The sequence below is a fragment of the Streptoalloteichus tenebrarius genome (assembly GCF_024171885.1).
GTDB classification, from domain to species: domain Bacteria; phylum Actinomycetota; class Actinomycetes; order Mycobacteriales; family Pseudonocardiaceae; genus Streptoalloteichus; species Streptoalloteichus tenebrarius.
The window spans coordinates 1-115343 of sequence record NZ_JAMTCP010000002.1; the positions used below are offsets into that span (position 1 = coordinate 1).

103 protein-coding genes, 1 pseudogene, 1 CRISPR repeat array and 1 riboswitch (1 of these 106 running past the window's edge) are annotated in these 115343 nt (G+C 73.4%); of the genes and pseudogenes, 56 read left to right on the forward strand and 48 right to left on the reverse strand.

From position 1 onward, the window contains the following. From LX15_RS01765 to LX15_RS01775, 3 genes are all read left to right on the forward strand, one after another. On the forward strand, positions 1-366 hold a 366-nt coding region (locus tag LX15_RS01765; RefSeq protein WP_253667663.1), incomplete at its 5' end, for a hypothetical protein. 225 nt (positions 367-591) lie between these two features. Continuing rightward, positions 592-1374: a hypothetical protein gene (locus tag LX15_RS01770; protein ID WP_253668020.1), complete on the forward strand. Its 783-nt coding sequence runs from the start codon at positions 592-594 to the stop codon at positions 1372-1374. 184 nt (positions 1375-1558) lie between these two features. Next, entirely contained in the window at positions 1559-2269 is a 711-nt protein-coding gene (locus LX15_RS01775; protein WP_253667664.1) for a hypothetical protein, read from the forward strand. A 114-nt stretch (positions 2270-2383) separates the two neighbouring features. Here the strand turns inward: LX15_RS01775 and ald are convergent, their stop codons facing one another. From ald to LX15_RS32930, 3 genes are all read right to left on the reverse strand, one after another. After that, positions 2384-3502 (reverse strand): alanine dehydrogenase, encoded by a 1119-nt coding sequence (ald, locus tag LX15_RS01780; RefSeq protein WP_253667665.1) that lies wholly within the window; start codon positions 3500-3502, stop codon positions 2384-2386. A 158-nt stretch (positions 3503-3660) separates the two neighbouring features. Continuing rightward, positions 3661-5247 (reverse strand): PucR family transcriptional regulator, encoded by a 1587-nt coding sequence (locus LX15_RS01785; protein ID WP_253667666.1) that lies wholly within the window; start codon positions 5245-5247, stop codon positions 3661-3663. 80 nt (positions 5248-5327) lie between these two features. Beyond that, positions 5328-6560 (reverse strand): cytochrome P450, encoded by a 1233-nt coding sequence (locus LX15_RS32930; protein WP_253667667.1) that lies wholly within the window; start codon positions 6558-6560, stop codon positions 5328-5330. Between the two features lie 86 nt (positions 6561-6646). Between LX15_RS32930 and LX15_RS01795 the strand changes: the two genes are divergently transcribed. Further along, entirely contained in the window at positions 6647-7825 is a 1179-nt protein-coding gene (locus LX15_RS01795) for an 8-amino-7-oxononanoate synthase (protein ID WP_253667668.1), read from the forward strand. A gap of 65 nt (positions 7826-7890) precedes the next feature. Then, a CRISPR array of direct repeats spans positions 7891-8711; the repeat unit is 28 nt; unit sequence GTGATCCCCGCGCACGCGGGGGTGAGTC. A gap of 332 nt (positions 8712-9043) precedes the next feature. Here the strand turns inward: LX15_RS01795 and LX15_RS01800 are convergent. Further along, positions 9044-9556 (reverse strand): Lrp/AsnC family transcriptional regulator, encoded by a 513-nt coding sequence (locus tag LX15_RS01800; protein WP_253667669.1) that lies wholly within the window; start codon positions 9554-9556, stop codon positions 9044-9046. A 91-nt stretch (positions 9557-9647) separates the two neighbouring features. On the opposite strand from LX15_RS01800, the gene LX15_RS01805 reads away from it, so the two are divergent. Both LX15_RS01805 and LX15_RS01810 read left to right on the forward strand, forming a co-directional pair. Further along, positions 9648-10277 carry a LysE family translocator gene (locus LX15_RS01805; RefSeq protein ID WP_253667670.1) on the forward strand — a complete coding sequence of 210 codons (630 nt, stop codon included), beginning with the start codon at positions 9648-9650 and terminating at the stop codon, positions 10275-10277. A gap of 156 nt (positions 10278-10433) precedes the next feature. Further along, positions 10434-10718, forward strand: coding sequence for a DUF6343 family protein (locus tag LX15_RS01810; protein WP_253667671.1), 285 nt, complete (start codon positions 10434-10436; stop codon positions 10716-10718). A gap of 304 nt (positions 10719-11022) precedes the next feature. Here LX15_RS01810 and LX15_RS01815 read toward each other — a convergent pair whose 3' ends face one another. After that, positions 11023-13053, reverse strand: coding sequence for a neutral/alkaline ceramidase (locus LX15_RS01815; RefSeq protein WP_253667672.1), 2031 nt, complete (start codon positions 13051-13053; stop codon positions 11023-11025). Positions 13054-13258: 205 nt separating this feature from the next. Here LX15_RS01815 and LX15_RS01820 point away from each other — a divergent pair, with 205 nt between their 5' ends. Genes LX15_RS01820 through LX15_RS01830 form a run of 3 tightly spaced genes read left to right on the forward strand, consistent with a single transcriptional unit; the run spans position 13259 to position 16130 of the window. Next, positions 13259-13993 (forward strand): DsbA family protein, encoded by a 735-nt coding sequence (locus LX15_RS01820; RefSeq protein WP_253667673.1) that lies wholly within the window; start codon positions 13259-13261, stop codon positions 13991-13993. Beyond that, positions 13990-14886 (forward strand): cytochrome c biogenesis CcdA family protein, encoded by an 897-nt coding sequence (locus tag LX15_RS01825; protein ID WP_253667674.1) that lies wholly within the window; start codon positions 13990-13992, stop codon positions 14884-14886. Before LX15_RS01820 ends, LX15_RS01825 begins: the two co-directional genes overlap by 4 nt. Before the next feature lie 59 nt (positions 14887-14945). Next, on the forward strand, positions 14946-16130 hold the full coding sequence (locus LX15_RS01830) for an outer membrane protein assembly factor BamB family protein (protein ID WP_253667675.1): 1185 nt from the start codon (positions 14946-14948) through the stop codon (positions 16128-16130). Between the two features lie 92 nt (positions 16131-16222). On the opposite strand, the gene LX15_RS01835 is transcribed toward LX15_RS01830, so the two are convergent. Both LX15_RS01835 and LX15_RS01840 read right to left on the reverse strand, forming a co-directional pair. Continuing rightward, a complete protein-coding gene (locus LX15_RS01835; RefSeq protein WP_253667676.1) occupies positions 16223-17521 on the reverse strand; it encodes a hypothetical protein in 1299 nt (432 codons plus the stop codon). Positions 17522-17943: 422 nt separating this feature from the next. Then, positions 17944-18132 (reverse strand): hypothetical protein, encoded by a 189-nt coding sequence (locus LX15_RS01840; protein WP_253667677.1) that lies wholly within the window; start codon positions 18130-18132, stop codon positions 17944-17946. Here LX15_RS01840 and LX15_RS01845 point away from each other — a divergent pair. Both LX15_RS01845 and LX15_RS01850 read left to right on the forward strand, forming a co-directional pair. Next, positions 18125-18628, forward strand: coding sequence for a DUF3145 domain-containing protein (locus LX15_RS01845; protein WP_253667678.1), 504 nt, complete (start codon positions 18125-18127; stop codon positions 18626-18628). The two genes, LX15_RS01840 and LX15_RS01845, sit on opposite strands and share 8 nt — an antisense overlap. 136 nt (positions 18629-18764) lie before the next feature. Beyond that, the gene (locus tag LX15_RS01850; protein WP_253667679.1) at positions 18765-19340 is read left to right on the forward strand and encodes a hypothetical protein; all 576 of its coding nucleotides are present in this window, start codon (positions 18765-18767) and stop codon (positions 19338-19340) included. A gap of 194 nt (positions 19341-19534) precedes the next feature. Here LX15_RS01850 and LX15_RS01855 read toward each other — a convergent pair whose 3' ends face one another. The 5 genes from LX15_RS01855 to LX15_RS01875 form a co-directional block, all read right to left on the reverse strand. Beyond that, positions 19535-20977 (reverse strand): acyl-CoA carboxylase subunit beta, encoded by a 1443-nt coding sequence (locus LX15_RS01855; protein WP_253667680.1) that lies wholly within the window; start codon positions 20975-20977, stop codon positions 19535-19537. 84 nt (positions 20978-21061) lie between these two features. Then, the gene (gene fabF, locus LX15_RS01860) at positions 21062-22303 is read right to left on the reverse strand and encodes a beta-ketoacyl-ACP synthase II (protein ID WP_253667681.1); all 1242 of its coding nucleotides are present in this window, start codon (positions 22301-22303) and stop codon (positions 21062-21064) included. Beyond that, positions 22300-22539, reverse strand: a complete 240-nt coding sequence (locus LX15_RS01865) for an acyl carrier protein (RefSeq protein WP_253667682.1) — start codon at positions 22537-22539, stop codon at positions 22300-22302. The genes fabF and LX15_RS01865 overlap by 4 nt, the downstream gene beginning before the upstream one ends. Before the next feature lie 62 nt (positions 22540-22601). Next, positions 22602-23582 (reverse strand): beta-ketoacyl-ACP synthase III, encoded by a 981-nt coding sequence (locus LX15_RS01870; RefSeq protein ID WP_253667683.1) that lies wholly within the window; start codon positions 23580-23582, stop codon positions 22602-22604. Further along, positions 23579-24514: an ACP S-malonyltransferase gene (locus LX15_RS01875; protein ID WP_253667684.1), complete on the reverse strand. Its 936-nt coding sequence runs from the start codon at positions 24512-24514 to the stop codon at positions 23579-23581. Before LX15_RS01875 ends, LX15_RS01870 begins: the two co-directional genes overlap by 4 nt. 423 nt (positions 24515-24937) lie before the next feature. Here LX15_RS01875 and LX15_RS01880 point away from each other — a divergent pair, with 423 nt between their 5' ends. Continuing rightward, complete coding sequence (locus LX15_RS01880) at positions 24938-25156, forward strand: hypothetical protein (protein ID WP_253667685.1); 219 nt, start codon at positions 24938-24940, stop codon at positions 25154-25156. 75 nt (positions 25157-25231) lie between these two features. Here the strand turns inward: LX15_RS01880 and LX15_RS01885 are convergent, their stop codons facing one another. From LX15_RS01885 to LX15_RS01895, 3 genes are all read right to left on the reverse strand, one after another. Then, on the reverse strand, positions 25232-25423 hold the full coding sequence (locus LX15_RS01885; protein ID WP_253667686.1) for a hypothetical protein: 192 nt from the start codon (positions 25421-25423) through the stop codon (positions 25232-25234). Positions 25424-25576: 153 nt separating this feature from the next. Further along, positions 25577-26188 carry a hypothetical protein gene (locus LX15_RS01890; protein ID WP_253667687.1) on the reverse strand — a complete coding sequence of 204 codons (612 nt, stop codon included), beginning with the start codon at positions 26186-26188 and terminating at the stop codon, positions 25577-25579. Between the two features lie 215 nt (positions 26189-26403). After that, positions 26404-27615: a PucR family transcriptional regulator gene (locus tag LX15_RS01895; protein WP_253667688.1), complete on the reverse strand. Its 1212-nt coding sequence runs from the start codon at positions 27613-27615 to the stop codon at positions 26404-26406. Positions 27616-27879: 264 nt separating this feature from the next. Here LX15_RS01895 and LX15_RS01900 point away from each other — a divergent pair. From LX15_RS01900 to LX15_RS01915, 4 genes and pseudogenes are all read left to right on the forward strand, one after another. After that, a pseudogene (locus LX15_RS01900) lies at positions 27880-28203 on the forward strand (GNAT family N-acetyltransferase); the annotation flags it as partial. Positions 28204-28415: 212 nt separating this feature from the next. Further along, complete coding sequence (locus LX15_RS01905; protein ID WP_253667690.1) at positions 28416-30026, forward strand: alpha/beta fold hydrolase; 1611 nt, start codon at positions 28416-28418, stop codon at positions 30024-30026. A 467-nt stretch (positions 30027-30493) separates the two neighbouring features. Continuing rightward, the gene (locus tag LX15_RS01910; RefSeq protein WP_253667691.1) at positions 30494-32146 is read left to right on the forward strand and encodes an alpha/beta fold hydrolase; all 1653 of its coding nucleotides are present in this window, start codon (positions 30494-30496) and stop codon (positions 32144-32146) included. A gap of 284 nt (positions 32147-32430) precedes the next feature. Next, on the forward strand, positions 32431-33315 hold the full coding sequence (locus tag LX15_RS01915; protein ID WP_253667692.1) for a mechanosensitive ion channel family protein: 885 nt from the start codon (positions 32431-32433) through the stop codon (positions 33313-33315). 560 nt (positions 33316-33875) lie between these two features. Here LX15_RS01915 and LX15_RS01920 read toward each other — a convergent pair. Then, entirely contained in the window at positions 33876-34061 is a 186-nt protein-coding gene (locus LX15_RS01920; RefSeq protein ID WP_253667693.1) for a hypothetical protein, read from the reverse strand. A gap of 172 nt (positions 34062-34233) precedes the next feature. Then, positions 34234-34361: riboswitch (FMN riboswitch) on the forward strand. A 79-nt stretch (positions 34362-34440) separates the two neighbouring features. On the opposite strand from LX15_RS01920, the gene LX15_RS01925 reads away from it, so the two are divergent. From LX15_RS01925 to LX15_RS01935, 3 genes are all read left to right on the forward strand, one after another. After that, entirely contained in the window at positions 34441-35073 is a 633-nt protein-coding gene (locus tag LX15_RS01925; RefSeq protein ID WP_253667694.1) for a nicotinamide mononucleotide transporter family protein, read from the forward strand. A 184-nt stretch (positions 35074-35257) separates the two neighbouring features. After that, complete coding sequence (locus tag LX15_RS01930) at positions 35258-36568, forward strand: M14 family metallopeptidase (RefSeq protein ID WP_253667695.1); 1311 nt, start codon at positions 35258-35260, stop codon at positions 36566-36568. 88 nt (positions 36569-36656) lie between these two features. After that, on the forward strand, positions 36657-37421 hold the full coding sequence (locus LX15_RS01935; protein WP_253667696.1) for an SAM-dependent methyltransferase: 765 nt from the start codon (positions 36657-36659) through the stop codon (positions 37419-37421). A 62-nt stretch (positions 37422-37483) separates the two neighbouring features. On the opposite strand, the gene LX15_RS01940 is transcribed toward LX15_RS01935, so the two are convergent. Then, the gene (locus tag LX15_RS01940; protein WP_253667697.1) at positions 37484-39286 is read right to left on the reverse strand and encodes an AMP-dependent synthetase/ligase; all 1803 of its coding nucleotides are present in this window, start codon (positions 39284-39286) and stop codon (positions 37484-37486) included. A 104-nt stretch (positions 39287-39390) separates the two neighbouring features. Here LX15_RS01940 and LX15_RS01945 point away from each other — a divergent pair, with 104 nt between their 5' ends. The 6 genes from LX15_RS01945 to LX15_RS01970 all read left to right on the forward strand — a co-directional run bounded on the left by LX15_RS01945 (position 39391) and on the right by LX15_RS01970 (position 44203). Beyond that, the gene (locus LX15_RS01945; protein WP_253667698.1) at positions 39391-39825 is read left to right on the forward strand and encodes a polyketide cyclase / dehydrase and lipid transport; all 435 of its coding nucleotides are present in this window, start codon (positions 39391-39393) and stop codon (positions 39823-39825) included. 56 nt (positions 39826-39881) lie between these two features. After that, a complete protein-coding gene (locus LX15_RS01950) occupies positions 39882-40670 on the forward strand; it encodes a metallophosphoesterase family protein (protein WP_253667699.1) in 789 nt (262 codons plus the stop codon). Between the two features lie 98 nt (positions 40671-40768). Further along, positions 40769-41221, forward strand: coding sequence for an SRPBCC family protein (locus LX15_RS01955; RefSeq protein ID WP_253667700.1), 453 nt, complete (start codon positions 40769-40771; stop codon positions 41219-41221). A 96-nt stretch (positions 41222-41317) separates the two neighbouring features. Next, positions 41318-42544 carry an ArsA family ATPase gene (locus tag LX15_RS01960; RefSeq protein WP_253667701.1) on the forward strand — a complete coding sequence of 409 codons (1227 nt, stop codon included), beginning with the start codon at positions 41318-41320 and terminating at the stop codon, positions 42542-42544. A gap of 226 nt (positions 42545-42770) precedes the next feature. Further along, a complete protein-coding gene (locus LX15_RS01965; RefSeq protein WP_253667702.1) occupies positions 42771-43238 on the forward strand; it encodes a hypothetical protein in 468 nt (155 codons plus the stop codon). Between the two features lie 8 nt (positions 43239-43246). After that, positions 43247-44203 carry an ROK family glucokinase gene (locus LX15_RS01970; RefSeq protein WP_253667986.1) on the forward strand — a complete coding sequence of 319 codons (957 nt, stop codon included), beginning with the start codon at positions 43247-43249 and terminating at the stop codon, positions 44201-44203. A 78-nt stretch (positions 44204-44281) separates the two neighbouring features. On the opposite strand, the gene LX15_RS01975 is transcribed toward LX15_RS01970, so the two are convergent. After that, positions 44282-44773, reverse strand: a complete 492-nt coding sequence (locus tag LX15_RS01975; protein WP_253667703.1) for a hypothetical protein — start codon at positions 44771-44773, stop codon at positions 44282-44284. A 210-nt stretch (positions 44774-44983) separates the two neighbouring features. Here LX15_RS01975 and LX15_RS01980 point away from each other — a divergent pair, with 210 nt between their 5' ends. The 3 genes from LX15_RS01980 to LX15_RS01990 all read left to right on the forward strand — a co-directional run bounded on the left by LX15_RS01980 (position 44984) and on the right by LX15_RS01990 (position 47631). Next, positions 44984-45706 (forward strand): lysophospholipid acyltransferase family protein, encoded by a 723-nt coding sequence (locus LX15_RS01980; RefSeq protein ID WP_253667704.1) that lies wholly within the window; start codon positions 44984-44986, stop codon positions 45704-45706. 84 nt (positions 45707-45790) lie between these two features. Continuing rightward, the gene (locus LX15_RS01985; RefSeq protein ID WP_253667705.1) at positions 45791-46288 is read left to right on the forward strand and encodes a polyadenylate-specific 3'-exoribonuclease AS; all 498 of its coding nucleotides are present in this window, start codon (positions 45791-45793) and stop codon (positions 46286-46288) included. A 317-nt stretch (positions 46289-46605) separates the two neighbouring features. After that, positions 46606-47631: a 6-phosphofructokinase gene (locus LX15_RS01990; protein WP_253667706.1), complete on the forward strand. Its 1026-nt coding sequence runs from the start codon at positions 46606-46608 to the stop codon at positions 47629-47631. A gap of 204 nt (positions 47632-47835) precedes the next feature. On the opposite strand, the gene LX15_RS01995 is transcribed toward LX15_RS01990, so the two are convergent. Further along, positions 47836-49179 (reverse strand): FAD-dependent oxidoreductase, encoded by a 1344-nt coding sequence (locus LX15_RS01995; RefSeq protein ID WP_253667707.1) that lies wholly within the window; start codon positions 49177-49179, stop codon positions 47836-47838. A gap of 821 nt (positions 49180-50000) precedes the next feature. After that, the gene (locus LX15_RS02000) at positions 50001-51062 is read right to left on the reverse strand and encodes a DUF2891 domain-containing protein (protein ID WP_253667708.1); all 1062 of its coding nucleotides are present in this window, start codon (positions 51060-51062) and stop codon (positions 50001-50003) included. Positions 51063-51219: 157 nt separating this feature from the next. Here LX15_RS02000 and LX15_RS02005 point away from each other — a divergent pair, with 157 nt between their 5' ends. The 4 genes from LX15_RS02005 to LX15_RS02020 all read left to right on the forward strand — a co-directional run bounded on the left by LX15_RS02005 (position 51220) and on the right by LX15_RS02020 (position 58208). After that, complete coding sequence (locus tag LX15_RS02005; protein WP_253667709.1) at positions 51220-52596, forward strand: class II 3-deoxy-7-phosphoheptulonate synthase; 1377 nt, start codon at positions 51220-51222, stop codon at positions 52594-52596. A 911-nt stretch (positions 52597-53507) separates the two neighbouring features. Continuing rightward, positions 53508-54272: a hypothetical protein gene (locus tag LX15_RS02010; RefSeq protein WP_253667710.1), complete on the forward strand. Its 765-nt coding sequence runs from the start codon at positions 53508-53510 to the stop codon at positions 54270-54272. Between the two features lie 703 nt (positions 54273-54975). Next, entirely contained in the window at positions 54976-55653 is a 678-nt protein-coding gene (locus LX15_RS02015) for an ABC transporter ATP-binding protein (RefSeq protein ID WP_253667711.1), read from the forward strand. Then, positions 55650-58208, forward strand: a complete 2559-nt coding sequence (locus tag LX15_RS02020; RefSeq protein WP_253667712.1) for an ABC transporter permease family protein — start codon at positions 55650-55652, stop codon at positions 58206-58208. The genes LX15_RS02015 and LX15_RS02020 overlap by 4 nt, the downstream gene beginning before the upstream one ends. A 107-nt stretch (positions 58209-58315) precedes the next feature. Here LX15_RS02020 and LX15_RS02025 read toward each other — a convergent pair whose 3' ends face one another. Then, on the reverse strand, positions 58316-60514 hold the full coding sequence (locus LX15_RS02025; RefSeq protein ID WP_253667713.1) for a Stk1 family PASTA domain-containing Ser/Thr kinase: 2199 nt from the start codon (positions 60512-60514) through the stop codon (positions 58316-58318). Positions 60515-60838: 324 nt separating this feature from the next. Here LX15_RS02025 and LX15_RS02030 point away from each other — a divergent pair, with 324 nt between their 5' ends. Beyond that, positions 60839-61204: an Rv2175c family DNA-binding protein gene (locus LX15_RS02030; protein ID WP_253667714.1), complete on the forward strand. Its 366-nt coding sequence runs from the start codon at positions 60839-60841 to the stop codon at positions 61202-61204. On the opposite strand, the gene LX15_RS02035 is transcribed toward LX15_RS02030, so the two are convergent. The 8 genes from LX15_RS02035 to LX15_RS02065 form a co-directional block, all read right to left on the reverse strand. Beyond that, complete coding sequence (locus LX15_RS02035; protein ID WP_253667715.1) at positions 61201-62211, reverse strand: phytoene/squalene synthase family protein; 1011 nt, start codon at positions 62209-62211, stop codon at positions 61201-61203. The genes LX15_RS02030 and LX15_RS02035 overlap by 4 nt on opposite strands. Before the next feature lie 13 nt (positions 62212-62224). Further along, positions 62225-63961, reverse strand: a complete 1737-nt coding sequence (gene mptB / locus LX15_RS02040) for a polyprenol phosphomannose-dependent alpha 1,6 mannosyltransferase MptB (RefSeq protein WP_253667716.1) — start codon at positions 63959-63961, stop codon at positions 62225-62227. A 297-nt stretch (positions 63962-64258) separates the two neighbouring features. Further along, the gene (locus LX15_RS02045; RefSeq protein WP_372502124.1) at positions 64259-64699 is read right to left on the reverse strand and encodes a CBS domain-containing protein; all 441 of its coding nucleotides are present in this window, start codon (positions 64697-64699) and stop codon (positions 64259-64261) included. 379 nt (positions 64700-65078) lie between these two features. Further along, the gene (locus tag LX15_RS02050) at positions 65079-65933 is read right to left on the reverse strand and encodes a polysaccharide deacetylase family protein (protein ID WP_253667717.1); all 855 of its coding nucleotides are present in this window, start codon (positions 65931-65933) and stop codon (positions 65079-65081) included. Between the two features lie 203 nt (positions 65934-66136). After that, complete coding sequence (locus LX15_RS02055) at positions 66137-66280, reverse strand: hypothetical protein (protein WP_253667718.1); 144 nt, start codon at positions 66278-66280, stop codon at positions 66137-66139. 31 nt (positions 66281-66311) lie between these two features. Beyond that, a complete protein-coding gene (locus LX15_RS33420) occupies positions 66312-66395 on the reverse strand; it encodes a DUF397 domain-containing protein (protein ID WP_372502209.1) in 84 nt (27 codons plus the stop codon). 184 nt (positions 66396-66579) lie between these two features. Continuing rightward, on the reverse strand, positions 66580-66765 hold the full coding sequence (locus LX15_RS02060; protein ID WP_253667719.1) for a DUF397 domain-containing protein: 186 nt from the start codon (positions 66763-66765) through the stop codon (positions 66580-66582). A gap of 1 nt (position 66766) precedes the next feature. Beyond that, positions 66767-67615, reverse strand: coding sequence for a helix-turn-helix domain-containing protein (locus LX15_RS02065; protein ID WP_253667720.1), 849 nt, complete (start codon positions 67613-67615; stop codon positions 66767-66769). Positions 67616-67763: 148 nt separating this feature from the next. On the opposite strand from LX15_RS02065, the gene LX15_RS02070 reads away from it, so the two are divergent. Continuing rightward, entirely contained in the window at positions 67764-68108 is a 345-nt protein-coding gene (locus LX15_RS02070; RefSeq protein WP_253667721.1) for a hypothetical protein, read from the forward strand. A 127-nt stretch (positions 68109-68235) separates the two neighbouring features. Here LX15_RS02070 and LX15_RS02075 read toward each other — a convergent pair whose 3' ends face one another. The 3 genes from LX15_RS02075 to LX15_RS02085 form a co-directional block, all read right to left on the reverse strand. Further along, positions 68236-69426 carry a L,D-transpeptidase gene (locus LX15_RS02075; protein WP_253667722.1) on the reverse strand — a complete coding sequence of 397 codons (1191 nt, stop codon included), beginning with the start codon at positions 69424-69426 and terminating at the stop codon, positions 68236-68238. A gap of 189 nt (positions 69427-69615) precedes the next feature. After that, positions 69616-71085 carry a phytoene desaturase family protein gene (gene crtI, locus LX15_RS02080; RefSeq protein WP_253667988.1) on the reverse strand — a complete coding sequence of 490 codons (1470 nt, stop codon included), beginning with the start codon at positions 71083-71085 and terminating at the stop codon, positions 69616-69618. A 1196-nt stretch (positions 71086-72281) separates the two neighbouring features. Continuing rightward, positions 72282-73394 (reverse strand): polyprenyl synthetase family protein, encoded by a 1113-nt coding sequence (locus LX15_RS02085; RefSeq protein ID WP_253667723.1) that lies wholly within the window; start codon positions 73392-73394, stop codon positions 72282-72284. A gap of 116 nt (positions 73395-73510) precedes the next feature. Between LX15_RS02085 and metF the strand changes: the two genes are divergently transcribed. Next, positions 73511-74404 (forward strand): methylenetetrahydrofolate reductase [NAD(P)H], encoded by an 894-nt coding sequence (gene metF, locus LX15_RS02090; RefSeq protein ID WP_253667724.1) that lies wholly within the window; start codon positions 73511-73513, stop codon positions 74402-74404. 152 nt (positions 74405-74556) lie between these two features. Continuing rightward, on the forward strand, positions 74557-74808 hold the full coding sequence (locus tag LX15_RS02095) for a hypothetical protein (RefSeq protein ID WP_253667725.1): 252 nt from the start codon (positions 74557-74559) through the stop codon (positions 74806-74808). Between the two features lie 37 nt (positions 74809-74845). Here the strand turns inward: LX15_RS02095 and LX15_RS02100 are convergent, their stop codons facing one another. Further along, entirely contained in the window at positions 74846-75544 is a 699-nt protein-coding gene (locus tag LX15_RS02100) for a DUF3153 domain-containing protein (protein WP_253667726.1), read from the reverse strand. A gap of 180 nt (positions 75545-75724) precedes the next feature. On the opposite strand from LX15_RS02100, the gene LX15_RS02105 reads away from it, so the two are divergent. Next, positions 75725-77416 carry a DUF885 domain-containing protein gene (locus tag LX15_RS02105; protein WP_253667727.1) on the forward strand — a complete coding sequence of 564 codons (1692 nt, stop codon included), beginning with the start codon at positions 75725-75727 and terminating at the stop codon, positions 77414-77416. A 32-nt stretch (positions 77417-77448) separates the two neighbouring features. Here LX15_RS02105 and LX15_RS02110 read toward each other — a convergent pair whose 3' ends face one another. From LX15_RS02110 to LX15_RS02120, 3 genes are all read right to left on the reverse strand, one after another. Beyond that, complete coding sequence (locus tag LX15_RS02110) at positions 77449-78606, reverse strand: methyltransferase domain-containing protein (RefSeq protein WP_253667728.1); 1158 nt, start codon at positions 78604-78606, stop codon at positions 77449-77451. Positions 78607-78877: 271 nt separating this feature from the next. Next, positions 78878-79462: a GNAT family N-acetyltransferase gene (locus LX15_RS02115; protein WP_253667729.1), complete on the reverse strand. Its 585-nt coding sequence runs from the start codon at positions 79460-79462 to the stop codon at positions 78878-78880. Further along, entirely contained in the window at positions 79459-79971 is a 513-nt protein-coding gene (locus tag LX15_RS02120; RefSeq protein WP_253667730.1) for a YbaK/EbsC family protein, read from the reverse strand. Before LX15_RS02120 ends, LX15_RS02115 begins: the two co-directional genes overlap by 4 nt. Before the next feature lie 287 nt (positions 79972-80258). Here LX15_RS02120 and LX15_RS02125 point away from each other — a divergent pair, with 287 nt between their 5' ends. Genes LX15_RS02125 through LX15_RS02140 form a run of 4 tightly spaced genes read left to right on the forward strand, consistent with a single transcriptional unit; the run spans position 80259 to position 83311 of the window. Then, positions 80259-80738 (forward strand): SAV_6107 family HEPN domain-containing protein, encoded by a 480-nt coding sequence (locus LX15_RS02125; protein ID WP_253667731.1) that lies wholly within the window; start codon positions 80259-80261, stop codon positions 80736-80738. Then, the gene (locus LX15_RS02130; RefSeq protein WP_253667732.1) at positions 80735-81505 is read left to right on the forward strand and encodes a maleylpyruvate isomerase family mycothiol-dependent enzyme; all 771 of its coding nucleotides are present in this window, start codon (positions 80735-80737) and stop codon (positions 81503-81505) included. Before LX15_RS02125 ends, LX15_RS02130 begins: the two co-directional genes overlap by 4 nt. A gap of 49 nt (positions 81506-81554) precedes the next feature. Further along, the gene (locus LX15_RS02135; RefSeq protein WP_253667733.1) at positions 81555-82271 is read left to right on the forward strand and encodes a GntR family transcriptional regulator; all 717 of its coding nucleotides are present in this window, start codon (positions 81555-81557) and stop codon (positions 82269-82271) included. Then, positions 82271-83311: a 1-aminocyclopropane-1-carboxylate deaminase gene (locus LX15_RS02140; protein ID WP_253667734.1), complete on the forward strand. Its 1041-nt coding sequence runs from the start codon at positions 82271-82273 to the stop codon at positions 83309-83311. The genes LX15_RS02135 and LX15_RS02140 overlap by 1 nt, the downstream gene beginning before the upstream one ends. A 54-nt stretch (positions 83312-83365) precedes the next feature. Here LX15_RS02140 and LX15_RS02145 read toward each other — a convergent pair whose 3' ends face one another. Beyond that, positions 83366-84244 (reverse strand): lytic polysaccharide monooxygenase auxiliary activity family 9 protein, encoded by an 879-nt coding sequence (locus LX15_RS02145; RefSeq protein WP_308213391.1) that lies wholly within the window; start codon positions 84242-84244, stop codon positions 83366-83368. Positions 84245-84620: 376 nt separating this feature from the next. Continuing rightward, positions 84621-89270, reverse strand: coding sequence for an ATP-dependent helicase (locus tag LX15_RS02150; protein WP_253667735.1), 4650 nt, complete (start codon positions 89268-89270; stop codon positions 84621-84623). Between the two features lie 170 nt (positions 89271-89440). Between LX15_RS02150 and LX15_RS02155 the strand changes: the two genes are divergently transcribed. From LX15_RS02155 to LX15_RS02170, 4 genes are all read left to right on the forward strand, one after another. Beyond that, on the forward strand, positions 89441-91372 hold the full coding sequence (locus tag LX15_RS02155; RefSeq protein ID WP_253667736.1) for an Hsp70 family protein: 1932 nt from the start codon (positions 89441-89443) through the stop codon (positions 91370-91372). A 268-nt stretch (positions 91373-91640) separates the two neighbouring features. Further along, entirely contained in the window at positions 91641-92114 is a 474-nt protein-coding gene (locus tag LX15_RS02160; RefSeq protein WP_253667737.1) for a Uma2 family endonuclease, read from the forward strand. Between the two features lie 126 nt (positions 92115-92240). Further along, complete coding sequence (locus LX15_RS02165) at positions 92241-93542, forward strand: MFS transporter (RefSeq protein WP_253667738.1); 1302 nt, start codon at positions 92241-92243, stop codon at positions 93540-93542. 232 nt (positions 93543-93774) lie between these two features. After that, complete coding sequence (locus LX15_RS02170; protein ID WP_253667739.1) at positions 93775-94935, forward strand: IS701 family transposase; 1161 nt, start codon at positions 93775-93777, stop codon at positions 94933-94935. Positions 94936-94947: 12 nt separating this feature from the next. Here the strand turns inward: LX15_RS02170 and LX15_RS02175 are convergent, their stop codons facing one another. Continuing rightward, positions 94948-95142, reverse strand: coding sequence for a hypothetical protein (locus tag LX15_RS02175; protein WP_253667740.1), 195 nt, complete (start codon positions 95140-95142; stop codon positions 94948-94950). A 58-nt stretch (positions 95143-95200) separates the two neighbouring features. On the opposite strand from LX15_RS02175, the gene LX15_RS02180 reads away from it, so the two are divergent. Then, a complete protein-coding gene (locus LX15_RS02180) occupies positions 95201-95395 on the forward strand; it encodes a DUF3046 domain-containing protein (RefSeq protein ID WP_253667741.1) in 195 nt (64 codons plus the stop codon). Between the two features lie 146 nt (positions 95396-95541). On the opposite strand, the gene LX15_RS02185 is transcribed toward LX15_RS02180, so the two are convergent. Beyond that, entirely contained in the window at positions 95542-96228 is a 687-nt protein-coding gene (locus LX15_RS02185) for a DUF4383 domain-containing protein (RefSeq protein WP_253667742.1), read from the reverse strand. A gap of 440 nt (positions 96229-96668) precedes the next feature. Here LX15_RS02185 and recA point away from each other — a divergent pair, with 440 nt between their 5' ends. The 3 genes from recA (at position 96669) to LX15_RS02200 (ending at position 99047) form a co-directional block, all read left to right on the forward strand. After that, positions 96669-97706 carry a recombinase RecA gene (gene recA, locus LX15_RS02190; RefSeq protein ID WP_253667743.1) on the forward strand — a complete coding sequence of 346 codons (1038 nt, stop codon included), beginning with the start codon at positions 96669-96671 and terminating at the stop codon, positions 97704-97706. Between the two features lie 8 nt (positions 97707-97714). Further along, entirely contained in the window at positions 97715-98284 is a 570-nt protein-coding gene (locus tag LX15_RS02195; protein ID WP_253667744.1) for a regulatory protein RecX, read from the forward strand. Positions 98285-98369: 85 nt separating this feature from the next. Further along, positions 98370-99047 (forward strand): HAD family hydrolase, encoded by a 678-nt coding sequence (locus tag LX15_RS02200; RefSeq protein WP_253667745.1) that lies wholly within the window; start codon positions 98370-98372, stop codon positions 99045-99047. Between the two features lie 30 nt (positions 99048-99077). Here LX15_RS02200 and LX15_RS32935 read toward each other — a convergent pair whose 3' ends face one another. The 3 genes from LX15_RS32935 to edd form a co-directional block, all read right to left on the reverse strand. Continuing rightward, positions 99078-99947: a GNAT family N-acetyltransferase gene (locus LX15_RS32935; protein ID WP_253667746.1), complete on the reverse strand. Its 870-nt coding sequence runs from the start codon at positions 99945-99947 to the stop codon at positions 99078-99080. 142 nt (positions 99948-100089) lie between these two features. Further along, positions 100090-100713 carry a bifunctional 4-hydroxy-2-oxoglutarate aldolase/2-dehydro-3-deoxy-phosphogluconate aldolase gene (gene eda, locus LX15_RS02210; RefSeq protein WP_253667747.1) on the reverse strand — a complete coding sequence of 208 codons (624 nt, stop codon included), beginning with the start codon at positions 100711-100713 and terminating at the stop codon, positions 100090-100092. 332 nt (positions 100714-101045) lie between these two features. Then, the gene (gene edd / locus LX15_RS02215) at positions 101046-102968 is read right to left on the reverse strand and encodes a phosphogluconate dehydratase (protein ID WP_253667748.1); all 1923 of its coding nucleotides are present in this window, start codon (positions 102966-102968) and stop codon (positions 101046-101048) included. Positions 102969-103381: 413 nt separating this feature from the next. Here edd and LX15_RS02220 point away from each other — a divergent pair, with 413 nt between their 5' ends. From LX15_RS02220 to LX15_RS02240, 5 genes are all read left to right on the forward strand, one after another. After that, complete coding sequence (locus LX15_RS02220) at positions 103382-103672, forward strand: Rv0250c family protein (RefSeq protein ID WP_253667749.1); 291 nt, start codon at positions 103382-103384, stop codon at positions 103670-103672. A gap of 40 nt (positions 103673-103712) precedes the next feature. Continuing rightward, the gene (gene sdhC / locus LX15_RS02225; protein WP_253667750.1) at positions 103713-104513 is read left to right on the forward strand and encodes a succinate dehydrogenase subunit SdhC; all 801 of its coding nucleotides are present in this window, start codon (positions 103713-103715) and stop codon (positions 104511-104513) included. Between the two features lie 25 nt (positions 104514-104538). Then, a complete protein-coding gene (locus LX15_RS02230) occupies positions 104539-106473 on the forward strand; it encodes a fumarate reductase/succinate dehydrogenase flavoprotein subunit (protein ID WP_253667751.1) in 1935 nt (644 codons plus the stop codon). Positions 106474-106531: 58 nt separating this feature from the next. Next, a complete protein-coding gene (locus LX15_RS02235) occupies positions 106532-107296 on the forward strand; it encodes a succinate dehydrogenase/fumarate reductase iron-sulfur subunit (protein ID WP_253667752.1) in 765 nt (254 codons plus the stop codon). Between the two features lie 558 nt (positions 107297-107854). Further along, entirely contained in the window at positions 107855-108538 is a 684-nt protein-coding gene (locus LX15_RS02240; RefSeq protein ID WP_253667753.1) for a transporter substrate-binding domain-containing protein, read from the forward strand. A 64-nt stretch (positions 108539-108602) separates the two neighbouring features. Here LX15_RS02240 and LX15_RS02245 read toward each other — a convergent pair whose 3' ends face one another. The 4 genes from LX15_RS02245 to LX15_RS02260 all read right to left on the reverse strand — a co-directional run bounded on the left by LX15_RS02245 (position 108603) and on the right by LX15_RS02260 (position 111935). After that, positions 108603-109511, reverse strand: coding sequence for an amino acid ABC transporter permease (locus LX15_RS02245; RefSeq protein ID WP_253667754.1), 909 nt, complete (start codon positions 109509-109511; stop codon positions 108603-108605). After that, on the reverse strand, positions 109508-110188 hold the full coding sequence (locus tag LX15_RS02250; RefSeq protein WP_301303908.1) for an amino acid ABC transporter permease: 681 nt from the start codon (positions 110186-110188) through the stop codon (positions 109508-109510). Before LX15_RS02250 ends, LX15_RS02245 begins: the two co-directional genes overlap by 4 nt. Before the next feature lie 104 nt (positions 110189-110292). Next, entirely contained in the window at positions 110293-111135 is an 843-nt protein-coding gene (locus tag LX15_RS02255; RefSeq protein WP_253667756.1) for a glutamate ABC transporter substrate-binding protein, read from the reverse strand. Positions 111136-111206: 71 nt separating this feature from the next. Continuing rightward, complete coding sequence (locus LX15_RS02260; protein WP_253667989.1) at positions 111207-111935, reverse strand: amino acid ABC transporter ATP-binding protein; 729 nt, start codon at positions 111933-111935, stop codon at positions 111207-111209. A gap of 234 nt (positions 111936-112169) precedes the next feature. Here LX15_RS02260 and LX15_RS02265 point away from each other — a divergent pair, with 234 nt between their 5' ends. Then, positions 112170-112832: a response regulator transcription factor gene (locus LX15_RS02265; protein ID WP_253667757.1), complete on the forward strand. Its 663-nt coding sequence runs from the start codon at positions 112170-112172 to the stop codon at positions 112830-112832. Between the two features lie 15 nt (positions 112833-112847). Beyond that, positions 112848-114263: a sensor histidine kinase gene (locus LX15_RS02270; protein ID WP_253667758.1), complete on the forward strand. Its 1416-nt coding sequence runs from the start codon at positions 112848-112850 to the stop codon at positions 114261-114263. 342 nt (positions 114264-114605) lie between these two features. Here LX15_RS02270 and LX15_RS02275 read toward each other — a convergent pair whose 3' ends face one another. Beyond that, a protein-coding gene (locus tag LX15_RS02275; protein ID WP_253667759.1) for a HAMP domain-containing sensor histidine kinase crosses the window boundary here: on the reverse strand, positions 114606-115343 show its 3' portion. The gene runs 618 nt beyond the window's last position; 738 of the gene's 1356 nt are visible here — the last part of the coding sequence; the start codon falls outside the window, past its right edge; the stop codon is at positions 114606-114608.

Consider the following 115343-nt stretch of genomic DNA (forward strand, 5'->3'; position numbering starts at 1 on the left):
TACCTGCGGCAGACCGAGAAGATCGCGGCCGAGACGCAGGCCAAGGCCGTGGAGTCCAACGCCGTCCTGGGCGACGCCTACGCCCTGTCCGGCGGCAAGAGCATCGGCCGGCTGGTGGCCGAGATGCGGGCGGTGGACCCGAAGGCCGTCGCCGAGGCGCTCAAGCCCGACATCGCTGCGGTGATCCGCGAGGTGCTGGGCGACGACAACGCCAAGCAGGCCGACGCGATCGTGGACAAACTCGCCGAGCGCCTGGGCAGGAAACCGGCCGACGCGCCGGAGGCCGCCGAGGCCGGACAGACCCAGGGTGAACAGGCCCAGGGCGAGCAGGCCCAGGGCGAGCAGGCGGCACAGGCGGCCTCCTGACCGCCGTCGCCGGCCCGTCCCTCCTCGGCGAACACCCGACACACCGCGTTCGACACGCCGCCCGACCACGCCCCTCGGTGGTCGGGCGGCGTGCGCCATCCGAACTAACGAAGCGGCAACGAACAGATCACCGGCCGAATCCTTCGGCGACGTGACTCATTAGCGGGTTGGACGCTTCCCGAGATCCCCCCGGATCCCCCTCCCCCGACCCCAGGAGTTCGTCGCATGCGGCACCGCCCCGTGCTGTCCGCTCTCGGCCGCGCCCTGACCGCGGCCGGTCTCGTGCTCGTCGCGCTGGCGCCGCCCGGCGCTGCCGCGGCCGCGCCGGAGAACCCCCCCGCCTCCGGCGACCCCCGCGCCGTCGCCTCGCCCGGCAACGCCGTCAAGTGCTCCGACGTGAGCCTGGCCGGCGAACTGGTGGACCTCGCGCACACCGTGGACGAGTCCCGCGCCACCCTCGACGTCACCGGCCTGCCCGAGGGGCTCACGGTGACCGGCGTCGTCGTCAAGGGCGGGCCGGCCTACAACAGCTACCTGCCCTCGGCGCTGGGCCCCCTGCCGTGGCGCGGCCTGCACGCGCCGGTCAACCCCAGCGGCAAGCCGGCCCAGATCAGCCACTGGTTCGCCTGTGCCCAGCGGACCGCCCCCACCACCCCCCGCCCCACACCCCTCATGGTCGTCCCGACGCCGGCCGCTCCACCGCCCACTGGTGCGGTGCCCAACCCCGCGCCTCCGCGCACCATGGCCCCGCACCCGGGCGTCACGCCGACGGACGCCCTGCCGCCCGCGCCGGCCGGGAGCGCCATCGCGACGCCGTCGGCGCCGTCGACACCCTCCTCCTCGTCCACCGTGCAGGCCGCCCCCGCCCCGAGGGACGACGCCGGGAACCTGGCGTCGACCGGCTTCGACGGCGGGTGGCTGATCCCGGTGGGCGCGCTGCTGCTGCTCGGCGGCGGCGTGGCGCTGGCGGTGCCCCGGGTCCGCGCGGGACTGCGCCGCCGCCACTGATCCGGCGACAACCTGTCACCTACTCGGGTGCCCCGAGGGTGGTCCTCGGGGCACCCGTCGTGCGACGCGGCGCCCCGGGAACCGTCGACACTCTGTCATCGCCCTGCCGATCCGTACTGTGGTCGGCAGACTGCGAACGGCGACGGCCGGGGTGGCCGGCGGGACGCGGTCCGGGGGGTGGCGCGTGGGATGGTCCGGGCGACTGGGCTGGTCGGAGTGGGTCGAGCTGGCCCGCGCCGGCCGGGCCGCCCCGCGGTGGCAGCTCGTCGTGGCCGGCGTGGTCTCCGCCCTGTGGTCGTGCTGGATGATCGACCAGGTGGGGGCGGGTCGCAGCCCGCTCGGCGTGCTGCGGGCCGGCCTGGTCTGGGCTGACCTGCCCGCCGACTGGCTGGACCAGGCCAGGGCCTGGTTGGCGGCCCCGCACCGGCGTCCGGTGGTCGACGCGGCCGCGTGGGCCGTGGGCGGGTTGTGGGCGGCGACCCACCGCCGGCGCGTGCTCCCGGCCGTCGTGGGCTGGCTCGTGCTGCTGACGGTGGCCGACGCGCTCGGCTACGCCGTCGCCGCCCGGCACGCCGGGTTCGGGTTCGCCGTGGTCGTCGGCGTGTTGTTGCTGCTCTCCGTGCCCCTGCGTCGTCGGCCCATGGGACGTGGGGTCCGGCTCTACCCGAAGGACGTCTTCGTCGCGGCTGCCAGGGCGGCGGCGCTGACGATCCTCGTGCCGCTGTCGGCGCCCCTGCTCGTGGTGGCCGCGCTGTGTGACCCGTACCTGACCGTGCCGCCCCGGCGGCTTCCGGTGCGGCTGCCGTTGCCCCGACCACGCGCGGACGCTGACGCCGACGTTCCCGCCCGGCGGGACCCGGAGCGGCAGGCGGACCCCCGGAGCCAGCGGCCCTGAAACCCGAGATCCGACGTCAAGAGCGCCGACGCCGAGAGGGCCAACGCCGCGAGACCCGGACACCGCGAGGGGCCGACGCCCGAAGGCGTCGGCCCCTCGTCGCGGGTACGGACCTCAGCCGGCGAGGACGTCCTCGATCGTGGTCAGCGGCAGGTCGTGCGCCTCGGCCACCGCGGCGTTGGTGACCACGCCGTCGTGGGTGTTCAGGCCGAGAGCCAGCGCCTGGTCCTCGCGCAGCGCGGTCCGCCAGCCCTTGTTCGCCAGGGCGATGGCGTAGGGCAGGGTGACGTTGGTCAGCGCGAAGGTCGAGGTGCGCGGCACGGCGCCCGGCATGTTGGCGACGCAGTAGAACACGGTGTCGTGCACGGCGAAGGTCGGCTCGGCGTGCGTGGTGGGCCGCGAGTCCTCGAAGCAGCCGCCCTGATCGATGGCGATGTCGACGAGCACGCTGCCCGGCTTCATCCGCTTGACCAGGTCGTTGCTCACCAGCTTCGGGGCCTTGGCGCCCGGCACCAGCACGGCGCCGATCACCAGGTCGGCCTCCAGCACGGCCTGCTCGACCTCGAAGGCGTTGGACGCGACGGTGCGCAGCCGGCCGTGGTACTGGGCGTCGGCGGCCCGCAGCTTGTCCACGGACAGGTCCAGCACGGTCACGTCCGCGCCCATGCCCACGGCGATCGAGGCGGCGTTCATGCCGGACACGCCGGCGCCGAGGATGGTGACCTTGGCCGGGTGGACGCCGGGCACGCCGCCGAGCAGCACGCCCCGGCCGCCCCGGGACTTCATCAGGGTCTCGCCGCCGACCTGGGTCGCCAGCCGGCCGGCGACCTCGCTCATCGGGGCGAGCAGCGGCAGCGCCCGGTTGGGCAACTGCACGGTCTCGTAGGCGATGCCGGTGACCTTGCGCTCCAGCAGCGCGTCGGTGCACTCGCGCGACGCGGCGAGGTGGAGGTAGGTGAACAGGGTCTGGCCGGCGCGCATCCGGCCGTACTCCTCGGCGATCGGCTCCTTGACCTTGAGGATCAGGTCGGCGGTCGCCCACACCTCGTCGGCGGTCGGCAGGATCTTCGCGCCCGCCGCGGTGTACTCCGCGTCGGTGATGGACGAGCCCAGGCCGGCGCCCTGCTCGACGTACACCTCGTGGCCGTTGCGCACGAACTCCAGTACGCCGGCCGGGGTGATGGCCACCCGGTACTCGTGGTTCTTGACTTCGCGGGGGACGCCGACCTTCATCACGGACTCCTCGAACGAACAACGCTGTTGGTAGCCGATGGTCGGGCCTGCTCCGAACAGGTGTCATCGGTGCGCCCGCACCAAGCTGCCGGGAAGCATTCGTGCACGCTGCACAGGTTCGCCGGTCAGGGGCGCGCGGGCGGGGTGGCCGGACCCGGTCAACGCCCCGCGCCCAGCGCGACGAGCTGGAGCTGGAGCGCCAGCCGCACGTCGGGGTCGTCCAGCCGGGCCGGCGCGATCTCGGCGATGCGGCGCATCCGGTACCGCAGGGTGTTGCGGTGCACGTGCAGGCGGCGCGCCACCGCCGCCTGGTCGCCGGCGTGCGTCAGCCAGGCCGCCAGGGTCTCCACGTACCGGGTGCCGTGCGCGGCGTCGTGCTCGCGGAGCAACCGGACCGGGCCGGACTCCAGCAGCTCGGCCAACGCGTCCGAGCCGGCCACGCGCCGCACGACCAGCCGCGCCCACACCTCCTCGAACCGCGCCCACCGGCCCAGCCCCGGTGAGGAGTGCAGCAACGCGTGCACCTCGTCGGCCTGCGCCCTGGCCCTGGCCAGGTCGCCGACCTCGGTGGCCGGCGCGCTGATCCCGGCCAGCACCTGCACCCCCGGCGCCAGCTCGGCCAACGCCCGCGACAGCCACTCCCAGCGGGGGACGACGTCGGTGGGCTGGTCGCACTCGACCACCGCGTAGACGGCGCCGCCGACCTCCGCCAGCGGCGTCCGCGCCGGAAGGCCGCTGGCCGAGCGCAGGCGCTCCCACAGGGCCAGCCGCAACGCCTCGGCCCGCTCCGGAGCGGTCTCCCCGTCGGCGGCCCTGCGCAGGCCGAACGCCACCACGCGGTGGGGGACCGCGCGCAGCCCGAGCCGGGCGGCGGCCGAGGCCACGTCGCCCGAGCCGTGCAGCACGGTGGCGACCAGGTCCCGCATGAGGCGTCGTTCCACGTCGGTGCCGGCCCGCAGCCGCAGCAGGTGCAGGGCGACGACGGCGGCGGTGTCAGCGAACGCGGCGGCCCGTTCGGCGGACACCGGCCCCGGCACCACCGCCCAGATCGAGCCGAGCAGCTCCGACCCCACCTTCACCGGCATGATCAGCCGGGGGAGGGTGCCGTCCTCCAGGCTGGGCACGAACACCGGCTCGGCGCCCTTGCCGACCTCCCGCAGCACGCCCCGCCGGCGGAACTGCTGGAGGGTGGCGTCGGGGACGCGGCGGCCGATGATCGTGGCCACGCGCGCCGGGTCGGCCCTGTCCTGGCGCGAGGAGTAGGCCAGCACGCGCGAGCCGGCGTCCTCGATGGTCACCGGCGCGTCGATCACGGCGGCGATCGCGTCGGCCAGCGTGAACAGGTCGGTGAACTCGCCGCCGCCGGACAGGTCGGGCGCGGCCGTGGTCTCCAGGTCGAGCACCGACCGCAGCAGCCACAGCACCTGGGTCCACGCGGCGCGTCGGGTGACCGACAGCAGGCCGAGGCCGGCGTCGGCGGCGGCGCGGCGCACCGAGGGGTCGGCGGCCACGGGCTCCTTGAGCACGAGCGCCCCGGCGGTGGCGCACTGCCCGACCAGGCGTTCCGCCTGGTCCACGGCGGTGACCGCGACCCCGAGCACCAGGTCGCCAGGATGGGCGTCCGGGGCGGCGTCCGGCTCGGCGATCACCAGATCGCCGACAGGGGCGTCCAGGTCCGCCGGCTCGACCAGCACCGTGGCCAGCGGCGGCCCGACCGATTCCAGCACCCGCCGCAGCGCAACCACGGCATTCAGTGTGAAGCACGCCGCGGGTCCCGCGTGCCGCCTCGCGGCCGGCGGAGGCGTGCGCCGTCCGGCTCCGCGGGTCAGTCCCGGGTGACGAGCACGCGCAGCGGCGCGCGGAAGGACAACAGGTCGAGCATCGGCGGGTCGGCCTCGACCAGCCGCACGTCGGGCAGGCGCGCGGCGGCGGTGCGCAGCACGACCGCCGCCTCGGCCCTGGCCAGCTCGGCGCCCAGGCACAGGTGCCGGCCGAGCCCGAACGCGAGGTGGCGCCGGCCCTCCGCCCTGCCGGGGCAGAACCGCTCCGGCTCGGAGTACGCGGCGGGGTCGGTGTTGGCCCCGGCCAGCATCAGCAGCAGGTGCGCGCCGGCCGGCAGGTCCACGCCCCCCAGTCGGGTGGGCTGGGAGGTGACCCGCCGCCAGGTCGGCAGCGGCGGCTCGTGCCGCAGGATCTCCTCGACGCAGGCGGCGGTCAGCCCGGGGTCCTCCGGGAGCCTCCGCCACAGCTCGGGCCGGGCGACCAGCCGGCGCAGGGCGGTGGACAGCAACTGGGTCGTGGTCTCCTGCCCGGCGATCAGCAGGAAGTAGCAGACGCCGACGGCCTCGTCGACGTCGAGCGGCTCCCCGTCGGGCCGGCGGTGCGCCACCAGCGCGGAGAACAGGTCCTCTCCGTCCGGGCTGGCCGCGCGGACCTGGTCGGCGAGCCAGCGGTGGAACTCGCCGGCGGCGTGCGCGAGCTCCACCTGGCGCTCCGGCCCCGGGTTGCCCCAGAACAGCTCCAGCGAGGCCGTGCTCCACCCCTTGAGCGTGGGCACGTCGACGGGGGGCAGGCCGAGCATCGCCAGCAGCAGCCGGCACGGCAGGTCACGGGCCACGGCCGCGACCAGGTCGGCCCGGCCGGTGGCGGTCAGCTCGGCCTCGGCGACCGCGACGTGCTCGTCGGCGAGGCGCTCGATCAGCGGCGTGGCCTCGGCGACCCGGCGCGCGGTGAAGAACCGGGCGACGAGCCGCCGCAACCCCGGGTGGGTGGGGGTGCCGTTGTTGGCCAGTGTGGGCGGCAGGGCGAAACCGGCGCGGGCGAGCACCCGCAGCGCCCGGATCGGGATGGGGGTGACGGCGGTCAGCGCGTTGTCGGGGTGGAAGGTGTCCGCGTCGAGCAGCGCCGCGCGCACGTCCTCATGCCGGCTGACCAGCCACAACCCGGTCGCGGGGTCGTGGTGGACGGGCGCCTGCTCGCGCAGCGCGCGGAGCGTGGGGTACGGGTCGCGGACGTACTCGTCGCCGAAGAGGTCGACAGCCAGCTCCGTGGTCCGCACGGCAGGACCGTAACGCGGGCGTCGGCGGCGTCGACCGTGACACCCGCCACGCCGGTGTGACCGGCGCGGGATGCGAAACTGCCGGCGTGACCGCGACCAGGCCGCCCGTCGACCCCGCCAGCGTCTTCGACTGGGTGGACGTGCGGTCGGCGGCCAGGGCGCGCGCCGGGCTCACCCGGCGGCTGCGCCCCCGCCCGGCCACGACCGGCCTGCTCGACCTGGCCTCCAACGACTACCTCGGCCTCGCCCGGCACCCGCTGGTGTGCGCGGCGGCGGCCGACGCCGCCCAGCGGTGGGGTGCGGGGGCGACGGGATCACGGCTGGTCACGGGCACGACCGAGCTGCACGCGGACCTGGAGGCCGAGCTGGCCGCGTTCTGCGGGGTGGAGGCCGCGCTGGTGTTCTCCTCGGGCTGGGCCGCCAACCTCGGCGCGCTGGCCGCCCTCAGCGGACCCGGCACCCTCGTCGTCGCCGACGCGTTCAACCACGCCTCGTTGATCGACGGCTGCCGGCTCGCCCGTGGTGAGACCGAGGTGGTGCCGCACGTCGACCCGGCGGCGGTGCGGGCGGCGCTGGCCGGGCGGACCCGGCGGCGCGCCCTCGTGGTCACCGACGCCGTGTTCTCGGTCGACGGCGATCTCGCGCCGCTCCCGGAGATCGCCGCCGCCGCCAGGGAGCACGGAGCCGGGCTGGTGGTGGACGACGCGCACGGGCTGGGCGTCGTGGGCGAGGGTGGTCGCGGCTCGGTCGCCGACGCGGGCCTGGCCGGCGCGCCCGACGTGGTGGTGACGACGACCCTGTCGAAGTCCCTGGGCTCGCAGGGCGGCGCGGTGCTCGGCCCCCGTCGGGTCATCGACCACCTGGTGGACACGGCCCGCAGCTTCATCTTCGACACCGGCCTGGCCCCCGCTGCCGTCGCCGGCGCGCTGGCCGCGCTCCGACTGGTGCGGGAGCGCCCCGAGCTGCCGGACCGGGCCAGGACCGTGGCGCGCGAGTTGGCCGCCCGCCTGCGCTCGGCCGGGCTGGACGCCAGCGAGCCATCGGCCGCCGTGGTCTCGGTCCGGGCACCCTCGCCCCAGGCCGCCGTCGACTGGGCGGCCGCCTGCCGGGCCGAAGGCGTGGCCGTCGGCTGCTTCCGCCCGCCGTCGGTGCCCGACCGGTTCTCCCGCCTTCGGCTCACCGCCCGCGCCGACCTCACACCCGCCGAGATCGACCTCGCCGTCGACGTCCTTGCCCGTACCGCCCCGCCCACCGTCACCCGCTGACCATGTGCACCCGAACCGGAGGTCAAGAATCGATAACGGCCCCCTGTTAGCCCAGCTCGCGAAGGGTGATCCCCGCGCACGCGGGGGTGAGTCGACGTCCAGGAACGCCAAATCGGTTTCGCCGCCGTGATCCCCGCGCACGCGGGGGTGAGTCCTCCCCGCCGAACCCACCGCGGACAACGGACTGGTGATCCCCGCGCACGCGGGGGTGAGTCGACGTCCAGGAACGCCAAATCGGTTTCGCCGCCGTGATCCCCGCGCACGCGGGGGTGAGTCCTCCCCGCCGAACCCACCGCGGACAACGGACTGGTGATCCCCGCGCACGCGGGGGTGAGTCCGGCTGCTGCCACCACCGGCGCGGCTGCTGTGGGTGATCCCCGCGCATGCGGGGGTGAGTCGGACCGGCCGATCTCGAACACTCGCCTCAGCCCGTGATCCCCGCGCACGCGGGGGTGAGTCCAACAGGAGGACACGGTGGAGCACCGGGGTGACGTGATCCCCGCGCACGCGGGGGTGAGTCGCTACGAGACGAGCACAACCTCGGACTCGCCGAGTGATTCCCGCGCACGCGGGGGTGAGTCCGGCGTGATCACCGAGTCCGTGAGGGCGACGGCGTGATCCCCGCGCACGCGGGGGTGAGTCGCTGCACCAACGCCGTGACGAACTCGCCGGTCTGTGATTCCCGCGCACGCGGGGGTGAGTCGATCGCGTCGAGTACGGCCGCACGGAGGATGCCGTGATCCCCGCGCACGCGGGGGTGAGTCTAGGGAGCTGAAGCTCGTCCGCCTCCTCTTCAGGTGATCCCCGCGCACGCGGGGGTGAGTCGGTCGGTCATATGGAAACCGGCCGCAACCAGCAGTGATCCCCGCGCACGCGGGGGTGAGTCGAGGCCGTTTCTCTCCGCGACTCCGGGCACGGTGTGATCTCCGCACACGCGGTGAGCCGGTCACTCATAATCCGTCAGGTCGTGGGTTCGAGTGGTCTACGTGCACGCCGGGGTGGGTGAGTCCACCTGGCACAGGCGCTCGCCGCCGTCCTCGATGTGTTCCCCGCGCATGCGGGGCTGAGCCCGACCTGCCCAGGAGTGATCTCCGCGCACGCGGGGGTGAGTCCCTGAGCGCGGTATCCGCGGAACGCTCACGCCGTGACCCGCGTACGCGGGGGTGGGTCGACTGTGCGTCGGAAGGCTCGGGTTCGTGCTTGGGGGTCGCGGCGGGGTCAGCGGGTGGTCCGTCGGCGTCGGGGTGTGTTCTGGCGGGCGGAGGGGATGGTGAGGGCGCTGGTGCGGACGCGCTCCAGGACGATCGAGCTGGTCAGGTTCCGGACCTCGGGGCGGCTGGACACCTTGTCCACCAGGAAGCGCTGGAGGTGGCGGCTGTCCTCGACCGCGATGTGGATGAGGAAGTCGGCCTGCCCGCTGACGTGGAACAACGCCCTGGTCTCCGGCAGCGACAGCACGAAGGTGCGGAACGGGTCGACCACCTCGCGCGAGTGCGGGCGCACGTTCACCGCGACGATCGCCTCCAGCCCGAGCCCGACGACCCTCGGGTCGATCTCCGCGCGGTAGGCGGTGATCACGCCGTTCTCCCGCAGCCGGCGGACCCGGTCCAGGCAGGTCGACGGGGCGAGGCCGACCCGGGCGGCCAGCTCCTTGTTCGGGATGGACGCGTCGTTCTGCAACTCCTCCAGGATGCGCCAGTCGACCGAATCCAGTTCGACGAACTCGCTCATATCCGTGCACGATACGGCGGAAGCCGCGTTGTGCCGGTTCGGTGCCGCATCCTTGCCCGCGTCGTGGGACATGAGGTGGGAGGAACGCGACGTGGTGTGGGAGCACATCCACTGGGGCTCGTTCCTGGCGGCGATCGTGGTGATCCTGGTCGTCCCCGGCCCCGACTTCGTGCTGGTGACCAGCAACGCCGTGGTGGACCGACGGGCGGGGTGGTGGACGGCCGCCGGCTGCACCAGCGGCCTGCTCGTGCACGCCGTGGCCGCGACCGCCGGGTTGTCGGCGGTGCTCGTGGCGGTGCCGACGGCGTTCGTGGCGGTCAAGGTCCTGGGCGCGGCGTACCTGGTCTACCTGGGTGCGAGCGCGATCGTGAAGGCGGGCAGGGGTGCGTCCTCCGACGGCCCGGCCGCTCCGTCGGTGACTGTCCGGTCCCCGCGGGCCGCCTTCGTCAGGGGCGTGGCGAACAACGTCCTCAACCCCAAGGTCATGCTGCTGTTCCTCACGATCGTGCCGCAGGCCATGGACCCCGGGGCGGACCCGGTGCCGCAGGCGATGGTGCTGAGCGGGACGGTGATCGCGCTGTTCGGCCTGTTCTGGGTGTTGGTCGTGCCCTCGGTGCGGCTGCTCACCGGCTGGCTGTCCCGGCCGCGGCCCCGTCGGCTGTTCGAGCGGGGGTGCGGCGCCGCGTTGATCGCGATGGCCGCCACGCTCGCCACCGCCTGACAGCGGCCTCAGCCTGAGGGGCACCTCAGGCTGAGAGTCACCTCAGCCGGACAGCGACCGTCTCTCGACGGGTGGCCCGGCCGGCTCCCGCCGGTCACCGCGTGCCCGACCCGTCGGACACGTGCGCCGCGTGTTCCCGGCGGGTATCCCGTCGGTATGGCGAGGAGCAAGCGCAAGCTCACGCGGGAGGAGTACGAGCGGGGGCTGTACGACTACCACGACCCGACCGCGCGGTTCGGCGGTGCGCCGCCGGCGAGGAGCGCGCTCACGTTGCGGTTGTGGCTGGCGGGGTTCGGCGTCCTGTTCTGCGCCGGCGCCGCCGCGTTGGCGTTCGCCGCCGGCCTGGCCTGGTTGGGCTGGGTGTTGGTGGTGTTGGCGGTGGTCGGCCTCGTGGACTTCGGGTGGGTGGTCCACCGCAAGCGCCGGGGCGAGCCGGGATAGCCGGCGCCCCGGCGCCCGCCCGCCGTGCCGCGGGAGAGTGGGCGCGGCGGGCCGGTCGGGTGGTGGGGGAGGACCTGCCCTCACCCGATCCTCGCCCCGCCGTCCCGTGCCCTCGACCGGGTGTGAGGACGGTAAGTAACGAAATGGGTGCGGCAATACCTACCTGAGTCGGTTCACTGTCCTACTTTCGTCGGTAGACGGTCACTGCTCGTGTCCGGATCCTTGGTGATCAACGAGGGGCTTCGGCGAGAACCGGGGTCCCTCGCGCCACGTCCGGACCCGCGCGGCTCCGGCGAACCGCGCCTCAGGAGACGGTGAAGGTCCGGCTGACGCCCCGGAACGGCGTGATCCGCCCGAACAGGTCACGGGCGTCGCCGTGGTAGGTCACGCGGTACTCACCGGGACGGGTCCCTGGCGGAATGTCCCAGCTCACCTCGATCCGCGACGCGGCGAGCCCCCACCGCGACCACCGGAAGCGGGTCGACCAGTCGCCGTCGTCGGCCACCGTGCGCCACGTCCCGTCCTCGCGGCGCTGCACCTCCAGGTAGGTGCCGCCCCGGTGCAGGTCGTTGTTGGGGTGCGCGCCCACGAACACGACCAGCACGCGGTGCCCGGGGGCGTAGCGCGCGGCCGGTTCCCGGACCACGTCCCCGAACCGGCGGCCCGGCGGGGGAGCGTCGAGCACCACGCCCGGCCGCAGCCGGACCGGGTCGCGGAACCGCTCGGGCAGGCGCGGACCCGGCGCGCTGGGCCGGCCCGCCCGCAGGTCGGCGGCGAGCCGGGCGAACTCCTGCTGGTAGGCGGGGAGCTGCCAGCGGCCGTACATCGTGTGCCCGCCCTCGTAGTCCTGCTGGTCGTACTCCTCCGGCGTCGTCAGGTATCCCGCGTACGCGTTGGCGTAGCCGGCGACCAGGACGTCGCGCGGTGACACGCCCAGCTCCCGGGCCACCGTCCGCCGCAGCCGCAGCCCGGCCACCGCCGTGACCTCGTGCGGCACGCCGACCAGGTGCAGGGACCCGACGCGCACGAGATGCAGCGGCAGCACCCTCGGCGTCCAGCCGAGCACGCCGGGAGGGAGCAGGACGTCCTTGGGCGCGTGGCGGCGGCGCAGCGTCGGCGCGAGCCGGTAGAGCACCTCGCTCACCGCCCGCACGACCGGGTTGGCGTCCACGCCCTCGCGGAAGATCGGGAGCCCTCCTCCGCCGTCCTCGGTGCTGCCGGCGGCGAAGCTGGCGCCCAGCAGGGCGTCGCCGGTGCGCTCGGCCCTGCCGGAGCCGGTGAACTCGGCGCGCACCGGCAGCCGGCTCATGTCCACATTGGACCGCCGGGTGGCGACGCCCCCGGTCAGCGGCTCGCACGGGCCGTCCCACAGCCGCCGGGCCGCCGCGTACTGGCGCAGCCCGATGATCCGGGTGTTCTCGACCTCGTCCTCGGTCGGGCCGCTGCCCGGGCGCAGGTTGAGGTTGGGGGAGGCGTCGCCGGCGTTGGTCTGGGCGAAGGCCGCGACGAACCCGGGCCGCCCGTCGCGGTAGTCCACACCGGACACCTCGCGTTCCCAGTGGTACGCGGCGTACCCCTTGTTGTCGCCGCTGATCAGCGTGTTGTCCACGGTCATGCTGGTGTTGTGGGTGGCGAACCAGTTGATCACGCCGATCGGGCCGTCGTCCCGGTCGAAGCGCAGCAGCGTGGTGGTCGGGTCGACGCCGGAGGGGAAGACCGCCCGCTCCTCCGCCGGGTTGCGCTCGAAGGCGCGGCGCGACCGGTTGACGCTGGCGTCGTGCAGCTCGCCCCTGGCCAGGGACACGGTGCCGGGCGCGAGGTCCCGGTGGGCGCGTTCGACCGACTCCGCGATGCCGTCGACGATCGCGGCGAAGGTCCGGGGGAGGTGGCCGAGCGTGGTGATGTTGTAGAGGGTGTCGTGCGCGAACCCGCCCGGCCCGGCGTGCGTGTGCGTCGCGGTGATCAACACGTTGGCGTCGCCGTAGTGGTTCCCCAGGCTCAGGGCCAGTCGGCGCAGCACCGCCTGGCGGACCGCGGTGAAGACCATCGCCAGGTCGACCGTGACCAGCGCGACCCGGTGGCCGCTGTCCCTGTCGACCACGACGAAGGCGCGGGAGCGCTGGCGAAGGTGGATGCCGCTCGTGCGCTGGCGGGGGCTGGCGTAGCCCATCATGCCGGCCTCGGCTGGTTCTCCGGTGATGTCGGCGACGCCCCGCCCGACGAGGAACGGCGGGATCGCCGCGAGCAGGGCCGCGGGCTCGCCCGTCCTGGCCAGCAGCAGCGCGCCGACCAGTGTGAGCAGGGCCGGGAGCGCGCGACACGGGTGCTCGGGCATCACGGCCTCCTCCTCACCGGACCCCTTCGGCGACGGTAGCCCGGGGCGCCGGAAAACGTGAAGGCGATTCGGATAATCCGCCCCCGTTCGGGCTACTCCCGGGTAGGCGTGGCCGGGGTCACCGGACGCCCGATCACCCGACGCCCCCGTCGACGCCGTCGGTACGGTGGTCGGCGACCTGGCGAGATCACGACGATGGGACACGATGGCTGCACGGGGCGGGCGGAAGGAGACCCTGCGCTGGCTGGTGCCGGCCGTCGTGGTCGTGGTCGCGGTGACCCTGGCCTACCTGGGCGCGGACCGCGGCGACCGGGCCGACCAGCCCACCGCCGGCGGTGGCGCGGGCACCGGGACGGCGCGCGCGACGGCCACCGCCACCGAGGGGCCGGCCAGGGGCCTCGCCCGACGCAGGGCCGACGACCCGTACGCCCTCGGCCGCGTCGACGCCCCGGTCGTCCTCGTCGAGTACGCCGACTACCGCTGCCCCTTCTGCGCCAAGTTCAGCACCGACACCAAGCCGGAGCTGGTCCGCCGCTACGTCGACAGCGGCGTCCTGCGGATCGAGTGGCGGGACATGCCGATCTTCGGCGAGGAGTCGGAGGCCGCGGCCGTCGCCGCGAGGGCCGCCGGCCGACAGGGGAGGTTCTGGGACTTCCACAACCTGGCCTTCGCCGAGGCTCCCCGCTCGGGGCACGCCAGCTTCCCCAGGGAGCGCCTGCTCGACCTGGCCCGCCGCTCCGGCGTGCCCGACCTGGCCCGCTTCGAGGCCGACCTGGCCGACCCCGACCTGCTGGCCGGGGTGCGCGCCGACGCGTTCGAGGCCAGGGACATCGGCGCCAGCAGCACCCCGACCTTCGTGATCAACGGGTTCCCCCTGCTCGGCGCCCAGCCGCTGGACGAGTTCGTCGCGCTCATCGAACGGACCCGGGGCGGCCGGTGACCGGGATCGGTTACCTCGGCGCGTTCCTCGGGGGCGTGCTCGCCCTGGTCAGTCCGTGCTCGGCGCTGCTGCTGCCGGCCTTCTTCGCCTACGCCTTCGCCGACCCGGTCCGGCTGGCCGCCCGCACCGGCGTGTTCTACCTGGGCCTGGCGACCACCCTCGTGCCGCTCGGCGTGGCGGCCTCGGCCGTCGGCGGGCTGCTCGCCGACCACCGCGACACGGTCGTGCTCGTCGGCGGCCTCGTGCTCGTGCTGTTCGGCCTGCTGACGATCCTGGGCCGGGGTTTCGGCGTGGGCGCGGGGCTCGCGCAACGGGTGGCCGGCCGGACCCGACTGGCCTCCCTGGCCTCGGTGTTCGCGCTCGGCGCCGTCTACGGGCTGGCCGGGTTCTGCTCCGGCCCGCTGCTCGGCAGCGTGCTCACGCTCTCCGCGACCGGCGGCGACCCGGCCTACGGCGCGGCGCTGCTCGCCGTCTACGCCCTCGGCATGGTCGTGCCGCTGTTCCTGCTGGCCGCCCTGTGGGACCGCCTCGACCTGGGGCGCCGTCGGTGGCTGCGGGGCGTCGAGCTGCGCCTCGGCCGCCTCCGGGTGCACAGCACCTCGCTGGTCTCCGGCCTGCTGTTCGTCGGCATCGGCCTGCTGTTCCTGCTCACCGACGGCACCGGCGGCCTCGGCGGGCTGTTCGACGTCGACCAGCAGTACGCCGCGCAGGTCTGGGTCCGGCGCGTCGCCGACGCGGTGCCGCAGACCGCCGTCCTGCTCGGCGTCGCGGCGGTGGCCGCGGTGGTGCTGGCCCTGCGGCTGCGCCGTCGGCCCGGCGCCGCACGGACCGGCGACGACGGGTCGGGACCGGAGGGGGACCGGCCTGGTGAGGGGCCCGAGCCCCGAGGCTGACCCGCCCCCGTCGCTCCCCGTCCTGGACACCGTCGCCGCCCCGAACGCACTGGAGAACGATGTCGCCCCGGTTCCGCGCGGTCCTGGCCTGCGTCCTCGCCGCCGTCGTCGCGTCCGCCTGCGCCCACCCCGACCGGCGCGGCGGCACCCTGGTCGCCCCCGTCCCCACGAGCACCGCGCCCGCCGACTCCGCCCTGGTCCCGCCCCCGCTGCACGCCCAGCCGCTGTGGTCGGCGCCGTTCGCGGCCGCGCCGGTGGTCGCCGACGACCTGTTCGTCGGCCTGGTCGCCTCGCCAGGGGGCGGGCACGAGCTGGTGGCCGTGGACGGCGACGGCCGCACCCGGTGGTCCACACCGGTGGGTGGGGAGGGCAGCCGGTACACCGTGGCCAGGGCGGGCGAGCGCGTCCTCGTCGTCGTCCTCGACTCGTCGCCCGACCACACGACGGCCTCGGCGTACGAGGCCGGGAGCGGGCAACGGGTGTGGGGGCCGACGGACGTGCCGGGACCGTTGGCCGGCCCCGGCCTGGTGCTGGCCGGGCCGTCGGGGCGGGTCGCCCTCGACGCCGCCAGCGGCCGGGTCGCCGTGCACGAGAAACCGGGCACGCGGGTCCTCCAGGAGCACGACGGGACCGTGCTGGTGGAGCGGGACGGCGCCCTGCGCGCCGTCGACGCCGCCACCGGCGCCGAGCACTGGGGGCCGGCGACCCTGGTGGCGCCGGACCGGCTCGGCGGCACCGGCGGGAAGCCCCGCTACCGGGGCGAGCCGGGCGCCGCCGGCGTGCTCTTCGTCGAGTGGACGGTGGGCGCGCCGGCCACTCCCGCCGTCGTCGGCTACAGCGCGCACGACCTGGCCACGGGAGCACTGGTCGCCGACGTGCCCCAGGCGGGCGGGACCGCGAAGGCGTTGGTGGACGCGACCACCGGGGTGACGCTCGTCTTCGGGCCGACCGCCGACACCCTCCTCACCGCCGTGGACGGGGACAACAGACGGGTGCTGTGGCAGCGTCCCGCCGGTCAGGAGCCGATCGCCTTCGCCTTCGCCGCCAACGGCGTCGCCTACGGCACAGCCTCCGCCTCCGGCGCGCAGGGAACGCGCTCCGTGGCGGTGGACGAGCGCACGGGCGAGGTCCGGGGCGAGGGCCGGTGGCGGCTTCCGGTCGCGGCGTTGCGCTCCGGCGTCACGCTCGTCCCCGTGGCCGACCCGAGCGGCAGGGACCGCTTCGTCGCCTTCCGCCCGCGCTGAGCCGACTGGCCCACCGAGGCGACGCCTGACCCACGGAGACCTCGCCTGACCCACGAGACCTCGCCTGACCCACCCAGGCGTCGCCGACGGGCTCAGCCGGGCAGCGGGACCCGCAGAGCCCGTTCGGCCAGGGTGCGCAGCCGGGGGTCGTCCGGACGGGACGGCTCGCCCAGCCACACGACCTCGACCAACCGCACCCGCTCGCCGTCCCTGGCGGTGGCGAACGCCGCGCCCGAGAAGGACTTCGGGCCGCCGTCCCACCCCTTCCCCTCCCGCACCAGGTCGCTGACGCCGCCGTTGCCCGGCGCGCTGGCCACGCCCCGGAACTGCTCCGCCGTCGCGGCCTGCGGGAAGGTGAGCACCGCGACCGAGACCGCGGCCCGCCCCGAGGGGCCCACCGCCTCGAACAGGCCGCGCGTGAGCCGCGAGCACGGGTTCCGCGCCAGCCAGACCTGGACGTCGCCGAAGGCGCGCGCCGCGCAGTCGGCGTCGACGGCCGTCCCCCTCGGCTCGAACCGCACACCGTCCACAGTGGACGCCGTGGTCGTGTTCGGCCCGGCGCTGCCCTGGGTCGTCGGCGCCGTCGGCGTCGGGGCCGGCTCGTCGTCGCCGGCGGTCGCCACGGTCACCACCAGCGCCACGAGCAGCAGGCTGGCCATGGCGAGCGCCGCGACCGGCAGCCAACGGGGAGCGCGCCTTGGTCGGGCCGGCGCCGCCGTCGGCCCCGGCCGCTCGGTCACCCGGGGGATCAACACCGTGCTGGCCGCGGCCAGGTCGTGGCCAGCCGAGTCGGCGAACCCCTCCGCCGCGAGCGCGGCGGCGTCCAGCTCGTCGAAGGGCATGCCCAACGCGGTCAACAGCCGCAGGGCCTGGTCGGCGCCGCAGGGTCGGTCCGCGGTCGACAGCTCCCGCGCCGCCGTGAGCAGCGCCGTGGCCGTGGGGTGCAGTACCCGGACGCCCCGGTGCAGGTCCGCGCTGGGCTGGATGACCCGCTCGACGTAGGGGCCGACGGCGACGACGGTGCTCACCGGCAGCGGCTCGGCGCGGAGCCGCTGCAACCGCTGGGAGACGGCCGTGGCGGCGGCCAACGCCTCGCTCGCGGGGTTGGGCGGCCCGTCGGGTCGGACCAGCTCCCAGCCGTCCACCCGCCACGTCCCCTGGAGCGGGGCCTCCAGGCGCAGCGCGGGGTTGGGCAGGTCCACGCCGCACACGACGAGCACGCCCCGGGGCAGCACGAGCACGGCGTCGAGCGCCTGGGGACAGTCCGGCGGCGTGACGCCGAGGAGGGCGACGCCGCCGAGCACCCCGCTCCCCCTGCCGCAGGCCGCCAACGCCGCGCGGAGGTCCACGCCGACGTCGGACGCCTCCGTCCCCAGCCGGACCAGCCGCACTCCCGACCTCCCACGACACCGTTCGCCCTTGTCGGCGGGCAACGGTAGCGCGCGGCCCCCCGCGGTGCGCGGGGGTCCGCTCCTGTCACCCGATGTGGCCCACGTCACTGGTGGTCGCGTGGCTCGTTGGAGGAGGGGACAGGGCCGATCGGCGGCGGTCCGTTCGACCTCGGCTTCGGCCGTGGGGCGGCGCGCCGGACCGGCGGCGGCGTGGGGGAGGGGCCATGCGGGGTGGGCACGGGTCGGTCGGCCGACGGTGCGACCGCGCCGCGTCCGCCGTTCGTGACCCGCCGGTCCCGGCCGGCCCGATCCCCGGACGGGTGCCGCCGTCGGCGGTTCCCTCACCGGTCGAGGGAAGGACGCCGCGTGACGATCACGGCGCGCGACCACCCGGTGAGAGCAGCGGGGATCACCGCTCGTGATCACCTCGGCCGGTTGTCGCCGTGATCACGCCGGGTCACCGCCACGGTCGTGTGATGTTCGTTCTTGTGGCGCAACGCCGGGCGGCCGGGCAGAATTGCCCCGCGGGTGATCGCCGGGAACGGCAGACGCGGCGGCGAGGCGTAGGGGAAGACGTCCCTCGTCGAGTAGCGGAGGTCAGCAGTGAGCACCCGTGGCAGCACCAGTGGCGTGGTCTACGTCCACTCGTCGCCGTCTGCGGTCTGTCCGCACGTCGAGTGGGCGATCTCGGGGACCCTCGGGGCCCGCGCCGAGTTGCGCTGGACGGCGCAACCGGCGGCTCCGGGGCAGTTGCGCACGGAGTGCGCGTGGACCGGTGAGGCCGGCACCGCCGGCAAGCTGGTCGCCGCGCTGCGCGCGTGGCCCATGCTCCGGTTCGAGGTCACCGAGGACCCCAGTCCCGGGGTGGACGGCGAGCGGTTCTGTTACGTCCCTGGCATGGGACTGTGGCGGGCCCGCACCAGCGCCAACGGCGACATCGTGGTGACCGAGGACCAGTTGCGGGCCCTCGCCGCCAGCAGCCGGGGCGGTGAGACGTTCGCGCACCGGGTCGAGGAACTGCTCGGCGCGGCGTGGGACGACGCGTTGGAACCGTTCCGCAGGGCAGGGGACGGCGTCCCGGTGACCTGGCTGCACCGCGTCGGCTGACGCCCGAGCCGCCGGCACGTCGAGGTCGCGGGCGCGTCAGCGTCGCCAGGGTCGCCGGCGCGCCGGGGCACCCGGGCCGGTGTCGGCCGGCGGGTTGCCGTCCTGACCGGTCGGTCGGTTGTGGCACGCTCCTTTCGTGCGGGCGACCCGACTCCCCCGACCGAACGCGCGATGGCTGGTGCCCGTGCTGGCCGTCGCCGCGGTGCTCGCGGTCAACGCCGGTCTGCTCGCGCGCAACGCGTACCAGGACGCCAGGGACCCCCAGCGGGTGGCGGCCAGCGACGCGGCGCGCGCGGCCCAGTCCGGGGACGCGCTGGTCCAGCTCAGCCCCGACGCGTTCCAGCACCCGGACGGCCAGGCCGTGCGTGAGCTGCTCGACCGCTACTTCCGGGCGATCAACGACCGGAACTACGGGGCCTGGCGGGACACCGTCGTGGACCGGCGGGCGCTGGCCGAGCCGGAGCACCAGTGGCGGGCCGCCTACCGCAGCACCAGGGACGGCGCGGTCGTGGTGCGGCGGATCGAGACGGCCCAGGGGGAGGGGCTGCGGGTGCTGCTGACCTTCACCAGCAACCAGGACCCCGCCGACGCGCCGGTCGGCACCCCGGTGTCCTGCCTGCGGTGGCGGGTGGTCTATGCCGTGGTCGTCGACGACGGCCGGTTCCGGGTGGGGATGCCGCTGAACGGCAGCACCCAGCGCGACCCCTGCTGATCGCCCGTCGGCCGACGCGCGCCGGCGTTCCGACCGTCCACACAGGAGAGACAGGGCGCACGGCACCCGTCGACAGGGCTCAGGGGACGCTGGCGGGAACACCATGAGCTGGAGACGCGGGGGTCCGGCGCGCGAGATGCGCACCGGACCCCCGCGAGCCGTCGGGCCGAACCGGTCGGCGGCCGGTTCGGCGGTCAGAGCGGGATGTTGCCGTGGGCGCCGCGACCGGCCGGCGCCGCCGCCAAGGCCTCGGCCAGGCGGTAGCGGGTGTGGGCGGGGTCGATGACCTCGTCCACCACGCCGATGGCCATGGCCCGGCCCACCCCGCCGGCGATCCGCTCATGCTCCTCGGCGAGCCGCTCGCGCAGCGCCTCGCGCTCCTCCTCGGGCGCGGCGGCCAGCTCCCTGCGGTGCAGGATGCCCACCGCGGCCTTCGCGCCCATGACCGCGATCTCTGCCTCCGGCCAGGCGAAGACGGCGGTCGCGCCGAGGCAGCGGGCGTTCATCGCGACGTAGGCCCCGCCGTAGGCCTTGCGGGTCACCAGCGTCACCCTCGGCACGGTCGCCTCGGCGAACGCGTGCAGCAGCTTCGCGCCGCGCCGCACCACGCCGTCCCACTCCTGGTCCACGCCGGGCAGGTAGCCGGGGACGTCCGCGAGCACCAGCATCGGCACGCCGAAGGCGTCGCACATCCGCACGAACCGGGACGCCTTCTCGGCGCTGGCCGAGTCCAGGCAGCCGCCCATCCGCAGCGGGTTGTTGGCGATCACGCCGACGGTCCGGCCGGCCAGTTGGCCGAGGCCCACCACGATGTTGGGCGCCCACCTCGGCTGGAGCTCCTCGAAGCTGGAGCCGGCCCCGTCGCGGTCCAGGACGCGGCGCACCAGCGGGCGCACGTCGTAGGCGCGGCGCGGGGACTCCGGCAGCATCGCCCTGAGGTCCTCGACGTCGTCGCGCACCGCGTGCAGGTCGAACACGCCAGGCCGGGCGAACAGGGTGGTCAGCCGGCGGGCGCGGGCGCAGGCGTCGGGTTCGTCGTCGGCCACGACGTGCGCGACGCCGGAGCGCCTGCCGTGCGCCTCGGGGCCGCCAAGGCCCTCCATGTCGATCCGCTCACCGGTGACCGACCGCACCACGTCAGGGCCGGTGACGAACACCCGACCCGCAGGGGCCATGATCACCAGATCGGTCAGGGCGGGGCCGTAGGCCGCGCCGCCGGCGGCGGGGCCGAGCACGACCGAGATCTGCGGCACCCGGCCGGAGGCCCTGGTCATCGCCGCGAACACCTGGCCGACCGCGTCGAGCGCCTCGACGCCCTCGGCCAGCCGGGCGCCGCCGGAGTGCCACAGGCCGACCACCGGCACCCGTTCCCGCACCGCGGTGTCGATGGCCTCCACGATGTGCCGGCACCCCTCGACGCCCATCGCGCCGCCCATGATCGTGGCGTCGGTGCAGAAGGCGAGCACCTTCGCCCCGTTGATCCGACCCCGCGCGGCGAGCGCCCCGCTGGAGTCCCTGGGGTGCAGCGGCACCACCGAGTCCGCGTCCAGCAGGCGGGCCAGCCGCGCCTCGGGATCGCGGGGATCGGTCTCGCGGTCGGCGTTCTGGAGGCCGGCAGGGGCGGCGAGCGCGGTCATCGTGGCTCCTCGCGACGACGGGGCGACGCGGCGGCCCGCTGGCGAGGGAGGGGACGTGCCCGGTGGGTCACCGGGCACGTCCCGTCATGCCGGGGTGAAGGCGAGTGCGACGTTGTGCCCGCCGAAGCCGAACGAGTCGTTGACCGCGGCGGTCAGCTCGACGCGACGCGCCTCGCCGGCCACCACGTCCAGTTGGACCGCCGGATCGAGGTTGTCCAGGTTCAGCGTGGGCGGAACGACGCCGTCGCGCACCGCGAGCAGCGTGGCGATGGCCTCCACCGCGCCGGCCGCGCCGAGCAGGTGGCCCAGGGCCGACTTGGGCGCGGTCACGACCGGGTGATCGCCGACGGCCGAGCGGATCGCCGCGGCCTCGGCGACGTCGCCGACCGGGGTGGAGGTGGCGTGGGCGTTGACGTGGCCCACGTCCTGCGGGGTCAGGCCGGCGGTGCGCAGGGCGGCGGTGATCGCGCGTGCCGCGCCCTTGCCCTCCGGCTCCGGTCCGGTGATGTGGTAGGCGTCGGCACTGGTGCCGACCCCGGCCAGCCGGCCGTGGATCCGCGCGCCCCGCGCCTTCGCGAACTCGGCCCGCTCCAGCACCATGATGCCGGCGCCCTCGCCGAGCACGAACCCGTCGCGCGCGGCGTCGAACGGCCGCGACGCCTTCTCGGGCTCGTCGTTGCGGGTGCTCATGGTGCGGGCCTGCGCGAAGCCGGCCAGCGGCAACGCGGTGATGCAGGCCTCGGCGCCGCCGGCCACGACGACGTCGACCTCGCCCGCGCGCAGCATCCGCCACGCCCAGGCCAGCGCCTCGGCGCCGGAGGCGCACGCCGAGACCGGCGCGTGCACGCCGCCCCGCGAGCCCAGGTCCAGGCCCACCCACGCGGCGGGGCCGTTGGGCATGAGCATGGGCACGGTCAGCGGCGAGACCTTGCGCAGCCCGACCGTCTCCAGCAGGTCGTCCTGCTGGAGCATGGTCATCGCGCCGCCGATGCCGGTGCCGACCACCACGGCCAGCCGCTCCGGCTCGACTTGGGGCTCGTCGCCGGCCAGGCCGGCGTCGGCCCACGCCTGCCGGGCGGCGACCATGGCGACCTGCTCGCAGCGGTCCATGCGCCGGGCCTCGACCCGGGCGAGCACCTCGGTGGGCTCGACCGCGAGCTGCGCGGCGATGCGCACCGGCAGCTCGAACTTGTCCAGCCAGTCCGCGTCGAGCAGCCCGACGCCGCTGCGACCGTCGAGCAGGGCCTGCCAGGTGGAGGTGACGTCGCCACCGAGCGGCGTGGTGGCGCCCAACCCGGTGACGACGACGTCGTTCTCAGTGCTCACTTGTTGGTGGCGATGTAGGTCACCGCATCGCCCACGGTCTTGAGGTTGGCGAGCTGGTCGTCCGGGATCTTGACGCCGAACTTGTCCTCGGCCTGCACGGCGATCTCCACCATGGACAGCGAGTCGACGTCCAGGTCGTCCACGAAGGACTTCTCCTCCGTGACCTCCTCGGGGTCGACGCCGGCGACCTCCTCGACGATCGCCTTGAGCTCCTTGAGGATGTCCTCGTTCGACACAACGGTTCCTTTCTCGTTCGCTCCGACCGGACCGGCCCCCTGCCCGCCCGGCGAGACCCGCCTCAGGGACAGACCACGACCTGGGCCGAGTACGACAACCCGGCGCCGAAGCCGACCAGCAGCATCACGTCGCCGCTGGAGACCCGCCCCTCTGACGTCATGTGGTCCAGCGCCATCGGGATGGAGCCGGAGGAGGTGTTGCCCGAGTGGACGATGTCGTTGGCGACGACGAGGTCCTCGCGGGCGCCCTTGGCGCGCAGCCGCTTGGCGATGGCCTCCACGATGCGCAGGTTCGCCTGGTGCGGCACGAGCACGTCGATGTCCGACAGCGCCAGGCCGGCCAGTTCCACGGCCCGCTCGGCGATCGGCGCGATCTGGGTGGTCGCCCACCGGAAGACCGTGCGGCCCTCCTGGTAGACGTAGCGGCCGTCCCTCAGGTAGATCAGGTCCACCAGGTCGCCGGCGCTGCCCCAGGCCACCGGGCCGATCCCCGGCTCGTCGGACGGGCCGACCACGGCCGCGCCGGCGCCGTCGGCGAAGATGATGCAGTTCGCGCGGTCGTCCCAGTCGATCCAGTCGGTGAACCGCTCCGCGCCGATCACCAGCACCCGGCCGGCCGTGCCGCCCCTGACCAGCTCCGAGGCCACGGTCAGCGCGTAGGAGAAGCCGGCGCAGGCGGCGTTGAGGTCGAAGGCGGCCGCGGCCTTCACCCCGATCCGGTCCGCGGTCTGGGCGGCGGCGTTGGGGATCTGACCCGGCATCGTGCAGGTGGCGACGATGACGGTGTCGACGTCGGTCGGGGTGAGCCCGGCGTTGGCCAGCGCCTTGGAGCCGGCCTCCACGGCCATGTCCACCAGGGTCTGGTCCGGGTCGGCCAGGCGGCGCTCGACGATGCCGACCCGCTGCCGGATCCACTCGTCGGAGGTGTCGACGCGCTGGGCGAGGTCGTCGTTGGTGACGACCCGGTTGCCCTGGGCGCTGCCGAAGCCGAGCAGTCGGGTGCCGGCGGGGCCGGTGTTCTGGCGCAGGCGGGGGCGGCTCACGCGGCGGCCCCCTCGGCGGCCAGCAGCTCGACGACCCGGTCCAGGTCGGCGGGGCTGTTCACGGTGACCGTGGTCGTGCCCCTGATCGCCCGCTTGACCAGCCCGGTCAGCGCCTTGGCCGGGGTCAGCTCCACGGTCGCGGTGACGCCGCGCTCGGCGAGCGCGGCCATGCACAGGTCCCAGCGCACCGGGCGGGTCACCTGGTCCACCAGGCGGCGCAGCACCTCCACGCCCTCGGTGACCACACCGCCGTCGGCGTTGGACAGCAGGGGGCGGGTGGCGTCGGCGACGCGGACCGAGGCGGCGCGCTCGCGCATCGCGGTCTCGGCGGGGGCCATGTAGTGGGTGTGGAACGCGCCGGCCACCTTGAGGGCGACGACCTTGGTGCCCTCCGGCGGGGTGGCGGCGAGCGCCTCCAGGGCCGCGGTGGGGCCGGCCGCCACGATCTGGCCGGCGCCGTTGCGGTTGGCGGGGACCAGGCCGAGTTCGGCGAGCCGGGCGACGACCGCGTCCTCGTCGCCGCGCAGCACCATCACGGCGGCCATGCCGGTGGGCTCCAGCGCGCAGGCGGCGGCCATCTCGCGGCCGCGCACCGCGGCGAGCGCCACGGCGTCGTCGGTGGTCAGCACGCCGGCCATGGCGGCGGCGGCCAGCTCGCCGACGGAGTGCCCCGCGACCGGCAGGTCGACGGGCAGCGGCGCGCGGCGGGACAGCTCCTCGAACGCCAGCAGCGCCGAGGCGACCACCAGGGGCTGGGTGACCGCGGTGTCCTTGATCTCCTCGGCGTCGGCTGTGGTGCCCAGGCGGACCAGGTCCAGCCCGGTCGCCTCGGACCAGGCGGCGAGCCGCTCGGCGGCGCCGTCCAGCTCCAGCCACGGGGAGAGCATGCCGGGGGTCTGGGAACCCTGCCCCGGCGCGAGTAGCGCGATCACGCGTTCACTGAACACGGTCACCGACCAGGGCCGGGATGCCGACACGGACGAAGTCCGGCGGGCGACGTTGTGGAGTGTCTACAAGAGGGCCGCGGAATCGGGCGACAGCGCAGGGAAATCCGGGTCGCCCGCGGACCTGCGAAGATCGTGTGGTTCCGGTCACACGATCGCGGGTGTTGGGCGACGATCACCCGGTCGTGATGTGGTCGGTGCCACAAGGTCTCGCTAGTCTGGGCAGTGCTCCGGCCGCTCGGGTCGGGGAAGTGAGCCCGGGAAGGGGCCGTCGGACGGCGGCCGCCCGGGCTTCGCGTTTCTCGGGGTTCCCCGGGGCGGGCGCGAAGCCGGGCGTCTCGGATCTCCACCCCTCAACGTTCACCCGATCTCAGCGTTCACCCGATCCACCTCGCGCTGAACAGCCCCAGCATGGCCTTCTCCGACTCGCGTCGGTCGGGCATCTCTGTGGAGGGCGCGGACCCGGCGGTGTTGGCGCACGACGGGTTCGGTGTGCGCGACGTGGTCACCGCGATCATCGACGCGGCCCGGGCCGACGGTGAGAAGTGGCGGTCGTTCGAGGACCTCTGCGACGAGGCCGCCGCGATCGTGGACAGCCAGGACACGCTCGCGGTGCTGCCCTCGGCCTGAGCCCGTGGCGTCCGGGTGGGTCCGCGGTCGACCGTGGACCCACCCGTCGTCGTGTCCGGCCCTGTTCGGCGCGCGCTACCGGAGGGCCAGGTCGAACACGTTCCTCAGGATTCGCCGGGCGGGGGCGTCGTAGGGCAGGGCGCCGTTGAAGGACATGGAGCTGGCGCTGAAGACCCAGCCCCCGTTCTTCTTGGGGAAGAACAGCATGTCCGCGCCGCCAGCGGGGTTCTCGCCCCGCGCGATGACCTCGACCCCCGGCGCGTCCACCCGTCAAGTCCGAAGTGGACGGTCAACTTCCGTCGTCGTGCGCCGGCGGCCCCGGCGGCCCCGGCGGCCTCAGTCCTCCGCTCCGGAGCCGAGCTGTGTCAGCGCTGGGTGAGCGCCGGGTGAGCGCCGGGTGAGCGCCGGGTCAGCGCTGTGTCAGTGCGTCCGGCGACCGTGGTGGCGCGTCGCCCACGAGCGCAGGTCGCCCCACCACGGGCGGCCCCGGGAGTCGTGGCCGGCGCCGCCGACGTCGAGCACCTGCTCGATGATCGGCGAGACGCGGCGGCGCCAGCCCCCGCCCGCGCCGTGGCACCAGGCCACCGCGTCACTGATCCACAGCGACGGCTCCTCGTGCGGGCGCAGGTGCTCGTAGACCAGGCGGCCGTCGCCGCCGGCCCCGCGCAGCAGCGGGCCGATCGTCCTGCGGTCCCTGCGGTCCTCCTCGCGGCCCCGCGCCTCCAGCACCAGCCGCCGGGCGTCCAGCGCGATCAGGTCGCTCACCAGGTGCGCCAGGCAGGACCGGCGCACCCCCTCGGTGCCGCCGCGCCCGGTGTAGACCCGGGTGCGCACCCCCGACTGGGCCAGTCGGGCGGCGATCATCCGCTTCACCGCGTCGCTCTCGTGCTTGAAGTGCAGCCGCCGCTCGCCGCCGACCCGCAGGCTGCGCAGCAGCGTCCGGGTGCGCTCCAGCTCCGTGGGCTTCAGCAGGGTCACCACGAGCAGGTAGGCGCCCCGGTGCGACTCGTCGACGAACGCGTGCACGCTCACCCCGCGATCGTGACCACGTGTCCGGCCGCCCACGCGCCCCGTCGGGGATTCCCACCCCTGCGGGCGATCTCGGCCCCACTCCCGAGGGACCGGCCGGCCGGCTCGTCGCGCGGCCGTCACCAGCCGTCCCGCTCCCTGTCCCCTCGCCGGCGAGCGCGTTCCGCTCCTCCGGCGCGGTCAGCCCCCGGCCATGACGTCGGGTAGCGGGCGGTGGATCACCAGAGGCCGCGGGAGCGGGCGAGGCGGCCGACCGCGAGGGCGACCCGCAGGACCAGGGCGTCCCGGGGGTCCGACGCGTTGCGGCCGGTCAGCTCGGTGACCCTGCGCAGCCGGTAGCGCACGGTGTTGGGGTGGACGAAGAGCTGCCGGGCGCAGCTCTCCAGCACCCCGCCCACCTCCAGGTAGGCGTCCACGGTCTCCAGCAGCGAGCCGCCCGCGTCCACCAGCGGGCGCACGACCCCGTCCACGAGCTGGCGCTCGGCCTCGGGGTCGCCGGCCAGCGCCCGCTCCGGCAGCAGGTCGGTGGAGCGGACCGGGCGGGGGGCCGCCGGCCAGGCGACCACCGCCCGCAGTCCGGACAGCGCGTCCTGCGCGCTGCGGTGCGCCTCGGCCAGGCTCGACATCGTCGGCCCCGCCACCACGGGCCCCGAGCCGAAGGCGGTGGCCATCCTGGTCAGCACCTCGTGCCCGGCCGGCCCGTCCACCGGGCCGGCGAGCACGACGACCAGCCGGGAGCCCTGGACGCCGATCAGCACCGGCCGGCCCGCCCTGGCCGCGCGGCTGCGCACCTCGTAGACGACCTCGGGCGGGTCCTCGGAGGTCGGGTTGCCGACCAGCACGGTCGCCTCGGCCGCCGGGTCCCAGCCGAGCGCGGCGGCGCGGGAGAGCAGGGACTCCTCGGCGTCGCCCCTGACGATGCCGTCGACGACCAGGGCCTCCAGCCGGGCGTCCCACGCGCCGCGCGCCTCGGCGGCGGCGGCGTAGGAGGTCGCGGCGGCGAAGGCGATCTCCCTGCCGTAGCGCAGCACCGCCTCGGTGAGCACCGCGCGTTCGGCGTCGTCGGCGGCCAGCGTCGGCAGTTGCTGCTCGAACACCTCGATCGCGATCCGGACCAGCTCGACGGTCTGCCGCAGGCTCACCCACCGGGCGAGGTCCCTGGGCGCGCCGCGGAACGCCTCGGCGGTGAGCCGGATCGCCTGCTGCGGGTCGCGCAGCCAGGCCACGAAGCCGGCGACGCCGTTCTGCGTCACCAGCAGGACGCCGGAGCGCTGGTCGGCCGACAGCCGGCGGAACCACGGGAGCTGCCGCTCCATCGCCGTGATGCTGGCGGCCGCCATCCCGCCCGAGGCCCGCTCCAGCTTGCGGAGGGTGTCGGACGACAGGTCGGGGTGGTCACTGCTCCGTTCGTGGGCAGCCGCGCTGCTCATAACGGCCAGCATCGCACGTCGCGGCGACAGCTCCGCGCAGGTCCCCGCTGGTCGTCCGCATCGTCCGGAAAGTCCGTCGCGGGCCGTCTCCGGCCTCGTCGACGCTGTGCGGCGTGGTGCGACCGGCCGGCGAGCGGAATCGTGTCGCGGGACTTGCGGGGTCGACGGCGTCGACGGCCTGGACGCGCTGACCCGCTGGTCGGCGACCGGCTCGTCGGCAGGGTGAGCTGATGCTGGGAATGCCGTGCAACCGATTGGTGTCGACTCGGCGTCGTGGTCTTCGACGACACGTGTTGGGGACGCGGTTACGCCACCGACGCGCTCCGCCTGTGGACGAACTATTTGTTCGCCACCAGGGACGCGCTCCGACTGGACCACGCCACGTACTCCGGCAATCCGGCGATGGTGGCGGTGGGCCGCCGACCGGGATTCGTGGAGGAGGGGCGCTTCCGGCGCGCCCGCGGGTGGAGCGGCGCGGTGCACGACTCGGTCGTGCTGGGAGTGCCGCGCGAGGAATGGCTCGCCCAGTGCGGAAGGCCCACCAAACACGCCTCGTGCGGAGACGGCGACGTCCACCTCACCCCGTGACCCGGCTGTCCCAATCCGTTCGTCGCGGAATCTGTCACGGTGGCCCATTTCCGTGGCGGAGGGTGTCGGCAGAATTGCTGAATTTGCCGAGTGACCTCACCCTGAATTAACACATAGATTGCGTCCGCACGGACCCGTGCATTCCCTGCCAGAGAGGGAGGTCCGTTTTGCGGACTGGCTTCGGATCAACCGGGTTCAGACGCGGCGCCGCCGTGGTCGCGGGACTCGTGGCGTTGGTGGGCACGCAGGTCACGCTCGGCACCGCGGCGGCGGCGGAGCCGTCGGCGGTTCCGGCCGGACTGGAGGAGTTCTACGGCCAGCAGGTGTCGTGGGCGGCGTGTGAGCGGCCCTACCAGACGCTGGAGTGCGCGACCCTCTCGGTCCCCCTGGACTACCGGGCGCCGGACGGGGAGCGCATCGCCGTCACGATCAGCAGGAAGAAGGCCGCCGACCAGGCCAACCGGCGCGGCGTGCTGCTGCTCAACCCCGGAGGGCCCGGCGGCTCCGGCCTCCAGTGGCCGGACATCCTGGCCAACAGCCCCGTGGGCAAGGTCTACGACCTGATCGGCTTCGACCCGCGCGGGGTGGGCAGGTCGACCGCGCTGCTGTGCGAGGTGGCCCCGGCGCTGGCCAAGGTGAACACCCGTCCGACCGACGCCGAGCTGCCCGCGTGGGCGGCGGACGCGCAGGCCAGCGAGGCCGGCTGCGAGCGCTCGGCCGGCGGGCTGCGGCCGCACGTCAACACCCCGAACACCGCGCGCGACATGGACGTCATCCGCGGCGTCCTCGGCGAGAAGAAGATCAACTACCTCGGGTACTCGTACGGCACCTACCTCGGCGCGGTGTACGGCAGCCTGTTCCCGAAGAACCTCAACCGCAGCGTGCTGGACTCGGCGGTCCACCCGGAGTGGATCTGGCGGGAGCAGTTCAAGCAGCAGGCCGTCGCCACGCGGCAGAACGTCGACCTGTGGGCCGAGTGGGTCGGCCAGCGCAACGCCACCTTCCGGCTCGGCAAGACCCAGGCCGAGGTGCTGGCCACCGTCGAGGACCTGGCGGCCAAGCTGGCCAAGAAGCCGGTGAGCGGCTTCGACCGCAACTCGCTGGACCTGGTCGTCGGCACCGGCGCCCGGTACCGCCAGCTCTGGGACGACCTCGGCTACATCCTGCTGGATATCAAGAACACCACCACGACGGCGCCGACCGACGCGCTCACCGCGGCCGGGTTGATCCGCGACCTCGGGATCGCCGAGACGCGCAGCGGCGTGTTCGACACCGTGACCTGCGAGGCCGACTGGCCGCGTGACCTCACCGGCTACTACAGCGACATGAAGCTGTTCCGCGAGAAGTACCCGTATGGCTTCGGCGTGATGCGCGCCGCCCCGTGGACGTGCAGCTTCCGGTCGTTCACCCCGCCGGAGCGCCCGGTGGACCTCAAGCGCGACGGCTACCAGACCGGCCTGGTGATCCAGGCCGACGGCGACACGCAGACCCAGTACGACGGCGGCCCGGCGATGGCGCAGCGGCTGCGCAACCACCTGATCTCGGTGGCCGACGAGGGCACGCACGGCTTCTACGGCTTCGGCAACGCGTGCGTGAACCGGCACGTCGAGCGGTACCTGATCGACGGCGTGCTGCCGCCGACCCGCGTCACCTGCGCCGGCGAGGCGCGGCCGAACGTCCCCAGGGGCACCGAGTCGGTCGAGGCCGCCGCGAACGGCGCGATGACGCAGGGCCTGGCCGTCGGCGACGGGCGCGGCTCGTTGACCGACTCCGTCCGCGGGTACATCGCCGCGAACCGGCTGATGGAGAAGGTCTCCGGGTGATCCGCGCCGGCCGCCGAGCGGCCGGCGCACCCCTTCCCGACACTGTCCCTTCCTGACACTGTCCCTTCCTGACACTGTCCCTTCCCGGCGCCGTCGCGCCCCCTCCACGGGGCGCGGCGGCGCCCGTGCGCGCGCCGCGTTCCGGCCGTGGTCACCGATTCCGCCACTCGACCGCATGATCCCGGACCTGTTTGCCCGTCCCGATCGGGTCCCGCCCTCCGAACCGGTCGCGGCCAGTGGTCGTCAACCATGCCATCGCGGGACTGACCAGGGCCGTCACCTCGGCATACGTTCGCAGGGCACCCTCCCCGTGGACGGCAAGGAGGTCCGCTGTGCGCTTCCATCCCTCGTCCCGGAGCCGGCCGAGTTGGAGGCGTCGGCACGGGCCGCGGCGCCGCGTCACTCTCGGCGTCGCGGGCCTGGCCGTGCTCGCGGCCGTGTTCTCGGTCGTTCCCGGGACCGTCCCGGTGTCCGGACCGTCCGGGCTCCTCACGGTGTCCGACGTCGACACCGACCCCGCGACCCCGGCGACGGCCCCACCGCTCGCCGACGGCGCCCTCCCGTCCGACCTCGACGGCGTTCCGCGCGACACGCCCCCCGAGGCCGGCCACGACCCGCTGGCCGAGTTCCACCGCCAGCAGCCGACGTGGGCGCCGTGCTCGTTCAACGAGGCGCTGGAGTGCGCGTCGATCATGGTGCCGATGGACTACCGGCACCCCGAGGCCGAGCGGATCACGTTGGCGATCAGCCGGCGGAAGGCCGCCGACCCGGCCCGGCGGCGGGGCATCCTGCTGCTCAACCCGGGGGGACCCGGCGGCAGCGGGTTGCAGATGCCCAAGCTGCTGCTCGACCAGCCCACCGCGCAGGTCTACGACCTCGTCGGGTTCGACCCGCGCGGCGTCGGCCGGTCCACCGCGCTGGCCTGCGAGCAGACGCCCCTGCTGTACAAGCCGGAGTCCCGGCCCACCGACGACGTCTTCCCGTGGTGGGTGGCCTCGGCCAGGGAGTCCGAGGAGGCGTGCGCGCGGGCCGGCGGGGCGCTGCGGCCGTTCGTGAACACCCCGAACACCGCGCGGGACATGGACGTCATCCGCGCCGTGCTCGGCGAGGAGAAGATCAACTACGTCGGCTACTCGTACGGCACCTACCTCGGCGCGGTGTACGGGAGCCTGTTCCCGGAGCGGCTGGACCGCAGCGTGCTCGACTCCTCGGTGCACCCGGACTGGATCTGGCGGGAGCAGTTCAAGCGCCAGGGCACCGCCTACCGGGACAACGTCGACGTGTGGGCCGAGTGGGCGGCCAAGCGCAACGCCACCCTCGGGCTCGGCGACTCGCGGGAGGCGGTGCTCGACACGGTCGAGCAGCTCGCCAGGAAGCTGTCCGTCCAACCGGTCAACGGCTACGACCGGTCGTCGCTGGACGGCGCGGTCGGGGTCGGGGCCCGCTACCGCCCCCTGTGGGCGGACCTGGCCAAGGTGCTCAGGACGCTGCGGGACGGGGGTTCGGCGGAGGCCACGCGGGACGCGGTGCGCGCCGGCCAGCTCATGACCGACGTGGCGTTGGCCGAGCTGCGTGCCGGCGTGTTCGACACCGTGACCTGCGAGGCGGACTGGCCGCAGGACACCACGGCCTACCTGGAGGACATGCGGATCTTCCGGGAGCGGTACCCCTACGGCTACGGCGTGATGCGCGCGGTGCCGTGGCCGTGCACCTTCCGCAGCTTCCTTCCGCCGGAGCGCCCCGTGCCGCTGCGCCGCGCGGGTTACCCGGTCGGCCTGGTCGTGCAGGCGGCGGGCGACACGCAGACCCAGTACGCCGGCGGCCCCGCGATGGCCGCGCGACTGGCCCACCACCTGATCACCGTGCTCGACGAGGGCGAGCACGGCATGTACGGGTTCGGCAACACCTGCGTGGACCAGCGGGTCAACGCCTACCTCGTCGACGGCATGCTGCCGCCGACCCGGTCGGAGTGCCCCGGCCGGTCGCGGCCGGACGTGCCGGAGGACCCGGTGGGGCAGCCGCCGAACAAGCCCACCACCGAGGTCGTCCCGGAGACGTCGGTCGCGCAGTCGGTCGAGCACTACCTCCAGGACGGCCGCATCCTCGAACGCGCCTTCTGACCCGCGACGGGGCCACAGTGTCCATATCGGACATGGCGCCCCCAACGTCCACTATGTCCACTTTGGACATACCGGGCGGATGACGCTCCCCGGCCCGGCCCCTCCCGGGGGTCGGGCCGGGGAGCGTCGCGCGGCGGCGGTCGATTTCACTCCACTGTGGACACTCTGGGTGCCTGACGTCGTATTTCGCCCGTTCGTGCCACCAGGTTCGAATTGCCGGGTCGTCGGCACTGAGAAACGATCAAACGTGAGGACGGACACATCTGCCTGGTGAGGAGCGCACCGTGGGCGAGGAACTGCGCCGGGGCTTCGGCGACGCGTGGTCCGCGGTGATCACGTTCGTCCCCAAGCTGATCGGCTTCCTTCTGGTCCTGCTCATCGGCTGGCTGATCGCCAAGGGCCTGTCCAAGGCGGTCCACCTGCTGCTGACCAGGACCGGCTTCCCCCGCCTGGTGGAGCGGTCCGGCGTGGGCACCCTGCTCGCCCGGTCGCGGCTCGACGTCACGACGCTGATCGTCCAGCTCGTCTACTACTTCGTCCTGCTGATCGCGTTGCAGGTCGCCTTCGGCGCGTTCGGCCCCAACCCGGTGAGCGACCTGCTCACCGCGATCGTCGGCTACCTGCCCCGGATCGTCGTCGCGATCATCCTGGTGCTCGTCGCCGCCGCGGTGGCCCGGGTCGTGAAGGACCTCGTGACGCAGGCGATGGGCGGCCGGCCGCTCGGCCGGTGGGTCGGCACGGTGGCCTTCGTCTTCCTGGTGGCGCTGGGCGTCATCGCCGCGCTCAACCAGCTCGGGATCGCGACCTCGGTGACGCTGCCGGTGCTGATCACCGTGCTCGCCACGGTCGGCGGCATCCTCGTCGTCGGCGTGGGCGGCGGTCTGGTCCAGCCGATGCAGCAGCGCTGGGGGCGCTGGCTGGACACCATCCAGGAGCAGGCCCGCGAGGCCCGGCAGCAGGCGGGAAGCGGAGCGCACCGCGCCGCGGGCGGGCCGCCGCCACCGCCGCAGGCCCCGCACGGGCACCCGGCCCAGCCGCGCCCGCACACCCCGCCACCCGGGCCGCCGCAGCCGCCGCCACCACAGCCTCCGCCGCCCACGGCGCCGCCGGGTCCGCCCCCACCGGGCGTCGGTCCGACCGGCGGACCTCCACCCCACGGCTACTACTGAGCCCCTCCGACCACGCTCACCCCGGGCCCGGCGGTCCTCCAACCGCCGGGCCCGCTCCTGTCCGGCGTCCCATGCCCGTCGCCCGGGCGCTGCGGCAACCGGGCCGACTCGACCGCCCAGGGGCGAGGCGCCGCGGCCACCATCCGCCGCGAGAGCTGTTCGGCTCCGTCGCGCAGGAAGGCTCTCGGGTGACCTTCCGCTGGGACGATGTCGGCGATCGGGTCGGCGGCCGCACCTGACGGCACGGGTGGCTCTCCGTCGGGACAATGTCGCCGATTCGGTAGGCGGCCACGGCCGCCGCACGGGTGGCCTTCCGTGCGGGGGCGATGGGGCAGACGGGTCGGGGGCGGATCGAGGTCGGCCCCGGTCAGGAGATGCCGGTCATCTCCACGCTCGGACTCGTTCACCCACCTCGGCGTCATCACCGATCTTTCGCCCGTTCGGGGCCGGTGAGCGGCCGGTTTCCGTCAGACCCGACTGGGACCGTGGAAATCGGGGGGACCCCCACCTGATGCATCACCCGCGATGATCTTGGGGGCTGGTCGGAGCGGGACCGCCCGTCACCAGGCGCAGGCGGTGTCCGGCTCACAACACGGCGCGAGGTAGCGGCAGGTCGGGCAGATCCACTTCGAGCCGTTGCCGTAGGGGACGAGGTCGTCGGCCTCGCACTGGGGGCAGGGCAGCGTGGCGCGGCGCGCCGCGGGCTGGCGGGTCGGTCGCGGCTCGGTGGTGGTCGGCTCGGGCACGGCTCGACCGTAGCTCGCGGGTCGCCGAAGCGCGGACCGACACCGGGTCAGCCTCCCTGGCGCGGCGACTCTGTCGCACATCTTTGCTGGTCACCTGTGGTGGACCTCACCGGGGTGAATCCTGGGTGCGGAATGCGGCGGGGGCGGAGGATGTTGAGCGAACAAGGTGATCGTGCGCTCCGGGGCTCGGTGGAAGTCCGAACCGGCGGTGACAGCCCGCGACCCGCCAACAACCAGTTGGCGGTTGACCCGGTGGAACTCCGGGGCCGACGGTGAAAGTCCGGATGGAAGGTGGCGCACGCGTGCCGGCGGTCGGTGCTGCGCGCCGTCCGCCCGCCGCGTCCTACCCCCGCCCCGGCCGTCGGGAAGGGAGGACGCGGTGGAGGTTCTGCTGCACCACGGTCTGGTGGTGTTCGGGCAGCGGATCGCGTGGGCGGAGCTGATCGGTCAGTTGTGCGCCCTCGCGGTGGTCTTCCTGGCCGACCGCCGCACGTTGTGGACCTGGCCGGTGCAGGTCGGGGCGACCGTGCTGCTGTTCGCGGTGTACTCCTCCGCGCACCTGGGCGGCCTCGCGACCAGGCAGGTCGTCATCTTCGCGATCTCGGTCTACGGCTGGTGGGCGTGGACACGCCGGCGCGACCCGGTCTACGGCGTCGTCGTGCGCCGGGCCAGCGGCGCGGAGCGGGTCGCGATGGGGGCGGCGATGCTGCTGGGCACCGTCGGCGTCGCGTGGCTGCTGACCGCGCTGGACGCCTCGTGGGCCCCGTGGCCGGACGCCTGGATCTTCGTCGGCACCCTCGTGGCGTTCGCGGCGCAGGGGATGGGCCTGGTCGAGTTCTGGCTGGTCTGGCTCGCGGTCGACGCGGTGGGCGTGCCGCTCCAGATCGCCTCCGGCCTGTGGTTCAGCGCGGCGATCTACGTCGTCTTCGCCGCCCTGGTGATCATGGGCTGGCGCCACTGGACCCGCACGGCGGCGGACGCGCGCGCGGCGGCCGTCGCCGTGACCGGCTGATCCCGCCGAGCCGCGCCCCGGCCCTGACGGCCCGTCACCGGTGTGACGGGCCGTCGCGCACAGGGGCCGAGCGTGCGGTGAGTGAGGACTGGGCCGGTCGGCGGTTGACCCTGCAACGACCCGCTGGTGGGTTGGGGCCGGTAATCACTCCATCGAGTGAGGTGGTCACCGGAAGGAGTAGCCAGTGGCACCGTCACGTCGTCTCGCCGCCCTCGCCCTCCTCGCCTCGGTCGGGTCCGGTCTCCTCGGCGCGGCCACGCCGGCCGCCGCCGACCCCGCCGAGGCGGCCCCGACGATCCGCACCGGCTTCGAGTCCAGCAACGGCGCCCGCTGGACCAGCGCCGCCGAGGAGGACGAGTTCCTCCGCCGCGTCGACGCCGCGAGCGACCGGGTCGTGGTCGAGCGGATCGGCACCACGGTCCAGGGCCGCCCGTTACGCCTGGTCCGCGTGGGTGACCCGAAGCCGCGCCCCGCCGGCGTGGGGACGACCGCGCTGTTCGTCTGCTCCCAACACGGCGACGAGCCAGCCGGCCGCGAGGGCTGCCTGAGCACCATCCGCGACCTCGCCCTCAGCCGAGACCCGAAGACCGTCCGTCCGCTGCGCCACACGACCGTGCTGTTCGTGCCGACGGCCAACCCGGACGGTCGCGAGGCCAACACCCGGGGCAACGCCAACGGCGTCGACATCAACCGGGACCACCTGGCCCTGACCTCGCCCGAGACCCGGGCCGTCGCCGCGGTGATCCGCGACCACCGGCCCGACGTGATCCACGACCTGCACGAGTACGGCGCCACCCCGCGCTACTACGACAAGGACGTGCTCGCGCTCTGGCCGAGGAACCTCAACGTGGCCGACGGGGTGCATGACGAGTCGGAGCGGCTGACGCGGGAGTTCGCCCGGCCGGAGGTGGAGCGCGCCGGCTACAGCACCGGCGTCTACGGCATCTGGACCGACCCCGTCACGGGCGAGCCGGTCAGGCAGGTCGCCGGCGACGGCCAGGAGCGCATCCTGCGCAACACCGCCGGCCTCAAGCACGCCGTCGGCATGCTGCTGGAGACCAAGGTGAACGCCAGGGACGCCGCCGAGCAGGCCGACCCCGCGCTCAACGCCCGACGCCGGGTCGACTCCCAGCTCGCCGCCGTGCGCGGGACGCTGCGGATGGCCGAGGAGCGGCGGGCCGCGATCGCGCTGGCGACGGGGCTGAGCCGGGCGACGGCGGTGGCGAACCGGGGACCGGTCTTCTTCGGCGGGGCGGACAACGAGCCGCCGGCGCCGACCGACGTCGAGTCGACCCCGCCGTGCGGCTACCGGCTCACCCGCGAGCAGGTGGCCCAGGTCGGGGACGAGCTGGACCTGCACGGCGTGCTGACCGTCCCGGCGGCGGGTGGCGGGCGGTTCGTGCCGATGCACCAGCCGGCGCGTCGCCTGGTGCCGTTGCTGCTCGACGCGAGGGCGGAGTTCCACCTGACGTCGGCGGAGGTCGTCCGCTGCTGACCTCGCGGGCGGACCCGGGCAGCGCTGCCCGGGTCCGCCAGGGGAAATCCGCTCGCGGGATACCGGAACGCCTGCCATCGTGCGCGCCGTGATCGAACAGCACATCGCGGACCGCGTGAGAGTGGACGCCTTCCCGCGCTCGGCGAAGTACGACCCCCAGTGGCAGCTCGACAACATGATGGGCCCCAACGCGCTGTGGCTGGCGGAGTCCCTGAGCGGGCTCCTCCGGTGGGAGCCCGGCATGAGGGTGCTCGACCTCGGGTGCGGTCGCGCGATGACCTCGGTCTTCCTGGCCAGGGAGTTCGGCCTCCGCGTGTGGGCGGCGGACCTGTGGGTGCCGCCGACGGAGAACTGGGAGCGGGTGCGCGAGGCGGGGCTGGCCGACAGCGTCTACCCGGTCCACGTCGAGGCCCACGACATGCCGTTCCCGCACGGGTTCTTCGACGCGATCGTGAGCCTGGACTCCTACCACTACTTCGGGACCGACGACCTCTACCTGGAGTACCTGCTGCGCTTCCTCCGCCCCGGCGGCCAGCTCGGCATCGTCGTGCCCGGCCTGACCGAGGAGCTGTCCGAGGTTCCCGAGTGGCTCGAACCGCACTTCGAGCCCGAGTTCTGGTCGTTCCACAGCCCCGAGTGGTGGCGACGGCACTGGTCCCGCTGGGGGACGGTCGACGTGCACGTGGCGGACATGCTCCCCGACGGCTGGCGGCACTGGCTGCACTGGGCCGAGGTGTGCGTGGAGGCCCAGGCGGGACCCCGCCCCGACCTCACCGAGCGCGAGGTGCCGTTGCTGCGGGCCGACGCTGGGCGCACCCTCGGCTTCGCCCGCGTGGTGGCGACGAAGCGCTGACGGAGCGCTGGCCGGGCCGGGGCCGTGCGCGACGCGGGAGCGAGCGCACGGCCCCGCCGGCGTCACTTCGCGTAGATCGCGGCGATGTCCTCGGCGTAGGTCGAGGCCACCACGTTGCGCCGCAGCTTCAGGCTTGGGGTCAGCTCGCCGCCGGTCTCGGTGAAGTCGACCGGCAGGATGCGGAACTTCTTGATCGACTCGGCGTGGGAGACCGCCTTGTTGGCCTCGTCCACCGCGGCCTGGATCTCCGCCCGCAGGTCGGGGTCGTCGACCAGGTCGGCCACCTCGGCCTCGGCCGGCTTGCCGTGCCGCTCCTTCCACGCGGGGAAGAACTCCGGGTCGATGGTGATCAGCGCGCCGATGAACGGCTGCTTGTCGCCGACGACCATGCACTGGCTGATCAGCGGGTGGACCCGGAGCCGGTCCTCCAGCACCGCCGGGGCCACGTTCTTGCCGCCGGCGGTGACGATGATCTCCTTCTTGCGCCCGGTGATGCGCAGGAAGCCCTCGTCGTCCAGCTCGCCGAGGTCGCCGGTGTGGAACCAGCCGTCCTCCAGCGCGTCCCTGGTGGCCTGCTCGTTGTTGCGGTACGAGCGGAAGACCACCTCGCCCTTGACCAGCACCTCGCCGTCCTCGGCGATGCGCACGGCGGTGCCGGCGATGGGCCGGCCCACGGTGCCGATCCGCAGCGCCTGCGGCGTGTTCACGCAGGCCGCGGCGCTGGTCTCGGTGAGGCCGTAGCCCTCGAAGACGGTCAGGCCCGCGCCGCGGAAGAAGTGCGCGAGCCGGTCGCCCAGCGGAGCCCCGCCGGAGACCGCCGCCACGCACCGCCCACCCAGCGCCGCGCGCAGCTTGCCGTAGACGAGCTTGTCGAACAGCAGGTGCTTCAGCTTCAGGCCCAGCCCGACGGAGCCGCGGTCGCGCGCCTCGCTGTAGGCGACGGCCGTCTCCTCGGCGATGTCGAAGATTCGGCCCTTGCCGGTGGAGTGCGCCTTCTGCTTGGCCGCGTTGTAGACCTTCTCGAACACGCGCGGCACGGCGACGACGAAGTTGGGCCGGAACGTGCCGAGGTCGGTGGCCAGGTTCTTGATGTCCGGGGTGTGGCCGACCGTGGCCCTGGCGTAGACGCAACAGATGGTGATCGCCCTGGCCAGCACGTGGGCCAGCGGCAGGAACATGAGCAGGGAGCTGCCCGGCGCCATGAGCTGCGGGAACGCCGCGACGTCCGAGCGGACCTCGCCGAGCAGGTTGCGGTGGCTCAGCTCGCAGCCCTTGGGGCGGCCGGTGGTGCCGGAGGTGTAGATGATCGTCGCGAGGTCGTCGGCCCTGACCGTGCGGCGGCGGGTGTGCACCTCGGAGTCGGACAGGTCGGCGCCCAGCGCGGTCAGCTCCTCGACGGCGGTCGGGCCGTCCCCGCCCTCGATCTGCCAGAGGTGCCGCACCTCGGGCAGCCGGTCCCGCACACCGTCGACGGTGGCCCGGTGCGCCGGCGTCTCCACGATGACGGCGGTGGCGCCGGAGTCGGACAGGATCCACTCCACCTGCTCGGGGGAGGAGGTCTCGTAGACGGGGACGGTGGCGCAGCCGGCGGCCCAGACGGCGAAGTCGATCAGCGTCCACTCGTAGCGGGTGCGGGCCATGAGCGCGACCCGCTCCCCGGGCTTCACCCCCGCCGCGACCAGGCCCTTCGCCACGGCGAGCACCTGGTCGGCGAACTCGCGGGCGGTGACGTCCACCCACGTGCCGTCGATCCGTCGTCGGAAGCTCACGGCGGTGCCGAAACGCTCCGCGTTCGCCCACACCATGTCGGTGAGGTTCTCCTCATCGGCCACCGGCGTGGTGGCCGGGACGCTGAACTCACGCACGTCAACCTCCGAGCGGTGGGTTACTGGCGGGAAACTTAGCGTGCGGGGACCCGCAGACGATAGGGCTCCGAGGGATCGAAAGCGAGGCGTGGCACCCTTCGCGCGTGCCTTCCGTCGACCTCGTGGACGAGACGTTCGTCGCCGCGCCCCCCGCCGCGGTGGCCGCCGTGTTCGCCGACCCGGTGGCCTGCCGGCGGTTCTGGCCCGACCTGGTCCTGGACGTCTACGCCGACCGGGGCGCGGAGGGCGTGCGCTGGGCCGTGCGGGGCGCGCTGGTCGGGACCATGGAGGTCTGGCTGGAGCCGGTGCTGGACGGCACGGTGCTGCACTACTTCCTGCGGGCCGACGGCGTGGGGCCGGACGGCCGCCCGGCGCCGCTGCCGCTGAGGGCGGCGGCCAGGGAGGCGCGGCGGCGCCGGCTGGCGGCCAAGGCGGTGGCCTTCGAGGTGAAGGCCGCGCTGGAGGCGGGCAGGGAGGTCGGCTGCCCGCCCGAGTGGCCCGAGGCGGCGGCGGGGGAGCGCGGGGCCACGGGCGGCTGAGCCGTCGGACCCCTCGGCGCGTCGGCCCGGCCGCGCGCCGGTCCTAGGGTGGGGTCGTGCGGATCCATGTGGTGTCGGACGTGCACGGCAACGCCGAGGCGCTGGCCAGGGCCGGCGACGGCGCTGACGCCCTGCTGGTCCTCGGCGACCTGCTGGAGTTCGTCGACTACGAGGACCACTCGAAGGGCATCCTCGGCGCGGTGTTCGGTCCGGACCGGGTGGCCCGGTTCGCCCACCTGCGCAACCACGGCGCGCCGGGGGAGGCCGGCCGCTACGCGCGGTCGCTGTGGGAGGAGCTGGACGACCCGGGGGCCGTGGTCGAGGCGGCGGTCAGGGAGCAGTACGCGGCGATGTTCGGCGCGTTGACCGCGCCCACCTACGCCACCCCGGGCAACGTGGACGCGCCCGCGCTGTGGCCGGAGTTCACCGACCACATCCACGTGCTGGACGGCGAGGTCACCGAGATCGGCGGCCTGCGGGTGGGCTTCGTCGGCGGCGCGCTGCTGCCGCCCGGCGGCCAGTTGTGGCGACGGAACTCGCCGTGGACGCCGCACCTGAGGACGGTGGAGGACTTCGCGGCGGCCGTGGACCGCCTCCACGGCGTCGACGTGCTGTGCAGCCACATCCCGCCGGCGGTGGCCGAGTTGACCTACGACGTGCTGGCCCGCAAGGACGAGCTGGGCTCGACGCACCTGCTGGAGCTGATCCACCGCGAGCGGCCCCGGTGGTCGCTGTTCGGCCACGTGCACCAGCCGCTGGCCCGGCGGGTGCGGGTCGGGCACACCGAGTGCGTCAACGTCGGCCACTTCCGCCGGACCGGGGTGCCGTTCGTCCTGCACTGGTGAGCGGCCGGCGGAGGGGTCCCGCGCGCCGCCGAGGGGCTGCCGTGACGTGCCTCGCCGCGCCGGGGTTGGGGCGGTGGTCGTCGCGGTAACCTGCGGTCATGGCCGACCAGTCCACCCAGTCCATCGTCATCGACGCCGTGCCGGAGAAGATCATGGCGGTGATCGCGGACTTCGCGGCGTACCCGGAGTGGGCCAACGGGGTGAAGCGGACCGAGGTGCTGGCGATGGGCCCGGACGGCAGGGCGGCCCAGGTCCGGTTCGAGCTGGACGCGGGCGTGGTCAAGGACGAGTACGTGCTGGCCTACGAGTGGGCGCCGGACGGGCTGTCGGTGAGCTGGCACCTGGTGAAGGGCCAGATGCAGAAGGCGCAGCGGGGCAGTTACGTGCTGGAGCCGAGCCAGACCGGGTCCGGCGTGGCGACGAAGGTGACGTACTCGCTCACCGTCGACCTGGCCATCCCGATGATCGGCCTGTTCAAGCGCAAGGCCGAGAAGATGATCATGGACACCGCGCTGAAGGAGCTGCGGCGGCACGTCGAGCGGGCCGCCTGACCCTTGCCGTCGGACTCACCGGCCGCGTCGGGCCGGACCGCGCCCCCGGCCCACCCGAATGGCACGGACGGGTGGCCGTGGCGGAAGATGCGACGCGTGCGCGTCCTGCTGTTCACCGGCAAGGGCGGCGTGGGCAAGACGACCCTCGCCGCCGCCACCGCCGCACACCTGGCCCGCTCCGGGCGCAAGGTCCTGGTGGTCTCCACCGACCCCGCGCACTCGCTGGCCGACGTCCTCGACGCGCCCGTCGGGCCTGAACCGTCCGAAGTGGATGGTGAGTCCGGCGTGAGCGCGTCCCATGTGGACAGTCGGGGCCTGGTCGACGACGCCTGGGGGGACCTGCGCCGGCACCTGAGGACGGTCCTCGCCGGGGCCGGCGTCGACGAGCTGGACGCCGAGGAGCTGACCGTGCTGCCCGGGGTCGAGGAGCTGCTCGCCCTCGCCGAGGTGGAACGGCTGGCCAGGGGCGGCCCGTGGGACACCGTGGTCGTGGACTGCGCCCCGACGGCCGAGACCCTGCGGCTGCTCGCCCTGCCCGAGGCGTTCGCCACCTACCTGGAGCGGTTGTTCCCCACACACCGCAGGGTCGTGCGGGGCCTGCTCGCCGGGCTCGCCGGCGGCGTCGCCGAGCAGTGGGACGCGGTCGCCGACGCGCTGGGCCGGCTCGCGCGGCGGCTGGCCGAGCTGCGGGACCTGCTCACCGACCAGGACACCACGAGCGTGCGCCTGGTGCTCACGCCCGAGCGGGTCGTCGCGGCCGAGACCCGCCGCACCCTGACCGCGCTCGCGCTCCAGGGCGTCCGGGTCGACGGCCTGGTCGTCAACCGGGTGCTGCCCGACCTCGGCGGCGAGGACTCCCCGGCGGCGCGGTGGCTGCGGACCCGACGGGCGGAGCAGGAGGGCGTGCTCGCCGAGCTGCGCGGCGCGGTGGAGCTGGCGGGCCTGGGCGACGCGCCCGTGCGGGTGGTGGAGCACCGGGCCGCCGAACCCGTCGGCCTGCCGGCGTTGGCGGAGCTGGCCGACCAGCTCTACGGCGGGGACGACCCGCTGGCCGGGCCGGGCGGCCGCCCCCTGGTGTCGGTCTCCGGCGGCGGCCGGGACCTGGACTCGGAGTTCCACCTGCGGCTGGCGGTGCCGCTGGCCGCCGACACCGCGGTCGACCTGGCCAGGGTGGGCGACGACCTCGCGGTCACCGTGGACGGCCGGCGTCGGCTGGTCGCCCTGCCCTCGGTCCTGCGTCGCTGCGTGGTCAGCGACGCGGTCGCCGACGACCACGGACTGCTGGTGTCCTTCCGGCCCGATCCCCGGCTGTGGATGCGGTGACGATCCTCCCCACGCCGGGAACGGGGAACTCAGGACCCACCGACGTGGAGGGAGGTCGTGGGTCGGGGCACGGGTCGCGCGGCTCGTCGGCGCCGTCGCCGGAGGCGGTCGACGGCCTGGTCGAGCCCGTGGTCGACCGGGCGGCCGCACCGGTGACCGACGTGACGTGCGCTCCCCGACCACGCCGGACGTTCCCGCCGCCGACAACCCGCCGATTGGAGTCTCGATGAACGCGAACAGGCCCCCTGGCGGGGAGCACGACGACGCGCGCGGTCGCCTGGCCGAGGAGCTGCACGCCCTGGTCGACGCGGTCGCGGACCGGGCCCAGCCCTGGTTGGAGCGGCTGCGCGCGGGCGGCGGAGCGGCGCACGACACCGGCTCCTGCGGGTGGTGCCCCGTGTGCCAGGGGCTCGCGGTGCTGCGGGGCGAGCGGCCCGAGGTGGCCAGCCGGATCACCGAGCAGGTGGCCGGGCTGCTGGCGACCCTGCGGTCCGTGGTCGAGCAGGCGCCGACCGGTGGCCGCCGGCAGGAGCCGGAGGAGCGGACGGCTCCCGAGCCCGCCACGCCCTCCGCCTCCACCTCCACCGCTACCTCCGCCTCCGCCGACGGCGATCAGTCCGATGTGGAGCCCCGGGTGCGGCGGATCACCGTGCGGCGCGCCGCCCCGACCAGGGACGGGGGTCCCGAGTGCTGACTGTCGGCATCGACGTGGGCGGCACCAGCGTGCGCGCGGGCGTCGTCGACGCGCGTGGCGCCGTCCTCGACACGACCAGGGCGCCCACCCCGACCGGCGCCCAGGCGCTGGAGGACGCCATCGTGCACGCGGTCGAGGAACTGGCCGGACGGCACGACGTCGCCGCCGTCGGGCTGGCCGTCGCCGGGTTCGTCACCGCCGACCGGCGCAGCGTCCGGTTCGCGCCGCACCTGGCGTGGCGGGGAGTGCCCGTGGCCGACCGCGTGTCCGCCCGGCTCGGGTTGCCCGTCGTGCTGGAACACGACGCCAACGCCGCCGCGCTCGCCGAGTACCGCTTCGGCGCGGCGCGCGGCGCGCACGTCGCCGTGCTGGTGGCGCTGGGAACGGGGATCGGCGGCGCGTTGCTGGTCGACGGCCGGGTCTTCCGCGGCGCGCACGGCGTGGCCCCCGAACTCGGCCACCTCCGGCTGGTGCCGGACGGGCGCCCGTGCCCGTGCGGCAAGCGGGGTTGCTGGGAGCGGTATTGCAGCGGCACCGCGTTGGCCGCGACCGCCGTCGAGCTGCTCGCCGAGTACCCGGCCGCGTCCACCGTGTTGGGCAGGGAGGCGGCGGGCGACCCCCGCGCGGTGACCGGGCGGCGCGTGGCCGGCGCGGCCCGCGACGGCGACCCGCTGGCGCAACGCGCGATGACCGACCTCGCCCGCTGGCTGGGGGAGGGGTTGGCCCTGGTCGCCGACGTCTACGACCCGGAGGTCGTGGTGATCGGCGGCGGTGTGTCGGAGTCCGCGCCCCTGTTCCTCGACGACGCGCGCCAGCACTACGCGTCGGTGGTCACCGGCGCGGGGCACCGGCCGCTGGCGCGCATCCGCACCGCGCAGCTCGGCGACGACGCCGGCATCGTCGGGGCCGCCGCGCTCGCCAGGGACGTCGCCATGGACGTCGTCCGCAACGGACGTCCGCGCTGATCCCCGCGCACGCCCGTCGTCACCGATCTTCGTCTCCCGCCGCCTCCGCGAGCGACGAGGGCCGGGCCGCGCGGCGGGTCAGACCTGGGCTCCGTCGTCCCACCCGGAGTCCGGGGGCGGCCCCTGCCGCATCCGCAGGACCAGCCAGCCGATGCCCGCGGTGAGCGAGACCAGGGCCAGGGGCGTCGTGAGCTGGTGGCTCCACCCCACCAGGGAAGGAACCACGAGGAGCAGCACACCCACGACGAGCAGGGTCAACGCTCCGACCGTCGGCGCGCGCAGCGGCGGCAGCGGGGGCGGCTCCGGCGGCACGTAGTGCTCGTCGGCGTGGTCCTCGTGGTCCGCGCGGTTCTCGGCCGCCGGCTCGACAGGAGCCGGCTCGGCCCCGGCCAACGCCCGGTCACCGGCCCCCGCCGCGACGGGGGCGGTGGTGGGCGGCGTGAGGCGCTCGTCGAGCTCGGCGGGGTCCGGCCAGCGCAGCCCGCCCTCCCGTTCGAGGTCCGCGACGATCTCGGCGAACGCCGCGTCGACGTTCTCCGGGCCGTCCTGGCTGGGGGGTCGTCCGTTCATGCCCCCGGCCTCCCTTGCCTCGCGCCCACCGCTGTCCCGCCATGATGGCAGGGGGCGCGCCCCGGCGGCACCGAGCGGCCGGCGGACACCGGCCGCCGGGGAGGTCGCGGGGGGCGACCGGGGCGGGCGCGGCGGCCCCGCCGTTGTGCCGGCTCACCAGCGCTCCGTAGGCTGGTGAGCGGGTGTGTGCTGGAGGGAGGCGCTCGGCGAGTGCTGTACTGGCTGATGAAGTACGTCCTGCTCGGCCCGCTGATGCGGGCGGCGTGCCGGCCGCGGATCGAGGGGCTGGAGCACATCCCGAGCACCGGCGGCGCGATCCTGGCCAGCAACCACGTCGCGGTCGCCGACTCGTTCTTCCTCCCGCTGATGGTGCCGAGGCGGGTGACCTTCCTCGCCAAGCGCGAGTACTTCACCGGGCGCGGCCTCAAGGGCCGTTTCAAGAAGTACTTCTTCTCCGGCGTCGGCCAGGTGCCGATCGACCGGTCGAGCGCGGCGGCGGCGCAGGCCGCCCTGGACACCGGCGTGCGCCTGCTGCGCGAGGGTCGGCTGCTGGGCATCTACCCGGAGGGCACCCGCTCCCCGGACGGCCGGCTGTACAAGGGCAAGACCGGGGTCGCCAGGATGGCCCTGGAGGCCGGCGTCCCCGTCATCCCGGTGGCGATGTTCGGCACCGAGGAGGTCAACCCGATCGGCTCGAAGATGTGGCGGCCGCGCCGCGTGCGGATCGTGGTCGGCGAGCCGCTGGACTTCTCCCGGTACGAGGGCCTGGCCGGCGACCGGTTCGTCGAGCGCTCGATCACCGACGAGATCATGTACGCGTTGATGGAGCTGACCGGGCGCGAGTACGTCGACGTCTACGCCGCCAAGGTCAAGGACGAGCTGGCCGCCTCCGGCGGGAACGTGCCCGGCTGGCGCGACCGCTCCGCGGCCTGACGGCGCCCGCCGGTGTTACCCCCGTCCGGACGCGCTCGGGTGGGTGTTGGCAAGCCGCCGATCGGGGCCTTTTAGGCTTGGTCGGTGCGGTTCTTCTACGACTGCGAGTTCATCGAGGATGGTAGGACCATCGACCTGGTGTCGATCGGGGTCGTGGACGAGGAGGGCCGCGAGTTCTACGCCGTGTCCACCGAGTTCGACCCGGAGCGCGCGGGGCCGTGGGTGCGGCAGCACGTCCTGCCCAAGCTGCCGCCGCCGTCCGAGCCGGTCTGGCGCGGCAGGGCCAGGATCCGCGACGAGCTGTACGAGTTCCTGACCGCCCACGGCGGCGACGTGGAGCTGTGGGCCTGGTTCGCCGCCTACGACCACGTGGCGCTGGCCCAGTTGTGGGGCGCGATGCCGGCCCTGCCCCAGCCGATCCCGCGCTTCACCCGCGACCTGCGGCAGCGGTGGGAGGACGTGGGCAAGCCCAAGCTGCCGCCCGCGCCGGCCGACGCGCACGACGCCCTCGCCGACGCCCGGCACAACCTCGTGCGCTGGCGCGTGATCGAGGAGCACCGGCGCCGCCTCGGGCTGCGCTGAGCCGTCGGGCCGCCCCCGTTCGTCCCTCCGGGCGCGTCCGGTTCCCCCGGGAACCGGACGCGCCCTTCGTGTGCTCGGACCAATCCCCGGCGGGGTGGTGAACAGTCCGCCACCCCCCGTTGCTGCACCGATCCAGAGCGTGGCAGGCTCGACACTGGCGCGTGCGACGCCGGTCACAGTGGCCGGCTCGGCGACGGGTGGCGCTGTCCGCGGGCGGCGGGTCTTCCCTCCTCCCCGGGGAGAGCGGCACCGCCGCGCGCCAGGGACGGCGAGCGGGCACGGGTGTCCCGCGCGGAACAACGGAGGCGAGCGAGCAGATGCGCATCGGCGTGCTCACGGGCGGCGGTGACTGCCCTGGGCTGAACGCGGTGATCCGGGCGGTGGTCCGCAAGGGCATCGAGGTGTACGGCCACGAGGTCGTCGGGTTCCTCAACGGCTGGCGTGGCCCGGTCGAGGGCCAGGTCCGCCCGCTGGGCCTCGACGACGTGGAGGACATCCTCACCAGGGGCGGGACGATCCTCCGCTCCTCGCGCACCAACCCCTACAAGATCGAGGGCGGTGTGGAGCGCATCAGGGAGAACCTGGCCAGGTACGGGGTGGACGCGCTCGTCGCCATCGGCGGCGAGGACACCCTCGGCGTGGCCAAGCGGCTGGTCGACGAGGGCATCGGCGTCGTCGGCGTGCCGAAGACGATCGACAACGACCTGTCGGCGACCGACTACACGTTCGGCTTCGACACCGCGGTGCACATCGCCACCGAGGCGATCGACCGGCTGCGCACCACGGCCGAGTCGCACCACCGCGCGCTGGTGGTCGAGGTCATGGGCCGGCACGCGGGCTGGATCGCGCTGCACTCCGGCCTGGCCGGCGGCGCGAACGTGATCCTGGTGCCCGAGCGGCCGTTCTCGGTGGAGAAGGTCTGCGAGTGGGTGCGGCGGCGGTTCGAGCGCGAGTACGCGCCGATCATCGTCGTGGCCGAGGGCGCCGTCCCCGAGGGCGGGGCCGAGGTGTTGCAGACCGGGGAGCGGGACGCGTTCGGGCACGTCCGGCTGGGCGGGGTCGGCACGTGGCTGGCCGACGAGCTGGCGGCGCGCACCGGCCAGGAGTCCCGGGCCGTGGTGCTCGGCCACACGCAGCGGGGCGGCACCCCGACCGCCTACGACCGGGTCTTGGCGACCCGGTTCGGGCTGCACGCGGTGGACGCGGTGCACGAGGGCGACTTCGGCGTGATGGTCGCGCTGCGCGGCACCGACATCGTGCGGGTCAAGCTGGCCGAGGCCACGGCGGAGCTGAAGACGGTGCCCCTGGAGCGCTACGCCGAGGCCGAGGTGTTCTTCGGCTGACCCGCCGGACCCGGACCGGGCGGGAGCCCGGCCCGGGGTCGGACGAGGAGCGGATGAGGACCGGATGAGGACCGGATGAGGGAGGTACCCATGCGGCGCGACAGCAGGGGGCGCCGCATGGGTACCGGGTCCGGCGTCAGGGACCGGGTCGGAGGCTGGACCACCTGGTGATCACCAGGTGATCACTGGGTGGTCAGCGGATGGTCAGCGGGTGGCGATGTCCAGCATCTCCTCGCGCGGGACGACCTTGATCCGCTCCCGGCCCCTGGCCTCGCCGAGCGCGCGCTCGTGCTGGTCGAGCCGGTTCCAGCCCTCCAGCGTGGTGAACCTGATCCCACGCTGGCGCAGCAGGTCGAGCACGGCGTCCGGGTCGGGCTCGGCCGGCGAGGGCAGCAGCGGCTGGTCGGCGAGCAGGCTGCCGATGGTCTCCAGCGCGTCGCCCTTGGTGTGGCCGATCAGGCCGACGGGGCCGCGCTTGATCCACCCGGTCACGTAGACCCCGGGGATGTGCTGGCCGTCGAGGTCGAGCACCCGGCCCGCCTGGTGCGGCACGGTGCCGGAGTCGTGGTCGAACGGCAGGTCGGCGAGGTGGGTGCTGAGGTAGCCCACCGCCCGGTAGACCGCCTGCACGTCCCAGTCGTGGAACTCGCCGGTCCCGCGCGCGCCGCCCTGGCCGTCGAGTTCCATCCGCTCGGTGCGCAGGCCGGTCACCTCGGTCTCGCCGAGGATCTCCGCCGGGCGGTGCAGGAAGTGCAGGTGCAGGCGGCGCGGCCGGTTCCCCGGGTCGCGCAGCGCCCAGTCCTGGAGGGTCTTGACGACCATCTTGACCTGGTTGCTGCCGTTGATCGCGCGCAGGCTGCCCTCGTCGAACTCGATGTCCTCGGGGTAGACGATCACCTCGACGTTGGGCGAGTGGTCGAGCTCGCGCAGCTCCAGCGGCGTGAACTTGGCCTGGGCCGGGCCGCGCCGGCCGAAGACGTGCACGTCGGTGACCTGGCTGGCGGCCAGCCCCCGGTAGACGTTGTCCGGGATCTCCGTGCTGAGCATCTCGTCGGCGGTCTTGGCCAGCACGCGGGCGACGTCCAGGGCGACGTTGCCGGCGCCGATCACGGCGACGCCGCGCGCGGTCAGCGGCCAGTCGCGGGGCGCGTCGGGGTGCCCGTCGTACCAGGACACGAAGTCGGCGGCCCCGAAGCTGCCGGGCAGGTCGACGCCGGGGACCGCGAGGTCGCGGTCCCGGTCGGCGCCGGTGGCGAAGATGACCGCGTCGTAGTGCTGCCGCAGGTCCTCCAGCTTCACGTCGACGCCGTAGTCGACGTTGCCGAGGAAGCGGATCTCCGGCCGTTCGAGCACCCGCTGGAGGGCGTTGACGATCTGCTTGATCCTGGGGTGGTCGGGGGCGACCCCGTACCGGATCAGGCCGTAGGGCGCGGGCAGCCGCTCCAGCAGGTCGATGCTCACCGGCGTGTCCGACTTGGTCAGGATGTCGGCCGCGTAGATGCCCGCGGGACCCGCGCCGACGACCGCCACCCGCAGCGGGCGACTCATAGGGGTTTCCTCCGTGTGTGGGTGCGTGCGCGTGCCCACGCTGGCCGGTCCTCGGGACGCGCCGGGCACGGGACTCCTCGTGCAGGTTAGCCTTACCTAAGCGATCATGGGCCGTCCGGTGGCTGTGGGCCTGCTCATACCGGCGCGGCGCCCACGGCTCCCTTCGATGGCCTCCTCCTGCCCTCGCGGCGAAAAACCGTTGGCGCGCAAGGAAGGTCGGCTGACACGATCGTCGGCGTGAACAGCGGGGCGGTGCGGGAGGCGGGCCGGGGACACCGGCGGTCCTCCGCGCGACACGCCAGAACGCCCCTGGCCGACCGCGACCGGCTCCCCGGGCACATCCCGCCCGGCAGATGAGCCGGACCGGTCGGGCCGGGGACGGCCGGATCGGGACGGCGCGCCGACGAGGGCGGAATCTCGGGCAGCGGGACGCGGGTTCGACTCCCGCCGGACCCGGCCGTTGGCGGTGACGGCGCCGGGGTCCGTAGCTCAGTGGAGAGCGGCTGTGCCCTCGTCGATCTCGATCATCCTCGGTCCGGTGGACGACCGGCCCGGCCCCTGGCGCGCGCTGCGCCGGGGCCGGCCGGCTCGTCGCGGGGCGGTCGACCCGACCGGCCCCGCACGGCGTTGACGACAGGAACGGTGTTCACGACAGACCTGGGCCCCGCGACCGGTGTGGTCGGCGCGGGGCCTCGCCAGGCGGGCCGGCCGGGCCGGGGAAGGCGCGGCCGGTCCGCGACCACAGCCGGGGTCACTCCGTGACCAGCCGGGGCACCCCTCGGGACCGGTCGGGACGACCCCCGCGGCCGGCGCTCGACGTCTCAGCCCGTCAGCGCGCCGAGGTCCAGGTAGACCGCGAACGTGCCCAGCCAGTGCTCGGCGGCGTAGCCGTGCCCGAACAGGAACGTCCTGCCGACCTCGGCGTGCTCCCGGGCCGCCGCCGCGGCCAGGGACCGGAACCGGTGGTCGGCGGGCAGGGCCTCCGCGACCGCCCGCCAGCACCAGGCCCGGGACAGCGCCAGCCCCGCGAGGTGGGAGCCGTACGGGTCGGCGGGGTCATCGACGGGCACCGGCGCGCGCAGCCCCGCCCAGCGCGGCCCGGCGAGGTCGGGCAGGAACCGGTCCAGCCACGTGACGAACGCGGCGCGGTCGAGCACGCGCCGCATGAGGTCCGCCTCGACCAGCGCGGGGGAGAGGAAGTCGGCGGCGTCCGGCTCGTAGGCCCCGTAGTCGGTGTCCGAGCCGTACCAGCGGAGCGCCGTCCGCTCACAGCACGTAGCCAGCTCGTCGTCGCTGGTCGACCGGGCGGCGTCGAGGATCAGGGACAGGGCGAACGCGGTGTTGCCGTGGGCGCCGGCCCGCAGGGGGAAGCGGGTGGTCGGGAGCCAGTCGAGCAGGCGCCCGCGCAGTACCTCGGCCAACGGCCGCAACGCGTCGGCCCACCGGCCGGCCGCCTTCCGCCCGATGTCGTCGGCCCCGGCGTCCCCCGTGTCCGTCTCCGCCCAGGTGCGCAGCTCCGCCACCAGCAACAACAGCCACGCCCAGCCGTAGGGGCGCTCCCAGTGCCGGCCCTCCTCGCCGCGGAAGAAGTCGGCCTCGACGGCGCACGCCTCCGGCGTGAGCAGCTCGTCGAGGGCGTCGCGCGCCCGGTCCGCCCCCGGCAGGTCGGGACGCAGCCGGAGCAGGCGCACGAGCAGCCACGTCTGGTGCACGCACGAGTGCCAGTCGTAGGAACCGGCGAAGACCGGGTGCAGCGCGCGCTGGGGCACCAGCTCGGAGGGGGAGTGGACCAGGTGCGTCCAGTGCACGGGGTAGTCGCGGCGGACGTTGGCGACGGCCTGGGCCAGCAGGCCGGTTGTCTCGGTGTCGTCGAGGCGGCTCATGGCGGGCATCCTCTCCCGGGTCCGCCGGCGGGACAGCGCCCGTTCGGCGGTCGGAGCCGCCCTCGTCGGGGCGTCGGGACCACTGAATCTTGTCCCACCTGGCGGGAGGGACCGCCCGGGGGACAGGAGACGCCGGGCACGCCCTACCCTGGTACCCGTGAACTGGACCGTGGACGTGCCCGTGGACACGCTCCCGGCGTTGCCGCCGCTCCCGCGGGAGCTGCGGGCCCGCCTCGACGACGCGCTCGCCCGACCTGCCGCCCAGCAGCCGGACTGGCCCGACCCCGAGCAGGCCCGCAAGGTGCGGGCGGTGCTGGAGAGCGTCCCGCCGATCACCGTGCCCGCCGAGGTCGACCTGCTGCGCGAGCGCCTCGCCGCCGTCGCCAAGGGCGAGGCGTTCCTGCTCCAGGGCGGCGACTGCGCGGAGACGTTCGCCGACAACACCGAGCCGCACATCAGGGCGAACATCCGGACGCTGCTCCAGATGGCCGTCGTGCTGACCTACGGCGCGAGCATGCCCGTGGTGAAGCTGGGCCGCATCGCCGGCCAGTACGCCAAGCCGCGCTCGTCCAACACCGACGCGCTCGGCCTGCCGTCCTACCGCGGCGACATGATCAACTCGCTGGTGGCCACGCCCGAGGCCCGCGTGCACGACCCGTCCAGGATGATCCGCGCCTACGCCAACGCGGGCGCGGCCATGAACCTGCTCAGGGCGCTGACCCACGCCGGCATGGCCGACCTGCACCGGGTGCACGACTGGAACAAGGACTTCGTGCGTACCTCGCCGGCCGGCGAGCGGTACGAGGCGCTGGCCAGCGAGATCGACCGCGGCCTCCGGTTCATGGGCGCGTGCGGCGTGCAGGACTCCAGCCTGCACAGCACCGAGTTCTACGCCAGCCACGAGGCGCTCGTGCTCGACTACGAGCGGGCGATGCTGCGGCTGGACGACGGGCAGCTCTACGACCTGTCCGCGCACTTCCTGTGGATCGGGGAGCGGACGCGGCAGCTCGACGGCGCGCACGTCGCCTTCGCCGAGCTGCTGGCCAACCCGATCGGCCTCAAGATCGGGCCGAGCACCACGCCGGAGATGGCGGTCGAGTACGTCGAGCGCCTCGACCCGCGCAACACGCCCGGCCGGCTGACGCTGATCAGCCGGATGGGCAACCAGAAGGTGCGCGACGTGCTGCCGCCGATCATCGAGAAGGTGACCGCCTCCGGCCACCGGGTGATCTGGCAGTGCGACCCGATGCACGGCAACACGCACGAGGCCAGCACCGGCTACAAGACCCGGCACTTCGACCGGATCGTGGACGAGGTGCAGGGCTTCTTCGAGGTGCACCGGTCGCTGGGCACGCACCCCGGCGGCATCCACATCGAGCTGACCGGCGAGGACGTCACGGAGTGCCTGGGCGGGGCCCAGGAGATCTCCGACGCCGATCTGTCCGGCCGGTACGAGACCGCCTGCGACCCCCGGCTGAACACCCAGCAGTCGCTGGAGCTGGCGTTCCTGGTCGCGGAGATGCTCCGCTCCTGACGCCCGCTTCCTGAGCACCGACGGGGCGGGGTCGGCTTCGGCCGACCCCGCCCCGTCGCGTTCCACCTCGTCGTCCGCGCTCGCGGCCGTCGCACCAGGTCCGCGCGCGGCGGCGGACCACCCGCCCACGACCGGCAGCCGCACCGAGAGGCGCAAGCGAGTTCGACGGTGTGCTGGGCTCTTCCTCGGCGCGAGGACCGCTCGGCGTCCATGCCCCGATTGGTTGCTCCGGGTGGAGCATCAAGTCGGCGCCTCTCCTCTCTTCGTTTCTGTCCTCCTTGTTTCTCCGTGGACTCGGCCTGATCGCTGGGTTAGGGTCCCGGTCGGGGACGCCGGGGGCCGGGGAAGGTATGCCCTGAGTGTGGTCGGGGTTCCTTGCGAGGGGATTTCTGTGCGCAGGGGTTTTTCGGCGGTCGCTCTTCTTCTGGCGATCTCGGTGAACGGTGCCCTCGTCGTGCCGTCCGGCGTCGCGTCCGCCGCGGAATTCGACGGCGTGACGGCCGGTTCTGGTGCGCCGCGTCGTGACCGGTGATGAGGAGTGGGACCGGGCGAAGAGGCTCTTCCCGGTGGGGTCGGCAGTGGAAGTCGAGATCGAGCGTCACGTTCCTTTTGGCATGTTCGCGACGCCTCCCGGCCTGCCCGGGGTGGCAGCCCTGATTGATCTGGTCAGCTATCGGCCAGGTGGGGAGAGCGTCTGCCGATCGGAGTGGCCGCCGGTGAGGTCGCGAGTGAAGGTGGTAAGGCGGCGAGCGTGGGAGGCGACGTGAGACGTTGTGTTCCCGGTGGGGTGATGTCGGAGATGGCGGCTTGTCCCGTTCACTCCGGCGGCGGTGCCGGCGCCTGTCGTCCTGATGAAGGCGGGCAGTCGAAGTCGGTGGACAGGTCCCCGCGATGCTGAGGATTCTTGGTAAATGATGATGGAGAACTTCGCCCCGGAGGCACCCCACCTCTCGATCGCCGTATACCCCTCCTCGGAGGAGGATCAGGCGTTGCGGGGTGTGTACGAGGTGCTCCACAAGGCGAACCGGATGACGGATACGTGTCTCGTCCTTGCTCCGGAGGGAGCACGGTTCGAGGCGATATCTGATCTGGCGGACTCGATCCGCGTGGTCGACCTCGACGAGGATCCGGCCGCCTCTGGAATCTTCGAACTCGATGGTCCCCGGGTGGTCCGTGTGCGACTCCTGGATGAGGAGCACGGTGTGGTCGTCCTCGGTTACGAGCGCGCGGGGCGAGATGAGAGCCATCCTGTCTCGCTGGTGTTGTCCGCTGACGCGCTCGGGGTTCCGTCATATTTGTGGACGGACGAGGAGGGCCGCCGGGCTCGTTCGCTTGGGAGATGGGCGCGAAGAACGTTGCGGCTCGTCTGTGACAGTTTGGACCCGCTCTACGGCCACCTCGCCGTTGAGGAGACGTTGCCGCCTCCGTCTGAATTTCGGAAGGGGGTTGAGCATGTTCGGGGGGAGTTCTACGTCTCCCAGAGGCTCGTGGGAGGGAGGAGCGAGTTCGTCGACTCCCTGGTGAAGGACTACGGCGCCAGCCTGGTGTCGACCTGGGGCAGGGGATACTTCATCTGCGGTTGGCCTCCCTTTGGCGGTCCCGGTCTTACCGACGACGAGACGCGCATGCTTGAGCTGAGGATGACGGAATTCCTAGCCGAACGGACTGGAAGTTGACGTCGGTGGGTGACCATGTCCATTGGACTGGAGATGAGGCCAGTTGAGGGACGCGCCGTGGGGCTGAAGGTCGTGGGCGTGGGACCATCCCGCCGCTCGGACGACGAGAGCGACGAACATCTCGCGTTTTCGGTGGCGTGGGAACCGGAGCGGCTCCTTCGCGATCCTTGGTAATACCTGGTCAACGAGCGGAATGCCGACGACGGGTACCTGGAGCTGAAGGTGGACTCGATCCGGGGAAGTGCTTGGCGTGGTCGGTGGCGGGAACTGCTGCTGCCCTGGGTGGTGGGTTACTGGAGGGCGTCGCCGTGGGGAGACGCACTGGATTGGCACGACCGACAACAACTCGCGTCCATGGCGAGGTGTCCGCCAACCAGCGAACGAGTCGTCAGCGAACCCTGGTCGCTGAAGAAATGGCCAAGTTTCGCTCGCCTCCGGGGGCTGTTGGTGTTGGGTAAGACCACGGCGTCAGGGGCCTGAACATCGTCAGGACAAGACAGATATTCCCCCGTCCGACGTCTTGATCAACTAGTGGTGCTCCCCTAGGCTGCCCGCCGGACGACGTCTCGTTTTCGGGTGGGCCGCCGTCGGTGAGTGAAGCATGACGGCCGTCCCTCGATCGTCCCCGCATGTTCTGTTCCACTTCCCTGTGAGAGAGTCGATGATTTCTGGTTCCGGGTCCCCGCTGCTCAAGCTCGACTCCGTGGGAAAGACCTACGCCTCGGGCTCGGTCGAGGTGCACGCCGTCCACCAGGTCTCGTTGTCCGTCATGCCCGGCGAACTCGTGGCGCTCATGGGCCCGAGCGGGTGCGGCAAATCCACGCTGTTGAGCGTCTCCGGTGGTCTGCTCCGGCCGGACTCGGGCACCGTGACGGTGGGAGGAGTCTCCCTCTACGACCTCGCGGGAGCCCGGTTCCACGAACATCGGCGACGATCGCTGGGGTTCGTTTTCCAGGATTTCAACCTCATGCGCACGCTCACCGCGGTCGAGAACGTGATGCTGGTGGACGAGCTGGATGGAATGCCCCGGAAGCGGGCCAGGCAACGGGCTCTGGCGGCCCTGCGATCCGTTGGCCTGGACGATGTGGCCGAGCGGTATCCCGGTGAGCTGTCTGGAGGACAGCAACAGCGCGTGGCGATCGCTCGTGCGCTGACGGGTTCTCCTCGGCTCGTGCTGGCCGATGAACCCACGGGAGCCCTGGACTCTGCCAACACCCGGAGCGTGTTGGGGCTTCTGGGTGAGATCGTGGCGGCAGGTGGGGCATGCCTGGTGGCCACCCACGACCCTGAGGTCGCCGCGGCCGCGCACAGAGTCGTCCAGATGTTGGATGGCGTGCTGACCGAGGGACGAGCGGCTGCTGTCGGTGAGGCGCGACGGTGATCAAGCTGCGGAACACGGCGCTCGCCGCGCGGTTGGCGTGGCGGAGCTTGGCGGCCAACCGGACGCGCTCGCTGTTGCTCGTCCTGTTGATCGCGCTTCCTCTGACCCTGTCCAGCGCGGTGAGCGTTCTGGTCTCCACATCGAGCATCGCTCCCGAGGAGCGACGGCAGCTCGCCATGGGCATGGCCGCGACACGTGTCGCGATTCCCGGTGTGTCCGAGACCGCCACGAAGGAGTCGGCCGCACGGGGTGGCGAACTCATCCGGCAGCACGGTGGCCCGAATGCCCAGCCACATCCGGAACTGCGGGCCACGCTGGACGTGGCGAGCGGCGACCGGCTCATCACGGCCACCACGTACGGCCTGGAGGAGCCCGCCTCGTCACTGCACGACGGACGCTTTCCCTTGGTGGAGGGGAGTCTCCCGACCCAGTCCGGTCAGATCGCGTTGTCGGTGGCCGCGGTGGAGCGGTTGCGGGCGGAGGTGGGCCGGCCGGTCCGTCTGGGCTCCTCGGGGGAGGTCACGGTGGTGGGAACCATCGTGGACCCGACCAATACGCAACGGCTTTGGGCCGTGTCACCGTTGGACGACGTTGTTCGCGCCGCCACCGCGTCGACGACCGCGCAGCCCTGGATGTCCTGGTTGTTGCCTCCAGGGGTGGGAGCCGAGGGTCGTTGGCCGGTGGACCAGGGGTGGCGGATCACGTCCCGGCAGGCCGCTGGCGAGTCCGACGACATCGTGCAGACCGAGATCAACGGCATGTTGTTCGGTCTGCTCGCCCTCGCCCTGGGATTCGTGGCCCTGCTGGCCGGGGCGGGGTTCGCGGTGATCGCTGCTGACGCCCGCCGTGACCTGGGGCTGCTCGGTGCGGTCGGTGCGGAGCCCCACCAGGGAAGGCGGGTGTTGACCTGGCACGGAGTGCTCGTCGGCCTGGCCGCCGCCGTCGTCGGGACCATCCTCGGCCTCGGCACGGCCGCGGTGCTCACGTCACCGGTGTCCGGCTGGTTCTACCAGTTGTGGGGACCGGCCCGGCCAAGCGTCGTCCTGCTGTCGTCGATCGCTGGCATGGGGGTGCTGTCGGCTGTTCTTTCGGCCCGGGTCGCCGGACGGAGGACCGCTGGCCTGTCGGTGTTGGCGGCTCTGCGTCCACGTCCACCGGCCGCGGACCCGCGGGCTGGCTATCGGGCGCTGCGTTGGGCACTGGGATGCGCCATCGCGTTGGCCATGAGCATCGTCCTGCTGTTCCTCGCCCGAACCGAGGTGCTCGTCGTGGTGGCGGGCCTGACCGCCGTCGCCGCGATGGCCGCCGGTTGCATGTCCGTCACACCCTGGCTGGCGCGAAGGGCGAGCAGGGCTGGGTTGGCGGTTCGACTGGCGGTGCGGTCGGCCATCCTCACTCCGGGCCGAAGCGCCGCGCTCACCGCCACCCTGGGCAGTGTGGTGCTGGTGGCCGGGATCGTGTTGACGGGACTGGGCGGACTGACGGCGAAGATGGCCGAGGACGCCCGTCCGGTGCTGCCCAGGGGTGGGGCGATGCTCAACGCCTACTCAGCCCTTCCCGAGAAACTGGTGGACGAGGTGTCCGCCACCCTCGGCTCGCGGCCCGGGTTCCAGATCACGTACGCGTCCCTCCCCCAGGCCGGCCCGATCGACCTGGACTCACAGAGTTTCCGATGTCTCCGTCAGCACGGGCCACGACCCGGGCGGGGCGACAGGTGCGTGCAGGGGAGCGACTTCCCCGCCATGCCGCACAAGGCCGGCATCGTGTCGGGTGAGGGGATGAGGACCATCCTGGGGCGTTCGCTGTCCGAGTCGGAACAGCGCGCCTGGGACGGCGGCGCCGCCATCGTCCTGAGCGAGGACCTCCTGGTCGACGGAATGGTGCGGGAGTTCGCGCGCGGGGTGACGACCTCCCGGACGTTCCCGGGGATCGTGACCCCGGGTATCGGCTTCTTCACCGGCTCCGAGATGCCCAACGCCTACTTCTCCCCGGACGGGGCCAAGGCCGCCGGACTCGCTCCCAGTGACCAGGTCATGTGGTACTTCCCTCCGCAGGAGCGTGACGGCGACCCGCTGGTTCCCTCGGAGGAGGCTCAGGACAGGGCAACAGCCCTGGTGAAGTCGTCCGTCGCCGACGGTGGCTACGTCTACGTTGACCGGGGGCCGCCAGCGGTCAAGGCCATCGGAACCATCTACCTGGTGGCGGCGCTCGTCGTGCTCGGGCTCATTCTGCTGATCGCGGTCATCGCCACCGCGCTGGGGAACGGGGAGCTCCGCCCGGAGTGGGCGACGCTCGCCGGCCTGGGCGCCGCCCCGCGTTTCCGGCGGAACCTCTCCGCGAGCCTGGCAGCCGTCACGTCCACCATGGGCTCGGCGGTGGGGCTGGTTGCGGTGGGGCTCATCGCTCCCGCCCAGGTCCAGGCGATGGGGATATCCCTCGTCCTTGAGCCATGGTTGGTGTTGTCGGCTGGTTGTCTCGTCGCGATCGGCGTGTCCACCGCCGTTGGATGGCTGCTCGCACCAACTGCTACCACGCCGCCTGGCAGGGCCGGCTGAGCGATGAGATCGGATCCGGCCCGCCGTCGCGGACATCGTGATGGCAGGGTGCTCGGCGCGCTGTGAACGCCACAGGACACGGACGGAGTGCGGCCGTGGTCCCCGGATCAGGGGAAGGTCTCGACCTCCACCTCGGTCCCCGCCTTGACCTTGGTGCCCGGGGCGACGGACTGGCCGAGGACGAGGCTGTGCTTGTCGGGGCGCAGCCCCTTCGCCCGAAGCTTCAGCTTCAGGTCGTCCGCCGCCTTCTTCGCGTCCTGGAGCGACGAGCCGGCGAACCGGGGAACCGTGACGGCGTTGGACACGACGACACCCACCCGCTTGCTCTGCCCGGAGGACAGTGTCTCGCCCGGCCCCGGCTTGGTGGTGACGACCTTGCCGGCGTCGTGCTGCTCGGAGAACTCGGCGCCCGCGTCGTAGGGCTCGAAGCCCTCCTTGCGCAGCGCCGCGAACGCCTCGTCCTTGCTCATGCCGCGCACGTCCGGCACGGGCAGGGGCTTGGCACCCTTGCTGAGGATGATCGTCACCTCGGTGCCGACCGGGGCCGGGGTCCCAGCCTCGGGGTCGAGCCGCACCACGCGGCCCTCGGGCACCGACTCGTGGTATTCGTCGCGGTTCTTGTCGGTGCGCGGAGTCAGCTTCGCGTCCCGGATGGCGGCCTCGGCGTCCTGGAGCGCCGTGCCGGCGGCCACCGAGGGCACCTTCGGCCGGCCCTTGGACACGACGACCGTCACCTCGGTGCCCCGGAGCACCTCGACGCCGGTGTTCGGGTCGGTGCGCACGACCTTGCCCTGCTCGACGGCGTCGTCGTGCTCCTCCTGGAACCGGGGGACCAGGTCGGCGTTGCGGAGCACGTTCTCGGCGGTCGCGCGCTCGAAGTTGGCGACCTTGGGCACGGTGGCCCAGCGTCCGCTGCCCAGCCACCAGGCGACGCCGCCGATGACCGAGGCCACCACGAGCACGACGGCGATCCACAGGACGAACACGCGACGGCTCGGCCTGAGCCGCGCGGCGGCGCTGGCCCCGGCCCGTCTGGCGCCGCCGGACCGGCCGGACTTCGTCGCCTCGCCCGCCCCGGGTTGGCCGGCCGTCCCGCCCGGCGGAGTCGGGGTCCCGCCCGGCGGAGTGGCCGAGGGAGCGAGGTCGGCGCGGGACATCGCCCGGGTGCCCTGCGGGCCGAGGGGTTGGGGTCCGCTGGGGTGGTGGCCGTGTTGGGGGCCGACCGGGAGCGACGGGGGCGCGGGGTAGGCCATCGTCGCCATCGCGGTGGGCGCCAGGCGTTGCGTGGGGCCGGAGTCGGCGGGGTCGGCGGAGTCGTCCCTGACCGCCGGGATGCGCTGGGTGGGCGGGTCGTCGTCGGCCGGCGCGCCGGGAGCGCTGGGATGACCGCCGGGCGACGCGGCCGCGACGGCCGCGACGGGCGCCGGCGTCGGCACCGGAACGCGGTCGACGCCGACGGTCGCCCGCACCCGCTGGAGCGCGAGCAGGAACGCCGCCGCGTCCTGCGGTCGCGCCGCCGGGTCACGCCGGGTCGCCTGCACGACCAGCTCGTCCAGCGCGGGCGGGATGCCCGGCGTGGACGCGCTCGGCGGCGGCACGTCGTCGTTGACGTGCCGGTAGGCCACCGACAGGGCGGTGTCCCCGGTGTAGGGCGGGACGCCGGTGAGCATCTCGTACAGCACGAGGCCGGCGGAGTAGACGTCGCTGCGGGCGTCGGCCGCGCCCGTGGCGACCTGCTCGGGGGCCAGGTAGGCGACGGTCCCGAGGATCACGCTCGCGCTGGTCGTCCCGGCCTCGGCCACGGCCCGCACCAGCCCGAAGTCGGCGACCTTGACCACGCCGCCGCGCCCGATCAGCACGTTCTCCGGCTTGACGTCCCGGTGGACCAGGCCGGCGCTGTGCGCGGCGGCCAACGCGGACAGCACCGGGTCCAGCACGCTCAACGCGACGGGGACCGGCAACGCGCCGCGCTCCCGCAGCAGGTCGCGCAGGGTCCCGCCCTCGACCAGCTCCATGACGAGGAACACGCGGTCCCCGTCGGGCCGTCGGTCCACGCCCTGGTCGTGCACGGCCACGATGCCGGGGTGGTGCAGCCGGGCGGCGGCGCGGGCCTCGCGTTCGAAGCGCTCGGTGAACTTGCGGTCGCCGGAGAACCGGTCGTCCATCACCTTGATGGCGACCGGGCGGTCGAGGCGGGTGTCCAGGCCGCGGTAGACGACGGACATGCCACCCCGGGCGAGCAGCCCGTCAACGCGGTAGCGGTGCTCCAGCACCGTCCCGATCAACTCAACCCCCCGGCGGTCCACAGGGCACGATGGTACGGACGGGCGGGACCAGGGCCGTGTCCGGTCGTCGGCCCCGTGACCGATCTTGTGGATCTTGGATGGCGGCCGGGGCCGCCCGGTTCCCGCCGCGGCGCGACCGGCTCGGCCTGCCGCGCCCCCGCCGGCCGCCGGCCCGGAGAGCACCGCGCTGACCAGCGGGAACAGTTCACGCGCCCGCCGTGGACGACAGCCTGTCACACCCCGGGAACGGGGTGCGGCGGGGAGCGCGCCGCAGTGGTCCTCCGCACGTGCACGTCAACCAGTCGGTGCACGGCGTTCGGGGCCTGGTTATGGCATCGTGACGCTGTGAGTGCGATCCCTGTCGCCCCGGATGTCCTTGGCCCCGAGGTGGCGGTGCTCCCGCTGCCCGACGTCGCCGAGCGGCTCGGTCTCTCGATCACCCGGGTGCACCAGTTGGTCCGTGACGGTCATCTCCTGGCGTTCCGCCGCGACGACGTGTTGGTGGTCCCCGAGGACTTCCTCGGCCCCGAGGGCGTGGTGAAGGGCCTCGCCGGAACGATCACGTTGTTGCGCGACGCCGGCTACCGCGAGGACGAGATCCTGCGGTGGCTGTTCGGCGACGACCCGACGCTGCCGGGCACGCCGATCGCCGCGTTGCGCTCGGACCGGGGGCGCGAGGTCAAGCGGCGCGCCCAGGCGATGGGCTTCTAGGCAGGTTTCCCGCAGGACGTCAGGTCAGGTTCCGCGTCGTGCGCCCGGTCCGCCGGGCGCACGACGCGGGTGAGCAGGACCTGGCCGAACGCCGGCAGCGCGACCCGCAGGCGCCGCGACGTCGGCACCACCATCCGCCGCCCCAGCACCGCGTAGTCGGCGGCGACGATCTCGTCGAGGATGCCCCGGTAGAGGGTGAGGGCGGTGCGTACGCACGGCCGGGCCGCCGGGGCCAGCATCGCCACCCCCGCCTCGGCCCCCCGGTAGACGGAACGGGTGTAGGCCACGAGGTAGGCCAGCGCCCGGCGGACCCGGGGGTCGGTCCGGCCGCCCGCCCGGCACCAGGTCAGCAGCTCGCGGTCCACCCCGAAGGCGGCCAGCTCCTCGGTGGGCAGGTACAGCCGCCCCCGGTCGAGGTCCTCGCCGACGTCCCTGAGGAAGTTGGTGAGCTGGAACGCGGTGCCCACGGCGGCCGCGTAGGGCTCGGCCTCCGCTCGGGGGACCACCGTGCCGAACACCGGCAGGAGCTGGAGGCCGATCACGTCCGCCGAGCCGCGCACGTACCCCGCCAGCTCGTCCCACGTGCGGTACTCCGTCGTGGTGAGGTCCATCCGCATCGAGCGGAGGAAGTCGTCGAACAACGCGGGGTCGATCCCGTGCCGGCGCACGGTGTCGGCGAGCGCGACCAGCACCGGGGCCCGCCGCCCACGACCCGGCCGGCCGCCGGCCAGCGTCACGGCCAGGTCGGCCGCGAGGTGGTCCAGCGCGGCGGCCCGCTCCGCGACGCCGCGCCCGTCGGCCAGGTCGTCGACGATCTCGTCCGCCCAGCGCGCGAACCCGTACAGCGCGTGCACGGAGGGGCGGCGCGCCGGTGGCAGCAGCCGCGTGGCCAGGAAGAACGTGCGGCCGTGGTGGGCGTTGAGCCGCCGGCACCGCGCGTAGGCGGCGCGCAGCCGCGGCTCGGTGATGCCGGCCGCGTCGAGTTCCGCCGCGCTCATCCGGGACATTCCCGCACAGTGTCTACGCCCGCGCCCTGCCCGACCGGCTGGACAGTCCCAACGGGTCGTGCCGCACCAGCGAGACGCTGGCCAGCGCGGAGACGAGCAGCGCTCCGCCCAGGAAGCCCCACGACTCCAGGGCGCTGTTGCCCGACGGGTAGGTCACCAGCAGCAGCCACACCGACCCGCCGACCACCGGCACCATCGCCGACAGCCGCCAGGTGAGGCCGGCGGCCAGCGCCAACGCCCAGGTGAAGTACCAGGGCAGCGTGGCGTGGGCGAGCACGGCGACGGCCACCAGCACGATCGAGGCCCTGCGGACCGCCTCGCGGGGGTCGCCGTCGCGGGCGGCCCACCACTGCCGGATGCCGATGTAGGCGAGCAGCAGCGTGCCCAGGGCCCGGCCGGTGTAGATGAACGGGTCGTAGCCGACGTCGACGAACAACCCGACGAAGGAGTGGGCCAGCATGCCGAGGCCGGTCGGCAGTGACAGCCAGTTCACGATGGCGGCGGAGGTCTTGAGCCCGCTGATCCAGCCGAGGTCCACCCCGGCGAGCACGGTGCACGTGGTGAACAGCCCGACGAACACCGCGAGCCCGGTCCCCGCGGCGCGCGCGAACCGGGACCAGGGCGAGCCGGTCAGCCGGGAGGCCCACACCCACACCAGGAACGGCAGGACGACCACCGCGGTCGCCTTGACCGCCGCGGCGAGGGTGATCAGGGCGATGCCGGCCACGTGCCGCCGGTCGAGCACGAACACCGTGCCGAGCGCGAGCAGGCCGATCATGAGCTGGTCGTTGTGTGCCCCCGCCACCAGGTGGACCAGGGCCAGCGGGTTGGCCACCGCCAGCCACAGGGCCACCGAGGTGCGCCCGCCCAGGTGGCGGACCAGGCCGGGCAGCGCCCAGCACAGCATCGCCAGGCCGGTCAGCATGAGCAGCCGCATGACGAGCACGCCGGCGATCACGCTGTTCCCGGTGACGGCCACGACGCCCTTGGCGGCGAGCACGAACAGCGGCCCGTAGGGCGCGATCGTGTTCTGCCACAGCCAGCTCACGTTGTCCGTCAGCGGGCCGGGCAGGACCGACGGCCCGACCTCGTACGGGTCGAAGCCGTGCAACGCGAGGTTGCCCTGCGCGAGGTAGCTGTAGACGTCGCGGCTGAACAGGGGTGGCGCGATGACCAACGGCGCCACCCACGCCGCGACCGTGGTGAGCACGCCGTGCGCGTTGGTCCGCTCGGCGCGGACCTCGCGGCCCAGCCGGACCCAGGCCCAGACGAGGAACGCCACGCCGACGTAGACCACGCCGGTCGCCAGGTCGCGCCCGTGCCCGTACCGCACCCACGACAGCGCGCTGTCGACGATCAGGGGGTCGCGGACGAGGGTGCCGCCCGCGCCGATCCCGCCCAACGCGAGCAGGGCCGTGCCGAGCAGGCCGAGCAGCAGGGTGCGGATCTGCATGACCGGCCGTCGCCAGGCGAGTGGGGGCCGGGTCTCGGGCTCCGGCGTCCGCGCGATCCTTGGAACGGTCGGGGCGTCGGCCGGAGGCGGCCCCGCCGTCGTCGCCCTGGGGTCCGCGACCCTCGGCTCGCCGGTCCTGGGCTCGGTGGTCCAGGGCTCCGCCCTGGCGCCGCCCGTCGGGGCCGGCCGCAGGGACGGCTCGGCGCACGGGTTCTTGCGGGCAGGCGCGTTCGCCACCGGAGTCCGGCTGGCGCCGGAGTCGGTGCCTGGGCGGGGCAGTGACGGGATCGCGGGCATCGCGTCGACCATGGTCCCACAACGCCCGCGCGCGTTGACGGGCAACGCCGCCGTGTCCCGCGGGTGTGACCAGGACCCTTGTCCCGCCCCGCGAATGACGCACGTCACACGCGCGGTTGACCTGGTCGGACGGTGGGGTGGTCGATGTGGTGCTCGATGTGGTGGTCGATCTCGCGCTGCCCTGGGCGACAGCCGGGTGGGCGTTGGACGGTGCTCTCCTGCCGGGGCACGTCAGGAGAGCACCATCCACCGTGCATCCGGCGCTGGGCTGCCGGCGCGGCGGTGGTTCGGGCGGGGTCAGTGCGGGGTGAAGACCTTCGACACGAACTCGGCGAGCTGGTCGTCGGTGATGTTGCGGGCCAGGTCGGCCTCGCTGATCATGCCGATCAGCCGGTGGCCCCCCTCCACGTCGATCACGGGCAGCCGCTTGATCTGCTCACGTTCCATCATGTCGAGGACCTCGCGCAGGTCCGCGTCGGCGCTGACCCAGTGCAGCCTGCCGGCGTAGTCGCCGGCCTTGGTGGTCCGCAGGTCGTGTCCCTCGGCGCAGCACCGCACGACGATGTCGCGGTCGGTGATCACGCCCTTGAGCCGCTGGTCCTCGCCGCAGATCGGCAGCGCGCCGACGTCGAGGTCGCGCATCATCCGCGCGGCGTCGTACAGGGACTGGTTCTCGCCGATGCAGTGGGCCTCGCCGTGCATGATGTCGCGGGCCTTGAGGTTCTGGCGACTGGTCACGGGTACCTCCTTGTTCCGGCGCCGGCCCGCGCCGGGCGCGGCGCCTGCGACTCGCGCCGGCCGACCCGGTCGGTCGGCCGTGCGGGAAGCCGGTCGAGGCGGTTCCCACGGCGTTCGTCCCGCCAGGGGGAAGCCGGGAACCGAACAGCCGGCCCCAGCATGCGCCGCCGCTCCGGGTGCCGGCCACACGGAGTCACCCACAGCGGTGGGCGCACGGTTCTGAGGTACCCACGACGAGCCATTCGTACCCGGCGGACGCCACGGAACGTGGTACCCGGGTCGCACCGGGGCGGTGCGCCGTGGACTGGCCGACCTCGCCTGGCCGTTGCTCGGCCGCGGTCGGACCTCCGTTGGGCGCGGTCGCCGCCGGCGCGTCGGCCTAGCCCTTGACGACGTCCGAGAGGCGGACGAAGCGGAAGCCGGCGTTGGTCAGCTTCGGGAGGGCGGCGGTGAGGCCCGGGAGCACGCCGCCACCCGGGTTGACCATCCGCGCCATGACGATCGAGCCGGCCTTGACGGCCCTGAGGTTCCGCTCCACCTGCGCGGACGACGCGACGCCCCGCTCGTCGGCGTTGACCTCGAAGCTGACCGCCTTCTCCCCGAGGTCGCCGAGCAGGCGCACGGCCACGTCGTCGTAGTACCCGCCCATCGACCGGAAGAAGCGCGGGGCCTTCCCGGTCAGCGTGGTGAGCTTCTCGTGGGTGCCGGCGACCTCGTCGATCACCTCGGCCACACTCAGCGTGCCCTGGACGCCCAACGCGGACTGCCCGTTGATCGACAGCGGCCGGTGGGTCCTGCCGTGGTTGGCCAGCTCGAACAGCGGGTCCTTGGCGAGGGCCTCGGCCACGGCCTGGTTGGCGTCGATCCACCGCGCGTTGAGGAACAGCGTCGCCGGGATCTGCCGCTGTCTCAGGAAGTCCAGCAGCTTCTGGTCCACCCCGCTGTCGTTCTCGCCGCCGCACGCGTTGAAGGTGAGCGCGACGACCTTCTCGTCCGTCGGCAGGCGGGTGAGCACGCCGGCGATGTCGGTGCCCCACGCCCTCGGCCGGTCGACCGCGTACCGCGCGATCAGGTCGTCACGCAGCGGGCGGTACCCGTGCCCTGGGGACCCGGCGTTGGCGGCGCTCGTCGCGCTCACCGGAGCGGTGGTCGGACTGCCACAGGCGGCGAGCGCTGTCCCCGCGAGCAGGGTCAGCAGCCCTCGTCGGCTCAGCGTCCGCACGGGTCCTGGCACGCGATCAGCTCCTCGGTCAGGGCCGGATTTGGTGCCCCAACACGGTACGGAGGCACCCCGCCGCCGGATGTTACGACTTCGTAAATGCGTACACCAGCAACTTGTGGTGTCCACGCCACCTTTCGTTCACGACACACGCTCTGACCTGCGGGTTCGGCGACGGAAAATCCTCGTCAGCGTGTCACGTCCATTGTGTCGGTAGATCACGGGACGGCCAACGAGGCCGCCGGCCAGACCACGGTGATCGTCCGTTCGGCGCGCAGCCGCATCGTCTCCACGCGATGCGGCGGGGCCGCCCGCGTGCCGGGAGACCGGACGCCGAGGACCGCCCGCCATGGAGTGACCACAGTGGACGGAGGTGGCGGTGCGGGGCGGCGGTCAGCTCAGGCACGTGACGAAGGCCCACCAGATCGCCGGGGAGAAGGTCGGCACCGGTCCGTCGGGGTCCTTCGAGTCCCGCATCGGGACGTGTTGTCAGCCGGGCAAGGGGCCGGGGCCATCGTTGGTCGGCCAAGGGCGGTCTTCATCAGCTTCTTCTGGGGGAACGTGAGTGTCCGTGCTCAACGGCATCGCCTCCGACTGGCCGGACCAGGGACTGCGCCAGTGGCGGACCACAGTGGACGGAGGTGGATGCCCGGGGCGATGATCAGCTCAGGTGGGCGACGAAAGCTCGCCAGGTCGCCGGGGAGAAGGTCAGCACCGGCCCGTCCGGGTTCTTCGAGTCCCGCACTGCGATGTCTCCACGCACCGGCGCGACCTCGACGCAGTCGTCCTTCAGCGCGCTGTGCCTGCTCTTCCGCCAGTGCGGGAAACTCTTGTGGGAGAGGAGCATCTCATCCTCCTGTCCTCTCGGCTTGTTCAGCCATCTCGGCAACCCGGCGGACAGATTCGTCGTGGCTCAGTGAGAGGCGCAAGATCGTGTGGAGAAGCTTGCGATACTCACGTACCTCCCGGCGATCTTCAATGTAGACGGCAGTGGTCGGGGCCTCAAGGACAACGATCGACGGGGCGTCGGCGAAGTCCATGATCACAAATGGGCTGCTGGTGGGAAGATGTCCTGCGGTCAGGAGGGCTACCCGCAGCGTTACTGATGGCCGTTGGGCCATTAATACGATGTATTGAAGCTGTTCTGCGGCTACAGATGGCGTCTCCATCACGCGCAGCAGTGCTGCCTCGTCAACCAGGGCGGTGAATCGCGGTGGTTTTGCCTTGCTCAGGACACTCTTCCTCGCGAGTCGGTGGGCCACGCGATGCTCCGTTTCTTCATCGGAGAGATCGCCGTATGAGAAGACCAGCCGCATGTAGTCAGGTGTCTGGAGGAGACCTGGGACGAGTTGTGGTTGAAAGTTCGCAATGGCAGTGGCCTTGGACTCGAACTGAGAATATGCCGATATTCCGTTCGAATGGGGGGATGAGCGTTGCCACCACCCGGTCTCACCCGTACCTCGACACAGTTCCAGCAGGTCACTGCGCGTGGGCCCGTTGACCCGGTACAGCGCGAGGAGCGCCGCCGCGTCCTCCACCTTGATGCTGCGCTTGCCGTTCTCCAGCCGGCTGAGTTTGCTGGGCGACATGTCGAGATAGCGCGCGACCTCGGCTCCGGTGTAGCCGGCTGCCTCGCGCAGGCGGCGCAGTTCCGCGCCCACCTGTCGGGCGCGTACGGTGGGGTTGTCGTCTGCCATGGATTGTTCCCTTCCCGTGCTCGGCGAGGAAGGTAGAGGGTGGCACCGCGCGTTCCGCTAGGGGTTTCACCCAAAAGTGTGTTGCTTGACCCGGTGTCATTCCCGGGAAATTCTTGCGCCTTCGTGAAGCGAACTCTGGAGGGGCGGGATGGGGTCAGCGGCGGTACGGGCGGCCTTCGACGAGTTGGAGGACCGACTCCACGAGTACCTGGACAACGTGGAGCTGATCGTGCGGAAGGGATCGGACGAGTCCCGGTTGAGCCTGGTGGCGGTCGAGGTGCCGACGCTGCTCGCCCTGGCGCGGGCGCTGATCAGGGAGCACCGGCCGGACTCGGCGGGGCACTGCGCGAGCTGCGGGCACCGGTGGCGACGCTGGTGGCTGATCCGCGAACCGTGGCCGTGCGCGGTGGTGCGGACGGCGCACCAGTACATGACCAATCCGGACCGGGTGCTGGCCGTGTGCGGCATGCCCGACCCGACCGACGACGACTGAGCCACGGACCACGTGCATGGCGTTCGGATCGGAGTCCACTTCGGACACCGTGACGACGGGCGGAGACGACGAAGCGCCAGCGGGTCCGGGACCCACTGGCGCTTCGCGCGCTCCCGTCAGCCGCGGCTCACACGGCGGACTTGGCCACCCACATCTCCCACGGCACCGCCCAGATGTCGTTGCCCGTCGGGGGGATGTCGATCGCCGAACCGGTGATCTCCACCGGGTCGCCGACCAGCGCGTTGTCGAAGTACTCCTTGGCGCGCGCGGTCGTCAGGTTGACGCAGCCGTGCGAGACGTTCTGCTTCCCCTGAGCCCAGGCGGACTGGTCGTAGGCGTGCACGTACTCCCCGTTGTAGGAGAGCTGCACGCCCCAGTTGACCACGACGTCGTAGTTGTACTTGTCGTTCTTCATCCGCACCGTGTTCTGGCGGGACATGACCCAGTACGTGCCGTTCCTGGTGACCCGGCCCGGGTCGAAGTCCGCGCCGTAGCTCGCCGGGTAGTCGGCGATCTGCTGACCGTCCCGGATCACCACCATGCGGTGCGTCGAGGTGTTGCCGCGCACGATCTGGGACCGCCCGATGGTGAACGTGGAGACCACGTCCTGCGCGCCGTACGCGCCCTCCCCGTGCGGGACCCCGTAGAGCTTGATCTTCGCGGTGACCTGGGTGCCCGGCTTCCAGTACTCCTTCGGCCGCCACACCGCGGTCTTGTTGTCCATCCAGCCCCACGCGCCCTCGGCCGGGACCGAGGACTCCACGGTCATCGCCTTCTGCACCGACGCCTTGTCCGGCACCGGCGCGGAGAAGATCACCATGATCGGCATCGCGATGCCGTAGGTCTGGTGGTCACCGACGTTGACGCTCGCGCTGATCGTGCGGGCCGGCCTGACCGTGGTGAACGAGCCCGTGATCGGCACCTGGTTGCCGTCGGCGCCGACCGCGCTGCCCGACCACGTGTAGGTCTTGCCGTACCCCAGCTCCTCGCCGACGGTCCAGCTCTTCCTGTCGGGCGAGAGCGTGCCCCTGACCTGCCTGCCCTCCGGATTGGTCAGGGCGACGTCGTTGATCGTGCCGTCCGCGACGTCCACCTTGACCGGAGCCACCGGCGAGACGTCCGCCGCGCCGTCGGCCGGCGTCACGCCGACCTTGGCGGGCTTCGCCGGAACACTCGCCGGCGAGGCGTTGCCCTGGGCCTCGGCCCTGGGCGTGCTGCCGCCGCTGCACGAGGTCAGCGTCGCGGTCACGGCGAACGCGGCCAGTGCGGCCACGCCGACCGTCACCCAACGCCGGACCCGGCGCCGTTCCCCCAGCATGGGTTCCCCTTACTGTCGTTGCCCTCCGCCCACCTTGACGTTCTGGCTCGCCCTGACGTTGGGCAGTTGCCAACGTGACCTCGGTCACGTCCGGGGCAGCGTTCCACCCCCTCACCGGGGTGATGCTGAAGGCCGGTGAGGACTTAGAGATAGCAGGTTCCCCCGACGAATGATCACCCGGCCGTGCTCTCACCGCCCGGTGAGGCGCGCGGCGGCCAACCGGCCGGAGATCAGCGTGGTCGGGATGCCGACGCCGGGTGTGGTGCCGCTGCCGGCGAGCACGACGTTCTCCGCGCCCCGCACCAGGTTCCTCGGGCGGAACGGGCCCGTCTGGGCGAACGTGTGCGCGGCGCTGAACGGGGTGCCGGCGGCGTGGCCCTGCGCCGCCCAATCCAGTGGAGTGGACACGTGCAGCAGCTCGCCGTCGGCGGCGGGCAGACCGCGCCGGCCCAGCACGTCCCGGATCTCCTCGACGTAGGCGGGCGTGAGCCGCGACCAGTCCAGCGGGCCGGCCTGGAGGTTCGGACAGGGCGCCAGGACGAAGTGCAGGTGCCGGCCCTCGGGGGCGAGACCGGGATCGGTGCTGGTCGGCGTGGAGACCAGCAGTGAGGGGTCGGTCATGGGTCGGCCCTGCCGGATGATCTCGTGGAACGTGCGGTCCCACGAAGCGCCAAACGAGATCGTGTGGTGGGCCGGGTCCTCCGACCCCCGGTCGCCCGCCAGGTGCAGCACCACCGCCGACGGCGACCAGCGCAGCCCCACGGGGCGGCGCGGCGCGCGGCCGAGCAGGCGGTAGGAGACGGGCAGGTCCGTCGTGAGGACCACGGCGTCGCAGGGGATGCGCTCGCCGTGGGCGGTGCGCACGGCGGTGACGCGGGAGCCGTCGCGTTCGAGGCTCGTGACGGTGGTGTCGTACCGGAACGTCGCGCCGGCCTCGGTCGCGGCGTCGGCGAGCGCCTGGGGGAGCTGGCGCATCCCGCCGCGGACCGCGAAGACCCCGCGGATCGTGTCCATGTACGCGATGACGGCGTAGGCCGCCAACGCCTTCCGCGGTGAGAGCCCGGCGTAGAGCGCCTGGAACGAGAACACCCGGCGCACGCGCTCGTCGTGGACGAAGCGACCGATCGCCCGGTCCAGGCGGCCGAACGCGCCGAGCGCGACCACCTTCGCCAGCGACGGGTGCACGAGGTCCAGGGCCGAGTCGAAGTTCGCGGCGATGAACCGGTCGAACTCCGCCCGGTACAGCTCGGTCAGCCACCGGCGGAGCCGGCGGTAGCCCAGCGCCTCCGCCGGGCCGGCGACCCGCCGCACCTCGGCCTCCATCGCCTCCGCGTCGGTGTGCACGTCGAGCGTGCTGCCGTCGGCGAACCGGGCCCGGTACGCCGGGTGCAGGGGAGTCAGCTCCAGCCGCTCCTCCAGCGACGAGCCGACGGCCGCCAGGGCTTCGTCGACCAGCTCCGGCATGGTCATGACGGTCGGGCCGGTGTCGATGCGGAAGCCGTCGACGTCCAGCCGGCCGGTCCGGCCGCCCGGGTGGGGCTCGCGCTCCAGCACGGTGACCTCGCGGCCCGCGCCGAGCAGGTGGAGGGCCGTTGACAACCCAGAGAGGCCCGCGCCGACCACGACGACGTGATCGGTGCGGCCGGGCACGGTGCGCACAGTTCGACTCACGAGCTTGTCCTACCGGGACGAGAAGGGACGAGAGACGCCGGGGGAGGGCGCTGGTGCCGGGACTCGGCGGTGAGGGGCCGGTGGACGGCAGCCGGTGGGGCGGAGGGTGCTGGCGAGGCGAGGGGATCGGCGGTGGACGGCAGCCGGTGGGGCGGAGGGTGCTGGCGAGGCGAGGGGATCGGCGGTGGGATGGCAGGCGGCTTGGCCTTCGCGACCGGTGCGACTCTCGCGGGGGCTGATCGACCGGGCTGACCGGACCGGGAAGATCGTCTTCCCTTCCCCTGCGCAGCCCCCACCCTCCCGGGGGGCGACCCCGCTCCAGTCTATCGGCCCCCCACTCCGGCCAACCCCCCAGAACAGAATCTGTGGATAACATCCGGCCAGACGACCCGATCAGGGGCAGAGACGTCACCCGACGATCGCGTCATCACGGGCCCCCACCGGAGCCTGTGGACAACTTGTGGCGCGAGAACCGACATCCGTGCTTTCCTGGAAGGTTCGGCGTCGGCGCGTCGACCTCGCCCAGCCCGTCGAGCCCGGACCATCCTGGCGGGCTGGGGACGGTCGGCCGGTCGCCGTGTCGGTGGCCAACAGTCGTGACGTCGCGGGCACCGGCGAGTCCCACTCGCCCAGCGGAGCCATCAGCACCAGGGCGCACTCGGCGAGGGACGCCGCGCGGACCGGGAGCATGAGGGGGCGTCCGCATCACCGCCTCGCGTTCTCCCCGCGTTCTCGTCAGACCCACCGGATCTCCCCAACCTCGCCGGCCCGCGTGGTCGCTCCCACTTCCCTGGGCTCGGCAAGGCACCGTGATGTCAGTAGCCCGGTAGATCATCTTTGCGTCAGCAGGCCCAGCGGATCACCGCGATCTCGCCGGCCCGCGTGGTCGCTCCCACTTCCCTGGGCTCGGCAAGGCACCGTGATGTCAGTAGCCCGGCAGATCGCCTTTGCGTCACCAGGCTCAGCGGATCACTGCAACCTCGCCAAGCTCACTAGGTCGGCCCAACCTCGCCAGCCCGCCTGGTCGCTGATCTTCCCGTCCAGCAAGGCACCGTGACGTCAGCGGCCCAGCAGATCATGTCTGCGGTCTCGCCAAGCACAGTAGGTCACCAGTACGTCACCGCACTCACCCGGTCACGGAAACCCATCGGGTCACAAGGCCCATGAGTTGCAAGGCCCTTGGGTCACCAGGCGCGCCGGGTCGCCGCGACCGCCAGCTCCGCCAGCCTGGTCGCCGCCGGCTCCGCGACCGGCGCGGCGGCCAACGCCGCCAACGCGGCCTCCCGCAGCTCGTCGATCCGCCGCTCGACTGCGGCCACCGCCCCGAGGTCGACCAGCAGCTCCCGCACGACCTCCACCCGCTCCTCGGTCAGCTCCGGATCGCCCACGGCCGCCCGCAGCACCCCGGCCGCGTCGTGCCGCCCTGACGTCTCCGCGTGCTCCAGACCCAGCGCCACCAGCAGCGTGCGCTTGCCCTCCCGCAGGTCGTCGCCCGCCGGCTTGCCCGTGACCTCCGGGTCGCCGAACACGCCCAGCAGGTCGTCCCTGAGCTGGAACGCGATGCCGATGTCCGCCCCGAACCGACGGAACGCCTCGACCAGTCCCTCGTCGGCGCCCGCGATCGCCGCGCCGAGGTGCAGCGGGCGCTCCACCGTGTAGGCCGCCGTCTTCATCCTGGGCACGCGCAGCGCCGCCTCGACCGACTCGTCGCCCCGCGCCTGCGTGAGCACGTCGAGGTACTGGCCGGCCAGGACCTCGGTGCGCATCAGGCGCCACGGCTCGGCGGCCCTGCGCAACGCCTCCGGCGGCAGCCCTGCCCCGAACAGCATGTCGTCGGCCCAGGCCAGCGCCAGGTCGCCCAGCAGCACGGCGGCGGCCAGGCCGAACCGCTCCGGCTCGCCCCGCAACGCCTCCGCGCGGTGGCGCTCGCCGAAGGCGACGTGGATGGTGGGCGCGCCGCGCCGCATCGCCGAGTCGTCCATCAGGTCGTCGTGCACCAGCGCGCACGCCTGGATCAGCTCCAGGGCGCTCAGGGCGCGCAGCACCGAGGGCGTCTCCGGGCCGTCCGGGTCGCCGCCGGCGCCCCGCCACCCCCACCACGCGAACGTGGGGCGGATGCGCTTGCCGCCCCCGAGCACGAAGCCCGACAGCGCGTCCACGGCGTCGGCGAACGACGTGTCGATCAGCTCCGCCTCCGCGCGGCGCCGCTGGAGAAAGGAGGTCAGCTCCCGTTCGACGTGGCCGGGAAGGTCGAGGTCGAGGCCGGTGCGGGAGCCGTGGTCTGGCGTTGGGGGCACCTCCCCATCCTCCAAGGGAGCCGACGCCGCCGTGCCCCGGGGTCATTTGACGATGTCTGTTCCCATTCCGTGGGAGTCCACTCTCGACACTCGGTCCCGGAAGTACCCTCCGGAACATGGTGGCGGTGGTCGATCGCGTGCGGTGTGGACGGCCCGTTTTCTCCGTGGAGTTCCTGGAACCGCGGGACTCCGAGGGCGAGCGGCAGCTCTGGCACGCGGTCCGCGCGTTGGAGCCGCTCGACCCCGCCTTCGTGTCGGTCACCTACGGCGCCGGCGGCACCCGGCGGGACCGCACCATCCGGGTGACGGGCCGGATCGCGCAGGAGACCACGCTCGTGCCGGTCGCCCACCTGACGGCGGTCAACCACTCCGTGGCCGAGCTGCGCAACGTCATCGGGTGGTACGCGGCGGTCGGGGTGCACAACGTGCTCGCGCTGCGGGGCGACCCGCCCGGCGACGTGCACGGGGAGTGGGTGCCCCATCCACAGGGCGTCACCTACGCGGAGGAACTCGTTCGCCTGGTCCGGGAACTCGGTGACTTCTGCGTCGGGGTCGCGGCCTTCCCCTACGGCCATCCCCGGTCGGCGGACCTGGAGACCGACACCGCCCATCTCGTGCGCAAGATCCGCGCCGGCGCGCACTACGCGATCTCGCAGCTCTTCTTCGAGGTCGACGACTTCCTGCGGCTGCGCGACCGGGTGGCCGCGCAGGGCGTCGACCTCGACGAGGTGCCGCTGCTGCCCGGGATGATGCCGATCAGCACGCTGCGCGGTGTGCAGAAGATGGCGCACCTGGCCGGCGCGCCCGTGCCCTCGACCATCGTCTCCCGGATCGAGCGGTTCGCCGACGACCCCAAGGCGTTGCGGGCCGAGGGTGTCGACATCGCGACCGAGATGGGGCAGCGCCTGCTCGCCGAGGGCGTGAACGCGCTGCACTTCTACACCCTCAACCGCTCGCTGGCCACGAGCAGGGTCGTCGCCCGCCTCGGCCTCGTCCCCGCCCGCGCCTGACCCTCCTTCCCTCTAGGCAGTCCTGCTCTCGCCGCCCGGTGCGCGAGACGTTGAGGCATGTGCATCATCAGCGGGTCCAGCGGCTGTAGGCAGGAAGGCGGTAGAAACCCACGAGGGAAAGGCGCGGTTATCGCCGTTGCTGGATCAGTGGCGTGAATCGGTGGTGGAGTCCTGCCAGCCGGAAGTGGCTGGAGATCGACGTTGATCTGGACGAGGCGTCGAGTGGGCCGGGGCTCTGGTTCATCGAGTTCCGGGTTGGGGCGGTGGAGTGGGAGGCGATCGCGCCTCCGGGGCTCGATCACCTCGCGTTCGCGGACGAGGCCGGGTACTTCGGGGTGGTGGTTGAGCTGGATGAGGTGCTGGTGTTCCTTCGCCGGCTCGTCCTCTCGACCCGGCGGGAGTAGCCGAGGCGGGTTCGTCGACGAAAGGCGGCGACGTGGGTCAGCCGGCGGCTTCGCGGCGGAGGTGGCGGCGGTGGACCAGGAAGGCCAGGCCGATGACGAAGAGCGCCACGACCACGCACGTCACGGCGACCAGCAACGCCCAGCCGTGCCAGGAGCCCGAGGCCGCGCCGACGTAGCGCGCGGTGGCCGCCAGCTCGTTGACCTGCCCCGCCTTCGGGAGCCAGCTCACCGTGCCGGACACCTCGTCGCCGTTGGTGGTCAGCACCTGGCCGGGGAAGGTGATCCTGACCTGCACGTCCGTCCGGTCCGGCGGCACCTGCGTCAGGTCCACCGTCCCGTTGAGCGTGACCGTCTCCCCGGTGCGCCGCAGGGAGAACTGGTAGCGGGAGTTGGTGGCGGCGGTGAGGCTCGTGAGCACCCGCAGCTCCTCGAACCCCAGCTCCGTGAAGAAGAGCTGCGTCCCCGTGTAGCCGTCGCTGGTGTAGGGCTGCGTCCGCACCCGACCGACGAGCGAGTCGGGAACCGGGAGCTGGGGCCCGGCGTCCCCCTCGCGCGTGGGCAGCGCGGCCACGACCAGCTCGCCCGAGACCCGGTCCTCCTCGGTCACGGCCATCGCGGCCTTCACCCGGACGCAGCCGCCGAGCAGGACCGCCATGACGAGCACGAGCAGCGGCAGCGCCGTGACGGCTGGCCGAGCACGGCGCCGGACGAGCGGCTGCTCCACCCCGGGGCGCACCGGGCCATCGTGCCAGTCGGGTGATGGTCGGCGCGCCCCGAGCCGGGCCCGATCACGCGGACGCCGCGCGGATGGGGGGAACCTGGCGTGCTGCTTCACCTTTCCGGGCGATTGAGCCGGTGCCGCCGACCGGCCAAACGGGGTGCGGAGCACCCGGGGTGAACGGGTAGCGTCCGGTGCATGGCATCCACCCCTACCGGTGTGCACGAGATCAGTGACCGGTACGTCGAGGACTACGCGGCCCTCGACCCGATCACTGCCACCTACCTGGGCGTTCCAGGTCATGACGAGAAGCTGACCGACTTCTCGCCCGAGGGCCACCAGGCCCGCGCCGAGCTGTCCCGCCGCGCGGTCGCCGCCGTCGAGGCGGCCCGGCCCGCCGACGCCGACGAGGAGACCGCCAGGGCGGTCTTCCTGGAGCGGGTCGGCCTGAACGTGGAGATCCACGACGCCGGGCTCGACGAGTCCTCCCTCAACGTGATCGCCAGCCCTGTCCAGGACCTGCGTCAGGTGTTCGACCTGATGCCGACCGACAGCGCGGACGACTGGTCGGTGATCGCCCGCCGGCTGACCGCGATGCCCGAGGCCATCGCCCAGTTGCGGGCCTCGCTGGCCCACGCGGCCGACCAGGGAAGGGTCGCGGCGATCCGCCAGGTCACCAGGGTCGCCGAGCAGTGCGAGACCTGGGCCGGCCTGCGGGGTGGGCGGTCGTTCTTCGCCAACCTGATCTCCGCCGCCGAGGGCGGGGACGGGATCGGCCCCGCCCTGCGCACGGACCTGGAGACCGGGGCCAAGGCCGCCGCCGAGGCCTACGCCGACCTGGCGCGGTTCCTGCGGGAGGACCTCGCCCCCAAGGCGCCGGCCAAGGACGCCGTGGGCGCCGACGTCTACCGCCTGTGGTCGCGGTACTTCACCGGCGCGAAGCTCGACCTGGCCGAGGCCTACGAGTGGGGCTGGGAGGAGTTCTCCCGCGTCGAGACCGAGATGAAGCAGGTCGCGCAGCGGATCAAGCCGGGGGCCACCCTGGCCGAGGCCGCCGCCGCGCTCGACGCCGACCCGCGCTACAAGGTCCACGGCCAGGACGCCTTCGCCGCCTGGATGCAGCAGTTGTCCGACAAGGCGCTGGTCGACCTGCGCGGCGTGCACTTCGAGATCCCCGACGCGCTGATGAAGCTGGAGTGCCGGATCGCGCCCCCCGGCGGCGGTGTCGGCGCCTACTACACCGGCCCGACCGACGACTTCTCCCGCCCCGGCCGCATGTGGTGGTCCGTCCCCGCGGACAAGGAGGAGTTCACCACCTGGCGTGAGGTCTCGACCGTCTACCACGAGGGCGCGCCCGGCCACCACCTCCAGGTCGCGACCGCCGTCTACCAGCAGGCGCGGCTCAACCGCTTCCAGCGCCTGATGTGCTGGGTCTCCGGCTACGGCGAGGGCTGGGCGCTCTACGCCGAGCGGCTCATGCGCGAGCTGGGCTACCTCGACGACGACGGCAACCTGCTGGGCATGCTCGACGCCCACCTGTTCCGCGCCGCCCGCGTGGTGGTGGACATCGGCATGCACCTGGAGCTGGAGATCCCGGCGGGCACCGGGTTCCACGAGGGCGAGCGGTGGACGCCGGAGCTGGGCCTGGAGTTCATGCTCACCCGGACCATCACCGACCCCGCCCACGTGCGTGACGAGATCGACCGCTACCTGGGCTGGCCGGGCCAGGCCCCGTCGTACAAGCTCGGCGAGCGCCTGTGGCTGGCCGCGCGTGAGGAGGCCCGTCAGCGGCACGGCGACGCGTTCGACCTCAAGCGGTTCCACATGCAGGCGCTGGAGATGGGCGCCATGGGCCTGGACACGCTGCGGGAGCAGCTCGCCAAGCTCTGAGCGGGCCGCGACGTCCCCGGGGACCCCGTCGGTCATGAGCCGGCGGGGTCCCCGAGGACCGCTGTCTGCCGGTCGGGGGTCACGACGAAGGACCACCGGTCGACGCCGGGCCGGCCCTCGGCCTTCCACCGCTGGTAGGCGGCCTCGACCTCGTCCCACAGGTCGCGCGGTCCGCCCTGCCAGACCGCCTGCGGGCCGGGCGTGGCCCCGTAGCGCACGTGCGCCCACGACGACGTGACCGGGTCCAGCAGCCACAGGGCGTGTTCCCGTCCGCCGTCGCGGGGCGGCTCGTGCCACCAGTGGCAGTCGGGGACCTGCGCGCCGATCGCCCACCGGGCGTCGAACGTCCTGGCCACCCGCCACAGCTTCAGCCCGGTCCTGGCCAGTCGCGCGTCCGGGTCCCCGTGCGGCAGGGACGCCGTGTCGACGCGGCGCGTCCTGTGCTGCCGCAGGGGCATCGCGGGCACGCGGCCCAGCGGTCGTCCGGTCGCCGTGCCGTCCTCGTGCACCGTGAACGCGGTGAGCACGGCTCCCCCGGAGTAGTCCGTCCTCAGTGGAGCGACGATGCGGCCGCCGGGACGGGTCTGGGCGACCCACGCGTAGGGCAGCCGTCCCACGGTGACCGCCGCCGTGGACAGCACCCGGTCGTAGGGCGCGCGCGTGGGGTGGCCGGCCGCGCCGTCGGCCCGCGCGACCGTCACCAGGTACCCGTGCGCGGCGAGGGCCGCGCGGGCGGTGGCCGCGAGGTAGGTGTCGATCTCGACGCTGGTGACCCGGGACGGTCCGAGCCGGTGCGCCAGCAGCGCGGTCGTGTAGCCGGTGCCGGTGCCGACCTCCAGCACGCGGTTGCCGTCCTCCACCGCCAACGCCGTCAACAGGGTGAGCACGAGGCTGGGCGGGGAGACCGAGCCGGTGCAGTGCCGGCCGTTCGTGTCGGGCCACCGGGTCGCGCCGTCGTCGAACTGGGTCAGGACCGGCACGTCGGAGCCGGCCACCTCGGCCCAGCGGTCGGGGTCGGTGTCCCGGGAGACGGGTTTGGGCGGGCCCTGGCCCTCGCCCACCCAGACGTGGGCCGGCACGAACCCGGCCCTGGGGACGGCCAGGAACGCCTCCCGCCACGCCGCGCCGTCCGGTCCGGCCAGCGCGGCGCCCGCCAGCCCCGCCGGCAGGCCCTCACTCGCCGGCGCCATCACGGGTCGACGCGCGGGGACGTGCGCAGGGAGGTCGGGAAAGGGAACCGCTCGCCGTTCGTCCGCGTGCCCACCGCAAGCCTCTCCGTACGTGACCTGGACCAGGAGCGAGGGTGAGTGTGCCCCGTCCGTCCCGTCACGCCCCTGAGGCGCGGCGCTGGTCCACCCCGATGGTGTGGGTCCTGGTCGGCCACCGGGGCGTCGGCGTTCACCTGATGGCCGCACGCTGGCCGGAATGGCCGCACACCGGCCGGGCCGGGGGAGAGGGCGGTCAGTCGCGGTCCGGGGGCTCCAGCGGGAGTTCGCGCCCCAGCACGGCGAACGGGCGGGGATCGCCGGCGAACAGGTAGTCCCGCAGCAGGTCGCCGAACCCGACCCTCCGGTACAGGCGCCACGCCTTGGTCGGCCCCTCGGGGGTGGAGAGCAGGACCCGACGCGCCGACACGCCGTCGAGGAGACGGCGGAGCACGCTCTCGCCGATGCCGTGACCCTGCATGTCCGGCCGCACGTGCAGCTCGGTCAGCTCGAAGTAGTCGGTCATCCACTCGTTGGCCGCGTGTCTCCCGCGCACGGCCACGAGTCCCCGGCGCACCTGCTCGTGCCACCACTGACCCGGGGCGCCGAGATAGCCGTAGCCGATGCCGAGCAACGACCCGTCGCCGCCCAGCGCCACCGTGCAGCGCCACCCCGGTCTCACCATGTGTGACAGCCACATCGGCGCGCGCTGCTGCACCGTGCTCATCGGGTAGCGCATCGCGGTGACGTAGACCGTCAACGCCTCGCCGAGCCGCGCGCGGAGCTGGTCGGTCGACCACTCGACGAGGTGGGCGGAGACGGGGGAGCGCGCGGCGGTCACCGGGCCGCGCTCCCGACCTCGTCGCGGGCGACCCGCGCCACCGGGGCGCCGGTCAGGGCCGCGAGCCGCGCGCACGTGGTGGGGAAGACGGCCCTGGGGTGGCCGGCGGCGGCCCAGACCACGGGGTGGACGGCCAGCGCCTCGTCGATCACCGTCCTCAACGGCGCGGGGTGGCCGACCGGCGCGACTCCCCCGATCGTCTGGCCGGTGGCCGCGCGGACGAACTCGGGGTCGGCGCGGCGCACGCGGGCGACGCCGACCAGCTCGGCGAGCAACCGGGTGTCGGCGCGGTGCGCGCCGGAGGTCAGGACGAGCAGCGGCTCGCCGTCGGCGTCGAACACCAGCGAGTTGGCGATGGCTCCGACCGGGACGCCCAGCGCCGCCGCGGCCTGCGCCGCCGTCCGCGCGTCCTGGTCGAGGACCCGCACGCCGAGGGCGGCCTCGGCCGCCCCCGCCTCGCGCAGCGCCGTCGTGACCTTCTGGATCCCAGGGTGCGCCAGTGAGCTCACCCACCCATGAGACCACGGAGACGGGCCGTCGCGTCGAGCCACCCTGCGCCGTGCCGGGGGTCGTCGGCGCTTGAGGTTTGTCGGTGGGCGGCGCTAACCTGGCCTTGTTCGAACGTTCGTTCGAATCGACCTCGGGTCGATCTCGGACCGGACGTCGGACGGGGCCCGGACCGGGTCCCGCGCAGTCGCCCGGCGGCGGGGTGGGGGAAGCACCCCGTCGCTGGGCGCGCCGCCGGCTTCCCCACGGCGGAACACGTCCGCGCAGGCGACGTCGTGAGGAGGCCGTGATGGCTGTTCCGCTGGACTTTTCGATCCCCGCCCCGCGTCGGGGCGACCGGGTCGACGTGCGTCCCCGCCCCCTGACCCGGGACGAGCTGGCCGTGCGCCCGCTGCCCCCGCCCGCCGCGCTGTCCCTGCTGGCCCAGGCCCACCGCGGCCTGGCCGAGGCCGAACTCGCGACGCGCGACGCGGACCGCTACACGGCGGCGCACCTCGCCGCGCTGCGGGCCGCCGCCGCGGTGCTCGCCGTCAGGGCCCGCCCGCTGGCGGAGCAGGGTCGCCCGACGAGCGCGTGGAAGCTGCTCGCGTCGGTGGCTCCCGAGCTGCGGGAGTGGGCCGCGTTCTTCGCGGCCGGCGCGCGCACGCGGTCCCTGGTGCAGGCCGGGATCACCCGTCTGGTGTCCACCAGGGACGCGGACGACATGGTGCGGCAGGTCGGCCAGTTCGTGGAGCTGGCCGAACGCGCGGTGCACGGGGTGCGGCCGTGACCGCGTTGATCGACTACGACCGGCTGCTCGACGTGCTGGAGGTCGAGGGCCGGTTGCTGGCGGCGGTGGCGCGCGGCGCGGACCGCGCGCTGCCCGTCCCCGGATGCCCCGGGTTGAACCTGGGCGAGACGGTGCGGCACGTGGCCGAGATCTACCGCTCGGTCGTGGTGTGGCTGCGCGGCGGCGGCGCGGTGCGGGCACGGGGCTCGTCCGCGCACGCGCCCGGCGACGCGGGGGAGAGCCCGGAGGACGCGCTCCTCGCCGCGTTGGCCGACCTGCTGGCCGAGTCGCGGCGGCACCTGCCGACCGACCCGTGCCGCACGTGGTGGCCGGCGGACCCGACCCGCGGTTTCTGGTGGCGGCGGCTGGCGCACGAGACCGTGGTGCACCGGGTCGACGTCCAGGGCGCCAAGGGCGTCGAGCTGGACCCGATCCCGGTCGACGTCGCGCTGGACGGCGTGGACGAGGCGTTGCTGTTGTGGTTCGGGCACCGGCTCGACGCGCTGGGCGTCGCCGGCACCCGGGACGCGTGCGTGGGTGTGGTCCTCGGAGACCGGGGTTGGGTGGCGCGGGCGAGCCCGTCGGGCGCCGAGGCCCGTCGCGTGTCGCCGGAGGAGGCCGTGACCGCCGACGCCGTGGTCACGGGCGATTCGTCGGCCGTCTACCTGTGGCTGTGGGGGCGGCTGCCGGACCGGGCCGTGACGACCAGGGGAGACCAGGACGCGGTGGCGCAGTTGTGGGCGCTGCTGCGGTTGGGGATGCGGTGATCCGCTGACCCCTTGACGCGCGGTGGGCGTGGCTGCGAGCGTGGCTGGTATGCGATATATCAGCCGGGTGGACCGGGTGCTCCTCCGGGACCGCGCGCTGGCGGAGATCCGCGAGGCGATCGTCGACGGCACGCTGCCGCCGGGCGAGCCGATCAAGGACGTCGAGCTGGCCGAGCGGCTCGGCCTGTCCCGCACGCCCGTCCGCGAGGCCATCGCCCGGCTGACCGACGAGGGCCTCGTCGAGAGCAAGCCGCACAGCTACACGCGGGTGACGCCGCTCGACGTCGACGCCGCGCGCGACGCGCAGGTCGTCGTGCGGGCCATGCACGGTCTCGCCGCGCGCCTGGCCGTGCCGCGCGCGACCGAGGCCGACGTCGAGGCGATGCGCGCGGCCAACGCCGAGTTCGCGGCGGCGTTGGCCGCCGGCGACGTGGCGGCGGCGCACCGGGCGGACGAGGCCTTCCACCGGGTGGCCGTCACCGTCAGCGGGAACGCGGCGGTGGCGGCCACGATCGAGCGCTACACCCCCGCCCTGCGCCGGCTGGTGCTGCTGCGGTTCTCCTCGGTGCTGGGGCGCGAGTCGGTGCGCATGCACGAGGAGATCGTCGCCGCCTTCGTGGCCCGGGACGCCGAGCGCGCCGGCCACCTCGTCGAGCGGAACTGGGAGACGCTCGGCGCGCTGTTGGCCGACTCCGCCCACGACCAGGCCCACGACTCCGCCCACGACCAGGCCCACGACTCCGCCCACGACCAGCGGGAGAGCTGATGCCCTTCGTCGACCGCCCCCGGTACCCCCTGCTCCTCGGACCCTCTCCGGTGCACCCGCTTGAGCGGCTGACGGCCCACCTCGGCGGCGCCCGGATCTGGGCGAAACGCGAGGACTGCAACTCCGGGCTCGCCTACGGCGGCAACAAGACCCGCAAGCTGGAGTACCTGGTCGCGGACGCCCTCGTGCAGGGCTGCGACACGTTGGTCTCCATCGGCGGCGTGCAGTCCAACCACACCCGGCAGGTGGCCGCGGCGGCGGCCAGGGCCGGGCTGGGGTGCGTCCTGGTCCAGGAGAGCTGGGTGGACTGGCACGAGGAGGGCTACGACCGCGTCGGCAACATCCTGTTGAGCAGGGTGATGGGCGCGGACGTGCGGCTGGTCCCCGCCGGGTTCGGCATCGGGATCAAGCCGAGCTGGGAGGAGACCCTGCGGGAGGTGGCGGAGGCGGGAGGCCGCCCGTACGCGATCCCGGCCGGCGCCTCCGACCACCCGCTGGGCGGGCTCGGCTTCGCGGCGTGGGCGGCCGAGCTGGTGCGGCAGGAGCGGGAGCTGGGCGTCCGGTTCGACACCATCGTCGTCTGCTCGGTCACCGGCAGCACGCAGGCCGGCATGGTGGCCGGGTTCGCCGCGCTCGGCGAGGAACGCAGGGTCGTCGGCGTCGACGCGTCCGCCAGTCCGGCCGAGACCAGGGAGCAGATCACGCGCATCGCGACCCGCACGGCGGAGCTGCTGGGTGGTGGGAACGGGGAGATCGGGATCGGGGAGATCGTGCTCGACGAGCGGTTCCACGCCGGCGCCTACGGCGTCCCCGACGAGCGCACCCTCGACGCGATCCGCACCGCGGCCCGCCTGGAGGGGATGATCACCGACCCCGTGTACGAGGGGAAGTCGATGGCCGCGCTGATCGAGCTGGTGGCCAGCGGCGAGATCGGGCGGGACTCGACCGTCCTCTACGTCCACCTGGGCGGCCAGCCCGCCCTCAACGCCTACAGCTCGCTGTTCCCCGCCCCGGCCACTCCACTGTCCTCAGTGGACTGAGGCGGGCTGGGGGCTGGCGCGTCCCGCCCAGGTCGGGACGCGCCAGCCGGGTGGTCAGCTCCGCTCGCGGCCCGCCCGCCGGAGGCGGTACAGGACCAGGCCGCTCGCGGCCACGGTGAGCAGGGCCGCCCCGCCGAGGGTCAGCGGGAGGGCGTCGGAGGTGCCGGTCGCGGCGACCGCGCGGTGGTGGGACCCGTGGCCCGCGTGGTCGCCGTTCCTGGTCTGCTCCTCGATCTCCCGCGCGAAGGCCGGGTCGACCTGGGCGGGGGCCTCCTCGGCCGCCGCGCCCGACTCACCGCCGAACACCACGTCCGAACAGGAGTAGAACGCCTCGGCGCTGTCCGAGCGCTGCCAGACCGCGTAGATGAGGTGCCGGCCGGACTTCCCCTGCGGGAGCTGGCCGCTCATCATGTACGAGCCGTTCTGCACCCTGGGGTTGCGGACCGTGAGGAACGGCGTGGGCTCCAGGTCCGACCACTTCAGCGGCTGCCTCGGGTCGTAGCCGTTGCGCGTCACGTACAGCTCGAACGTGCCCGGGTGCGGGGCGGTCGCGCGGTAGTTGAAGGTGAACGACCCGGACTGGGGCAGGGTGGTCGACGGCCAGTCGGCCCTGGCCTGGTCGAGGCCCTTGTACTTCTCGCGCCCGGCGCTGCACAGCTTGCCGTCGGGGATGATCTGGCGGTGCCGGCCGGCCGCGTTCGGGATGTTGACCTCGTGCCAGTCGTAGAACGGCTGGGTTCCGCCCATCGCGATGGCGTCCTTGCAGGCGGCGGACTTCGGCTGCTCGGGGTTCTCGTTCCGGCAGGTGAAGGACCGGCTGATCGGGTTCTGCATCGAGCCGTGCGCGGCGGCCGTTCCGGCCGAGGCGAACGACAGCAGGACCGGAACGGTGGCGAGAGCGGCGAGGGTCGCCGCCGTGCGTCGCTTCGTCACGGGATTCTCCCAGTGTGCGATTGCAGGGGACGGCGGCGGATCATGTGCCATTATGCGTCCTTCCGGCAAGCATCGGAACCGGCTGACCGTCGAATTCCCCTGCCGGCACCAGAGGTGTTCCGCCATCTGGTCTAGACCAGTTTGGGCGAGTGGTGGGAATGGCTCCCTCGCCCGGTGTTCGGTTATCGGCCCGTGATTGCGCGTGACTCCGTCTCGTGGCTGGTCGCCCGGGAAGTCTTCCCGTGATGAAAAAGGCCGGTTACCGCACCGTTATCACTAAGAGAGGCCTAGCGTCCACTTAAATCATCCTTAACCGCGCCGCGTGCCGGCGGTCGGCGTGACAACCTGGCCGGCATGGTCGGGCACGGCGGTGGACTCAGGCCCTCAGTCGCAGGCCTTTCGGGGTGGCGCGGAATCCCGCCTCCCGCAACACCTCGGCGAGGCGAGAGCCGAGGGCACCCTCGCCGTCGGCGCGCTCCACGGCGAGCTGACCGAGCCACCCCGACCGCACCGCGCGGGCCAACGCCTCCGCGCCGACCCGCAGGACCTCCCCGTCCTCGGTGAACGACAGCAGCGACCGGCCCCCGCGTTCCACGTACAGGGCGGGGACGCCGTCGACGAGCACCGCCAGCGCGCCCGCCTTCCGCCCCGGCCGGTGCCGCGTGACGCCCACGGGCTCCGGCCACGGCAACGCCGCGCCGTACGGCTGGGCCGGGTCGGCCGCCGCCAACACCACGGCCTCCGCCTCCTCGTGCGGACCCCGCCCCTGCGGGCGCGAGGCCGCCCGCAGCCGATCCACCGCGCCGCGCACCGCGAACTGCGCCGCGCCGAGACCCTCCACCACGTAGCCGCGCACGACCTGCCCGGACTCCTCCATCGCCCGCAGCACGCGGTAGATCCCGCTGAAGCCGCCGCTGACCCGCTCGGTGTCCAACGCGCCCCTGGTCAACACGCCGTGCCGCTCCAGGAACGCCTCCGCCCTGGCGTGCGCGCGGCGCGTGGGATCGGTCTCCCTGGCCGGGACCAGCGACCACCGGCCGACCACGGTCGGCGGGCCGCCGCGGCTGGGCATCGTCGGACGCGGCGCGCGCAGCCGGGCGTACCTCCCCCGAGGGGCCGCGCGGCGCGGCTTGTGCGCCGCGCCCCGCCCGGAGACGACCGCGCGCAGCGGGGCCACCGTGTCGTTGGTGAGCAGCCCGCCCCACACCAGGTCCCAGAGCGCGCCGACCAGCGCCTCGTCCGTCGGGGACGGCTCGCCCGCCGCCAGCAGCGCCGCGCCCGCGCGGTCGGCCAGCTCGCGGAAGAACAGCGCCCCACCCTCCAATGTGGACAGAACAGCGCGGTGTAGTGGACTGTCCGGTGTGGACTCGGCGGCCTCGGTCGGATCGGGCAGCAGCAGGTCGGCCAGGTCGGCGGGGGCCAGCGCCACCCACCCGTCGCCGCCGGCGAGCGCCCCGCACCCGGTCCACGTCACCTCGCCGGTGGCGGTCAGCTCGTCCAGCAGCGCGGGGGAGTAGCCCGGCAGCCGCGCCGGCAGCACCAGCGACTCCAACGCGCTGGCCGGCAACGGCGCGCCGGCGAGCTGCTCGACCACCGCCAGCACGTCGTCCACGGTGGGCGCGGCCACGGGCCGGAACTCGCCACGACCGCCGGCCACGCCCCGCTGCCGCCGCGTGATGCCGTGCCACGAAGGCAGGAACCGGCCCAACGCCGCCGGCTCCACCGGCTCCACCTCGGCCCGCAGCCTGGCCAACGAGGCCCGCCGCAGCCGCCGCAACACCTCGGCGTCGCAGTACTCCGTGTGCGTGCCGCCGGGGCGCAGCTCGCCCCGCACCAGCCTCCCGCTGCCCGTCAGCCGCTCCAACACCGACGTCACCACCGCGACGCCGAGCCCGAACCGCTCCGCCGGCTCGCTGGGGGAGAAGGGTCCCCTGGTGCGGGCGTACCGGGTCAACAGGTCGGCCAGCGGATCGGGCACCGGCTCGGTGAACGCCTCCGGCACCCCCACCGGCAACGCCGTGCCGAGCGCGTCCCGCACCCGCCCGGCGTCCTCGATCGCGATCCACCGCTGCTCGCCCGCGATCCGCACCGCGATCGCCCGGCGCGCGGCGGCCAGCTCGGTCAGCCACTCCGGGCGCACCCCGCGCGCCGCGGCCTCCTCCTCGGACAGGTCGCCGAGGAACCGCAACAGGTCGGCCGCGTCCTCGACGTCCCGCGCCCGACGCTCGGGGGTCAGCCGTTGCAGGCCGGCCTCGACCTCGGCCAGCACCTCGGGGTCGAGCAGCTCCCGGATCGCCTCCGCGCCCAGCAGCTCCGCCAGCAACGCCGAATCCAACGACAACGCCGCCGCGCGGCGCTCCGCCAGCGGCGCGTCCGTCTCGTACAGGAACATGCCGACGTAGCCGAACAACAGGCTGCGCGCGAACGGGGACGGCGCGGGCGTCTCCACCTCGACCACCCGCACCCGACGCGCCCGCACGTCCGCCATCAGCTCACGCAGGCCAGGCAGGTCGTAGACGTCCTGAAGGCACTCGCGCATCGCCTCCAGCACCACGGGGAACTGCTCGTACTGGGCCGCCACGGACAACAGTTGCGCCGCGCGCTGCCGCTGCTGCCACAACGGCGTGCGCCGCCTCGGGTCGCGCCGGGGCAGCAGCAGCGACCGCGCCGCGCACTCCCGGAACCGGGCCGCGAACAACGCCGACCCGCCCACCTCCGCGACCACCACCTGCTCGACCTCGTCCGGGTCCAGCAGCACGTCCTCCGCCGTGGGCAGCACGTCCGCGCCCACCTCGTCCAACGCGTCGGGGAGCCGCACCACGATGCCGTCGTCGGAGTGCGCCACGTGCACGTCGACCCCGCGCCGCTCCCGCAGTCGCGCCCCGAGCGCCAACGCCCACGGCGCGTTCACCGGCGCGCCGAACGGGGAGTGCACGACCAGTCGCCAGTCGCCCAACTCGTCCCGGAACCGCTCGACCACCACCGTGCGGTCGTCCGGCACGTGCCGCGTCGCCGCCCGTTGCTCCGCCAGGTAGGCGAGCAGGTTGTCGCACGCCCACTCGTCCAGCCCCGCGGCCCGAGCCCGCTCCCGCGCCGCCTGTTCGTCCATAGTGGACATCTCGCGGACGAACCGCCCCAGCGCCCTGCCCAGCTCCAACGGCCGCCCCGGCGCGTCACCCCGCCAGAACGGCATCCGCGCCGGCTGTCCCGGCGCGGGCGTCACCACCACCCGGTCGTGGGTGATGTCCTCCACCCGCCACGCCGAGGTGCCGAGCAGGAACGTGTCGCCGACCCGCGACTCGTACACCATCTCCTCGTCCAGCTCGCCCACCCGCGAACCCGACGAGCCGTCCTCCCCACCCGGCGTGACCACGCTGAACAGCCCCCGGTCCGGGATCGTGCCACCCGAGGTCACCGCCAGCCGCTGCGCGCCGGGCCGGCCCCGCAGCTCCCTGGTCACCCTGTCCCACGTGATGCGGGCCCGCAGCTCGCCGAACTCCTCGCTCGGGTACCGCCCCGCCAGCATGTCCAGCACCGCGTGCAACGCCGAGTCCGGCAACGCCGCGAACGGCGCCGCCCGCCGCACCACCGCCGCCAGCTCGTCGACCGTCCACGGCTCCATCGCCACCATCGCCACGACCTGCTGCGCCAGCACGTCCAGCGGGTTGCGCGGGTACCGCACGGCCTCGATCGCGCCCTCGGTCATCCGCTCCGCCACGACCGCGCACGCCACCAGGTCGCCCCGGAACTTCGGGAACACCACGCCCCGCGACACCGCGCCCACCTGGTGCCCCGCCCTGCCCACCCGCTGGAGGCCCGACGCCACGCTCGGCGGCGCCTCGACCTGCACCACCAGGTCCACCGCGCCCATGTCGATCCCCAGCTCCAGCGACGAGGTCGCCACGACACACGGCAGCAGCCCGGACTTCAGCTCCTCCTCCACCGCCGTGCGCTGCTCCCGCGACATCGAGCCGTGGTGCGCCCTGGCGACCACCGGGGGCGCGCCCGTGGTCGTGCCCGACTGGCCGACGGCCTCGGCGGGGAACCGCTCCCGCACGGCCGTGTCCACCAGGTCCTCGGTGAGTTCGGCCTGCTCCACCGCCAGCTCGTTCAGCCGGGCGGTCAGCCGCTCCGCCAGCCGCCGCGAGTTGGCGAACACGATCGTCGACCGGTGCTGACGCACCAGGGCCAGCACCCGCTGCTCCACCGCCGGCCAGATCGAGGTCCTGCGCTCCCCGCCCGCCGCCGACCCGGACACCTCGCCGGTGGGCTCACCCAGGCTCGCCATGTCCTCCACCGGCACCTCGACCCTGACCTCCACGGTCTTGGGCAGCGCCGGCCGCACCACGCGCACCGGGCGGCCCCCGGCCAGGAACGCCGCGACCTCGTCCACCGGGCGCACCGTCGCGGACAGCCCGATCCGCTGCGCCGGGCGGGGCAGCAGCGCGTCCAGCCGCTCCAGCGTCAGCGCGAGGTGCGCGCCCCGCTTCCCACCGGCCACCGCGTGCACCTCGTCGACGATCACCGTCTCCACGCCGCGCAGCGACTCCCTCGCCGCCGACGTGAGGATGAGGAACAGCGACTCCGGGGTCGTCACCAGCACGTCCGGCGGGGTCCGGGCGAAGGCCCTCCTGTCCTCGGCCGGCGTGTCCCCGGTCCGCATGCCCACCCGGATGTCCGGCTCGGGCAGCCCCAGCCGGTGCGCGGCCTGCCGGATGCCGGCCAGCGGCGCGCGCAGGTTGCGCTCCACGTCCACGGCCAGCGCCTTCAGCGGCGACACGTACAGCACGCGGCACCGCTTCTTCCGGTCCTCCGGCGGTCCCTCGTGCGCCAGCCGGTCCAACGCCCACAGGAACGCCGCGAGCGTCTTGCCGGAGCCGGTGGGCGCCACGACCAGCGCGTGCTCCCCCGCGGCCACGGCGGCCCACGCGCCGACCTGCGCGTCGGTCGGCGCGGCGAACGCGCCAGCGAACCACGCGCGCGTGGCGGGCGAGAACGCGCCCAACACCTCGTCCCGGCTGGTCACACCCCCATCCTCGCCCAGCGCACCGACAACCACCCCGCGTGGCGGCCGCACGATCTCCTCCGTCCCGCCCCACTGACCGGGCTTGACGTGGCAGCATCACTGCCCGGCAGCACTGCGCGACGCCGGGAGACGACACGGACGACCGGCGCGGCGACGACGAGGGGAGAGCGGTGCGCGTCCTTTCGGTGGACCTGGGCACGTCCAACACCGTGGCGGTGTTGTCCGCCCACGGCCTCCCGCCCAGGGTGGTCGAGGTGGACGGCGCGGCGACCATGCCGTCGGCGGTGTTCGCCGCCGAGGACGGCACGCTGGTCGTCGGCAGGGACGCCGAGCGCAGGGCCCGGCTCGACCCCGCCCGGTTCGAGCCCAACCCCAAGCGCAGGGTCGACGAGGGCACGCTGCTGCTCGGCGACGCGATCGTGCCGGTCAACGAGGCGCTGGCCGCCGTGCTGGGCAGGGTCGCCGAGGAGACCGCCCGCCAGCTCGGCGGCGCGGCCCCGGACGAGGTGCGGCTGACCCACCCGGCGCAGTGGGGGCCGGTGCGGCGCAACGTCCTGCTCGGCGCGGCCCGGCTGGCCGGGCTCGGCCCCCAGCTCGTGCTGGTGCCGGAGCCGGTCGCGGCGGCGGCGCACTTCGCCTCCTTCCCCGACCGCTCGCTGGCGCCCGGCCAGGCCCTGGCCGTCTACGACCTCGGTGCCGGCACGTTCGACTGCGCGGTGGTCGGCGCGACGCAGAACGGGTTCGTCGTGCTCGCCGAGGACGGCCTGCCCGACCTCGGCGGGCTCGACGTCGACCAGGCCCTGCTGGAGCACGTGGGCCGACAGGTCTCCCAGCGCGACCCCGCCGGCTGGCAGCGGCTGCTGCGCCCCGTCTCGACCGCCGACCGCAGGGCCCAGCGCGCCCTGCGCGAGGACGTCAAGGCCGGCAAGGAGGCGCTGTCCCGGCACCCGCAGACCGAGGTCCCGCTGCCGGAGCCGTTCGACGACGTCCTGGTGACCAGGACCGAGTTGGAGGGCCTGATCCGGCCCAGCCTGCTGCGCAGCGTCGAGCTGCTGGCGGCCACCATCCGCTCCACCGGCATGACGCCGCAGTCGCTGGCCGGCATCTACCTGGTCGGCGGCTCCAGCCGCATCCCGCTGATCGCCACCCTGATCGCCGAGCAGCTCGGGGTGGTGCCGACCAGCCTGGACCAGCCGGAGACCGGCGTGGCGCTGGGCGCCCACCACGTGCCGCAGGACGGCACCAGCATGCGCACGCAGGACCTGGCGGGCATGGCCCGCGGCGGCCCCGCGACCGGTGGTTTCGCGCCGCCGACCGGACCGACGCCCACGCCGACGGGTCCCACTCCCACCGGGCACGCGTCGACCGGTCCCACGGGCGGGTTCCCCTCGGCCGGCTACCCGGCCAGCACGTCCCAGCAGGTGTCCGCCGCCGCGATCGCCGGCGCCGCCCAGGGGCACGGCGTTCCCGGAGTGAGCCAGCCGTACCAGGGCTCGTACGGCACTCCGCCGGTGGGCGCCGCCATGCCGGGGAAGAAGAAGTCGCGGCGCAAGCCGGTCCTGATCGGTGTCGCCGGGCTGCTCGTCGCGGTCGCCGCCACCGTGACCGGGGTGTACGTGGCGAACGGGTCGAGCCTGCCCACGGCGCAGGAGTGCCAGAAGCCGGGCGACAAGGACGACAAGGGCTTCACCTCCTGCCTGCGGCAACTCGCGGGCAAGGTCGCCGACGGGAGTTGCTCGGCCGGCCTGGAGGACATGGACCTGACCAAGTTCACCGGCGTCACCGTGACCTGCCGGCTCAAGGGCGGGGACGGCGTCGCCTACAACGTCGTCTACTCGCACTTCGACTCGATGGAGGCCGCCGACCAGGCGGCCGACACGATCCTGGCGATGACCAAGGGCAACCGCGTCGAGGCCGACTGGGCCGGCAACGGGCTGCGCGGCCACTACCGGTCGGCCATGGGCACGGTCGGGATCACCGTGTTCACCGTGAAGGACCGCCCGCTGGTCGGCTACCTCTTCGGTGTCAAGGCGGGCCAGGGCACGCTGAACGCCGACGTCATGTCCGACTACTTCGAGAAGAACGTCCAGCCAGGCACCTGACGGCCGCCAGACGGCGCGCGCGTTCCTCCCCCGGCGGCTCGTCACCGGGGGAGGAGAGTCCACTGTGGACACATCCGGTGGGGTTCGCGCCGAGGGATCGGCAGTGGGCCACTTCGCCGCAGGTGAGCCAGGAGGTGACGCGGGTGTCCGCTGCGGTCGGACTCCAGCACCCCATCGGCCCGCACACGGTCGAGGAGTGGCGGAACGCCGAGCACCCAGGCGACGGCGGCCGTCTCGGCCGTCTGAAGCTGATCTGGGCTGTTTCCACGTGTCACCGCCACCTGGCGGCCCACATCAGCACGCCACCCGCGCGCTCTACCGCGCTCTCTGGGACGCGGTGCGTGAGGCTGGTCGGAAGGATCTCCATCCTGTACTCGCGGTGGGTGTCGAGATCACGGCGGCCCTTCGCACGGCGTTGATCCCGGATGTCGCGGTGCTCAATCGACCACCAGTCTCGGTCGACTACCCGGCGGCGGCCCTCGAACTCGTCGTGGAGGTTTGGAGTCCGGGCAACACGATGCGAGAGCGGGAGACCAAGGTGGCCGCCTACGCCGCAGCGGGAGTCCCCTACCTCTGGACCGTCCACCAGCGCGGCCGGGGAACGATCGAGTTCCGGGCGTTCGAACTGGTCGGCGGCACGTACCAGGAGCGGGTTCACGGCACTGGCGACGACGTCGTGTCCGAGGTGCCCGGGCCGGTGCCGCTCGCACTGAGCTGCGCCGACCTCGTGCCCGTGTCGTGAGCTGACGGTAGCCGGAAAGAAGATCACTCCCACTACTGAGTAGTGCTCAATCATGTAATGCGGCTGGACGGGTACCGCGCGTGAGCGTGAGCCTCTCGGGCGGGTGGTGCGTGCGACGATCGGGCGGTGACCGCCACAACACCCACTCCGCCGTCCGCCGCCCACGCCGACATCCCCCAGGTCCAACGGCGGGTCCTCCGGACGTTGACGGTCACCCAGGTGCTCGGCGGCGCGGGCGTGGCGACCGGGATCGCGGTCAGCACGCTCATCGCGGCGTCGCTGTCCGGCTCCGAGGCGGTCGGCGGCATGGCACAGACCGCGGCCGTGCTCGGCGCGGCCCTGCTCGCCGTGCCCCTGGCCCGGCTGGCCGCCACGCGGGGCCGCCGGCCGGCCCTGCTGCTCGGCTACGGCGCCGGGGCGCTCGGCGCGACGCTGTCCGTGGTCGCGGTCCTGCTCGGGTGGTGGCCGCTGCTGCTGGCCGCGCTGCTGTTGTTCGGCGGCGGCTCCGCCGCCAACCTCTCGGCCCGCTACGCCGCCACCGACCTGGCCGACCCCGTGCGCCGCGCCCGCGCGCTGTCCACGGTCGTCTGGTGCACCACCGTCGGCGCGGTCGCCGGGCCGAACCTCGCCGACCCGGCCGGGCGGCTCGCCGGCGCGGCCGGCCTGCCCGAGGGCGCCGGCCCGTTCCTCGTCGGGGTGACCGCGTTCGGGCTCGCCGCGCTGGGTGTGGCGGTCGGCCTGCGCCCCGACCCGCTCGTGCTCGCCCGCGCGCTGGACACCGAACCGGTCGCCGCGACCACCACCGGGAGGAAGGCGGAGCGCGGCGGCGTGTGGCGGCTGCTGCCGGGGCCGGCCCGGCTCGGCATGGCCGGCATCGTGGTCTGCCAGACGACCATGGTCGGCCTGATGTCGATGACCCCGGTGCACATGGGCCACGCCGGCTCCTCGCTGCGGGTCGTCGGCGTCGTGATCAGCCTGCACATCGCCGGCATGTACGCGGCCAGCCCCGTGTTCGGCTGGCTCGCCGACCGGATCGGCCGGGTGCCGGTGCTCGCGCTGGGCGCGGCCCTCGTCGTCGGCGCCGCCGGGATCGCGGGCACGGCCGCCGCGCACGACGCGCCCCGGTTGACCGTCGGGCTGGTGATGTTGGGGCTGGGGTGGTCCGCGGGCCTGGTCGCCGGCTCGGCGTTGCTGACGGAGTCGGTGCCGCTGGCCCGACGCCCCGCCGTGCAGGGGCTGAGCGACCTCGCGATGAACGTGGGCGGCGCGGTCGGCGGTCTGGTCGCCGGCGTGCTGGTGACCGCGGCGTCCTACGCGGTGCTCGGGCTCGTCGTCGGATTCGTGGCGTTGCCGTTGCTCGTGATCTGCGTGATCTCCGCGATCCGCGGGGGAAGTGGGCGCGGACAGCGCGACGGCATTCCTGTCTGACCGGCCGCCCTCCCCAGGGCGGATCGCCTTGGGAAAACATTGTCAAGGGGCGGAACGGGCGTTTTCTCGTCGTGGGCGCCGGTAAGGTTCGGCCGAGTTTCGCGATCGGCGCGCCCCCATGTCTTTCCATTCTGTTTCCGTCGTCTTCCTGGCTGGCGTCAACCGCCCTTGCCTGCGGAGACAGGACCTCGGCACGATCATGGTCCGGGATGTGACGCGTATTGGAGGACTCGTGCGGACAGGTCCTTCGGGGAACCGGTGTCGGGGCGGGACCGAGGAGGAACTGGGCCCGTTCGTCGCTCGACTCTTCGCCTCGCTGTCCAGATCGGACCAGCGTCGCCGCGCCGAGGACTACGTGCGGGGGCTGCTCTCCGTTTCCGGCAGGAAGTCGCTGCGCAGGATCGCCGGACCCGACCTGTCGGAACCGGTTCTCCAGTCGTTGCAGCAGTTCGTCAACCAGAGCCCGTGGGACTGGCGGCCGGTGCGCCACCGGCTGGCCGAGCACGTGGCCGAGCGGCTGGCCCCCACCGCGTGGCTGCTGGCCGACGCGGTCATCCCCAAGAGCGGGCGGCACTCCGTCGGCGTGGCCCGGCGGTTCGTCCCCGCCATGGGCAGGACCCTGAACTGCCAGCTCGGCATCGGCCTGTTCCTGGCCTCCGCCAGCGCGGCCGTCCCGGTCGACTGGCGCCTGGTGCTGACCGAGCCGTGGGGCGCGGACGCGACGTTGCGCCGGAGGGTCGGCCTGCCCGACGACGAGCAGGTGCGCGAGGAGTGGCGGGTGGCCCTCGACCTCGTCGACGAGCTGCGCTCCCGGTGGGACGGCGACCCCCTCCCGGTGGTGGCCGACGCGACCGGCGCGCCAGGGGCGCGACACCTCCTCTCCGGGTTGGCCGCCCGGGGCCTGCCCGCGCTGGTGGAGGTGGACGCCAGGGTCGAGGTCGTGGACGCGCGGCACCTGGCGGCGGTCCCGCCGGCCCGCCAGGGTCAACCGGGTCAGCCGGCCAGGAGAGGCGTCCAGCCGGTGAGCGCGGGGCAGCTCGGCCGGGTGCGGGGGCCGAGGTCCCGGTTCGCGGTGGTGCCCGTCCAGCTCGCCGGACCCCAGCGGTGCCCCGTCCCCGCGTCCGGGCCCTTCCACCTGGTCGTGGAGCCGGGGGAGGACGGCGGGCGGCGCTGGATCGCCACCCCCGCGCTCGCCGCCGGTGACGCCCCGGCGTTGGTCCGGCTCCGCGACCGCGCCACGGCCTTCGTGGCGGCGGTGCGCGACGACTTCGGACTGTGCGACTTCGAGGGCCGGTCGTTCCGGGGCTGGCACCACCACGCGACGCTGGTGTCGGCCGCCCACGCCTTCGCCGTCACCGCGGGGACGACCGAGCTGGCGGTGGAGTCGGGCTGAGGGAGTGCCCGCTCACTTCCGGCGTTGCCCCCACCACCAGCGCAATCCCACGACGATCGCGGCCAGCAACCCCGCGACCATGACGACCTGCCCCAGGGGCGAGGACAGGCCGGTCGGGTCCGCTCCGTCCGCGAGCGCCCACGGTGTCGTTCCTGGCGGCGTCCCTGGTGTCATCCCCGCCGTCGTCCCCGCTGTCGCACCGGTCACAACGCGAGGCTACCGGTGGCGGCCGGGGCGGGCGCCCGCGCCGCGTAGCCTGGTCCCGATGCGCAACACCGTTTTTCGCAGGTTGATGGCCGACGAGTTCGGCGAGGTGCGGGCCGAGACGATCGCCCGCGACCACGTGCTGTCCTCCCTCGGCGGGCGCACGGTGGACGAGGCGCTGGAGGCCGGCCAGGAGCCCAAGGAGGTCTGGCAGGCCATCTGCGACGCGTTCGACGTCCCGTTCGAGCGCCGGTAGGAAGGCCTCTCCCCTGTCCGAGAGGCGTCGGGAGTGTCGAGGCGGCCGTCGAACGCGCGCCGCCGCTGCCGCCACGACGGACGGACTCCCCGAACAGCACGACGGGACGCGACCGGGGTGGTCGCGCCCCGTCGTGGGACAGGCGATCAGTAGTAGGGGTTGTTCGCCGCGCCGGGCACCTCGGCGTGCGTGCGCCGGTAGGCGTCGGCCCTGGCCTCCCTCGCCCGACGGGCCCGCTCGGCCCGCACGGTGAGCTCCTGCTCCGGGGTGGCCGTCCCCTCGGCCACCGCCAGCTCGGCCCTGGCCAGGTCCTCGATCTCGTCCAGCCGCCGCCGCTCGGCAGCCAGCTCCTCGCTGTGGTCGGCGTCCGGCGGCTCGTGGTGCCGGTAGCGGACGAACGGGTTGTCCTCCCTCAGGCCGCCCGTCACCCGGCCGTAGAGGCCGAGGAACGTCAGCAGCATGCCGGCGACCAGGCTGAACACCACGTTCTGGATCTTGAACGCCAGGATGTTGAACGACGAGTTGAGCACCGCCAGGTTCAGCAGGCCCGACAGGAAGAACAGCACGCCGATCACCGCGGTCGTGGTGGAGGCGGCCGCCCCGCCGCGCAGCGCGGCGAGCACCAGGATCGCCCCGACGACGATCGAGATGACCGCCAGCAGGCCGTTGGTGGCCAGCCCGAAGATCTCCACGCCGTTGGTGGTGATGAACGGCAGGCGCTGGGCGAGGCCGAGGACGCCGAACACCACCAGACCGGCGCCGAACAACGCGGCGCCGCCGCGGTAGATCCGGCTCAGCGGGTGGTCCGGTGGCAGGTAGGGGTCGAGCTTCATACGCACCTCCTCGCCGTGGCGTGCGACTCACCGCGACTCGCGCGACGCGCATCGACCTGCCGCGCCTCGCGGCGACTCACACCGTCGAGTGTGCGCCTGGAGGCGGGTCGCCGCCGCCCGGTCGTCGCGCCCCCTGATGGGGCCTCGGGAGGGGGATACCCGAACGTGGCGGGTTCCGATCTCGAACACGTGTTCGTTAGGGTGCTCCCGTCCGTCTCCGCCGGTTCCCGCCGGTCCGCGCACTCCCCACCAGGGTGATTGCCGCCGCCGACGGCGCACCGGCTGGCGGGAATGTCGGTGCCGCGTCGTAGCGTCGGCTCCGACAGACGGACGACAGCAGCACGACCTCGGGCCGCGGCGTCGAGGGACTCGGAGGGCACCTGAGGGACCCCGAGGACCGGCGACCCGCGCGGCCCCAAGCGACCGAGGTGAGACTCCCCATGGCACCCGCACCCGACAGGGACAAGGCGCTCGAACTGGCGTTGGCCCAGATCGAGAAGAACTTCGGCAAGGGCTCGGTGATGCGCCTCGGCGACGAGGGGCGCGCGCCGATCGAGGTGATCCCCACCGGCTCCATCGCGCTGGACGTCGCGCTCGGCATCGGTGGCCTGCCCAGGGGCCGCGTGGTCGAGATCTACGGCCCCGAGTCCTCCGGTAAGACCACGGTGGCGCTGCACGCGGTGGCCAACGCGCAGCGCGCCGGCGGCATCGCCGCGTTCATCGACGCCGAGCACGCGCTGGACCCCGAGTACGCCAGGGCGCTCGGCGTGGACACCGACGCGTTGCTGGTGTCCCAGCCGGACACCGGCGAGCAGGCGCTGGAGATCGCGGACATGCTCATCCGCTCCGGCGCGCTGGACATCATCGTCATCGACTCGGTGGCGGCGCTGGTGCCCAGGGCCGAGATCGAGGGCGAGATGGGCGACAGCCACGTGGGCCTCCAGGCCCGGCTGATGAGCCAGGCGCTGCGGAAGATCACCGGCGCGCTCAACGCCTCCAAGACCACGGCGATCTTCATCAACCAGCTCCGGGAGAAGGTCGGCGTGATGTTCGGTAGCCCGGAGACCACCACCGGTGGCCGGGCGCTGAAGTTCTACGCCTCGGTCCGGCTGGACGTGCGGCGCATCGAGACCCTCAAGGACGGGTCCGACCCGGTCGGCAACCGCACCAGGGTCAAGGTGGTCAAGAACAAGGTGGCCCCGCCGTTCAAGCAGGCCGAGTTCGACATCCTCTACGGCATGGGCATCAGCCGGGAGGGCTCGCTGCTGGACATGGGCGTCGAGCACGGCATCGTCCGCAAGTCCGGCGCCTGGTACACGTACGAGGGCGACCAGCTCGGCCAGGGCAAGGAGAACGCCCGCAAGTTCCTCCGGGAGAACCCGGACGTGGCCAACGAGATCGAGAAGCGGATCAAGGAGAAGCTCGGCATCGGCGCCCAGCTCGACGCCGAGTCCGAGCCGGCCCCGGTCGACTTCTGACCGTCGTGGTGGACCGCGACCCGGTCGCCGGGAGGGGCGTCCGCCCCTCCCGGTCGGCCGCCGACCGCCGGCCGGCCCCGCCGGAGGACCCGGAGACGCGGGCCAGGGAGCTGTGCCTGCGCCTGCTCACCGCCCGACCCAGGACCAGGGCCGAGCTGCACCGGTCCCTGACGCGCCGGGGGATCGACGAGGAGGTCGTCGAGCGGGTGCTGTCCCGCTTCGACGAGGTGGGGTTGATCGACGACGCCGCGTTCGCCGAGACGTGGGTGCGCTCCCGGCACACCCACCAGGGCCTGGGCCGGCGCGCGTTGACCGCCGAACTCCGGCGCCGGGGCGTGGCCGACGAGGTGGTCGCGGCGGCCGTGTCCGAGGTGGACCCGGAGGCCGAGGAGGAGCGGGCCAGGGAACTGGTCCGCCGGAGGCTCGGCTCGGTGCGCGGCCGGGACCAGGTCACCGCGGTGCGGCGGCTCGTGGGCATGCTCGCCCGCAAGGGCTACGGCGAGGGGCTCGCCCTGCGCGTGGTCCGCGACGAGCTGCGGCGCGCGGGCGAGGAGACCGACCTGCTCGACGAGCTGTGAGGTTCTCCACCTCGCCGCGCCCACCCGCCGCGACGGCGAAAACCGTTGGCCCGAGCCGGGGGATCGCCCCTTAGGGTGAACACCCGTGGCTGGGGGACTGGCGCGGGGCGCGCGACACGTGGTCTGGGACTGGAACGGCACCCTGCTCGACGACAACCACGCCGTGTTGGCCGGCGTGAACGAGATCTGCCGTTCCTACGGACGCGAGCCCCTCACGCTCGACGAGTGGCGGGCGGTGTTCAGCCGGCCGCTGCTGGCCTGCTACGAGCGGGTGCTCAACCGGTCGCTGACCCTCGACGAGTGGGCCGACCTCGACCGTCGGTACCACGACACCTACCGCGGCCTGCTGTCGACGTGCGGGCTGGCCACCGGCGTCCCCGACCTGCTGCGCGAGTGGGCGGCGGCCGGCGGCAGCCAGTCCCTGCTGTCCCTGTGGTTCCACGACGAGCTGGTGCCGCTGGTCTCCGAGCTGGGCCTGGCCGACCTGTTCGCCCGGATCGACGGGCTGCGGGTCGACGTCGGGGGTGGCTCCAAGGCCGAGCACCTGGTGGAGCACCTGGCCGCGCTGCGGATCGACCCCGCCGACGTGGTCCTCATCGGGGACGTGGCCGACGACGCGCACGCCGCCCAGCAGGCCGGCGCGCGGTGCGTGCTGGTGAGCACCGGCATGATGAGCCGGTCCTCCCTGCTGGCCACGGGAGTGCCGGTCGCCGACTCCGTGGCCGAGGCGTTGGCCCTCGTCCAGGGTGAGCGGGCGGCCTGAGCCCCGGCAGGGACCCCCGGGCTCGGGGAGTCAGTCGAAGGCCATGACCAGGTAGTCGCCCGCCGCGCGGAAGCCCAGGCGCTGGTAGAGGCCGTTGCTCGTCGGATTGGCCATGTCCGCGAACAACAGCACCTCCCTCGCCCCGGCCTGCCGGGCGACCTCACTGGCGGCGGCCGTGACCGCGCCGGCGTAGCCCCGCCCCCGGAACTCCGGGGGCGTGTAGACCGGGCCGATCCTGGCCATGTCCGCGATCGGCCGGCTCACGCCGGCCATGGACGTGGCGACGCCGTCGACCTCCCACACCAGCAGGCCGCCGTAGCCGATGCGGTAGTCCACGGCCACCGTGGCCACGCTCTCGGGGTCGCCGATCTCCCTGGCGAACGCGTCGTGCCAGGACACCAGGGCCGCGCGGTCGCCAGGCCGCGCCCGGCGCGCCGAGCCCGCCGGCGCGGGGGACGGCCACGCCAGCTCGCCCAGCCGGTACAGGCGTTCGTGCCGCATGAGGCGCGGCGCTCCGGCGATCTCCCGCTGCCGGGCCGTGAACGCCTCGACGAGGGGCGCGTGGCCGTGGATCTCGCCGAACCGGCGACCGAGGGCGGCCAACTCGTCCGGGAGGGCCCGCGCGGCCTCGACGGGCATGTGGCTGAGCAGGACACCGCGGGGCGGGGTGTGGAGGAACGCGCCCACCACCTCCCCGCCCGAGGACCGGCACCACCCGAACAGCGGATCGACCGTGCCGTAGGCGTGGTGGCCGCGCTCGCGGAGGGTCGCGGCGACGGTGAGCAGAACCGTGTTCTCCGTCGGCCGTTCCCGGAGGAAGGCGTCGGCGTTGGCGACGTGCTCCCGCAGGTCCGAACTCGTGTGCCAGACCATCCGGCCCGTCTGGTGATCGGCGCTCACAACGCACCCCGGCCCCGTACCCGTACGACACGTCATCATTGATCTTCTCGCGTCGTGGGGGCACAGGGCCAGCGGCCACCGGTCGCGGCCCGCGGCCGGCGCCGCCGACCGGCGCGCGGCCGCCCGCGCGCCGGACGGCGGATCAACGCAACGCGGCGGCGTCCCTGGCCAACATCTCGATCCGGGACCAGTCGCCGGCGGCCAACGCGTCCGCCGGGGCCAGCCACGAGCCGCCGACACAGCCCACGTTGGACAGCGACAGGTAGGCGCCCGCCCGCGCCGGCGTGATTCCCCCGGTCGGGCAGAACCGCAACCCGGGCAGCGGTCCCGCGATCGAGCGCAGATACGGCACGCCGCCGGCCGCCTCGGCCGGGAAGAACTTCAGCGCCGTCAGCCCGCGCTCGGCCGCGCGCATGGCCTCGGACACCGTGGCCACGCCCGGCAGGAACGGCAGGCCGGTCTGCTCCATCGCGTCCAGCACGGCGGCGGTGGCCCCCGGCGAGATCAGGAACCGCGCGCCCGACTTGGCCGCCTGCTCGGCCTGCTCCGGGCTGGTCACGGTGCCGGCCCCCACCACCATGTCCGGGACCTCGGCGGCGATCCGCTCGATCGCGGGCAACGCGGCGGCCGTGCGCAGGGTCACCTCGATCACCTGGACACCGCCCCGCACCAGGGCGCGGGCGAGCGGCACGGCGTGCGCCACCTCGTCCAGCACGACGACGGGCACGACCGGTCCGAGAGCGAACAGGTCCTGCGGGTTGTTCACGCGGTCACCTCCTGTATTCCTGCGGGACACCCGGGCGCGCCGCACTCCTGGCGGGACATCCACACGCCACATCCCTGCGGGACACCCACACGCCACATCTGTGCGGGACGCCCACATGCCGCATCTTTGCGGGACACCCACACGCCGCATCTTTGTGGGACACCCACACCCGAGCGGTGTCCGTGAGCGCCCGACGCAGTGTCGCTCACGGACGTCTCCCGCGTTCCGGGGAGACACCCGAACCGGCCGACGCCGTGAACAGCGGCAACGCGCCGTGCTCACGGCCACCGCCGGGCCGCCTGCGCCGGGGCCCGGCCGCTGGCGTCCCCCGGTCAACGGCCCTGCGCGGGCATCAGGGACACACCGGGCACGACCACCTCCGACGTCGGGGCCGCGGGCGCGGCGTCCCCGGCGTCCACGGCATCCGTTTCGGACAGCGTGCCGAACACCGTCGCGCCCCGGTCAGCCGGCCCCACCCCACGGCGCAACACCGCGAACAGCTCCCGGCCGGTGCCGACCCAGTCCGCGTCGGAGGCGGGGCCGTCCACGACGTTCCGCCGGGCCAGCTCGGCATCCGGCACCAGCAGCTCCACCGTGCCGCGCTCGGCGTCCACGCGGACGACGTCGCCGTCCCGGACCTTGGCCAGCGGCCCTCCCGCGGCCGCCTCCGGGGTGACCTGGATGGCCGCCGGGATCTTCCCCGAGGCCCCGGACATCCGTCCGTCGGTCACCAGCGCCACGCGGTGGCCCCGGTCCATCAGCACGCCCAGCGCCGGGGTGAGCCCGTGTAGCTCCGGCATCCCGTTGGCGCGCGGCCCCTGCCCGCGCAGCACGACCACCACGTCCCGGTCCAGCTCGCCAGCCCGGAACGCGGTCGTGAAGTCCTCCTGGGAGGTGAACACCCTGGCCGGGGCCACGACCACGCGGTGCTCGGCCGCCACGGCCGACACCTTCATCACGGCCCGGCCGAGGTTGCCCGCCAGCAGGCGCAGCCCGCCGTCCGGCGCGAACGGCTCCGCGACACCGCGCACCACGTCGGTGTCCAGGGACCGGCCGGCGCCGTCCCGCCACACCAGGCGGTCGCCGTCCAGGAACGGCTCCTGGCGGTAGCGGTCGAGGCCGGGGCCGGCCACCGTGCGCACGTCGGCGTGCAGCAGTCCGGCGTCCAGCAGCTCGCCGACCAGGAACTGCACGCCGCCCGCCGCGTGGAAGTGGTTGATGTCGGCGCTGCCGTTGGGGTAGACGCGGGCCAGCAGCGGCGTCACCGCCGACAGGTCGCTGAAGTCGTCCCAGGTCAACTGGATGCCCGCGGCCGCGGCGATCGCCGGCAGGTGCAGCGTGTGGTTGGTGGAGCCCCCGGTGGCCAGCAGGGCGACCACGCCGTTCACGACCGCCTTCTCGTCGATGACGTGGGCCAGCGGCGTGTGCTCGTCGCTGGCGGACAGCTCGACCACGCGTCGCGCGGCGTGCTCGGTCAACGCCCGCCGCAGCGGGGTGCCCGGCTGGACGAAGCTCGCGCCCGGCAGGTGCAGGCCCATCACCTCGACCACGAGCTGGTTGGAGTTGGCGGTGCCGTAGAAGGTGCAGGTGCCGGGCGAGTGGTAGGAGGCGGCCTCGGCCTCCAGCAGGTCCTCGCGGCTGGCCCGCCCCTCGGCGTAGAGCTGGCGGATCCTGGCCTTCTCCCGGTTCGGCAGGCCGGAGGCCATCGGCCCGGCCGGCACGAGGATCGCCGGGAGGTGGCCGAAGGCCAGCGCGCCGATCAGCAGGCCCGGCACGATCTTGTCGCACACGCCGAGCAGCAGGGCCGCGTCGAACATCTCGTGCGACAGCGCCACGCCGGTGGCCATCGCGATGACCTCGCGGCTGAACAGGGACAGCTCCATGCCGGTGCGGCCCTGGGTGATGCCGTCGCACATGGCGGGCACCCCGCCGGCGAACTGGGCGACGCCCCCGGCCTCCCGCACCGCCGCCTTGATCCACGCGGGGAACTCCTGGAGCGGCTGGTGCGCCGAGAGCAGGTCGTTGTAGGCGGACACGATCGCCACGCCCGGCTTGGTCGCGCCGCGCAGCGTCAGCTTGTCCTCCACGGAACAGGCGGCGAACCCGTGGGCGAGGTTGCTGCACGGCAGGGCGGTGCGGGTGGGCCGGTCGCTGGCGGCCGCCGCCATCCGGTCCAGGTAGGCCCGGCGCGTCCGCTCGCTTCGCGCGGCGATGCGCGCGGTGACCTCGGCGACCACGGGGTGGAGCTGACTCATCCGACGTCTCCTCGTCGATCACTCGGCCTTCGGCTGATCGGCGACGACGACGTTGGCGCCGCGGAAGCGTTGCACAGTTCACACGTTAGGGGCAGTGGCGCGCCACCTCCAAACCGATCCAGATGTCTAAACCAATTTTGGCAATAGCCGGGCGCGGGTCCGTCCGGCCGATTCGGAGGACGGCGCTGGTCGGAGCGGGTGCGGGCGGTCGGAGCACCGGGAACGGCCACCGGACGGCTCGCGCCCGTTCACGGCAGGGGGGCCAGTTTGCGATCACCGAGGGAATCTCGGCGTGTGGGACTTGTCACACGAATCGCGCGGGGGCAGAGTCGGCGCAGGCGCTGGAGAGGGGGTCGGCGCACGGACCGACTCGCGTCCCCCGGGACGCCACCACCGAGCCGGAGGTGTGCGACATGCCCATCACGTCGGAAATGGCCGCCCTGCAACGCGCCATGTGCGAGCTGCGGCAACGCGTGGGCGAGCTGCGCTCGCGCTACGGCGACGTGCCGCCGGTGCGGCGACTGGTCAACGACGTCGAACGCCTCGACATCGACGTGGCCGACCTCGGTGAGCTGCCCACCGCGCCAGCGCCCCGCACGGAGGGCAAGGGTCCGGAGATCGTGCAGGTCCCGGACACCCCGTACGACCCGAAGCTGTGGCACGACGCCGACGACGAGGGGGTCGGCGGGTACCACCGCGAGTAGGGGACCGGCGAACCCTCCCTCGACCCCGAACGAGGAGACCATGACCGCTCCCACCCAGGGCCCCGGCCGGGCGCGGATCCACGCGCGCACGCTGCGCACCGACCGGTGGTGGCTGCCGCCGCTGCTGACCTTCCTCGGCCTCAGCGCCTTCGTGATCTACGGCGTGATCCGCGCCTTCATGAACCAGTGGTACTGGGTGGGCGAGTACCAGTACCTCGCGCCGTTCTACTCGCCGTGCCTGAGCGAGGCCTGCGTGCCCGGCTCGTCGCACTGGGGGCGCTGGTTCCCCGACCTGGGCTTCCTGGTCACGCCGCCGCTGTTCGTGCTGCCGTTCGTGCTCGGGTTCCGCCTCACCTGCTACTACTACCGCAAGGCGTACTACAGGGCGTTCTGGCTGTCGCCTCCGGCGTGTGCCGTCGCCGAGCCGCACCGCCGCTACACCGGGGAACGGCGGTTCCCGCTGATCCTCCAGAACGCCCACCGCTACTTCTTCTACGCGGCCATCCCGATCGCCGCCGTCCTCACCTACGACGTCGTGATCGCCTTCCACGGCAGGGACGGGGGCTTCGGGATCGGCCTCGGCACGCTGGTCCTGCTGGCCAACGTGGTCCTGATCTGGGCGTACACACTGTCCTGCCACTCGTGCCGGCACATCGTGGGCGGGCGGCTCACCCACTTCTCCCGCCATCCGGTGCGGTACTGGATGTGGACCAGGATCTCCTGGCTCAACGCCAGGCACATGCCCCTGGCCTGGCTCTCGTTGTTCTCGGTCGCCCTCGCCGACCTCTACGTGATGCTCGTGGCCAGTGGCGCCCTCGCCGACCCACGCCTGTTCAACTGAGCCGCCGGAAGGGGATGGCCCGAGAATGACCGAGATCGAACGCCACGCCGTCGACGTCGTGGTGATCGGCGCTGGCGGGGCCGGGCTGCGGGCCGCGATCGAGGCCCGCGCCCGGGGCATGCGCACCGCCGTGGTGTGCAAGTCGCTGTTCGGCAAGGCGCACACGGTCATGGCCGAGGGCGGGATCGCCGCGGCCATGGGCAACGTCAACCCGCACGACAACTGGCAGGTCCACTTCCGCGACACCATGCGGGGTGGCAAGTTCCTCAACAACTGGCGGATGGCCGAGCTGCACGCCCAGGAGGCCCCGGACCGGGTCTGGGAGCTGGAGACCTACGGCGCGTTGTTCGACCGCACCGAGGACGGGCGGATCAGCCAACGCAACTTCGGCGGGCACGAGTACCCCCGCCTGGCCCACGTCGGCGACCGCACCGGGCTCGAACTGATCCGCAGCCTCCAACAGCAGGTGGTCGCGCTGCAACAGGCCGACTTCCGGGAGTTCGGCGACTACGAGGCCGGGTTGCGGGTCTTCGCCGAGTGCACGGTCACCGACGTGCTGCTGGACGGAGGGCGCGTGGCCGGCGCGTTCGGCTACTGGCGGGAGAGCGGCCGGTTCGTGCTCTTCGAGGCGCCCGCCGTCGTCCTGGCCACCGGCGGCATCGGCAAGTCCTTCAAGGTCACCTCCAACTCCTGGGAGTACACCGGGGACGGGCACGCGCTCGCGCTGCGCAGCGGCGCCCGACTGATCAACATGGAGTTCGTCCAGTTCCACCCGACGGGCATGGTCTGGCCGCCCAGCGTGAAGGGGATCCTGGTCACCGAGTCCGTGCGGGGCGACGGCGGCGTGCTGCGCAACGCCGAGGGCCGGCGGTTCATGTTCGACTACATCCCCGAGGTGTTCAAGGAGAAGTACGCCGACAACGAGGCCGAGGCCGACCGCTGGTACACCGACCCGGACCACAACCGCCGGCCGCCGGAGCTGCTGCCCCGCGACGAGGTGGCCAGGGCGATCAACGCCGAGGTCAAGGCCGGGCGCGGCTCCCCGCACGGCGGCGTGTTCCTGGACGTGTCCTCCCGCCTGCCGGCGGCCGAGATCATCCGCCGGCTGCCGTCCATGCACCACCAGTTCCGGGAGCTGGCCGACGTCGACATCACGCGCGAGCCGATGGAGGTGGGACCGACCTGTCACTACGTCATGGGGGGCGTCGAGGTCGACCCGGACACCGCCGGCTCCCGGGTCCCGGGGTTGTTCGCCGCGGGTGAGGTGGCCGGGGGCATGCACGGCTCGAACCGGCTGGGGGGGAACTCACTGTCGGACCTCCTCGTGTTCGGACGCCGGGCCGGGCTGGGGGCCGCGGCCTACGTCACCTCGCTCGGTCAGGACAAGCCGGTCGTGGCCATGGCCGACGTGGACCAGGCGCGGCAGCGCGCGTTGGCCCCGTTCGGGGGCTCCCCGGCCGACGGGCCGCCCGAGAACCCCTACACGCTGCACGTGGAGCTCCAGCAGGTCATGAACGACCTGGTCGGGATCATCCGGCGCAGCGACGAGATGGAGCTGGCGGTCAAGAAGCTCGACGAGCTCAAGCGCAGGGCCCGCAACGTCGTGGTCGAGGGGCACCGCCAGTACAACCCGGGCTGGCACCTCGCCCTGGACCTGGGCAACATGCTGCTGGTCAGCGAGTGCGTGGCGCGGGCGGCCCTGGAGCGCACCGAGAGCCGGGGTGGGCACACCCGCGACGACTTCCCGCAGATGGACCCCGAGTGGCGGCGCGCCCTGCTCGCCTGCGAGCTGGCCCGCGGCCCGGCCGGGGCCGAGGCCGAGGTGCGCGTGTCCCGGCACGTGCAGCCGCCGCTGCGGCCCGACCTGCTGGCCCTGTTCGACCTGGCCGAGCTCCAGAAGTACTTCCTGGACGACGAGCTGACCGACCATCCGCGGTGGCAGCTCCGCGAGCGGGCGTGAGCCGGTCCGCGACCACGACGCGGGACGGCGGGACGACCGCCGGGCGAGAGGACGAGGAATGGGCTACCAGGCGCACTTCCGGGTGTGGCGGGGCGACGCCGACGCGGGCGAGCTCCGGGACTACCAGGTCGAGGTCAACGAGGGCGAGGTGGTGCTGGACGTCATCCACCGGTTGCAGGCCACCCAGTGCCCCGACCTGGCCGTGCGGTGGAACTGCAAGGCGGGCAAGTGCGGGTCCTGCTCGGCGGAGATCAACGGGCGGCCCCGGCTGATGTGCATGACCCGCATGTCGGTCTTCACCGAGGACGAGACGGTGACGGTGACGCCGATGCGCTCCTTCCCGGTCGTGCGCGACCTGGTGACGGACGTGTCGTACAACTATGAGAAGGCCAGGGAGATCCCCTCCTTCCGTCCGCCGGCCGGCCTCGCCCCCGGCGAGTACCGGATGCGGCAGGTGGACGTGAACCGGTCGCAGGAGTTCCGCAAGTGCATCGAGTGCTTCCTGTGCCAGAACACCTGCCACGTGATCCGGGACCACGACGACAACAAGCTGTCCTTCTCCGGCCCGCGCTACCTCATGCGGATCGCCGAGCTGGAGATGCACCCGCTCGACAGCCACGGGGACACGGGCGGCGACCGGCGTGAGCTGGCGCAGGCCGAGCACGGCCTCGGCTTCTGCAACATCACCAAGTGCTGCACCGAGGTCTGCCCCGAACACATCAAGATCACCGACAACGCGTTGATCCCGTTGAAGGAGCGGGTCGTCGACCGCCGCTACGACCCGTTGTTCGGGCTGTTCCGACGACGCGGGGACCGGACCTGAGCGGAAGCCGCCCCCGCCCCCCGCTCCCTCGACGGGTCCGTCCACTCTGGACGTCGCATTCGGCGGCGTCCCGCGGACGTGCCCGCCGCCCGGTCGAGTCCCCTGGGAGCGGCCGGCGGTGGCGAGCGCGCCGAGCAGACCCGCGACCAGCCACCGCGGTGCCGGGGAGCGGAGCCACCGGCCCGTCGTCGGGCACGTTGCCTGTTCCGGGAGTGATGTCGGGGGCGTTGCGGACACTGGGGACGGCCCCGCGCCGCCCCGGTCGATCGGTCCCGCACTGATCTCTCCACAGTGGACACTGGGTGGGTCGTGTCGGTCGGTGTGCGCGGCCGCCGGGTCTCCGCTCGTCCTGCTCTCCACCATGGTGTCCTCCCCTTCTCGTGGCCCTCGCCCGCGATGGCCTGTCCGGTTCCCACGGTGGCCGCCGAACCTGAGGGTCGGCTGAAGCGACGCCGATCCCGCCCGATCGGGCGATGAGAGGAGGAGGCGCGCCGCTCTACTCCGCGCGCCCGGCTGGCCGCTGGACAGGGTGATCGCGGCTGGGGACGATGCTGGCTCATGCGCAAGGCGTTGGTCACGCTGATCGCCGGAGTCGTCGCCGGTGTGCTCTTCCTGCTGTGGTGGGAGGGCGGGGAGAGCGACCCGCCACCCCGGCCGCCGGCCCAGTCGGCCTCCGCCCCGGCGGCGACCGCCACGACGACACCGCCCCTGGTCCCCGACTCCCCGACCTACGACCGCGTCGCCCAACGCGGGAAGCTCGTCGTCGGCGTCCGCCCCAACAAGCAGGGCTGGGCGTTCCGCGATCCCAACACGAACGAGTACAGCGGCTTCGAGGTCGAGATCGCCAGGATCCTGGCCGCCGGCCTGCGGGTGGACCCCGCCAAGGTCGAGTTCAAACCGCTGCCGGGCGCGCTGGGGATCGGCGCCGTCGCCAGCCACGACCTCGACCTGCTGCTCGGCGGGGCCGGGGAGGGCGAGGCCCAGCAGGGCCGGGTCGCCCTCGCCGGCCCCTACCTCACCAGCGGCGGACAACAGCACTTCGTCGCGGTGGCCGCCAAGGACAAGGCGTTCCAGCGCAAGCTCGACGAGCTGCTCCAGGAGGCGGTGCGAGACGGCCGGTGGCAGCGCGCCTTCGACGCCACGCTCGCGCCACTCGGGATCACCGGAACCCCGCCAGAAGCCTCGACCACGACCACCACGGCGGGCGCCTCGACCCGGAGCCCCACGACGGCGTCTCGATAAGAAAGGCGGCGGGCCGGTCGGGATGCTCTCCCGACCGGCCCGCCGCCTGTCCCAAGCCGTTGCCTCAGGCTCCAGACGCCTCGCCGGTCTTGGTCTCGGCCAGGTGCACGTCCTGCCGCTCGATGTGGTCCTCCCGCACCCCGGCCGGCGGCCGGTTGCGGCGTGACAGCCGCCGTTCCAGTCGGCCCGCGAGCTGCGTGAGGATCGTGTTGATCACGATGTACAGCGCCGCGATCACGATCAGCGTCGGGATCGTGTTGTTGTAGTTGTTCGCGATCAGCTTGTACTGGCTCAGCAGGTCCGGCAGCGTCAGCATCGCCCCGCCGATCGCGGTGTCCTTGAGCACCACGACGAGCTGGCTGACGATCGCCGGCAGCATCGCGGTGACCGCCTGCGGCAGCAGGATCAGCGTCATGGTCTGCGTCTTGCGCAGGCCCAGCGCCAGGGACGCCTCGGTCTGCCCCCGGGGCAGCGACAGGATGCCCGCCCGCACCACCTCGGCCAACACCGACCCGTTGTAGAGCACCAGGGCGGTCACCACGGCCCAGAACGTGCGGTTGTCCGGCGAGATGTCGGTGAACAGGTAGTAGAACCGGTCGCAGAAGATCATCAGGACCAGCACCGGGATGGCGCGGAAGAACTCCACCAGTGCCCCGGCCAGCGCCCGCACCCACGCGTGGTCCGACAGTCGGGCGATGCCGAAGATCGCGCCGACCGGGAGGGCGATCAGGATCGCGGCGGCCGCGGCTTCGAGCGTGGTGCCCAGGCCGGGCAGCAGGAACTCCGTCCAGATCCGTGAGTCGGCGACGAACGGCTTCCACAGCTCGGCGTCGAGCTGGCCCTCCTCGTTCAGCCCCGAGACCACGAACCAGGCGGCTCCGAGCAGGACCAGGGAGAACGCGACGGTGTAGACCACGTTGCGGGCGCGCGCCTTCGGGCCGGGCGCGTCGTAGAGGACCGAGGGAGCGCTCATCGCTTCACCGCCACCTTCTTGGCCACCCAGCCCAGGAACAGGCCGGTGGGCAGGGTCAGCACCACGAACCCGGCCGCGATCGCGAGGAAGATCAGGAACAGCTTGTCGGCCTCGTTCTCGATCATCTCGCTCATCAGCAACGACGCCTCGGCCACACCGATCGCGCTCGCCACCGTGGTGTTCTTGGTCAACGCGATCAGGACGCTGGCCAGCGGGGCGATCACCGCCCGGAACGCCTGCGGCAGCACCACGATCCACAGCGTCTGGCTGAACCGCAGGCCCAGGGCCCGGGCGGCCTCGGCCTGGCCGACCGGCACGGTGTTGATGCCGGAGCGCAGCGACTCGCAGACGAACGTCGAGGTGTAGGCGACGAAGCCGAGCACGGCGAGCCGGAAGTTGTTGTCCTTCAGGAAGGTGCCGGAGGTCTCGTCGGCCAGCGCCAGCCCGAGCGTGGAGTACAGCCCCAGCGAGGTGCCGAGGATGATCAGCGTGAGCGGCGTGTTCCGGACCAGGTTGACGTAGGCGGTGCCGAAGGCCCGCATCACCGGCACCGGACTCACCCGCATCCCCGCGAGGACCGTGCCCCACACCAGCGAGCCGATCGCGGAGAACACGGTGAGCCGCACGGTCACCCAGAAGGCGCCGAGCAAGTCGTACCTGCTCAGGAAGTCCACCAGAGCTCCTACAGATCGAACAGCGACGGGCCGGGCCGGCCAGCGGGCGTCACGGGGCGCCCGGCGCGCCGGAGTCCCGGCCCGTCGCCTCCAGCGGAATCAGGGAATCACTTCTCGGTGATGGCGGGCGGGTCCGGGATCTTGTAGCCGGCCGGACCGAGGTGCTTCTCCAGCGACGCCTTCCACGCGCCGTCGGCGATCATCTTCTCGATCGCCTTGTTGATCGCGTCGCGGCCCTCGTTGTCGCCCTTCTTCAGGCCGATGCCGTACTTCTCCTCGGTGAAGACCTTGCCGACGAGCCGGAACTTGTTCGGGTTCTGGGCGGCGTAGCCGGCCAGGATGACCGAGTCGGTGGTCAGCGCGTCGAGCTTGCCGCTGCTGAGCCCGGCCAGGCACTCGGAGTAGCCGCCGTACTCCTGGAGCTCGGCCTGCTTCGAGAAGTCGCTCTTGATCTTCTGGGCCGGGGTGGAGCCCTTCACCGAGCACAGCTTCTTGCCGTCGAGGGTCTCGGGCCCGGTGATGTCGGTGTTGTCCGCCCGCACCAGGAGGTCCTGGCCGGTGATGAAGTACGGGCCGGCGAAGGAGACCTTCTCCTTGCGCTTGTCGTTGATCGAGTAGGTGCCGACCACGTAGTCGACCTCGCCCTTCTCGATCATGTTCTCGCGCTGCGCGGACTCGGCCTTCTTGAACTCGATGTTGCCCTCGTCGACGCCGAGCTCCTTGGCGACGTACCGGGCGACGTCGATGTCGAAGCCCTCGTACTTGCCGTCCGGCGTCTTCTGGCCGAGGCCCGGCTGGTCGAACTTGATGCCGATGGACACCTTCTTGGTGTCCTTGGCCCGCTGGACCAGCGACTTGCCGCTGTTGCCGCCGCCACCGCCGCCACAGGCGGCGGCCAGCGCCAACGCGGTCACGGCGGCGCCAACGCGCAGCATCCGGGTGAACCGCATTCTGCTGTTCCCTCCGATCGTCCGACGCCGGGGCGCACCGCCGGCGTTCGCGTTCCCAGGTTGGGTGAGACCTAGTGGGTGAGGATCTTGCCGAGGAAGTCCCTGGCGCGGGCCGACTTCGGGGCGGCGAAGAACTCCTCGGGGGTGGTGTCCTCGACCACCTCGCCGTCCGCCATGAAGATCACGCGGTCCGCGGCCTTGCGGGCGAAGCCCATCTCGTGGGTGACGACGAGCATCGTCATGCCCTCGGCGGCCAGCGTGGTCATCACGTCCAGCACCTCCTGGACCATCTCCGGGTCCAGCGCCGAGGTCGGCTCGTCGAACAGCATCACCTTCGGCCGCATGGCGAGGGCGCGGGCGATGGCGGCGCGCTGCTGCTGACCGCCGGAGAGCTGCGCCGGGTACTTGTCGGCCTGGTTGGCGATGCCGACCCGTTCCAGCAGCTCCATGGCGGTGCGCCTGGCCTCGTCCTTGGCCACGCCCCGCACCCGCACCGGCGCGAGCATGACGTTCTCGACGATCGTCTTGTGCGCGAACAGGTTGAACTGCTGGAAGACCATGCCGACCTCGGCCCGCAGCCGCGCCAGCGCCCGGCCCTCGGCGGGCAGCGGCTGACCGTCGACCTCGATCGTGCCCTTGTCGATCGGCTCTAGCCGGTTGATGGTCCGGCACAGCGTCGACTTGCCCGAGCCCGACGGCCCCAGAACCACGACCACCTGGCCCTTCGGCACCTCCAGGTCGATGTTCTTGAGCACGTGCAGCGGCCCGAAGAACTTGTCCACCCCCGACATCCTGATCATCGGGGTGGCCGCGGCGGCTGCGGTCATCGAGGTCCTCCCTGCGAGGGCGGCGTGGTCATCGGGTGGAATGTCGCGGGGACGTTAGGTGGCGTCGGACACAACAGTCCAGGCGACTTGAGCAAGACTTAGGGTCTCAACTGGGTCACAACCTCGTCCCCCGATCGATTCAGTCGGCCGGCGTTGAACCACGTTCGCGCTGGTGGGGACGTGCGTTCGTCCGGAAGGGGGGTCCACGTGCGGGTGTTGCTGGTCGAGGACGACCACCGGGTGGCCGAGGCGTTGCAGCCCGCCCTGGCCCGGCAGGGCATGGCGGTGCGCTGGGTCGCCTCGGGGCGGGCCGCCCTGGACAACCTGGCCGAGGTCGACGTGGTCCTGCTGGACCTGGGCCTGCCCGACCTGGACGGGCTGGAGGTGTGCCGGCGCATCCGGGCGGTCAGCGACGTCCCGGTGATCGTGGTGTCGGCCAGGGGCGAGGTGGACGACCGCATCCTCGGCCTGCACTCCGGCGCGGACGACTACCTGGTCAAGCCCTACGACGTCGGCGAGCTGGTGGCCCGCGTGCACGCGGTGAACCGGCGGCGCAGGGCGGTGGACGCCGAGCCGGCGGGGCCGGTGCGGGTGGGCGACGTGGAGGTCCAGCTCGGACGGCACGAGGTCACGGTGGCCGGCGCGCCCGTCGCGCTCTCCCGCAAGGAGTTCCAGGTGCTGGCGATCCTCGCGGCGGCGCGCGGCGCGGTGTGCAGCCGCGAGCGGATCATCGCCGAGGTCTGGGGCAAGTCGTGGCCGGGGGCGAACCGCACGCTCGACGTGCACGTGGCGACCCTGCGCACCAAGCTCGGCCGGCCGCACCTCGTGCAGACCGTGCGGGGCGTCGGCTACCGCCTGGCGCTGGACTGAGCGGGGGAGGCGCGGGTGCGCAGCCGGCTGCTCGCGATCGTGCTGACCCTCCTGGCGTTGGTGCTGGTCGGTCTGGGGGTGCCGTTGGCGGGCAGCATCGCCGGCGCCACCCAGCAGGAACTGTTCCTCGACCGTCAGGGGGACACGCTGCGGTTCGCGGCGATCGCGCAACAGCCCCTGGTCGAGGACCGTCCCGAGGTCGTCGCGGGGTTGCGCGCCGAGCTCGAACGCTACGAGCAGCTCTACGGCGTCGCGGCGGCCGTGGTGGACGCCGACCGGAAGGTGCTGGTGGCGTCGGGGGAGGGCTTCGACCCGGAGCGGGAGGAACTGCGGGAGCGGATCGACGTGGCGCTGGCCGGGCGGCCCTCCGAGCCCTACGGGCTGTTCCTCCCGTGGGACGACGGACCCCTGGTGGTGGCCGAGCCGATCGTGGTCGGCAGCCGGCCCAGCGGCGCGGCGGTCACGGTCTCCCCGACGGGTCCGCTCCGGCAGCGGATCCTGGTGACCTGGCTGGTGCTGCTGGCCGCGGGCCTGCTCGTCCTGGCGGTGGCCGCCGTGTCGTTCGCCGTGCCGGTGGTGCGCTGGCTGTTGCGTCCCGTGCAGCGGTTGGACGCGGCGACGCACCGGGTCGCGGCGAGCGTGGCCAGGGGGCGTCCGGCCGAGCCCGTGGGGGCCTCATCGGGGCCGGTCGAGCTGCGCCGGCTCACCAGGGCGTTCGACCGGATGGCGGCCTCGGTCGCCGACGCGATGGCCGCGCAGCGCGCGTTCGTCGCCGACGCCTCCCACCAGCTCCGCAACCCGCTCACGGCGTTGCGCCTGCGGCTGCACAACCTGGACGGGCACGTCGACGCCGAGGCGGAGCCCCACTACGTGGGCGCGACCGAGGAGGTCGAGCGGCTGGCCACCGTGCTGGACGACCTGCTCGCGCTCGCCAGGGCCGAGGCGGCCGGCAGGGACGTCGAGCCGGTCGACGTGGACGCGGTGGTCGCCGACCGGCTGGAGTCGTGGCAGACCCTGGCCGAGGTCCGCGGGGTCCGCTTCCGCAGGGACGGGGAGCGGGACCTGGTCGTGGTCGCGGCCGCCGGGGTGCTGGACACCGTGCTGGACGCGGTCCTGGACAACGCCGTCAAGTTCACCCGCGAGGACAGTGAGATCGTCATCTCGACGCGACGGGTGGCGGGCGGGGTGGAGCTGGCGGTCCGGGACCACGGCCCCGGGCTGACCCCGGACGAGCTGGCCAGGGCCACGGACCGGTTCTGGCGGTCGCCGGCGCACCAGAACGTGCCGGGCTCGGGGCTCGGCCTGGCGATCGTGCGGACGCTGGTGGAGCGCGCGGGCGGAGCGCTGCGCCTGGAGCTGCCGGGGCCGGACGATCCGGACGGGTCCGATGGCCTGCGGGTCGTGCTCCGCCTGCCCGAGCGTGCCGACTGATCATTTCGGCGTGGTGCGAACGAGCCAGCCCATGCCTGTCCCGGGGCGCTCGCGCGCGCGACACCTCTCTTGTCTTGGGGAACCCCCCACTTCCAGCGTCTCAACGTGGTCTGACAGTTCTTCGGTCGGTTGGCGGGCCTGGCCGAGAGATGCACGCCATCGTGTGATGGCTGAGGTCGGTCGGAATGCTTGCTGGGCAAGAGAACCAGGGGAAGCGCAGGCGTCAGTGTCCAACCGGCGTCCACAATGGACAGGGCGGGTGTGTCAAGGCCCGGTGTCGTCGGTCTCGTCTCGCACCGCCCGTCGATGTCCTGACAACGGAACACAGAACACGGTGGCGCGTCAGGGAAAACGGAGTCGGACGACCGCCCCTCCGTCCGGGGCGTTCTCGGCGGCCACGGTGGCGTGGTGGACCTCGGCGACCTGGCGGACGATCGCCAGACCGAGTCCGGACCCCGGCAGGGACCTGGCCGACGGGGCCCGGTAGAAGCGGTCGAAGACCCTGGCCAGATCCTCGGGCGGAAACCCGGGGCCGTGGTCCCGCACCCGCAGTTCCCGCCCGGCCACCTCGACCAGCACCACCCCGCCGGCCGGGCTGAACTTCGCCGCGTTGTCGAGCAGGTTGGCCACCGCCCTGGTCAGCCGCCTCGGCACGCCGTCCACGACCGTCGGCTCCAGAGCGGTGCGGAACTCGACCGCCGGCCAGTCGCGTTGGGCGCTGGCCACGCAGTGTCGGACGAGAAGGTCCAGCCGGAGGTCCTCCGTCGGCTCCGGCGGGGCGTCCGGGTCGTCGCCGCGCGCCAGGTCGACCAGGTCGGTCACCAGGCCGGACAACTCGGCCACCTGCGCCCGCGCCGCCGCGACGACGGCCGTCCGCTGGTCCGGTGTCAGGCGCTCGGCCCTGCCCAGCAGGTCAAGGTTGGTGCGCAGGCTCGTCAGCGGGGTGCGCAGCTCGTGGGAGGCGTCGGCGACGAGGCGGCGTTGCGCGGCGAGCGACCTCTCCCTGGCGGTCAACGCCTCCTGGAGGGCGGTGAGCATGGTGTTGAAGCTGCGGGCCAGCCGGGCCAGCTCGTCGTCGCC

Coding starts and splice junctions, on each gene's coding strand:
- LX15_RS01770 (WP_253668020.1), top strand. CDS start 592: ATGCGGCACCGCCCCGTGCTGTCCGCTCTCGGCCGCGCCCTGACCGCG.
- ald (WP_253667665.1), bottom strand. CDS start 3,502: ATGAAGGTCGGCGTCCCCCGCGAAGTCAAGAACCACGAGTACCGGGTG.
- LX15_RS01800 (WP_253667669.1), bottom strand. CDS start 9,556: ATGAGCGAGTTCGTCGAACTGGATTCGGTCGACTGGCGCATCCTGGAG.
- LX15_RS01810 (WP_253667671.1), top strand. CDS start 10,434: ATGGCGAGGAGCAAGCGCAAGCTCACGCGGGAGGAGTACGAGCGGGGG.
- LX15_RS01815 (WP_253667672.1), bottom strand. CDS start 13,053: ATGCCCGAGCACCCGTGTCGCGCGCTCCCGGCCCTGCTCACACTGGTC.
- LX15_RS01820 (WP_253667673.1), top strand. CDS start 13,259: ATGGCTGCACGGGGCGGGCGGAAGGAGACCCTGCGCTGGCTGGTGCCG.
- LX15_RS01830 (WP_253667675.1), top strand. CDS start 14,946: ATGTCGCCCCGGTTCCGCGCGGTCCTGGCCTGCGTCCTCGCCGCCGTC.
- LX15_RS01855 (WP_253667680.1), bottom strand. CDS start 20,977: ATGACCGCGCTCGCCGCCCCTGCCGGCCTCCAGAACGCCGACCGCGAG.
- LX15_RS01880 (WP_253667685.1), top strand. CDS start 24,938: ATGGCCTTCTCCGACTCGCGTCGGTCGGGCATCTCTGTGGAGGGCGCG.
- LX15_RS01895 (WP_253667688.1), bottom strand. CDS start 27,615: ATGAGCAGCGCGGCTGCCCACGAACGGAGCAGTGACCACCCCGACCTG.
- LX15_RS01955 (WP_253667700.1), top strand. CDS start 40,769: ATGGCCGACCAGTCCACCCAGTCCATCGTCATCGACGCCGTGCCGGAG.
- LX15_RS01965 (WP_253667702.1), top strand. CDS start 42,771: ATGAACGCGAACAGGCCCCCTGGCGGGGAGCACGACGACGCGCGCGGT.
- LX15_RS01975 (WP_253667703.1), bottom strand. CDS start 44,773: ATGAACGGACGACCCCCCAGCCAGGACGGCCCGGAGAACGTCGACGCG.
- LX15_RS01990 (WP_253667706.1), top strand. CDS start 46,606: ATGCGCATCGGCGTGCTCACGGGCGGCGGTGACTGCCCTGGGCTGAAC.
- LX15_RS01995 (WP_253667707.1), bottom strand. CDS start 49,179: ATGAGTCGCCCGCTGCGGGTGGCGGTCGTCGGCGCGGGTCCCGCGGGC.
- LX15_RS02000 (WP_253667708.1), bottom strand. CDS start 51,062: ATGAGCCGCCTCGACGACACCGAGACAACCGGCCTGCTGGCCCAGGCC.
- LX15_RS02010 (WP_253667710.1), top strand. CDS start 53,508: ATGATGATGGAGAACTTCGCCCCGGAGGCACCCCACCTCTCGATCGCC.
- LX15_RS02035 (WP_253667715.1), bottom strand. CDS start 62,211: ATGTCCCGGATGAGCGCGGCGGAACTCGACGCGGCCGGCATCACCGAG.
- mptB (WP_253667716.1), bottom strand. CDS start 63,961: ATGCCCGCGATCCCGTCACTGCCCCGCCCAGGCACCGACTCCGGCGCC.
- LX15_RS33420 (WP_372502209.1), bottom strand. CDS start 66,395: ATGCGGGACTCGAAGGACCCCGACGGACCGGTGCCGACCTTCTCCCCG.
- LX15_RS02060 (WP_253667719.1), bottom strand. CDS start 66,765: ATGCTCCTCTCCCACAAGAGTTTCCCGCACTGGCGGAAGAGCAGGCAC.
- LX15_RS02065 (WP_253667720.1), bottom strand. CDS start 67,615: ATGGCAGACGACAACCCCACCGTACGCGCCCGACAGGTGGGCGCGGAA.
- LX15_RS02070 (WP_253667721.1), top strand. CDS start 67,764: ATGGGGTCAGCGGCGGTACGGGCGGCCTTCGACGAGTTGGAGGACCGA.
- LX15_RS02075 (WP_253667722.1), bottom strand. CDS start 69,426: ATGCTGGGGGAACGGCGCCGGGTCCGGCGTTGGGTGACGGTCGGCGTG.
- metF (WP_253667724.1), top strand. CDS start 73,511: ATGGTGGCGGTGGTCGATCGCGTGCGGTGTGGACGGCCCGTTTTCTCC.
- LX15_RS02105 (WP_253667727.1), top strand. CDS start 75,725: ATGGCATCCACCCCTACCGGTGTGCACGAGATCAGTGACCGGTACGTC.
- LX15_RS02110 (WP_253667728.1), bottom strand. CDS start 78,606: ATGGCGCCGGCGAGTGAGGGCCTGCCGGCGGGGCTGGCGGGCGCCGCG.
- LX15_RS02125 (WP_253667731.1), top strand. CDS start 80,259: ATGGCTGTTCCGCTGGACTTTTCGATCCCCGCCCCGCGTCGGGGCGAC.
- LX15_RS02135 (WP_253667733.1), top strand. CDS start 81,555: ATGCGATATATCAGCCGGGTGGACCGGGTGCTCCTCCGGGACCGCGCG.
- LX15_RS02140 (WP_253667734.1), top strand. CDS start 82,271: ATGCCCTTCGTCGACCGCCCCCGGTACCCCCTGCTCCTCGGACCCTCT.
- LX15_RS02180 (WP_253667741.1), top strand. CDS start 95,201: ATGCGCAACACCGTTTTTCGCAGGTTGATGGCCGACGAGTTCGGCGAG.
- LX15_RS02185 (WP_253667742.1), bottom strand. CDS start 96,228: ATGAAGCTCGACCCCTACCTGCCACCGGACCACCCGCTGAGCCGGATC.
- recA (WP_253667743.1), top strand. CDS start 96,669: ATGGCACCCGCACCCGACAGGGACAAGGCGCTCGAACTGGCGTTGGCC.
- edd (WP_253667748.1), bottom strand. CDS start 102,968: ATGAGTCAGCTCCACCCCGTGGTCGCCGAGGTCACCGCGCGCATCGCC.
- LX15_RS02220 (WP_253667749.1), top strand. CDS start 103,382: ATGCCCATCACGTCGGAAATGGCCGCCCTGCAACGCGCCATGTGCGAG.
- sdhC (WP_253667750.1), top strand. CDS start 103,713: ATGACCGCTCCCACCCAGGGCCCCGGCCGGGCGCGGATCCACGCGCGC.
- LX15_RS02230 (WP_253667751.1), top strand. CDS start 104,539: ATGACCGAGATCGAACGCCACGCCGTCGACGTCGTGGTGATCGGCGCT.
- LX15_RS02235 (WP_253667752.1), top strand. CDS start 106,532: ATGGGCTACCAGGCGCACTTCCGGGTGTGGCGGGGCGACGCCGACGCG.
- LX15_RS02240 (WP_253667753.1), top strand. CDS start 107,855: ATGCGCAAGGCGTTGGTCACGCTGATCGCCGGAGTCGTCGCCGGTGTG.
- LX15_RS02245 (WP_253667754.1), bottom strand. CDS start 109,511: ATGAGCGCTCCCTCGGTCCTCTACGACGCGCCCGGCCCGAAGGCGCGC.
- LX15_RS02255 (WP_253667756.1), bottom strand. CDS start 111,135: ATGCGGTTCACCCGGATGCTGCGCGTTGGCGCCGCCGTGACCGCGTTG.
- LX15_RS02260 (WP_253667989.1), bottom strand. CDS start 111,935: ATGATCAGGATGTCGGGGGTGGACAAGTTCTTCGGGCCGCTGCACGTG.